We start from the raw sequence: 113,985 nt of genomic DNA on the forward strand, positions 1-113,985 counted from the left end.
GACCGGCTTTCGGGCGCGCGGCCCCGGGGGGGGTCCGCCCAGCCGGGGCGAGCGACGATCAGGCGGGGACGGAAGCCACGCCCTGGGCCAGGAAACGCCGGCCGGTGACGCGCTCGGAGACGCCGGCCCGGTCCAGGTACGGCGTGATGCCGCCGAGCCAGAAGGGCCAGCCGGCGCCGAGGATGAGACACAGGTCGATGTCCTGGGCCTCGGCGACGACGCCTTCGTCGAGCATGAGGCGGATCTCCTGGGCCAGCGCGTCCTCGGCCCGGGTGCGGAGCTCCTCGGCGGTCAGCGGCGACGTGCCGGGCTGCCAGAGGGCGGCGACCTCGGGGTCGACCTGGGGCTTGCCGGTGGCGTCCCAGGTGTAGACGGCGGTCTTGCCGGCGGCGACGAAGCGCTTCATGTTCTCGCTGACGCCGAAGCGGTCCGGGAAGGCCTGGTGCATGGTCTCGGCGACGTGCAGCGCGACGGCGGGGCCGACGAGCTGGAGCAGGATCAGCGGGCTCATGGGCAGGCCCAGCGGGTCCAGCGCCTTGTCGGCGACCTCGAACGGGGTGCCCTCGTCGACGGCCCGGATGACCTCGCCCAGGAAGCGCGTGAGCAGCCGGTTGACGACGAACGCCGGGGCGTCCTTGACCAGCACGCTGGACTTCTTCAGCTGCTTGCTGACCGAGAAGGCGGTGGCCAGCGTGGCGTCGTCGGTCTGGTCGCCGCGGACGATCTCCAGCAGCGGCAGGACGGCGACCGGGTTGAAGAAGTGGAAGCCGACGATCCGCTCGGGGTGCGACAGCTTGGCGGCCATCTCGGTGATGGACAGCGACGAGGTGTTGGTGGCCAGCACGCACTCGGCCGAGACGTGCTCCTCGACCTCGGCGAACACCTGCTGCTTGACCGACAGCTCCTCGAACACGGCCTCGATGACGAAGTCGGCGTCCGAGAAAGCGGCCTTGTCCAGCGAGCCGGAGACCAGTGCCTTCAACCGGTTCGCGGCGTCGGGGGACAGGCGCTTCTTGCCGAGCAGCTTGTCGATCTCGCCGTGCACGTAGCCGACGCCCTTGTCGACGCGAGCCTGGTCGATGTCGGTCATCACGACCGGCACCTTGAGCTGGCGTACGAACAACAGCGCGAGCTGGCTGGCCATCAGGCCGGCGCCGACGATGCCGACCTTGGTGACGGGACGGGCCAGCGACTTGTCGGGCGCGCCCGCGGGCTTGCGGGCCCGCTTCTGCACCAGGTTGAACGAGTACAGCCCGGACCGCAGCTCGTCGGTCATGAGCAGCGAGGCCAGGCCGTCGGTCTCGGCGGCGTAACCGGCGTCGAGGTCGTTGCCCCGGGCCAGCTCCAGCAGCTCAAGGGCCTTGGTCGCGCCCGGAGAGGCGCCGTGGGTCTTGGCCTCGACGAAGGCGCGGCCACGAGCCAGGGCGGCGTCCCAGCCCTCGCCGCGGTCGATCTCCTTGCGGGGGACCGAAACCTCGCCGTTGACGACCTTGACCAACCACGCCAGCGACTGCTCCAGGTAGTCGGCGGAGTCGAAGACCACGTCGACGATGCCCAGCCCGGCGGCCTCCGCCGGCTTGAGCATCTTGTTCTGGTTCAACGCGTTCTCGATGATCACGGTCACCGCGGCGTCGGCCCCGATGAGGTTGGGCAGCAGCTGCGTGCCGCCCCAGCCCGGGAACAGGCCCAGGAACACCTCGGGGAAGGCGATCGCGGCGGCGTTGGAGACCAGCGTCCGGTAGTGGCAGGACAGCGCCAGCTCCAGGCCGCCGCCCATGACCGCGCCGTTGACGAAGGCGAAGGTCGGGATCGACGACTCGGTGAACCGGCGGAACACGTCGTGCCCGGTCTGCGCGATCTGCCGCGCCAGCTCCGGCGACGACAGCTGCTCCACACCGGACAGGTCGGCGCCGACGGCGAACACGAACGGCTTGCCGGTGACGGCGATCGCCGCCGGGGAGGCGGCCAGCGCCTCGTCCACGGCGGCGTTGAGCGACACCAGGCTCTGCGGCCCGAAGGTGGACGGCCGCGTGTGGTCGAAGCCGTTGTCGATGGTGATCAGCGCGACGGGCTTGGACAGCCCGGGCACCGGAATCACGCGCGTGACGGCCTTGGTCACGACCTCGTCGGGGAAAGCGGCCTTCGCCTGCTCAGCGGAGATGGTCACTTGTCCCCCTCGAAGTGCGGGTTCTCCCAGATCACGGTGCCGCCCATGCCGATGCCGATGCACATGGTGGTGATGCCGTAGCGCACGTCCGGCCGCTCGGCGAACTGGTGCGACAGCTGGGTCATCAGCCGCACGCCGGAGGAGGCCAGCGGGTGGCCGGTCGCGATCGCGCCGCCCCACTGGTTGACCCGCGGGTCGTCGTCGGCGATGCCGAAGTGGTCGAGGAAGGCCAGCACCTGCACGGCGAACGCCTCGTTGACCTCGAACAGGCCGATGTCGGAGATGCTCAGGCCGGTGCGGGCCAGCGCCTTCTCGGTCGCCGGCACGGGACCGACGCCCATGACCTCGGGCTCGACGCCGGCGAACGAGTAGCCCACCAGGCGCATGCCGACGGGCAGGCCCAGCTCGTGGGCGGTGGCCTCATCGGCCAGCAGGCAGCCGGTGGCACCGTCGTTGAGACCGGCGGCGTTGCCGGCGGTCACCCGGCCGTGCGGGCGGAACGGCGTCTTGAGCGACGCCAGGTCCTGCACGGTGGTGCCGGGGCGCGGCGGCTCGTCGGCGGTGGCCAGGCCCCAGCCCTTGTCGGCGGACCGGGTGGCCACGGTGACGAACTCGGGGCCGATCTTGCCGGCCTTCACCGCGGCGTCGTACTTGGCCTGGGAGGCGGCGGCGAACGCGTCCGCCCGGTCCTTGGTGATGCCCGGGAACCGGTCGTGCAGGTTCTCCGCGGTCTGGCCCATGACCAGCGCGGAGGTGTCCACGAGGCGGTCGGCCAGGAACCGCGGGTTGGGGTCGACGCCCTCGCCCATCGGGTGGTGGCCCATGTGCTCGACACCGCCGGCGATCACGACGTCGTAGGCGCCGAAGGCGATGCCGCTGGCCGCGGTGGTCACCGCGGTCATGGCGCCGGCGCACATGCGGTCGACCGCGTAGCCGGGCACCGACTTGGGCAGGCCGGCCAGCAGGGCGGCGGTGCGCCCGATGGTCAGGCCCTGGTCGCCGATCTGGGTGGTGGCCGCGATGGCGACCTCGTCCACCCGCTCCGGCGGGAGCTCGGGGTGTCGGCGCAGGAGCTCGCGGATCACCTTCACGACGAGGTCGTCGGCACGGGTCTCGGCGTAGATGCCCTTGGGCCCGGCCTTGCCGAACGGCGTGCGCACGCCGTCGACGAAGACCACGTTGCGCACGGCCCGTTCCGTCATCGGCGCTACTGGTGCGGCCACGGCGTGCTCCTCCTCAGCTTCGAGTGCGGGTCGGCCGTCCATTACCGGCCGGTAACCCGAACTCTAGTCTGAGTTACTGGCCGGTAACCAGCAGGGTGGCTGAACTCATGCTGCCGCAGCCTTGAGCGACTTGCTGAGTGGCTCCGCGGTGAGCTCGATCTGCCACGACCGGGCATGGCCGGCCCGCAGCACCTCGGCCACCGTGGACGGGTCGAGATCGGCCGGCGGCTCCCAGCAGGTGCGCCGCACCAGGTCCGGCAGCAGCAGGTTCTCCACCGGCAGCTTCAGGCTCTCGGCGATGGACGTCAGCGTGGCCCGGACGGCGGCCAGCCGGGCGGCGGCGTCGGGATCGCGGTCGGACCAGCGGTTGGGCGGCGGCGGGCCGTCGTGAGCGGGGGAGACCTCGGGCAGCTCCTTGCGCTGCAGCGCCCGGGCCTTGGCCAGGGCGTCGCCCCACACCTTCACGGTCCGGCGCTGGGAACGGCCGCGGAACACCGGCAGCGCCAGCAGGTCGGCCTCGGTCGCCGGATCGGTCACGGCGGCGTCGATGATCGCGCTGTCCGGCAGCACCCGGCCCGGCGCGATGTCCCGCTGGCGGGCCAGCCCGTCCCGGGCCTCCCACAGCGCCCGCACGGCGGCGAGCTGGCGGGGATTGCGCAGGCGGTGAATGCCGGAGGTGCGACGCCACGGCTCGGCCCGCGGCTTGGGCGCGGGCGCCGTGCGCACTGCCTCGAACTCCTCCAGGGCCCAGTCGAGCTTGCCCTGCTCACGCAGCTCGTCCTCGAGCACGTTGCGCAGCGGGACCAGCAGTTCGACGTCGAGGGCCGCGTAGGTCAACCAGTCCTGCGGCAGCGGGCGACGTGACCAGTCGGCGGCGCCGTGGCCCTTCTCCAGGTGGTAGCCGAGCAGGCGTTCCACCATCGAGCCGAGCGCGACCCGGTCGAAGCCGGCGAGCCGTCCGGCCAGTTCGGTGTCGAACAGGACCGCCGGCCGCAGGCCCAGCTCGGCCAGGCACGGCAGGTCCTGGGACGCCGCGTGCAACACCCACTCGGTGTTGGCCAAGGCATCCACCAGCGGGTCGATCCGGCCGCCCAAAGCGACCGGATCGACCAGCACGGTGCCTGCCTGCTCTCGTCGCAGCTGCACCAGGTAGGCGCGCTGCGAATAGCGGTAGCCCGATGCCCTTTCGGTGTCCACCGCCACCGGACCCGTCCCCTCCGCCAGCGTTGCGGCCGCGCGCCGCAGCGTTGCCGGATCGGACACCACTGGCGGAACCCCCTCAGCGGGTTCGGTCAGCAGCACCGGGGTTTCTCCGGTCGGATCCTTCGGTTCAGAGCAGGGTGCATCCACGGCGGAAGACCCTACGTCCTCCACGCCCCGCGCGGGCGTGGATCACGTTCTGCTCGGTCCTCGCGTCGTCCATCCATAACCGTTTCTCAGCGGATCACGCCGGCCCGCATGGCCAACGCAACCATCTGAGCGCGATCCCCGGTGCCCAGCTTCCGGCCGATCCGCGACAGGTGAGACTTCACCGTGAGCGCGGACAGGTTCAGAGCCTCGCCGATCTCCTTGTTGGACTGGCCATCGGCGACCAGCTGGAGCACCTCGACCTCACGCGCGGACAGTTCCCGCGGCGTGTTGTCGGTTCCGGGGACCCGGGTTCCCGCAGCGAGGACCGGGGCCACGCTCGGGTCCGCGTAGACGCCACCGTCGAGAACTCGACGCACTCCGTCGGTGACCACCATCGGCGACGCGGACTTCAGCAGGTACGCCTGAGCGCCTGCCTGGAAGGCCGAGCGAACCGCATAGGGGTCGTCGGAGGACGCGAGCACCACGATGCGCGGCCAGCCCTGAGCACGGAGTTCCGTGACCAGGTCGATGCCGCTACCGTCAGGCAGCCCGAGATCAAGGATCGCCAGGTCGCACGGCCCCGTGGCCAGGGCTCGCGCCCTCGCCTCGGCCACCGATGCGGCCTCATGCACTGTGCCGGCACCCATCTGGGTCAGCCGAGCCGCTATCGCCTCCCTCAACAGTGGGTGGTCGTCAACCACCAACACTGAAAACAGCTCTTCCCGCGGGTGCGGGACCATGTTTGCCGGCAACGAGCCGGCTGGCGTGGTACGAACGGCCTGACCTAAGCCGACGGCAGCCACGTCACTACCTCCCTGGAGTCGGTCGTGCCCCCCGACCGGCACCGGGACTTTCGTCCAATCAGCCGCGCCACTGATCGACCGAAAGTGGTGTCGACGGGAGGAGCGTAGCCGCCCAAGCGGGTCAGCGGGACGATCAAATGGGTATCTGTCCCGATCGAGTTGTCACCGGAGGCCAGGTTTGTCGCACGATCGAGGGACTCCTGCCGAGGTGGCTAACGCGAGAAGGCTTCATAACGACATGAAGGAGTTGCGGTCGTGACGGACGGTCCGGAACACGCAGATGGCCGTGCTTCTGCACGTGCAAACGCCCTACTGCGGCGGGTCCAACTGGCGGATGGGCACAACGACCTGCCGTGGGCCCTGCGCGAACTGGCCGGCGGAGCGGGCTCGCCGGCCGACTGGGCGGCGGCCGATCTGACCACTGTCCGGACAGATCTGCACACGGACCTCGTCCGACTCCGAAAAGGCGCACTGACCATGCAGTTCTGGTCGGTCTACGTGCCCTGCCGGCTGGAAGGTCACAGCGCGGTCACGGCCACGCTGGAGCAGATCGAAGTCGTGTACGAGCTGGTCAACCGCTATCCGGACCATCTTGCGCTGGCGCGCACGGTTGACGAGGCGGAAGCCGCGTTCGCGTCCGGGCGCATCGCCTCGCTGCTGGGCGCCGAGGGCGGCCACAGCATCGCCAACTCGCTCGGAGCCCTGCGTTCGCTGTATCGACTCGGTGTTCGCTACATGACGCTCACGCACAACAACAACACCGAATGGGCCGACTCGGCGACCGATGAGCCAGTGCACAACGGCCTTACCGATTTCGGCCGTGATGTGGTTCGTGAGATGAACCGCCTCGGCATGCTCGTCGATCTCTCGCACGTCGCACCGGCAACGATGCGCGACGCGCTCGCGGTGAGCGAGGCGCCGGCCATCTTCAGCCACTCCTCCTGCCGCGCGGTGGCCGACCATCCCCGCAACGTGCCCGACGACGTGCTGGTCGAGCTGGCCGCCCAGGGCGGTGTGTGCATGGTCACATTCGTCCCGAGCTTCGTGTCGCAGGCCTATGCCGAGTGGGACGCGCGGCTGCGGGAGGCCATGACCGCGGCGGGCGCCGACCATCGCGACCTGGAGCAGCGGCACACCTTCTCGCAGACCTGGACCGGCGGCGGCCCGAAGCCCGAGGTCACCGTGAACGACGTGGTCAGGCACCTTGAGCACGCCCGTGAGGTCGCCGGCATCGACCACATCGGACTCGGCGGCGACTACGACGGCGTCGCCCAGCTGCCCGTCGGCCTCGAGGACGTCTCCTGTTATCCGCGGCTGTTCACCGAGCTGCTGGAGCGGGGCTGGAGCGAGGTGGACTGCACGAAGCTCGCCGGCGCGAACACGCTCCGCGTGCTGCGGGAGGCCGAGCGGGTCGCGCAAACTTCACCCGATCGTGTGATCACCTAGGGGCGAGAACGGACGGGCACGGGTCCTTAGGGGTTCGTGCCCGCTGCACGTGCACGCGAGGGGATGCAGGGAAGGACGCCTTACCCGCGTTGAACGAGGGTAAGGCGTCCTTCCCTGCATGAAGTGGTGGTTACAGGCTGTTCTGGCGCTGACTGAACAGGGTGACCCCGACCGGGGGCAGGCCCACGGTGCTGGACAGCAGCTCGCAGAAGGCCTCGCCATGGGTGGTCAGCTCCGAGTCCAGCGCCGTCCACGACGCCCGCAGCTCCAGGTCGTCGGTGCGGGCCGGGCCCGAGATGTCGCCGAAGCGGGCCGAGGAGTTCTGGGTGACGGTGCCGCCGAGCGCGGTCCACTTGGCCGAGGAGCCCTCCAGCGCGTCGGTCAGCCACGACCACGCGACCGCCGGCAGCAGTGGATCCACCGCCAGCTCGGCGTCCAGCTCGGCCCGGACGAAGGCGACCACGCGGAGCACCCCGCCCCACGCCTCCTCGCCCTCCGGGTCGTGCAGCAGCACCAAACGCCCCGTCGCCAACACGTCGGCAGGCCCGTCGGCTTCCGCGCTGTAGGCGAACGACCACGGCGCCAATCGCTGCGGCGCACGGACCTCCGTCAGCTCGACCTCCGGACGAGGGCGCACCGACCTGAGCGCTTCCACTGCCTGCCGGAACAGCGCTGGCTCCTCCGACATCCCGGTCACATCAGGTGACCTTACGGGCTCATCCGCGCCGAAGTCCCGCACGACACGACGGATTCCGTTTGCCCGAGACGACTCCGTGACACACGATTCCGGCCGCGTGGCACCATGGAACGGCCATGACGAACACTGCTCCGGTCTCGGCGCGCCGCGACCTCTCAGACGCTCCCCTGCTGGTCGCGGCCCGGGGCGGCGAGCCGTCCCGGACCCCGGTCTGGTTCATGCGGCAGGCCGGCCGCTCGCTGCCCGAGTACAAGAAGGTGCGCGAGGGCACCGCGATGCTGGAGTCCTGTCTCACACCGGACCTGGCCGCCGAGATCACGCTGCAGCCGGTCCGCCGGCACGGCGTGGACGCGGCCATCCTGTACAGCGACATCGTCGTCCCGCTCTACGCAGCGGGCATCGGCGTGGACATCGTGCCCGGCACGGGCCCGGTGGTGGCCAATCCGGTGCGCACCAAGGCCGACGTGGACGCGCTGCCCGACCTGGACGCCGAGCAGGTCGCGCCGGTCGCGGAGACGATCCGGCTGCTGACCGCCGCGCTGGGCGACACGCCGCTGATCGGCTTCGCCGGCGCGCCGTTCACGCTGGCGTCGTACCTGGTCGAGGGCGGTCCCAGCAAGAACCACGAGCGCACCAAGGCGCTCATGCACAGCTCCCCGGACGTGTGGCACGCGCTGCTGGCCAAGCTGGCCGGCATCGCCGCGGAGTTCCTCCGGGTGCAGGTCGAGGCCGGGGTTGACGCCGTACAGCTGTTCGACTCGTGGGCCGGCGCGTTGTCCGAGCGCGACTACCGCGAGTTCGTGCTGCCGCACTCGACCCGGGTGTTCGACAGTCTCGACGGCGCGGGCGTGCCGCGGATCCACTTCGGCGTCGGCACGGGCGAGCTGCTGGTGGCCATGCGCGACGCCGGGGCCGACGTCGTGGGCGTGGACTGGCGGATTCCGCTGGACGAGGCGGTGCGGCGGCTGACCGCGGCCCGTCCCGACGGGCCCGCGCCGGTCGTGCAGGGCAATCTCGACCCGGCGCTGCTGTTCGCCGAGTGGAGCGTGCTGGAGAAGGAGGTCCGCCGGATCCTCGCCGAGGGCAGGGCGGCCGCCGGGCACATCTTCAACCTCGGTCACGGCGTGCTGCCGGAGACCGATCCCGCGGTCGTCACCCGAGTGACAGAGCTGGTGCATTCACTGTCATGACCGAGCCCCATGTCGCCGTCGTCGGTGGCGGCGTGTCCGGCCTCGCGGCCGCCTTCCGGCTGCGCAGGCTGCTCGGACCGCTGGCCACGATCACCGTCATCGAGCAGACGGACCGGGTCGGCGGCAAGCTGCGCACGGTCGAGCTGGGCGGCCGTTCCTACGACGTCGGCGCGGAGGCCTTCCTGGCCCGGCGCGCCGAGGCCATCGAGCTGATCACCGAGATCGGCATGGCCGACGACCTGGTGCATCCGACCGACGCCCGGGCCACCGTCCGGGCCGGCGGGCGGATCAACCCGCTGCCCGGGCACACCTTCCAGGGCGTGCCGGCCTCGGCCGACGCCGTGCGCGGTGTGCTGTCCGACGCGGCGGTGGCGCGGGTGGCCCACGAGCCGGCCCTGCCGCCGATCCATCTGGACGGCGAGGACGTCTCCGTCGGCAAGCTGCTGCGGGAGCGGTTCGGGCCCGAGGTGACCAACCGGCTGGTCGACCCGCTGCTCGGCGGCGTCTACGCCGGTCACGCCGACGGCCTGAGCCTGCGCGCGACGATGGCGCCGCTGGCCGGGGCGTTGGACCGTGGCGCCGGCTCGCTGGTCGCCGCGGCGTCTGCGCTGGTGCCGGCCCCGCCGCAGCAGGGTGCCAAGCGGCCGGCGGTGTTCGGCACGCTCAAGGACGGCCTCGGCTCGCTCACCGACCGGCTGGCCAAGCTCTCCGACGCCACCATCGAGTTCGGGCACCCGGTCCGTCGGCTGCGTCGGCGGGAGACCGGCTGGACCGTCGAGTTCGGCGAGCACTCCCTGGACGTCGACGGCATCGTGCTGGCCGTGCCGGCCCCGGCCGCGGCCAAGCTGCTGGCCGACATCGCGCCGGTCGCGGCCGCCGCTTTCGGCGGCATCGAGCTGGCGTCGATGGCCGTCATCTCGCTCGTGCTGCCGGCCGACGTGGCGCTGCCGCAGAACTCCGGCGTGCTGATCGCCGGCGACGACAGCTGGGCCGACGGCACCCGGTTCACCGCCAAGGCCTTCACGTACTCCAGCCGCAAGTGGGCCCACCTGGCCGGCGAGGACACCCTGGTCATCCGGGGGTCGGTCGGCAAGGCCGGCGAAGCGGCCGTGCTCCAGGTCGACGACGAGGACCTGATCCGCGGGGTCCGGGCCGACCTGGCCGAACTCACCGGCATCACCACCGCGCCCATCGACGCGGGCGTCACGCGGTGGGGCGGCGGTCTGCCGCAGTACGGCGTCGGGCACCTCAGCCGCGTCACCGCGATCGAGACGGCCGTGGCCGATCTGCCGGGGCTGGCCGTGGCCGGCGCGAGCCTGCACGGCGTCGGCGTGCCGGCGTGCATCGCGACCTCTCAGGAAGCCGCGGCACGTGTGGCTGCCCACCTCTTGGGGCGACACCGTGGGACCGGTGGGACGATGGGCTCATGGCCCGCTTGAACTACAACGAGTTGAACGACACCATCCGCTACACCATGTGGTCGGTGTTCCGCGCCGAGCCCGGACGCCTCGGCGAGGACCGCGGGCCGGCGGCGGCCGAGGCCCAGGAGTACTTCGACTCCCTGGAGAGCAAGGGCGTCGTGGTGCGCGGCGTGTACGACGTGTCCGGCCTGCGGGCCGACGCCGACTACATGGTCTGGTGGCATTCCGAGGAGATCGAGCAGGTGCAGGCGGCGTACGCGAACTTCCGCCGCGGCACCGCCGTCGGCCGCGCGTCGACGCCCGTGTGGAGCCAGGTCGCGCTGCACCGGCCGGCCGAGTTCAACAAGAGCCACGTCCCGGCCTTCCTGGCCGGCGAGGAGCCCAAGAACTACCTCTGCGTGTACCCCTTCGTGCGGTCCTACGAGTGGTACCTGCTGCCCGACGACGAGCGCCGCAAGATGCTGGCCGACCACGGCAAGGAGGCCCGGGACTACCCGGACGTCCGGGCCAACACCGTCGCCTCGTTCGCGCTGGGCGACTACGAGTGGATCCTGGCCTTCGAGGCCGATGAGCTGCACCGGATCGTCGATCTGATGCGCCACCTGCGCGAGACCGAGGCCCGCCGGCACGTCCGCGTGGAGATCCCGTTCTACACCGGCACGCGGGTGCCGCCGGCCGAGCTCGTCGCCAACCTGCCGTAACGAATGGGGCTGGATACCGACTACCCCCGGTATCCAGCCCGACGCCGGTGACCTCTTCTGTCCGACGCGCAAGATCACTAGCCTTGGTGCGAACGGCTTAGCGAGGTGTCGGCCATGACCAACCCCGGGGGGATCCCGGCTCGCCCTACCGAGTGCGACCTGGTGATGCAGGGCGGAATCACCAGCGGCGTCGCCTATCCCGCGGCGGTTCTGGAGCTGTACAAGCAGTTCCGGTTCCGCTCGATCGGCGGCGCGTCGGCGGGCGCCATGGCGGCCGCGGTGACGGCCGCCGCCGAATATGCCCGTGACAGCGGCGGTTTCGACCGCCTGCAGACGTTACGCAAGCAGCTGCAGGAGCCCGGGCTGATCGTCCGGCAGTTCCGGCCGAGCAAGCGGGCCAAGCCGCTGTTCCGGATCCTGCTTGCGGCGCAGGCGAAGCGCACCACCGGCGCGCGGGCCATCAGCTACTCGTGGGGGCTGCTGCGCTGGCTGTTCCTGCCGTTGCTGCTGTCGGCCGCCGTCGCGTTCGGCCTCGGCTGGCTGCTGGTGGCCAGCGCCGGCGGCACGCTCGGCGGCATCGGGATCGTCGGCTGGGTCGTCTTCGCCCTCGGCATGGTGATCACCGGCGGGCTCGGCCTGACGCTGGCCCTGGTGTGGTCGATGGTGCGGCTGGTGCGGGACCTGCCGAAGAACTACTACGGCATGTGCCTCGGCGCCAAGCAGCGACCGCAGGACCCGGACGCGCTGGCCGACTGGCTCTACCAGCAGATCCAGATCGTGGCCGGCAAGGACGTCGCCGATCCGCTGACCTTCGGCGACCTCAGGTCCCAGGGCATCAACCTCCAGCTGATGACCACCGACGTGACCGGCGGGCGGCCGGTGCGGCTGCCCAACGAGCAGTACTCGGACGTCAGCTACCTGTTCAGCCTGGACGAGTGGCGGCCGCTGTTCCCGGCCGAGGTGCTCGACCACCTGGGCCGGATCAGCGCCGTGGTCTATCCGGGCGCCGGCGAGCTGCGGGCGCTGCCCACCGACGACCTGCCGGTGTTGGTCGCCACCCGGATGAGCCTGACCTTCCCGGTCCTGCTCTCGGCCGTTCCACTGTGGACGGTCGACGGGAAGACCGTGTCCCGGCACTGGTTCGCCGACGGCGGCATCTCCAGCAACTTCCCCATCCAGTTCTTCGACGCGTGGCTGCCGACCCGGCCCACCTTCGGCCTCTACTTCGGGCCCAAGGTGCCGTCGGCCCAGGGCGAGCAGCCGCCGGTCGACCCCGAGCGCGTCGCGGAGCGGCCCAGCCTGCTCAGCTATCTCGGCGGCATCCTGAGCGCCGGCTTGAACTGGCACGACACGTTGCAGGCCCGGCTGCCCGGCTTCAGCGACCGCGTGCGGGCCATCCGGCTCACCGACGGCGAGGGCGGCTTCAACCTCACGATGCCGCCGCAGACCATCTCGTCCATCGACGCCAAGGGTGCCGCCGCGGGCCGGTCGCTGATCGACTTCGACTTCCAGAAGCACTGGGTCGAGCGGTACCTGATCGCCATGCGCATGCTCCAGCGCAATCTCGTGGCCCCCGACGACGGCCACATCAGCATGCGCGAGGCCTACACCGCCGAGTACCACGCCTGGCTCGCCGCCGGCGGGGCCGTCGGCCCCGGCCACCACGAGGCGTGGTCCGCCGAAGCCGCCGCCGCCACCGCCCAGCTCCTCGACGGCGCCGACGCGTGGCTGCGCTGCGGCGAGACCTTCGTCGACGGCGCCGATCCCAAGCCGTCCGTGGCCATGCGGATCACCCCGGACGTCTAGCTACGTGAGTGGCTCATTTCGCATCTATCGCCACCTGAGCCACTCACGTGGGGCCTTGGAACGTAACTGAGCCACTCACGTGAGCAGCTGGTCGCGGACGCGGTCGAGGTGGGTGGCCATGACCGCGGCCGCGCGATCGGCGTCCTGGTCGCCGATGGCCTCGATCAGGACGTCGTGCTCGTCGATGGACGCCTGCTCGTGCGAGAAGGTGAGCTCCTTGGCCGCGCGGAGCAGCACGACGCGTTGCTGGGCCAGGCGGACCTGCTCGGCGACCAGGGGGCTGCGGGCGGCCTCCAACAGGGCGCCGTGGAAGGCCAGGTCGAGCCGGTAGGGGAACTCGCCGGTGGTGAACGCCGCCCGTGAGGCGGCGCTGACCTCACGCATCCGGGTCAGGTCGGCGTCGGTGCGGCGGGCGGCGGCCAGGCGGGCGGCGGCGCATTCGAGGGCGGAGCGGAGCTCGAACAGGGCGTGCACGCCGGTGTTGTCGGCGACGGGGACGTGCGCGCCGCGGTTGGGGGTGAGGACCAGCAGGCCCTCGCTGGCCAGGTGCCGGATGGCCTCGCGCAGCGGCCCGCGGCTGATGCCGAGCCGCTGGGCCAGACCGACCTCGTTGATCCGCTCGCCGGCGGCGATCTCGCCGGTGAGCACCAGCTCCCGCAACACGGCCACGGTCTGCCCGGCCAAGCCGGTGTGCACCAGGTCGACGCTCATGTGACGAACATCCGCCTTTACAACGTCCGCGAGCAAGTTGTTAACTGTCGACAGTTGGCAGAATCACCCGTCGAGTCGAGGAGGCCGGTATGCACGAGCTTGTCGCAGAGGTGTGGCGAGGCGACTTCCTCGAATCGGTGCACCACGGGTCGGTGGTCGCGGTGGACGGCGACGGCCGCGTGGTGTTCGGCGTGGGCCAGCCGGCGGAGCTGTCGTACCCGCGCTCGTCCAACAAGCCCTTCCAGGCGCTGGCCATGGTGCGCAGCGGCCTGGACCTCGACGGCGAGTTGCTGGCGCTGGCCAGCGCGAGCCACTCCGGCGAGCCCTTCCACATCGACGGCGTGCGCCGCATCCTCGCCGCCGCCGGCCTCACGGAGGACGCGCTCCAGTGCACCGCCGACCTGCCCCTGGGCGAGCAGGCCAAGGCTGACCACCTGGCCGCCGGCGGGCACGCCGCCCCGATCTACATGAACTGCTCCGGCAAACACGCCGCCATGCTCGCGACCTGCGTGGCCAACGGCTGGCCGACCTCGAACTACCTGGATGCCGACCATCCCCTCCAGTTGGCCGCCCGCGCCGCCCTGGAAGAACTGGCCGGCGAGACCGTCGGCGCGATCGGTGTCGACGGCTGCGGGGCCCCGGTGTTCGCGATCACGCTGACCGGACTGGCCCGCGCGTTCGGCCGGCTCGCCGCCGCCCCCGCCGGCACTCCCGAGCATCGCGTCGCCCGCGCGATGAGCCGGCATCCCGAGTGGGTCGGCGGCACCGGCCGCGACGTCACGGACTTCATGCGCGGCCTGCCCGGCGCGGTGGCCAAGGACGGGGCCGAGGGCGTCTACGCGATCGGCCTGCCCGACGGCTCGGCCGTCGCCATCAAGATCGCCGACGGCTCCAACCGGGCCCGGCCCGTGGTGCTGGTCGCGGCGCTGCGCCGGCTCGGCGTGGACGTCCGGGCGGTGGAGGCCGTCGCCGACGTCCCGGTGCTGGGGCACGGGCAGCGCGTCGGTGAGGTACGTCCCGCTTTCGTAATGGCTGTGGCCTGAGCAAACGTTCGCGCGGATCCATAAACTTTCCAGCATGGAACCCGTTGTCGGCACCACCCCCAAGGTCGTCAAGTCGGAGCAGGAGTGGCGGGCCCAGCTCAGCCCGCAGGAGTTCGCCGTGCTGCGCCAGGCCGGGACCGAGCGGCCCTTCGTCGGCGAGTACACCGACACCAAGACCACCGGCGTCTACGAGTGCCGGGCCTGCGGCGCCGAGCTGTTCCGCAGCGACACCAAGTTCGACTCGCACTGCGGCTGGCCCTCGTTCTTCTCGCCGCTGGCCGGCGACAGCGTGATCCTGCGCGAGGACCGGGACCTGGGCATGGTCCGCGTCGAGGTGCTGTGCGCGACCTGCCACAGCCACCTCGGGCACGTGTTCGAGGGCGAGGGCTACCCCACGCCGACGGACCAGCGCTATTGCATCAACAGCATTTCCCTGCGGCTCGTCCCCCAGACGGACGAAGCCTGACCGCGCCACCCTAAGGCTTCCTCAAGAGGCCTTGCCCGCGCTTTTCCACGCGCCCACGATATGCGCTACCCGGAGCCGAAAAACGGCGAAGGGGCAACGACATCAACGCCGCCGGCACCTGGGGAGGAGCCGGCGGGACCGGGGGTGTCGCCGGGCGCCGCGACTGGCTGGGGGTCGGCCGCGGCGCCCGGTGACCTCGGTGTTCAGCGTGTTTCTCCTGACGAGACGCGTTGCGTCCAGGGGAAGGTCGGGTGCGACCGGACGGGGGTGGGGAAATGGGTTCGGAACCGTGGGGACTGTCCGGAGAACAGTTCCTCGATTGGTATTTCATCGGTGTCGGCTGCGCTCTCGTGCTGGCCCTCGTGATCAGATTCCTGCCGAAATTCCTCGGCCGCGGCGGCCAGGTCTTCCGGCCCAGCGCCGAAATGACCGGTTTTCTCGCCGCCGGCCCCGACCGCGCCGTCCAGGCCGTCGCCGCGGACCTGCTGGCGGCCGGCGCGCTGCGGGCCCAGAGCACCGGCCGGGTCCGGCTCACCGGATCGACCGTGCCGTCCAGCCCGCTCGCCGCGCAGTTCCTGACCCGTGCCGCGTCCAGCCACCTGCTGCCGGACATCACCCGCCACCTGCGCAAGCGGTCCGCGCTGTGGAATGTCGGCCACGACCTGGCCGACCTCGGGCTGCTCGTGCCGGCACACGTCGCCTCGCGCTTCCGCTACGCCTCGACCGTGCCGCTGCTGGCCGTTTTCGTCGTCGGTTTCATCCGCTGGTGCAACGGCTTCGCCCTCGGCCGGCCGATCGGTTTCCTGACCGCGGCGCTGGCCGGGACGATCGTGCTGTTCTTCGTCGTGCTGAACTTCCAGCGCAAGCGGCACCAGCGCACCGTCGCCGGCGACCGGGCCCTGCGGGAGCTGCGTCGTGCCGGCCTGCACGACGCCGCGACGGCGGTGGCCCTCGGCGGCGTCGGGAAGTACCCGGACGCCCGGGTCGCCGCGGCCCTGCAGAAGTCGATCGAGCCGCCGGCCCGGCGGCGCACGGCCGCGGCCGTGGGGGCGGCCTCCGGCGGCGGCTTCTTCTGGGGCGGCGGAGGCGGCAGCAGCTGTGGCGGCGGCGGTGGGGGAGGATGCGGTGGTGGGGGCGGTGGCTGCGGAGGCGGTGGAGGAGGCGGCGGCGGTGGCTGCGGCGGATGAGGGGAAGAACTCCTTTCCCCGGCTTGGCGTCGGCATCGGGTGGCGACCGGAGATCGACCTGACGGTCGAGCGGCTCCCCGATGTCGACTTCGTCGAGGTCGTCGCCGAGAACCTCGGTCATGGCGAGCTGCCCGAGTCGTTGCGACTGCTCCGGGAACGCGGCGTGCCGGTCCTTCCGCACGCCGTGTCCCTGTCGCTGGGCGGGGCCGAGCCCCTGGAGATGGCCCGCGTCGAGCACCTGGCCGCCGTGGCCGAGGCGTTGGCGGCGCCGATGGTCAGCGACCACGTGTGCTTCGTTCGGGCCGGTGGTCTCGACGCCGGTCACCTCATGCCGTTGCCTCGCACCCGTGAGGCCATGGATGTGTTGGTGGCCAACGTTCTTGAGGCCCAGCGGGTGTTGCCCGTGCCGCTGGCGCTGGAGAACGTCGCCGCGCTCATCGACTGGCCCGACGCCGAGATGACCGAGGGCCAGTTCCTGGCCGAGCTCGTCGAGCGCACCGACTGCCGGCTGCTGGTCGACGTGGCCAACCTGTATGCCAACGCCCGCAACATCGGCACCGATCCCGCCGAGTTCCTCGCCACGCTTCCCTTGGAGCGCTTGGCTTACGTGCATGTCGCCGGTGGTGTGGAGCGCGAGGGGCTCTATCACGACACCCATGCCCATGCGATGCCCGATGCCGTGCTGGATCTGCTCGGCGACCTCTGTGCCCGCGTCGATCCGCCCGGCGTGCTGCTCGAACGCGACGACGACTATCCGCCCGACGAGGAGCTCGCCGCGGAGCTCGCGGCCATCCGCGCCGTCCTGGCGTGAGCCGCGACCGGCTGGCCGCTCAGCAGGCCGAGCTGCTGCGCTCCTTGTTGGCCGGCGCGCCAACGCCTCCCGGGTTTGATTCGTCTCGCGTTCAGGCTCAGGCTCACGCCCTGTTGTCCAAGCGTCGTCGCGTCACCTGGCACCTGCGGCCCGATCTGGCCGACGATCTCGGCGAGCGCTTCGGCCCGTTGTTCGCCGAGTATGCCTCAGGTCATCCGAAGACCACCGACGTGCGGGCGCGTCAGGACGCCGACCGGTTCGGGGAGTGGTTGGTGGCACAGGGACATCTCACGCCGCCGCGCCGCCGGTGGTGGCGGCGTTAGCCCAGCCTGCGCAGCTTCTCGTGCAGCTTGCTGGTCACCAGCTGCGGGCCGGCCGGGGTCGCGCTCACCCAGCGTCCGGCGGCCGACGCCGTGGTCTGCGTGAGCCAGCGGCCTTCGGCGGTATCCCGCACGGTGACCGGGTTTTCGGCCTGGTGGAGCCGTCCGTCCGCGCCGCGGGCGGCCACCCACAGCTGGCTGATGCCCAGCACCGGTTCGCCGAGCAGCGCCTTCAGGGCGCGCACGTCGTGCGGCTCGGTCGTGGGACGGAAGCCGTTCCAGGCCTCTTCGCCTTGGGGGCGCGCGAAGTCCGCCTCGCACACGTTGATCGATCTCCCCTGTGCCGGCGGCCGGGCCGGCAGCTGCGCGACCACCGCCTCGGCCACGTCGTCGGGCTTCACCGGCGACAGCCAGGCCGCATCGCCCTCGCGGACCACCAGCGCCGCTTCTCCGCCGCCGGCCGCGGCCAGCACTCCCAGCGTGCGCTGCGGGGTGCTGATCCAGCCGAACACCTCGACGTCGGGCCGGGCCAGCACGTGGAAGGTCGCCCGCATCTGCGCCGGCACCCCGCCGCCGGCCAGCAGTCCCCGCCCGGCCAGCTCGGCCAGCACCTGCCGGTCCGCCTCGCGGCGGGTGTCGTCGTCCATCCACTCCACAGTGGACACCAGCACGGACGGCACGCGGTCGTGGCCTTCCCAGCGCCAGAACGCCCGCACCGCGTCCATGGACAACTCGACGCGCTCTCTCAGCACCCCGCCGACCCCCAGTCGGTTCGATCCCTGTTCTCAGCACCCGCCGACCCCCGGCCGGCTCGTCCCCGTCTCACACGGGCCGGCCCGCGGTTGGTTCGTCCCTGTCTCACACTGGCCGGCCCCGGTCGGTTCGTCCCCGTCTCAACACTGGCCGACCCGAAGTCGGTTCGCTTCTGTTGTCAGTCCAGGCCGATGACCGTCGGCGCGGTGCGGGGGAGTTCGCCGATGAGCTCGTCGGCGTAGTCGTCTTCGAGATAGGCCGCCGACTTGTGCTCCTGGTCCTCTTCCTTCTTCCCGCCGCGTCCGGCCCCGGCAGCCATGCCGCCGTTGCCCGGGGCTCCCGCCGCGCCCGGCCTTCCCGTGACAACCGCGGCGTTCGCGCCCGGGGCGCCCGCGCCGGCCCGGGCACCAGGGCCCGCTTGGCCTTCCGCCGCGTTCACGCCGGGCATGCCGCCCGTTCGGAAGCCCTTGGCTCCGCCCGCGCTGCCTCCGCCGGCCGTGCCGCCTGCGCCGCTTCCGAATCCGCCGCCGGGTGCGCCGAACGGCGTGCCACCGGGGAAGCTGCCTTCGCCGCCGGAGCCCCAGCCCTGACCGCCACCGGGTGCCGTGGGCCAGCCGCCGCCGGGTCCCGTGCCGGGTCCTGTGCCGGGCGAGGACGGGCCGCCGGGCCAGCCCTGCGTCGTCGTCGATCCCGTCCCGGAGCCCGGCGCACCTTGGCCTGGCCCTGTTCCTTGGACCGGGATGCCGCCGGTTCCCGGACCCGGTGTGCCGCCGCCGGGCGGTGTCCACGCGGACGACGGGCCGGGTCCGTAGTGGGAGGCCATGTGGTTCGCGCCGCCTTGGCCACCCGGCCCGTCGATCCCACCCGAGCCGTCCGGCCCGTGGCCGCCCGGCCCCGGCTGCGTCGGCGCCAGCGCGATGTCCGACCCCGACCCGCTCGGGTCGCCGTACTCGTTCGGCAGGTTGCTTCGGTTGTACGAGCTGGCGTTCGCGTACCCGTTGTACGCCGCCACGTTCGCGTTGGCCTTCTCCGACCAGTCCTGCACCTTGTTCAGGTAGCCGCCCCCGGTGAACATGCTGACCCCGCTGGCATCGCTGAGCATGTCCCCGAACGACGCCGACGGCGGCTCGTTCGGCACGTCGTGCACGCTCGTCTTCGCCACCCCGAACGACTCCGTCTGCCGCCCCATCAGATCCTGATGCGTGCTCAGCGCCCGCTGCCCGTCCCGAAACGCCCTCAGCAACGGCGCCGCCCCCGCCTGCGCCGCCTCCGACGCATCCCCCGTCCAGGCCGACCCCATCTTCATCACCAGCGCCATGGCCTGGCTCTCCCGCTGCTCATGCGTCTGCGCCAGCGAGGTCGACGCCGCCCGTGCGTCCTGAAGGCTGCCCGTGCCAGGCCCCTGCGTCAGGGCATGGTGGATGTCCCCCGGTCCAAGCCTGCCCATCACGAACCTGCCTTCAGATTGGTCATCACAAAGTCGGCGACCTTCTTGGCAATCGCACAGGGATCGAACTGCTGGTGTGCGGTGGTGGTGTCGACGCTGACGGTGAACTGAAGCGTGTCGCTGACACCAACCGCGAGGCCGCATCCGGGGTTCGTTTTGTCTTTCCGGTCATCGAGCTGGCCGTACAGGACGGCCGGAAACCCCTGGATCGGATCGACCGGCTCGAAGTAGCCGCCGGCCTTTTTGAGTGATTCCGCCTGAACGTACAGCGAGCTCAGGCCGCCCTTGCTTGCCGTGATGAAACCGGTGCCGATGGTCATGAGCAACGGGATCGTCGAAGTGTCCGACCAATTGCAGCCCGGGCCGGTTGGATCGGTGCTCGGTTTTCCGGTCGCGACAATACCGAGCGACGAGATCTGTGCCTGGGTCAACACGTTGCACGGCGCCGACTGCCCTCGCGTCGTGTCCAGCGGATTTGCCACGTGCGGGGCGCCGGACGGCAACTTTCCATCGGCGGCCACACCGTTGGACTGCGGTCCCGGGGTGCCGACGACCGGCGGCGTCGAGCATCCGGCGGTGACCGCCGCGAGTGCCACGGCGAGGAGGCCGATCTTCAAGCTGTGGTGACGCACTGGCAATTCCTCACGCCTTCTTGAGGTGGTCAGCGCCGGTCTGGTCGGCTTCCACATGACCGTCTCGTACGGCCGTCAACTTGGTGATGTATTCGGTGACGAAGGCCTGCTGCGCCTTGTTGGCTTTCAGGTAGGCCGTGCCGGACGCGTTCGCCGCATCGACGAAGGCCTGGCCGGCCTGGTCGAGCGGGCTTCCGGCGGCGGTGAGGCCCACCATTTTTCGGCCAGCAGCGGCGTCTTCCGTCAGCTCAGCGAGTAGGTCGTTCCACTGCTTGATGGCGTCGTTGAGTTCGTCTGGGTCCATGGTGAACTTGCCGCCCGTCGGCGGCAGGCCGCCGAAGACGTGCTGGGCGAGGTCCTGGATCGCCTCGCTGCGGGTGAAGCCCTTCACCACGTTCGGCGGCGTCTGCGCCTGCCCGGTTGCCTGGTCGCCCATGGCGTCTCGTGCCCTCTTCCCCTCGTGCCCGCGGCACCCTGCGGAGTTGACGGTGGCGACGACTCGCCGGCCACCCACACTCCGACGCCGCCCACCGCCGATCCGTTCCCCTTGGCAGTGACGCAGCGCGGTTCGATGGTAGCGGTCCGCATACGGGCACGGGTCCGAAATCACCCGGGTAGGCCGCCCTCAAAAGGGGAACGGCGAGGTGGCGCGCAGATACGAGACGAACCTCACCGGGTGAGCGTGAGACGGCCGCCGTCGATGACCACCAGGCCGGCGGAGGTGCTGGTGCGGAAGGCGATGCCGTCACCGTCCAGCCATGCGTCGACCAGCAGGACATCGCCGGGAACGACGGGGGCGGTGAAGCGGCCGGTGATGGCGGTGACGCGGTGGGCGTCGCCGTCGGCGAAGGCGCCGATGAGCAGGCGGCAGGTGATGCCGTAGGTGCACAAGCCGTGCAGGATGGGCCGCATGAGGCCGCCACGGGCGGCGAAGACGGGGTCGCTGTGCAGGGGGTTGCGGTCGCCGGACAGGCGGTAGATGAGGGCCTGGTTGGGCGCGGTGGCGAACTCCAGGCGACGGTCGGGGGTGTGAGAGGGCACGGCGGCGCGGGAAGAGGCGCCGCGGGGGCCGCCGAAGCCGCCCTCGCCGAGGAGGAAAGCCGAGGACACGGCGGAGAACAGCGGCCCGGTGTCGTCGACGGCGTCGACGCGGCTGACGATGAGGGCGCCGGAGCCCTTGTCGAAGATGTCGGTGACCTGGCGGCGGACCTCGATGGAGCCGGCGACCGGGAACGGCCGGTGCAGCGCCAAGGACTGCTCGGCGTGCAGGACCCGGGTGTTGTCGATGTCGCCGAAAACCTGAGCTGGCTCGGTGAAGTGGGTCAGCGCTAATGCCATGGTGGGCAAGGCCTGCTGGGTGACACCCGAGGAGTTCTCGGTTGTGAAGGGGAGTTCGGAGGCGCCGACGCCGACGGCGTAGCGCAGGGCGTCGTCGGAGGTCCACGACTTGCGCCAAGGACCCTCGACGACGCCCAGGATGCCGAAGTCGATCACCCGAGGTAGCCGCCGACCTTGGCGTGCCCCTTGAGCAGGTTGCGGGCGATGGTGCGCCGCTGGATCTCGTCGGTGCCCTCGTAGATGCGCAGCAGCCGCAGCTCCCGGTACCACCGCTCGACCGGCAGCTCCCGCGTGTAGCCCATGCCGCCGTGGATCTGCAGCACCCGGTCGACGATCTCGTTGGCCTTCACGCCGCCGTACAGCTTGGCCATGGACTGCGCCTGCCGGGAGTCGACGCCCTGGTCGACCTGCCACGCGGCGTGCAGCACCAGCCAGCGCAAAGCCTCGATCTCCACGGCGGAGTCGGCGATCATCCACTGGATGGCCTGCCGCTCGGAGATGGGCTGGCCGAACGTGACGCGGGTCTTGCTCTGCTCGATGGCCATCTCGACCAGCCGCTCGGTGGCGCCGATGGCCCGCGCCGGCAGCAGGTAGCGGCCCTGGCCGATCCACTGCATGGCCAGCCGGAAGCCCTGGCCGACCTCGCCGAGGATGTTCTCCTCTGGCACACGCACGTCCTCGAAGATCAGCGACGCCGGGCCCCACTCGCCCATGGTGTCGATGTACTCGGACTTCCAACCCATGTCACGGTCGGCGAGGAAGCAGGTGACGCCGCCGTCAGCGCCTTTCTCCTTGTCCGTCACGGCGAAGACCATCGTGAAGTCGGCCTCGTTGCCGCCGGTGATGAACGTCTTCTCGCCGTTGATCACCCACTCCGAGCCCTCCTTGCGGGCCGAGGTGCGGATGTTGCGGGCGTCCGAGCCGGCGCCTGGCTCGGTGATCGCGAAGCACGACCTGCGGTCGCCGGCGATGGTCGGGACCAGGTAGCGCTCGCGCTGCTCCTCGTTGGCGTGGAACAGAATGTTGTCCGCCTTGCCGCCCAGGTAGAACGGCACGAAGGAGCGGCCGAGCTCGGCCTCGATCAGGGCGGCGGTGACGGCGTCCATGCCCATGCCGCCGTACTCCTGCGGGGTGAGCACGCCCCAGAAGCCGGCCTCCTTGGCCTTCTGCTGCAGGGCATGGGACTCCTCGACGGTGAAGCCGCGCTCGCCGGCGCGCTCCCGCCGCAGCACCTCGGGCTCCAGCGGCATGACCTCCTTGCGCACGAAGGTGCGCACCCAGTCCCTGATCTCCCGCTGCTCGTCGCTGAGTGAGAAGTCCACCGCGAGTCCCTTCCCGACTAAACCGAACACTGTTAGTTTTAATGTACGCGCAGGAGGTGGCCATGCCAAGACCGCACACCCCGATCCTCAGCCCCGCCCGCATCCGTGCCACGGCGTTGTCCCTCGTCGACCGGGACGGCCTGGAAGCGCTGTCCATGCGCAAGCTCGCCGCCGAGCTCGGCGTCCAGGCCGCGTCCCTGTACAGCCACGTGGCCACCAAGGACGACCTGCTCCACGACATCGCCAACGACATCATCGGCCGGGTCGACGTCGGCGGCTTCCACGACGGCTGGCGGGCCGGCCTCGTCCGCTGGGCCCGGAGCTACCGGGCCGTGCTGGCCGAGCACCCCAACATGGTCCCGTTCGTCGCCCGCGGCCCGGCGCGACGTGACGCCTCGCTGCGAATGGCCGACGCCGTGCATGGCGGCCTGGTCGGCGCCGGCTGGCCCCCGCGCGAGGCCACGATGATCGGGGCCGCGGTGAAGTACATCGTCATCGGGGCGGCAACCAGCTCGTTCGCGGCGGGGTTCTCGGACGACGCGCAGGTGTATGTGGAGCGGTATCCGCACCTGAGCCAGGCGCATCTGTTGCGGGAGCACGCGGAAGAGGTGGACGAGGACAGCTTCGAGCTGGTGCTGGAGGCGTTGCTGGTGAGGTTGGAAGGGAAGCGTGGGGGGTGAAAGCCCTGGTTGGTCGCTCGGTTGCTGGCGACCAGCCGGTAGCTCGGGGCGAGAAGAAGTCGTGGGCGCGCGGCGGTCGGCATAGGGTGCTGGCGTGGCTGAGGCGATCGAGTTGCGGGTCGGGGAGCGGACGGTTCGGGTGTCCAGCCCGGGCAAGGTGTACTTCCCGGAGCGGGGGATCACCAAGCGCCAGGTGGTGGAGTACTACGTGGGGGTGGCGGAGCCGCTGCTGCGGGCGGTGGGGGAGCGGCCGACGACGCTGAAGCGGTACGTGGACGGGGTGCAGGGGGAGGCGTTCTACGCCAAGAGGATCCCGAAGGGGGCGCCGGAGTGGGTGCAGACGGCGAGGATCACGTTTCCCTCGGGGCGCACGGCGGATGAGGTGTGCCCGACGGAGCCGGCGGTGCTGGCGTGGGCGGCGAACCTGGGGACGTTCGACTTCCACCCGTGGCCGGTGCGGCGCAGCGATGTGGACCGGCCGGACGAGCTGAGGATCGATCTGGATCCGCAGCCGGGCACGGACTTCGCGGATGCGGTGGAGGTGGCGCTGACGCTGCGGGAGGTGCTGGAGGAGCTGGGGATCCGGTCCTTCCCGAAGACGTCGGGCGGCCGGGGGATCCACGTGCTGGCGAGGATCCGGCCGGAGTGGGACTTCATCGACGTGCGGCACGCGGTGATCGCGCTGGGGCGGGAGGTCGAGCGCAGGATCCCGGCTCGGGCGACGACGGCGTGGTGGAAGGAAGAGCGCGGCGAACGGGTGTTCCTGGACTACAACCAGGCGGCGCGGGACCGGACGATCGCCTCGGCCTGGTCGGTGCGGGGCACGCCGAGGGCGACGGTGTCGATGCCGCTGACCTGGGAGAAGCTGCCGACGGTCGACCCGAACGACTTCGACGTGCTGACGGCGCCGGGATGGCTGGCGGAGCACGGGGACGCGCTGGCCGGCATCGACGATCAGGCGTACGGGATCGAGCGGCTGCTGGAGTGGTACGCCGGCGACGAGCGGGGCGAGATGCCGTATCCGCCCGATTATCCGAAGATGGCGGGAGAACCGAAGCGGGTGCAGCCGAGCAAGGCCCGACACGACTGAATCACCGCCATGCAATTCCATTGTGGACAATATGCGTCACCGAAGGCGTATCATGTCCGTCTCGACTCTTGACAGTGGGGAACGCCGCCGTTCCGGCCGGTGAGCTGCGGGGAAAATGTACTGAGACGGACACGTGATCGGTCTCTGCTTCGGGGTGTCGGCCGTTTATCATGGAGCGGGCGGAAACCCCGAGCAGCCTGGAGGAGGGCCGGCCATGACGATTCCCTATGTGGCGCGCTTCGTCGGCGGCCCGCTCGACGGCCGTGAGGAGATCTGGAGCAGGCCGATGGACGAGCCGCGCCAGACCATCACCCACGTGCACCTGCACGACGGCCCCAAGATCGAGCACCACTACGACCTGCACCACACCGACCAGTTCGGCTGGGAGTACCGCCTCCGCGAGTCGTGACGTCGAGGCGGTAGCGGTCAGGGTCAGGGCTTCGAACAGGTGTGCTAATCTCTGCGTCGCCTTCCGGACGGAGCCGGCACGGGGCGCCAGCCCCTACTGCTAGGTTGCCGGGCGGCGGCATGCCGGACAGCCCTCGTCACGGTGTGTGCCACCCCGGTGCCCGGCCCTGCACGCATCGAGGAGAATCAAGATGGCGCAACCAGGCTCGCTGTCCGACGAGGACGTCGAGCATCTTCGTGACGAGCTCGTCCGGGGCCGTGAGCCCACCGTCTGGTTCACGGCCGACGCGGTCGGGGTCGAGACGGGTAAGTCGGCCCGGGTCGTGGCGTTGAACGATCCGGTCGAGGGCGACTACATCCAGGTCCGTCCGGCCGGCTCGCACGATGAGCTGTCCTTCTCGCCGAGCGAGCTGACGCTCGTCCGGCCGGGACGCAAGCGTTCGCCAGCAGAGGTACCAGCGGTATCCCGTCCCTCCATGGAGCAGAGAATGTCGGAGATCGAGAACACCACCACCGAAGCGCCTGAGGAGGTCGCTGCGGGCGACACCGCCGTCGTGGAGGAGGAGTCCACCACCGCCAAGAAGCCACGCCCGGCCAGCACCGCGAAGAAGACCCGCGTCGCCGACGTGGTCATCACCATCAGCGGCAGCGTCGACGGCGACTGGACCGTGGACGTGGTCGCGGCCAAGAAGAAGGCCCTGCGGGCGCTGCCGGTCACCCCGGCGGTCGTCGGCCAGGCCGCGAAGGCGCTGCACCCGGACGTCGCCGAGTCGATCGAGGCGATCCTGGAGCAGGCCCGCGAGCAGCAGACGGCCAAGGTCGAGCAGCTGCGCGCCGAGCTCGAGGCGGCGCAGAAGGCGCTCGAGGAGCTGGCCGGCTGATTCGTCGGCATTAGCACAGAGTGGGGATTCCTTTCGGGGGGTCCCCACTCTTTTTTCGGTCACCTATGGCTATGCGTGAATCGATCGGGACCGCGTTCGGGTGAGGGCCCGGGTCGCTCGCGTAGCGGTGTCCCCGACACCGTGCGCGGAAATACCGTCAACCTGCTGGTCCGTTCGATTTCCGGGGAGGTCCTCATGGACGACAAGACGCCTGAGCTGGGTGGCTGCAGCTGTTGTGGAAGCTGCACGGGCCCCGGCTGCGGCTGCTGCTCCAGCTGCAGCTGACACCGCTAGGGAGCGACGCTCACGGCGGGCAGGCGGTGCCGTCCGTCGGAACCTGAGCGTCGACCAGGAAGTGCTGCACGGCGGCGGTGGCGCATGGCGACTGAATCAGGGCGCCGTGCCCGCCGCCCTCCCAACTCACCAGCACGCCCGAGGCCAGCTGACGGGCGGTGCGCTGGGTGCCCTCCTCCGGCGTGATGGGGTCGTCGGCCGTGCTCAGCACGAGGATCGGCGGCGCGCTGTGGCCGCTGGGCGTCGGCAGCTGCTGCGCCGGCACCGGCCATGAGCTGCACAGCAGCAGCTGCTGCGCGAACAGGCCGCCGAACAGCGGGGCCTTCGCCTTCCAGTCCGACACCATGCCGCTGATCTGCTCCGGCGGCAGCCGCATCTGCATGTCGTTGCAGCCGGTGATCAACTGCGTGTCCAGCAGCGGCGGATCGTTGTCGACGGCGGTGGACAACGGGGCCTCGTAGGCGGCCAGCGCGTCGATGTCGCCGGCGCGGGCCGCGGTGACCGCGTCCGCCAGCGCCGGCCAGCTGGCCCGGTCGGCCAGCCCCATCAGCAGCGCGTGCACGGCTTCGCCGACCGAGAGCCGGGCCGTCATCGGGTGCTGCCGCAGCTGGTCGAGCAGCGCCAGCGTCGCCTGCTTGGGATCCGGCCCCAGCGAGCAGTTCCGGGCCTTGCACAGGGCGGCGAACGCGTCGAAGGTGGCCTCCGCGCCCATTGCGCCGGCCTGGGCCGCGCTCGGCGGGTCCAGGATCGGGTCGGGTGAGCCGTCCAGCACCAGACGCCCGGTGTGGCTGCCGAAGCGGTCGGCGAAGACGGTCAGCACCCGCGAGCCCTCGCCGTGCCCGATGGCGTTGAGCCTGCTCACGCCCAGCGCCTCGCGCAGCTGGTCCAGGTCGCCGGCGGTGCGCCAACTGTCCAGGGCCTGGAGCCGGTCGTCCAGCTCCAGCACGCATTCCTGGCTGGCCCGCTTGGCAGCGGCCGACAGGTCGTCGAGCTGGGTGCTGTCGGGGTCGTACTCGGTGATCGCGGCCCGCGCCGAGCCCGGGATGCACTGCGCCGGGTCGGACGCGCCGGTGCCGCGGCGGTCCATGCCGATCAGGGAGAACGTCTTGAGCAGCGGCGCCGGCAGCTTCGAGGCCAGCTGGGCGGCGTACAGCGTGCCGGGCGTGCCGGTGGCGTCGTTCACCACGACGAGCGGGATCGGGCCGTCGCCGGCCTTGAGCAGCGCGATCGAGACGTCGCCGACGCCGGGCTGGCCGGGGGCGTCGAGCGGGGTGGTGATCCGGCCGCACTGGAAGGCCAGCGTGGTGGTGGTCTCGGCCATCCGGGTCTTGGTCCCGGCGGTGCAGTCCGACCAGGCGATCGACGCGTTCTGCGGCGTGTCCAGCGGCGGCAGCTGCCCGGACGGGGTGGGCACGCCGGTGCTGGAGGCCGGGCCGCCGTCGTTGACCGCGATCACCGGGCGCACGGACGGGCCGACCGCGCAGGCGCTGGCCGCCAGCATCAGGACGGGGACCAGCACGCCGAGCGACCGGCCAGACTGGGAATGGCGCGGCAAGCTGCTCCTCGCTCTCGTCTGAGGTCGACCCCGCCAGGAGGTGCGGCAACTAGCGTCGCATGGGCCGGGTGAGGCTCCGGTGAGCGGGGACTGTCGGTGCCAGCACCTATTTTGTACGCATGGTCATGGTCTACGTGGACGGCACTTCGGGCCGGTTGCCCCGACGGGGGCTGGGCGAGGTCGCCGGGCGGCTGCTGGGCTCGGCGCCGCCGACCGGGCTGCTGCTGGGCGGCATCATCAGCGTCCAGCTCGGCGCGGCCCTGGCCAAGGGCCTGTTCCCGCTGGTCGGGCCGGCCGGCGCGGCGGGGGTGCGGCTGGGCTTCGCCGCCGTCATGCTGCTGGCCTTCTGGCGGCCCAGCCTGCGGATGTCGGGCCGGGCCTGGCTGGTCGTCCTCGGCTATGGCTCGGTGCTGGGGTTGATGAATCTCTCGATCTACGAGTCGCTCCAGCGCTTACCCCTGGGCATCGCCGTGACGATCGAGTTCCTCGGGCCGCTGGCGATCGCGCTGGCCGGCTCCCGGCGCTGGCTGGACGCGCTGTGGGCGCTGCTGGCCGGCGCCGGCGTGGTCATGCTGGCCGACCTGGGCGGCGGCACCTCGCTGCTCGGCATCCTGTTCGCCCTGGCCGCGGCCGTGTGCTGGGCCAGCTACATCCTGCTCGGCGCCAAGCTCGGCGAGGCCACCTCGGGCGGCTCGGGCCTGGCCATCGCCATGGGCGTCGGCGCGCTGGTCATCGCCCCGTTCGGCGTGGCCGAGGCCGGTTCGGCGCTGCTCGACCCGACGATCCTGGTGGTCGGGGCCGGCGTGGCCCTGCTGTCGTCGGTGATCCCGTACTCGCTGGAGCTGGAGGCGCTGCGCAAGATCCCGCCGCGCCTGTTCGGCGTCCTGATGAGCGTGGAGCCGGCCGTGGCCGCGCTGGCCGGCATGGTCATCCTGGGCGAGACCCTGCGGCCGGTGCAGTGGCTGGCCATCATGTGCGTGGTCACGGCCTCGGCCGGCGCGACCTACCTGGCCCGGAAACGCTAGGAGGTGATGTCCTTGCGGGCGAAGCGCCGCGCGGCCAGGACCAGGAACACCGCGCAGTACGCCAGCGACGAGAACGAGCCGCGGACCATGTCGCCCCAGTCCACGTCCGCGCTGAGCAGGTCGGACCAGGCCGTGGCGTAGTGCGTCGGCAGGTAGTCGCGCAGGTCGCCGAGCGCGGTGATCGAGTCCAGGATCTGCGACACGATCGACACCAGCACGGCCCCGCCGACCGCGCCCAGCGGCGCGTCCGTGGACACCGACAGCAGCAGCGCCAGGCCGGCGATCCACGTCAGGTAGGCGATCAGGTACGCGACGGCCAGCGCGATGCGGGCGATGCCGGTGCCGAAGGCCATGGACTCGCCGGTGGTGCTGATCAGGTCGCCGCCGCCGTACCAGATCAGGCCGACCACCAGCGCGACCGCGGGCAGCACGATCAGCCCGATCACCGACAGCAGGCCGGAGACGACGGCCTTCTGCCGCAGCAGCCGACCGCGGGGGACCGGGATGGCCAGCAGGTACTTCAGGCTGGACCAGGAGGCCTCGCTGGCGATGGTGTCGCCGAAGAACAGGGCGATCACCACGACCAGCAGGAAGCTGGCCGAGGCGAACAGGGCGAAGATCGCGAAGTTGAGGCCGCTGGAGGTGGCCAGGTCGACGAACGCCGACGAGGCGGACCGGGTGCTGCTCTGGTTGGGCGCGGCCTTGAAGGCGATCAGCAGCAGGAACGGCAGCACGGCCAGGAAGCCCAGCGCGAACTGCGTGCGGCGGCGCCGCAGCTGGCGGCGCAGCTCCACGCCCAGCCGCAACGTCCGCGAGCCGCGGTACCCGGTGACGGACCCGTCGCCGGCCACCTCGGCGTGCTCGTTCTCGGCCACGGCGACCAGATCGGCGATCGCCGACGGGTCGGTGTGCACCCCGTGCTCGTCGGTCATGACCCCTCCTGTTCGCCGCTCTCGACCAGCTTGAGGAAAGCGTCCTCCAGCCGTCGCCGCGGCCCGGCCTGCTCGACGGCGATGCCGGCGTGGACCAGCGCGTCGACCGCCGCCGCCCGGGCCGTGGCGCCCAGGTCGGCGTGCACGAGCTGGCCATCGGAGGTGACCGACGAGGTGCCGTTGAGACCGCGCAGGATCCGGGCGGCGTCGGTGACGCGGTCGACCCGGAACGTCGCCTCGCCGCCGCCGGCGACGATGTCGTCCACGTCGCCGGACGCGACCAGGCGGCCGCGGTGCATCACCACGACGTGGCTGCAGGACTGCTCCACCTCGGACAGCAGGTGGCTGGAGACGACAACCGTGCGACCGGTCGCCGCGTACCGCCGCAGCACGTCCCGCATCTGGTGGATCTGCGGCGGGTCGAGCCCGTTGGTCGGCTCGTCGAGCACCAGCAGGTCGGGCAGGCCGAGCATGGCCTGCGCGATGGCCAGCCGCTGCCGCATGCCCTGGCTGTACGTGCCGACGCGGCGGCGCAAGGCGTCACCGAGCCCGGCGATCTCCAGGGCCTGCTCCAGGTGCGCCTCCTCCAGCGGACGCCCCGTCGCGGCCCAGTACAGGCTGAGGTTGGCGGTGCCGGACAGGTGCGGCAGGAAGCCCGCGCCCTCCACGAACGAGCCGATCCGGGACAGCACCGGCGCGCCGGCCTGCACCCGGTGGCCGAAGACGCGGATCTCGCCGGCGGTGGGCCGGACCAGGCCCATCAGCATGCGCAGGGTGGTGGTCTTGCCGGCCCCGTTGGGGCCGAGCAGGCCCAGGACCTGGCCCTTCTCCACCCGGAACGACAGCTCCTTCACGGCGGTCAGCCGTCCCGGGTACGACTTGGTCAGCCCGGTGATCACCATCGGCACGTCGGCCAGCTCGGGATCCAGGTCACGGCCGCCGCGGCGGCGCAGGGCGGCGACCAGGGCGGCCAGCAGGCCGAGGCCGAGGATCACGCCGATGCCGATCACCGGGCCGGCCGGGATGCCGCTGCCGGAGGCGCTGACCCCGGTCACGACCGGCACCTGGAGGCTCATCGGCCCGGCCAGCGAGACCGTGCGGACGGTGGGGGCGGTCTGGTTCGCGTACGCCTGGTCGGTCGTCGTGACGACCAGCTGCAGCCGGTGCCCGGCGGCGACCGGCCGCACGATGCCGGCCAGGCTGACGTTGACGTCGACGGGCGCGTCGGCCGGCACCTGCACGCGGAACGGCGCCACCGCGGAGCCGGGCAGCGTCCGCCGGCCGTCGGGGCCGACGTCGTAGAGCTTGGCGAACAGCACCGTGTCACCGGTGTCGCCCTCGGCCGGCGTGGGCGGCCGGCCGATGCGCAGTGTGGTGAGGGTCGAGCCGGCGATGGTCAGCGGCGAGCCCAGCGGCTCGCTCGTGAACACGGCCGACTGCCCGGGCAGGTCGATGGCGAGGCTGCCGGCCAGGCCGGCCGCGGAGCCGCCGAGCAGGGCGGTGCCGACGCCGGGCAGGCTGCTCACCGACGAGGGGCTGCCGCCCGGCGGCGTGATCACCGGCTGCTGTGGGCCGGTCAGGGCCACCTTCTGCCGGGTCGTGGGGTCGTTGCGCAGGCCCGGATAGCCCGGGGCCTCGATCGTGCGCAGCGTGGGGGCGCCGCGGGCCCGGACCGTGCCCTGGACGTCGTAGGAGAAGCCGGTGCCGGGGTTGGGCAGGTTGCCGCGCTTGAGATAGAAGTCGAACCAGTCGGCGACCTCGGACCGGACGCTGTCGCCGGGCGCGCCGCCGTCGTGGCCGCCCGGGTACCAGGAGACCTTGACCGGCACGTTGTTCTTGGCCAGCTGCCGGGCCGTGGCGTCGGCCTGGTCCAGCCCGAACAGCGTGTCCTGCTCGCCCTGCACCAGCAGCGTCGGCGCGGCGATCCCGCCGGCCACGCTGACCGGGGAGTTGCGGCGCAGCAGGTCCATGGTGGTCTGGTCGGCCCGGCCGGTGGTGGCGACCTGCGTGTAGGCCGCGCACACGTCCGGCGCGAACCGCCCGCACGAGCTGGGCACGCCGGCGCGGATGCCGGTCAGCGCGGAGCCGAAGAGGTTGCCGGCCCAGGTCTTCTTGAACACGCCGTCGGCGCCGTCGATCCCCGTGGCCGGGGTCGCGCCGTCGACCGGGACGGTGCTGGCGGCGTTGGGCAGCAGGGCCTGCGACAGGTCGTTGTACGTGATCAGGGACGCGACGGCGTCGATCCGCTTGTCCTTGTCCAGGCCGGCCAGCATCAGCGCCAGCGCCCCGCCGTACGAGCCGCCCATCACGCCGACCCGGGGGTCGTCCGGCTTGTCCTGGAGCACTTCCGGCTGCCGCGACAGCCAGGCCACCAGCTGGTCGGCGTCGCGCACCTCGTAGTCGGGCGAGTTCAGCTCGATCTGGCCGGTGCTGCGGCCGAAGCCGCGGGCCGAGTAGGCCAGCACCGCGAACCCGCGCCTGGCCAGGTCGTCGGCGTCGTCGGCGAGGTCGGCCTTGGTCTGGCCGAAGCCCGGCGACACGATCACCGACGGCGCGGGCGTGGCCTCGGGCAGGTAGAAGGTGGCGTCGAGCTGGATGGGCTGCTTGCCGTCGTCCGGGCCGTCGACCACGTCGATCAGCACGTCACGGGTGGTGACCGAGGGCTCGGGGGCCGGGCGGTTCAGCCACAGCACTCCGGTCACCGCGAGCGCCAGCAGGACGATCAGACCCACCGCGGGCCATAGGCGGGCAGTCAAAGTTCTCCCCGGGCGTCAAGCACCTCGCTGACGTGCTCAACCATCGGCGGGTCGTCGAAGTACTCGCTGACCGCGCTGCGCCAGTTGACGAGATGCTCGGAGTAGTAGAACTGCTGGGTGTGCGACTCGAGCGAGTCCCACTCGGTGATCACCAGATACCGGCACGGGTCCTCCAGGCTGCGGGTCAGCTTGGCCGACCGGCAGCCCGGGCTGGACAGGATGTGCTCGATCGCGCCGCGCGAGGCGGCGACGAAGGCATCCCCGCAGCCGGCCCGCACCCGGATCTCGGCGATCGTGAGGATCACGGGGTGAATCGTTGCATGCCCCCGCCGACCTGTGGTCACGGGTTGTGCCGAACCCCGGCGAGTCCCGCTCTCCGGCACACCGAATGCACGAATCCGTTTCACACGTTCGCCATGACGCCGGGCGGGACTCGCGGGGGTTTCGCTGCGGGGAGTGATGTTCACCCCCCGGCTGGCTTCTTACCGTGCTGATCTGGGACACTGAGAGTGTTGGAGGGGAGTATTCCCTCGCGGCGGCGTCGTCAGCACGGTGTTCAACGACGAGCACCCGGTACCGCCGGTCGACACCCTTGGGGGTCGGCGGAAGAGACCTCCGGTCGGTGGCGCACGCCCTTGGACCGGAGGTTGACTATGATCGTCCCACTGTGGTTGTGGATCGCCACTCTCGGCGGACTCGCCGTACTTCTCGCGCTCGACCTGGTGATCGTCGACCGGCACCCGCATGTGGTGAAGGTGGGCGAGGCGGCGCGCTGGGTCGTCTTCTACGTCGCCTGCGCCCTGGTCTTCGCCGGCGGGCTCTGGTACTTCGCGGGCTCGGCGCCGGCGGGCGAGTTCATCGCCGGCTATCTCACCGAGTACTCGCTGTCGGTGGACAACCTGTTCGTCTTCGTGATCATCATGACCACGTTCTCCGTGCCCAAGATCCACCAGCACCGGGTGCTGCTGATCGGCGTGGTGCTGGCGCTGGTCATGCGCGGCCTGTTCATCGGCGTCGGCGCGGTGGTGATCAGCCAGTTCAGCGCGGTGTTCTACCTGTTCGGCGCGTTCCTGGTCTACACGGCGGTGCAGATGGCCCGCTCGCAGGGCCAGTCGCACGACGACGAGTACAAGGAGAACCTGATGATCAGGCTCTCCCGCAAGGTCCTGCCGGTCACCGAGGACTACCACGGCTCGAAGTCCTTCGTGAAGCACAAGGGCCGCAGCATGGTCACCCCGATGCTGATCGTGATGATCGCCATCGGCACCACCGACCTGCTGTTCGCGCTGGACTCCATCCCGGCCATCTTCGGCCTGACCAAGGAGCCCTACCTGGTCTTCGCGGCCAACGCGTTCGCGCTGATGGGCCTGCGCCAGCTGTACTTCCTCATCGGCGGCCTGCTGGAGCGGCTGGTGTACCTGCCGATCGGGCTGTCGGTGCTGCTGGGCTTCATCGGGCTGAAGCTGATCCTGGAGGCCCTGCACGACAACGAGCTGCCGTTCCTCAACGGCGGCGAGGGCCTGCCGGTGTGGGAGATCAGCACCGGGACCTCGCTGGCGGTGATCGGCGGCGTGCTGGCCATCACCACGGTGGCCAGCCTGATCAAGACCCACGTGACGGCCAAGGCGGACAGCGGCGCCGGCAAGCCGACCGGCAAGGCCAAGCCCGAAGCGGCCTAGAGGTACCGTCGCCGGGTGCGCCCACAAGACGTCGCGCTGCTGCGCGTGCCCGGTTCCGTGTCCCTGCGCGGCGATCTGCTGCTCACCGACGTGGCCCGCCCCGACCTGGAGTCCGACAGCTACCGGGGCGGGCTCGTCCGTGTTCCGACCGACGGTGAGCCGCAGGACTGGACCAGGGGCGCCCGCGACTCGGCGCCGCGGATCTCGCCGGACGGCCGGTGGGTGGCCTTCCTGCGCGACCGCCAGCTGCACGTGATCCCGGCCGACGGCGGCGAGGCCCGCAAGGTGACCGACCTGCCCGGCGGCGCCGGCTTGCCGGTATGGGCTCCCGACTCGCGGCGGGTGGCCTTCGCGGCCCGGGTGCCCGAGGACGGCCGCTACGGCATCGAGGGCGCGCCGGCGGCCGAGGCCGAGGCCCCGCGCCGGATCACCGACCTGAAGTACCGCCTGGACGGCGTCGGCTTCCTCCGCGACCGCGTCCAGCAGCTTTTTGTCGTCGACGTGACGGCCGAGGCCGAGGCCACGCAGCTCACCGACGGCACTGTGGACCTCGACAACCCTGCGTGGACACCGGATGGCCGGCATGTGCTGGCCGTGGGCGCGCGCCAGGACGGCGGCCCGCAGAATCTGCACGACGACGTGTACGCCGTGCCCGCGGCCGGCGGCGAGCCGTTCGTCGCGGTCCGGGGCGTGGGCATGATCAGCCTGGTCGCCGCCGCCGAAGGGCGGATCTACTTCCTCGGCTCCGCCTTCGAAGGGCTGGCCGCCCGCCCGCTGCCCGACGGCCTGTGGGTCGCGGCGTTCGACCCGGCCGCGTCACCGCAGGAGCCGCGGCTGATGACCGACCCGAAGACGGTCGACTGCGAGGGCGTCCCCGGTGGGCTCGCCGTCACCGGCGACGGGGTGTTGGCCCTGGTCCGCAACCGGGGCGCGGTGGAGCTCCGACAGATCCCCCTCGACGCCGACCGGACCCCGCTGGACGAGCTCGCCGTCATCGCGGGCGGCCAGGTCGTCATCAAGGCGTTCGCCGAGGACGCCGGCCGGGTGGCCGTGGTCGTGGCGACGCCCGAGAGCGCGGGCGAGGTGGTCCTCGTCGGCACGGACATCAAGACCGACTTCGGCGCCGAGCTGCGGGAAACCGGGATCCGGCCGCTGCGGGAGATCCACGGCGCCGCCCCGGACGGCTATCCCGCGCACGGCTGGGTCGTGCTGCCGGAGGGTGAGGGCCCGCACCCGGTGGTGCTGTCGATCCACGGCGGCCCGTACATGTACTACGGCTGGGGCCTGTTCGACGAGGCCCAGGTCTACGCCTCGGCCGGCTACGCGGTCGTGCTGGCCAACCCGCGCGGCTCCGCCGGCTACGGCCTCGACCACGGCGCCGCCATCGTCAACGCGCTGGGCACCGTGGACGCCGACGACGTGCTGGCGCTGCTCGACGCGGCCCTGGAGCTGCCCGAGTGCGACGCCGAGCGGGTGGGCGTGATGGGCGGCTCCTACGGCGGCTTCATGACCAGCTGGCTGGCCGCCCACCACGGGCACCGGTTCAAGGCGGCGTGGAGCGAGCGGGCGGTCAACGCCTGGGACTCGTTCGTCGGCTCGTCGGACATCGGGTGGTGGTTCGCGCAGACTTATTGCGGCGCCGACCCCGACGTGCAGCGGGCCGTGAGTCCGCTCACCTACGCCGACAAGATCGCCATCCCGTTCGCGGTGGTGCACTCCGAGCAGGACTGGCGCTGCCCGCTGGAGCAGGCCCAGCGCATGTTCGTCGCGCTCAAGACCAACGGCACCGAGGCTGAGCTGCTGATATTCCCCGGCGAGGGCCACGAGCTGACCCGGTCCGGCCGGCCGGTGCACCGGAGGCAGCGGTTCGACGCCGTCCTCGAGTGGTGGGGACGCCACATCGGGGAATCCATTGGCACCGAGACCACCTGATTTGGCAGGCTCCCGTCATGACATGGACGGTGCGACGGGCCGATTCCGGTGACGCCTCCGAGCTGGCCAGGATCAATCAGGAATCCTGGCGAAAAGCCGCTCGCGGCGCGGTGCCGGACGTGTTGCTCGACCGGATGCTGCCGGAGAGCCACCTCAACGGCTGGCGACGATGGGTGTGCCTACCCGATCCCGACGGGATATTCGTCGCCGAGGACAACGAGGGCCGCATAGGCTCCTACTGTGTCGTCGCGGAGGCCCGCGACGACGATGACATGCACGACGACCTGCGTACGGGCGAGCTGGTGGCGGTGCACGCCGACCCCGAGCACCAGGGCACCGGCGCCGGTCGCCTGGTGCACGACGCCGCCCTGGACCACCTGGCCGCCCAGGGCTTCCGCTACGCGGTGCTGTGGGTGCTCCAGGACGACTGGGACACCCGTTCCTTCTACGCCCATCACGGCTGGCGGCATGACGGTGGGTCCAAGGCCCACGTCGTGGGGGAGCACCGGCTCATCCTGGTCCGCTACGGGAGGTTTCTTCCTCGAAGCCGAAGCAAACGACCCCCGTCGGGCTTCCGCCGCCCCGCCTTCGGCTGAGCCGGGGGCTCAGCCCAGCGGTGCTCAGCCCAGCATGATGTAGTTCAGCTCCTCGCAGATCCGGCTCAGCGGCAGGTCGAGGCCCGGATGCTCCAGCGGCAACAGCACGTCGGGAGCATCCGGCATGGCGTTGCCGCCGGGCGGGTCCCACAGGCAGATGGCCGGGTCGCCGGCGTCCATGGAGGACCGGTACCAGAGGCCGTCCAGCTCGGGGTAGGCGGCGCGGATGGTCCGCGCCCAGGCCTGGGTCAGCTCCTTGGGGCCGCTGCTGATCTCCTGCGAGGCCCCGGCCCTGGTCGGCCACAGGCCGGCCAGGTCGAGCAGGCGCAGGGTGCGCTGGGGCCGGAACACCACCAGGTGCGGCCGCCGCGTCTTGCGGTCGACGGTGGACGTGGCCTGGTAGACCTCGGCGATGCTGGTCCGCACCGAGAGCCCGAAGTAGAGGACGCCGCTGCCGGGGTCGTCGGCCGGCGGGCCCTCGGGGTGCGGGTCGAACCGGGCGTGCGGCAGCGGGCCGGTGTACCGGAACGAGTTCCACCGCTGCGGGTGGCTGCCGCCGGCGGTGAAGACGCGGACCAGCCGGGTCGCGCGGTGCACCGCCACCACATCCTCGGCGCGACGCAGCAGCGCCTGGAGCACAGCGGGTGCCGGCGGTGGGGGGAGCCGAGCCATTCAGATACGTCGTTTCCGTTTCGGGGATGGTGCCGGGCCGACCTGTGATGGTGCCGGGTCGCGCCGTATGTCGATCACGCAGGGGGCGTGACCCGCGCGGTCAGGCCGGGGTGCCGAGCATCTCCGCCTGCGCGGCGACGCGCCGGGGGTCGCCGCCGGCCAGCAGCCAGGCCCGGGGCGTGCCGGCGGCGTCGCCGAGCGGGAAGTCGGTCTGGGGCGTGGTCATGAAGCCGGCCAGCACCAGCGGCGGCTGGTCGGAGGGCATGGCGGCCAGCACGACCTCCAGCCCGGGCAGCACGCCGGAGTCGCTGAACTGCCACGCCGGCAGCCGCCAGCTGCCGCGGTCCTTCCAGCCGGCGAGGCGGCCGGCGGCGAGGCGGTGGCGGATGCGGCTGGTGTCGACGTCGAGGACGCGGGCGGCGTCGGTGACGGTGAGCGCGGTGTCGAGCAGCACGGTCTGGGCGGCCAGCGCCCGGGCCCGCGGCTCGAAGTCGTCCTCGCGCAGGCCGCCGAGGTCGAGGCCGACGTCGGTGAGCGCGACCTGCTGCTCGGGAGTGAAGTAGGCCGCGGGCTCGGGGTGGGGTGGCGAGAGCCGCTTGGCGACGTCCTCGACCAGGGTGAGGAACTCGTCGGCGGTGACCCGAAGGCCCGCCTTGGCCAGCACAGTCTCCAACGCCATGGTCATGAGCACAGGGTAGCCTGCGCGTGCGCATTCGTGCGATAGGTGTCACCCGAATCACCGGCGAATTCGACCGACCGCACCCGTGTCACCACTCTACGTAGGGGAATCGGTCGGCATGCCCTTGGGGGATGCCCGCCGAACCGACCCGTTACCCTCATTTTCTTGTGACAGGCCGACTCGTAAGGGACGCGGTGGACGACCAGCCGAACCCCATGTCCGTGCGCAGGTCTCCGCTCGAGTTGATCTTGTGGTCGCTGGCCGCGCTCGTGCTGCTGACGCTGATCGTGCTCAGCACCGTCTACATCGGGACGTACAACCAGCACCATTTCACCGACCTGTACGTCTATCTCGGCGGCGGCGACGCCTGGCGGCACGGGCAGGACCTCTATCAGACGGAAATGGCGACGCCGTTCGCCGGCTTCCTGCTGAAGTTCACCTATCCGCCGCTGGCCGCGGTGCTGTTCGCCGCGCTGGCGATACTCCCGTTGGCCGTGGCCATCGGCATTTTCACCACGGCCACGCTGGTGATCCTCTTCCTGTGCGTTCGCGCCGTGCTGACGCGGGCGGCGCCGGCGAAGCTGCTCCGGCGGTTCCCGGTGCCGATCCTGGCCCTCGTCCTCACGCTCGGCGCCGCCTGGCTGGAGCCGGTCAGCGAGACGATCTCGTTCGGGCAGGTCAACATCCTGCTGCTGGGCCTGATCGTGGCCGACTGCCTGGTGGCCAAGCCCTGGTGGCCGCGCGGCCTGCTGATCGGCCTGGCCGCCGCCATCAAGCTCACCCCGGCCGCCTTCGTGCTCTATTTCGTGGCCAAGAAGGAGTGGAAGCCCGCGCTGACCATGATCGGCGGCTTCCTCGGCTTCGGCCTGGTCGGCTTCGCGCTGGCCGCCGGCGACTCGGTCAGCTACTGGTTCCAGGACTTCTTCGACACCAACCGGGTCGGCAACCTCGGCTTCAGCTACAACCAGTCGCTGCGCGGCATGGTGGCCCGCCTGGGCATCCCGGCCAACCTGGAGGGCGCGCTCTGGGTCGTGCTGTGCCTGGGCGTGCTGGTGCTGGCCTGGCTGGTCGTGCGCCGGACCCGGCTGGCCGGCCAGGACCTGCCGGCCATGCTGGCCGTCGGCGTGTTCTCGCTGCTGGTGTCGCCGGTGTCCTGGGCGCACCACTGGGTGTGGGCGGCGCTGGCCCTGGTCTGGGGCCTGGCGATGGCCGTGCGCGCCCGGTCCTGGCTGCTGGGCGCGCTCTGCCTGTTCGCGATCTACCTGTTCTGGCAGGCCCCGTACCACCGGGCTCCCGAGCTGCGGGACCCCGGCCAGTACTGGGACCTCTACAACAACGTCATCGGCAACGCCTACGTGTGGCTGGCCATCGTGGTGCTGGTGGTGATGACCGTGTGGTCGGGGCGGCTGCGCCCGGCCTCAGACCGGCTGGACGCTGCTGTCGCGGAGACCGCGTAGCCGCAGGCCCAGCAGGATCAGCGAGATCCCCCAGATCAGCGCGAAGATCGCGATGGTGGTGACCAGCGCCAGCGCGCCGGCCCCGGGGTTGAGCAGCAGCACGACGCCGAGCACGAGCGTGAGGCCGCCGGTCAGGATCAGGAACCAGGCGTGGGCCATGGCCCGCCGCAGCGCGATGCCGGCGGCGACCTGCACCACGCCGGCGATGATCGCCCAGATGGCGATGATCACCAGCAGCACCACCGCCGTCTCGCCCGGCAGCATGATGGCGACCAGGCCGGCGATGACGCCGACGGCGCCGATCAGCACGTTGGACCAGCGGTGCCCGCGCACCGCCGCGCCCAGTGCGATCGAGCTGATGCCGTCGACCAGCGCGTAGAAGCCCCACAGGAAGATCAGGGCGAGCAGCGTCATGCCGGGCCAGGCCAGCGTGAGGATGCCGAAGATCACGGCCAGCGCCCCCCGCAGGGTCACCAGCCACCAGTTTCGCGTCATCAGTTCGACCACGCGGTCATGGTCGCGGTCGGGACCCTGGTCCGCAACGCGAGAGGTGCTCACGGACGGGGATGTCTGCCGCCACGGTTGGCCTAATACGAACGTCTGGACACTGGTCTGAATAGGTGAGGCATTCGCGCGACGTTTCTCAGAATTGCCTTTGAAAGCGATGTGAAGACCATCCAGGTGGGCGGCCGATCTCCCCGTTGAGGTGGGAGGACCTAGTGGATTTAACACAGTTACCGAGGAGTGACGTTAACGGTTAAGGGTACCATTGGCGCTGGTGACCTGGCCAGAATCTCCACAGCCGCCCACCCTTACGTGCTTGGAGCGACCATGCGATTTCTGGACCAGGGAAAAGAGTATGTGATCTCTTTGTATCGCATCGTCATCGGGCTGCTGTTCGTGTCACACGGGGCGGCAAGCCTTTTCGGCGTGTTCGGGGCCAAGAAGGCGATCGCCTTCGGCCTCTGGCCGAGCTGGTGGGCCGCGGCGATCCAGCTGGTGGCCGGCGCGCTGGTGCTGGTCGGCCTGTTCACCCGGGTCGCGGCGCTGCTGTGCTCGGGCTCGATGGCCTATGCCTACTTCACCGTGCACATGCCGAAGTCGTTCATCCCCATGATCAATGGCGGCGAGGCGGCGATCCAGTTCTGCTGGGCCTTCCTGCTGGTTGCCTTCCTCGGTTCCGGCGTCTGGTCGATCGACCGGGTGTTGCGCCGAACCACGGAGATTCGGGTCAACGCCGTTCCGCAACCGGTCGCTCAGTGATCCGCTGATCGGATAGCGATGCGGTCGCCGCGAGTTAGTGCGGTGAAGGCGCCGACGTGCTTTCCCGTTGGACCAGCACCGGCACATGGTCCTCCACGTCGGCGCCTTCCGCGCCGTCGAGAACCAGGAGCAGCGACCGTGCCGCGGAGGCGCCGAACGCGAACGTGTCGCGGGTGAGCGCGGTCAGCGGCGGATGCAGCAGCTGGCACAGCGGCGAGTCGTCCCAGGCCACGACCGACAACGACGTCGGCACGGCCACGCCGAGCTCCGTCGCCACGGCCACACCGGCCACGGCCATCACGTCGTTGTCGTAGACGATCGCCGTGGGCGGCAGGGGAGACCGGAGCAGCTGGCGGGTGGCCGCCGCGCCCTGCTCGCCGGAGTAGTCGGTCATCAGGATCGGGGCCGCGTCGATGCCGTGCGAGGCCACGGCCGCGCGGAAGGCCTCGGTGCGGCGCTCGGTGTGGAGAAGATCCGGCAGCCCGGCGATGCGCGCGATGCGACGGTGGCCGAGGCCGGCCAGGTGGTCGACGATCGTGGTCATGGCCTTGGCGTCGTCGGCCCACACGCTGGGCAGCCGCCCGTGATGGCCGGGACCGCCTATCACCAGCGCCGGCAGGTCCAGCTCCTCCAGCAGGTCGACCCGTGGATCCTGGACGCGCAGGTCGATCAGGATCACCGCGTCCACACGCCGCTCGGACCACCACTGCCGGTAGACGGCGATCTCGGCGTCCAGGTCCTCGACCACCTGGAGCAGCAGGGCGATCCGCCGCCCCGACAGCTCGGCCTGCAGCCCGGAGATGAGCTGGAAGAAGAACGGCTCCGCGCCGAGCGTGCGGGCCGGGCGGGCCAGCACCAGGCCGATGGCGTCGGAGCGGGCCGCCGACAGCGCCCGGGCCGCGTTGTTGGGATGCCAGTCCAGCTCCCGCGCGACCTCCAGGATCCGGCCCCTGGTCGCCTCGGACACGCCCGGCAGGCCGTTGAGCGCCATCGACACCGCGCCCTTGGACACGCCCGCCCGGCGGGCGATGTCCATGATCGTCGGTCGTTTCACGGCTACCCCAAACGGCGAGAGCGCAGCAGCTAAACCGGTTCAGCCTCATCGCTAAACCGGTTTACCTCCCCCGTAGGATCCGGGCGCTGCTCTGACATGTCAAGGTCTCTACCTGGACAAATTCGACGGTTGACAACGATGGCAGGCCTTTGGCAAATTCGTGCGCGTCACCCGGCGGAGCCCGAAACCCCTTGGACGGTTGTCATGCCGACGAATCCCCTGTCGAGGCGTGGTTTTCTGGTCGGCGTCGCGGCGACAACCGCGCTCGGCGTCACCGGCTGCGGCCTCGGCGGCGGCTCGACGGACGACAACGCCGACAGCGGCCCGGTCACCGGCGAGGTCACCGGGGAGATCAAGTTCCAGACCTGGGCCCTGAAGCCGAAGTACACCGACTACATCAACGGCATGGTCACGGCGTTCCAGAAGCAGCACAACGGCGTCAAGGTCACCTGGATCGACCAGCCGGCCGACGGCTACCTGCAGAAGGTCACCGCCGACGCCGCCGCCGGCAACCTGCCCGACGTGGTCAACGTGCCGCCGGACCTGTCCTACCCGCTGGCCCGCAAGAAGCTGCTGCTCAACATCGACACGGCCATGCCGGACGCCAGGAAGGACTACCTGGACGGCGGCTGGGCCGCCTACGCGTTGCCCGGCCAGGTCGGCTCCTACGGCTTCCCGTGGTACCTCAACACCGGCCCCACCTTCTACAACAAGGCGCTGTTCCGGCAGGTCGGCCTGGACGCCGAGCACCCGCCGACGAGCTACGCCGAGCTGGAGGCGGCCGCGCTGGTGATGGCCCAGCGCAGCAACAAGCAGATCGCCATGCTCGGCCTGACCCCGGTGATCGCCGACTTCGGCCTGTACGGCGTCAAGGTGATGAGCGACGACGGCTCCAAGTTCACCTTCAACGAGGCCAAGGGCGTCGAGTTCGTCGAGATGTACAAGCGGCTGTTCGACGCGGGCGCGCTCATCCCCGAGGCGCTGTCGGCCACCTACACCGGCGCCGGCACGAAGTTCATGAACCAGCAGATCGCCTGGGCCCCCGGCTCGGCCTACGACCTGCAGAACTTCAAGACCAACGCGCCCAGCCTGTACGCCAACGTGGGCATCACCAAGACGATCACCAGCACCGGCAAGGCCAACCTGTACGTGCAGGGCCTGTCGGTGCCCTCGGCCAGCAAGAACAAGCCGACCGCGCTGGCCTTCGCCAAGTTCGTCACCAACGCCCAGAACCAGATGGCCTTCGCCAAGCTGACGGCCATCTTCCCCAGCACCAAGGGCTCGATGAGCGACCCGTACTTCTCCCAGGACGGCGGGACCGACGAGGGCCGGGTCCGGGTGGCGGCGGCCAAGCAGCTGGACACGGCGGTCAACTACACGCCGGTGCAGTGGAGCGAGCAGATGACCACGCTGCTGCAGCAGAAGATGTCCGACGCCATGCAGGGCAAGACCACGCCGAAGCAGGCACTGGACGACACCGTCGCGCAGTGCAACAAGTTGCTGGCCGGCTAGTGGTGGGAACGGCCGGAGGTGGATCGGGATCGGTTGCGGGCCGGGCCGCCGTGGAGACGGCCGACGGCGGGTCGCCGCCGGGGCCGGCCGGAGTAGTGGCGCCCGGCCCGAATGCTGGCGAGCCCCGCCGACCGACGCGGATCGTGCAGCAGCGCTGGTTCACGCCCTGGCTGTTCCTGCTGCCCGGCCTGGCCGTGGTGATCGGCTTCAACCTGTTCCCGTTCCTGAACACGGTGGTGCTGGCCTTCACCGACGCCAAGGTGTTGGGCGGCGGGCACTTCACCGGCGCGGAGAACTTCGTGCGCCTGGTGCAGGACCCGGCGTTCTGGACGGCGGTCGGCAACAGCGCCCTGTACATCGTGGGCGTGGTGCCGCCGCTGGTGATCCTGCCGTTGCTGCTGGCCCTGCTGGTGGAGCGCAAGCTGCCCGGCATCACGTTCTTCCGCACCGCGTTCTTCACGCCGGTGATCGCCTCGATCGTCGTGGTCGGCCTGATCTGGACCTGGCTGCTCGATTCCCGGGGCCTGGTCAACGACGTGCTGCGGGCACTCGGCGTGCTGACGAGGCCGATCCCGTTCCTCACCGACGAGTGGCTGCTGCTGGCCAGCGCCATGCTCGTGACGGTGTGGAAGGGCCTGGGCTACTACATGATCATCTACTTGGCGGCGCTGGGCGCCGTGCCGAAGGAACTGCACGAGGCCGCGCAGGTGGACGGGGCCGGCTGGTGGCGACGGCTGTGGTCGGTGACGCTGCCGGCGCTGCGGCCGACCATGGTACTGGTGGCCGTGCTGTCCGCGGTGGCGGCCTTTCGCGTGTTCTCCGAGGTGTACCTGCTGGCCGGGCCGGCCGGCGGCCCCGGCGGCTCCGACACCACGCTGGTCATGCTCATCCAGCAGGTCGGAACCGGGCTGACCGGCGACCTCGGCTACTCGTCGGCGCTGTCGGTGGTGCTGTTCGTCCTCACGCTCGGGCTGCTGCTGGCCACGAACCGGCTCAACCGCAAGGAGGACCTGTGAGGAGCGCGACCGTTGGCCGATATGCCCTGCTGCTGCTGGTCCTGGCGATCACGGTCGGGCCGTTCCTGTGGCAGCTGTCGACCTCGCTCAAGGGCGTCACCGAGGACATCTACTCGACGCCCCCTCAGCTCTTCCCGCAGCACCCCACGCCCGGCAACTACGCCCGGGTGGCCGACGCGGTGCCGATCTGGTCGTTCGCGCTGAACTCGCTGCTGGTGGCCACGGCCAACGTGCTGGCCAACTGCCTCGGCGCGAGCATGGCCGGCTACGCGCTGGCCCGCCTGAGCTTCCGCGGCCGGGGTGCGGCCATGACGGTGTTCCTGGCCAGCCTGCTCGTCCCGTTCGAGGCGATCATGGTGGCCCTGTTCCTGGTGATGCGCTCGCTGCACCTGAGCAACACCCTGGCCGCCGTGGTGCTGCCCGGCTCCATCGCCGCGCTGAACGTGCTGCTGATGCGCAACGCCTTCCTGGCGCTGCCGGCCGCGGTGGACGAGGCCGCGGTCATCGACGGCGCGAACGCCTGGCAGCGCTTCACCCGCATCGCCCTGCCCTCGGCCCGCGGCACCATCGTCGTGGTCGCCGTGTTCTCGTTCATGTTCAGCTGGGACGACTTCCTGTGGCCGCTGATCGTGCTGAGCGATCCGGCCAAGTACACGCTGACCATCGGGCTGAGCTACCTGCAGGGCACCTTCGTCAACGACCAGCGGCTCGTCGCCGCTGGCACGATGATCGCGGTGGCGCCGCTGGTGCTGCTGTTCGTGGCGGCGCAGAAGTACTTCTTCCGCGGGGTCGGAGAGGGCGCCGTGAAGGGTTAGGACAATGGGGAGCGACCGATGCACGATGATCGCAGCCTGCTCGACGAGCGGCTGACCAGGACCGTCCGCCAGCGCATCCGGCCGGAGGTCTATGGCGCGGCCGTGCCGCTGACGCTGGAGGTCTGGCACGCGCCGGGCGAGCCGGTGCCGGTCGCCGAGGCGCTGGCCGCGTCGTACGAGCCGGCGAAGGTCGGCGACGCCTGGGGCGCGCCGTGGGCGACGAGCTGGTTCCGGATGTCCGGCGCCGTGCCGGCGGAGTGGGCCGGCCGGCACGTGGAAGCCGTGGTGGACCTGGGATTCACCCATCCCGGCCCGGGTTTCCAGTGCGAGGGCCTCGCGTACACGCCCGAGGGCAAGCCGATCAAGGGCCTGGCCCCGCGCAGCACGCACCTGCCCGTCGGCCGGTCGGTGGCCGGCGGCGAGGACGTCCTGTTCTACGTGGAGGCCGCGGCCAACCCGGTGATCCTGGACATCGTGCCGTTCCAGCCGACCGAGCTGGGCCTGAAGGAGACCGCCGGCGCCGACCCGGTCTACCACGTGGTCAAGGCCGAGCTGGCCGTGTTCCACCGGGACGTCTGGGACCTGCTGCTGGACATCGAGGTCCTCAACAGCCTCAAGAACGAGCTGGACGAGCGGGAGCCGCGGCGCTGGGACATCCAGCGCTCGCTGGACCGGGCCCTGGACCGGCTGGACTTCCAGGACGTCCCCGGCACCGCCGCGCTGGCCCGGGCCGAGCTGGTCGACGTGCTGTCCAAGCCGGCCAACGCCAGCGCGCACCGGATCACCGCGGCCGGCCACGCCCACATCGACTCGGCCTGGCTGTGGCCGCTGCGGGAGACCGTCCGCAAGTGCGCCCGCACGTTCTCCAACGTGACCGCGCTGATGGAGGACTACCCCGAGTTCGTGTTCGCGTGCTCGCAGGCCCAGCAGTACGCGTGGATGAAGGAGCACCATCCGGACGTCTGGCAGCGGGTGAAGGACAAGGTCGCCGGCGGGCAGTTCGTGCCGGTCGGTGGCATGTGGGTGGAGTCCGACACCAACATGCCCGGCGGCGAGGCCATGGCCCGGCAGTTCATCCACGGCAAGCGCTTCTTCCTCGACGAGTTCGGCATCGAGACCGAGGAGGTGTGGCTGCCCGACTCCTTCGGTTACAGCGCCGCCATGCCGCAGCTGGTGAAGCTGTCCGGCTCGCGCTGGTTCCTGACCCAGAAGCTGTCGTGGAACCAGATCAACCGGTTCCCGCACCACAGCTTCTACTGGGAGGGCATCGACGGTTCGCAGGTGTTCACCCACTTCCCGCCGGTCGACACCTACAACTCCGACCTGCTGGGCGCCGACCTGGCCCGGGCCAGCCGGCAGTACTCCGAGCACGGCAAGGCCACCCGTTCGCTCGTGCCGTTCGGTTATGGCGACGGAGGTGGCGGCCCCACGCGGGAGATGCTGGAGACCGCCCGTCGGTCCGCCGATCTTGAGGGCTCGCCGCGCGTGACGATCGAGGCCCCGTCGAAGTTCTTCGCGACGGCCGAGGCCGAGTACGCCGACGCCCCGGTGTGGTCGGGCGAGCTGTACCTGGAGAAGCACCGCGCCACCTACACCACGCAGGCCCGGACCAAGCAGGGCAACCGCCGCAGCGAGCACCTGCTGCGCGAGGCCGAGCTGTGGGCCACCGCCGCGTTGCTCAAGGGCTTCGACTACCCGTACGAGCAACTCGACCGGCTGTGGAAAACCGTGCTGCTGCACCAGTTCCACGACATCCTGCCCGGCAGCTCCATCGCGTGGGTGCACCGCGAGGCCGAGGCTCGGTACGCCGAGGTGGCTGCCGAGCTGGAATCGATCATCTCGTCGGCGCTGTCGGTGTTGGCCGGTGAGGGCTCGGAGACCGTCGTCTTCAACGCCGCCCCGCACTCCCGCTCCGGCGTGCCCGGACTCGGTGCCGGGGCCGTCGATTCCGGTTCCGCACAGCCGGTTTCCGTCGATGGTTTGGTGCTGGACAACGGTCTGCTCCGGGTCGCCCTCGACTCCCGCGGCCTGATCACGTCCATCCGCGACCTGGTGGCCGACCGCGAGGTGCTGGCCCCCGGGACCGTTGGCAACCTGTTGCAGCTGCACGTCGACGTCCCCAACCAGTGGGACGCATGGGACGTGGATCCCTTCTACCGCAACAATGTTCGCGACCTGGTCGAGGCCGAGGAGGTCGTCGCCGTCGACGAGGGCAAGGACGTCGGGGCCATCCGCGTCCGCCGCGCCTTCGGCGAGTCCACCCTGACCCAGGTGCTGCGGCTGCGGGCCGGCGAGCGGCGGCTGGACGTGTCGACCGAGGTCGACTGGCAGGAGACCGAGAAGTTCCTCAAGGTCGCCTTCCCCGTCGACGTGCACGCCGACCGCTCCACCTCGGAGATCCAGTTCGGGCACCTGCACCGGCCGACCCACGTCAACACCTCGTGGGACGCCGCCAAGTTCGAGATCTGCGCCCACCGCTGGGTGCACGTGGCCGAGCCCGGTTACGGCGTCGCCGTGGTCAATGACTCCACCTATGGCCACGACATCACCCGCAAGGCCCGGCCCGAGGGCGGCACCACCACGACCGTCCGGCTCTCGCTGCTGCGGGCCCCGCGCTTCCCGGATCCCTTGACCGACCAGGGTTTCCACCAGCTGAACTACTCCTTCGTGCCCGGCGCCGCCATCGGCGACGCCGTGCGCGAGGGCTACCGGATCAACCTCCCCGAGCGCCGCGTCCCCGGCGCCGGCCCGGTCGCCCCGGTGTTCACCGTGGACAATCCCGCCGTCGTCGTCGAGGCCGTCAAGGCCGCCGACGACCGCTCCGGCGACATCGTCGTCCGCCTCTACGAGTCCTTGGGCGGCCGGGCCAAGACCGTCGTCAGCCCCTCGTTCGCGGCCACCTCCGTGCGCGAGACCGACCTGCTGGAGCGGACCCTGGCCGACCGTTGCCTGGCGGACAACGGCGTCGAGATCGAGCTCCGCCCCTTCCAGGTGCTGACCCTGCGCTTCAGCCGCTGACCCGACGCAGGGAAGGACGCCTTACCCGCGGTCAACGAGGGTAAGGCGTCCTTCCCTGCATAAAGGGGGGCCGTCAGTCGGCGTAGAGCCGCTCGATGTCGGCGGCGTGGCGCTCGGCGATGGGGCCGCGGCGGAGCTTGAGGGTGTGGGTGAGCTCGGGGCAGCCGGGCTCCCACCAGGTCGGGAGGATGGCGAAGCGCTTGACCTGTTCGACGCGGGAGAGGCGCTGGTTGCCGGCCTCGATGCCGTCGGCGACGGCCCGGCGCACGTCGGGGTGGGCGGCGAGGGCGGGGAGGTCGGCGTCGAGGCCGTGGCCGGCGGCGAAGCCCTTGAGGACCTCGGGTTCCAGGAGCACGAGGGCGACGTTGTAGGGGCGGGCGTCGCCGATGACGACGAGCTGGCCGATGAGGGGGCAGCCGGCCTTGATGGTGTTCTCGATGGTGCTGGGCGACATGTTCTTGCCGCTGGAGTTGATGATCAGTTCCTTCTTGCGGTCGATGATGCGGACGTAGCCGTCCGGATCCATCGTCGCCACGTCGCCGGTGTGCAGCCAGCCGTCCTCGTCGAGGGAGGCGGCGGCGTGGGTGACGGCGCCGCGGTAGCCCTTCATCACCAGGGCGCCGCGGACGAGGAGCTCGTTCTCGTCGCCGAGTTTCAACTCCACGCCGGGGACGGCCGGGCCGCAGGTGCCGAAACGGTTGGCGTGCGGGGGATTCAGCGTCGCCAGGCCGCACACCTCGGACATGCCCCAGCCCTCGGACAGCGGAATGCCCAGCGCGTTGATGAACTCCACGGCGTCGGCGGTGATGGGGGCGGCGCCGCACAGGGCGTAGCGGATCTGGTCGAAGCCGATCATCGCCCGCAGCGGGGCCAGGGTGCGCTCGTCGGCCGTCCGGTAGCGGGTCCGCAGCTGCTCGTCGGGGTTCTCGCTGCGCACGTGTTCGAGACCGACACGGATGGCCTGGGTCAGCGCGGCCTTGCGGGCCTGGTTGACCTCGCCGGCGATCATCGCCTCGACCCCGGCGCGGATGTTGTACCAGACCTGCGGCACGGCGCCGAAGATCGTCGGACGGCACTCCACCAGCGCGGGCAGCACGGCCCGGCGGTTGGCCACGCACGTCACCTGGAGCCCGGTGACGATCTGCGTGTAGTGCGTGCCCCAGCGGTCGGCGACGTGCGCGTGCGGCAGGAAGGAGATGATCCGGTCGTTGTGGTCGGCCGGCAGCACGGACTCGGCGGCGGTGACCGCGGCGATCATGTTCCGGTGGCTGAGTTCCACCCCTTTGGGCGGCCCGGTGGTGCCGGAGGTGTAGATCAGCGTCAGCACGTCGTCGGGTTCGACGGCCCGCCAGGTGGCCTCGAAGTCGAAGTCGGCGGGCGCGGTGGACTCCAGCGAGTCCAGGCCGATGGTGCCGTCGGGGGCGGCGTCGACGCACACCACGTGCTCGACGGCGGTGCCTTCGCGGCCTTCGAGCACGGCCGGCAGGAACTGCTCCTCGCAGATCACGACGCGGTTGGCGGCGTTGCCGACGAGGAACTGGATCTGCTCCGGCGAGGAGGTGTTGTACAGCGAGAAGGGGGTGGCGCCGAGGTGGAAGACGGCGGTGTCGACCAGGTGGAACTCGGGCCGGTTGACCATCATCAGGGCCACGGTGTCGCCGCGGCGCACGCCCAGCGCGGCCAGGCCGGCGGCGATCCGGCGCACCCGATCGGCGTACTCGCGCCAGGTGACGGTGACGGCGTCGGCCGGGGTGCGCAGCGCCACCAGGTCGGGGTGCTTGGCCGCCGTCGCCTGGAACACGGCGCACAGCGTGCTCATTCGGTCCTCCACCCCCCGATCCCTAGGCCACCCCAGAATCGGCTTGACGCTAACAGCTCGCCTGATTGGTGCCAATCAACGCGTCCGGGCGCCGCGAGGGTGGTGACCACGAGGCCGCGGTGATACAAAGAGAGGAAATCGTCTCACCGTTTCGGGAGGCGGCCATGGACCTGGCCGGACCGGGCTCGCTGCACTGGCGGCACGCCGGTGACAACCGGGTGTTGCTGCTGCTCGTGCGGGTCGGCCTGCTGCAGCTGATGCATCCCGGGCTGGGCGCCGGCGTCCACGATCACTCCGACTTCTTCGGCGAGCCGTGGGAGCGGATCATCCGCTCGGTGCCGCAGATCCAGGGCGTCACCTTCGACTGGCCGCGGGCCGCGGCCACCGCCGAGAAGATCACCGCCTATCACCTGGACATCAAGGGCGTGGACGATCGGGGCCGTCGCTATCACGCGCTCGATCCGGAGACCTATTTCTGGGCCCACCTGACGATTTTCGACACGATGATCCGTTCGATCGAGCTGTTCGACCACCGGCTGAGCGACGCCGAGAAGGCCCAGCTGTACGCGGAGACCATGGCCGGCTACCGCCTCTACGGCGTGAGCGACCGCTGCGCGCCGGCGGACTGGGTCGGCTACGAGCGCTACCTGGACCGGATGTGCCGCGAGGTGCTGGAGGTGACGCCGGTGGCCAAGGGGCTGCTGGACTTCGTCGAGCAGCCGCCGGAGCGCTTCCCGCTGGTGCCGGCCCCGATCTACCGCCTGGTCAAGCGCCCGTTCGGCAAGCTCCTGTGGTGGGTCAACCGCGGCACTCTGCACCCGGCGGTCCTGGCGCGGATCGGCGCTCGGTGGACGCCCCGTGACGAACGGCTGCTGCGGGTCTTCGCCAAGGTGGTGCACGTGGTGTGGCCGCTGGTGCCATATCGGCTGCGGTACTCGCCCCGGTCGCGTGAGGCGATGAAGCGGGTCGCCGGTGCCGTTTGACGACGACCTGATCCTCGACGCGGCGGTCGACGAACTGCGGGACTACGGGTTGCGGCGCACCAGCGTCGACAACGTGGCCCGCCGCGCGGGGCTGTCCCGCGCGACCGTCTACCGGCGGTTCGAGAACAAGAACGTGCTGGTCCAGGCGGCCCTGGTGCGGGAGAGCGCGCGGTTCTTCGGCGAGATCGTCGCCGCCGTCGGGCCGCTGCCGACCGCCGAGCAGCGCCTGGTCGAGGGGTTTGTCGTGGGGCTGCGCAAGGTTCGCACCGACGCGCTGCTGACCCGACTGCTGATCAGCGACCCCGAGGAGCTGGTGCCGTACCTGACGCTGCGTGGCGCGGGGGTGATCGCGGCGGCGAGCGAGTTTCTCGTGCAGCAGTACCGGGAAGTGGGTTCCGCGATGAGCCGGGATCCGCGTGTGCTGGCGGAAATGCTGGTACGGCTGGCCATTTCCTTCACGCTGACGCCGGCCGGCTCGGTCGCCGTCGACGACGACACCGCGGTGCGGGACTTCGCCCGTTCCTATCTTGTGCCGTTGATGTCCTGACTGTCTCTGGTGCCGCCGGTGTCCCGGCTGCGAGGCTGTGGGTCGGACCGGGAGGAGAGCCGCATGGCCGAGGTGTGCGTGATCGGAGCCGGGTCGTCGGGCATCGCGGCGTGCCAGGTGCTGCAGGCCCGCGGCATCGACTTCGACTGCTACGAGGTGGGGTCGGAGATCGGTGGCAACTGGCGGTATCTCAACGACAACGGCATGTCGTCGGCCTACCGGTCGCTGCACATCAACACCTCGACCCGGCAGATGCAGTACGCCAGCTTCCCGATGCCGGCCGAGCTGCCCGCGTATCCGGACCACTTCCAGATCGCCCGCTACTTCGACGACTTCGTGGACCACTTCGGCCTCCGCGACAAGATCGCCTTCCGCACCGAGGTGACGTCCGTCGTGCCGGAAGACGGCGTGTACGACGTGACGATCCGTGAGCGGGACGGCGTCGAGCGGACCCTGCGCTACCGCTCGGTCATCGTGGCCAACGGGCACCACTGGGATCCGCGGGTGCCGGAGTTCCCGGGCGAGTTCACCGGCGAGCGGCAGCATTCCCACTACTACAAGACTTTCGAGCCGTACGTCGGCAAACGTGTTGTGGTGCTGGGCATCGGGAACTCGGCCTGCGACATCGCCGTCGAGCTCTCCCGCGTGGCCGACAAGACGTTCATGGCCATGCGCCGCAGCGCCCACGTGCTGCCGAAGTTCCTGTTCGGCATTCCGACCGACCACCTGACGACGTCGCCGCTGGCCCGTGGACCCCTGTGGCTGCAACGGCTTTCGCTGCGGGCGATGCTGGCGCTGACCCGGGGCGACGTGACCAGGTACGGCCTGCCCAAGCCGGATCACAAGGTGCTGGCCGCGCATCCCACGGTGTCGGACGACATCCTCACCCGGGTCGGGCACGGCGACGTCACGGTGAAACCGAACATTGCTCGGTTCGACGGCGATGCGGTGGTCTTCGCCGACGGCAGCCGGGAGGAGGTCGACGCCGTCATCTACTGCACCGGATACCGCATCACGTTCCCGTTCCTGGCCGACGGCCTGTTCAACGCCGCCGACAACGAAGTGGCGCTGTACCACCGGGTTGTGCCGGTAGGGCGGCCCGGGCTGTACTTCCTGGGGCTGGTCCAGCCGCTGGGGGCGATCATGCCGCTGGCCGAGGCGCAGGCGCACTGGATCGCCGACCTGATCGAGGGCACCGCCGCGCTGCCGCCGCCGGCCGAGATGAACCGGGAGATCCACCGCTACCGGGAGCGGATGCGGCGCCGGTACGTGGCCTCGAAACGTCACACGATCGAGGTCGACTTCCAGGAGTACCTGGCCGACCTGAAACGGCTCCACCGTATGTTACCGTCGAGTAAGTTAACGGGCACGGGGAGCTGAGATGGCCGATCTGGACCAGTTGGTGTCGCTGAGCGTCAAGGTGACCGGGCATGTCGCCGAGGTGACCCTGCTCGGGCCGTCCAAGGGCAATGCCATGGGCCCCGACTTCTGGCGCGAGCTGCCGCTCGTCTTCGGCGCTCTGGACGCCGACCCGCAGGTCAGGGCCGTCGTGCTGACCGGCAGCGGGGCCAACTTCTCCTACGGCCTCGACCTGCCCGCGATGATGCCGAGCTGGGCCGAGCTGCTGGGCTCCGACCCGGCGCTGGCCGAACCGCGGACCCGGTTCCTGCACGACCTGCGCCGCCTGCAGGACGCGGTGACCTCGGTCGCCGCCTGCCGCAAGCCCGTGGTCGCCGCCGTCTCCGGCTGGTGCATCGGTGGCGGCGTCGACGTCATCGCGGCCGCGGACATCCGCCTGGCCAGTGCCGACGCCAAGTTCAGCGTGCGCGAGGTGAAGGTGGCCATCGTCGCCGACCTCGGCAGCCTCCAGCGGCTCGTCGGCATCATCGGCGAGGGCCACCTGCGTGAGCTGGCCTTCTCCGGCCGCGACATCGACGCCCGCCGGGCCGAGAAGATCAACCTCGTCAACGACGTCTACGACACCCAGGACGATGTGCTGGCCGCGGCCCGCACGCTGGCCGAGGAGATCGCGGCCAACCCGCCGCTGGTCGTGCAGGGCGTGAAGGACGTGCTCGACACCGCCCGGGCCCCGCAGATCGCGGCCGGCCTGCGCTACGTCGGCGCGTGGAACTCCGCCTTCCTGCCCAGCAAGGACCTCGGCGAGGCGGCGACCGCCTTCTTCGAGCGCCGCCCCCCGAAGTTCTCCGGAGAGTGAGCACGCAGGGAAGGACGCCTTACCCGCGTTGAACGAGGGTAAGGCGTCCTTCCCTGCGTCACAGGGGCTCAGCCGTTGCGGTCGGGGCCGGCCTTGTCGAGGGTGATCCGGACCAGGACGCGCTGGTCCCGGACCATCGCCGCCCGGTAGTCGTCCCAGTCGGGGTGCTCACCCGAGATCCGGCGGTAGTAGTCGACGAGGCCGTCCATGGCCTCCGGCAGGTGCACGACCGAGGCGGTGCCCTCGACCTGGATCCAGCGGCCGAAGAACTCGTCGGGCAGCACGCACACGGCCACCCTCGGGTTGCGCAGGATGTGCTTGAGCTTGAAGGCCGTCTCCCTGGTGCTGATCACCACATAGCCCTCACCGTCCACGTCGACCGTCACCGGCGACATCTGGGTCGAGCCGTCGGCGCGGGTGGTGGCCAGCACCGCGCGGTGCTGGGTCCGGATGACGTCCCTGGCGGCGTCGAGATCCATCGGGTCTCCTCCTCGGTGTTCTGAACCGGTGCAACCCGCGTGTCCCGGGACACATTCCCCCATCCGGGCCCGGCCCGCGCGGTGACGCCGCCGGGCGGTGGCCGTCCCCATTCGGCCCTTGCGGTCAAGGGTGCGGTCGATCGGCATCGACGGTCGCCGAATACGGGCGATCCAGACTTACGGCGGTTACCCGCGCCCGGTTTCTCCTCTTAGGGTCTACCGGCTCCGGTTCGTCCGTGTGCCGGACTTGGTGGAGGAGGGGTTGCCGATGGGGCAGTTACCGAGACGACAGCTGGTGGTGGTGGCCGCGGGGGCGGTGCTGGCGGGGGTGTTCGTCGCACTGCCGGCCGGAACCGCCGTGGCGGCGCCGAACGTGCTCAACGCCGACCGGTCGGTCACCCGCTCCTGCTTCGCGTCCCTGCTGCCGGCGGGCGCGGCGGGTGCCGACCGGCGCGAGTTCACGTCCACTGTGGACGGTCTGATCCAGGCCCGGCTCAAGCCCGGCACGGGCGCCGAGGGCGACTGGGATCTCGCGGTGTTCGACAAGGCCACCGGCGGGGTGGTCGCCGCGTCGGCGGCGCTGCGCAGCCGCGAGGTCGCGGAGAGTTTCGTCAAGAAGGGGCAGCAGCTGGTCGTGCAGGCCTGCCGCTACAGCGGCTCCGCCCGCACCGTGCAGCTCGGCGTCGACTTCCTGGCCCTGACACCGCAGGGAACCTCGACCCAGACCACGCCGGCCCAGAGCACGCCGGCCCAGCTCGTCCGGGTGGAAACGCCGACGCGGGCCGACAAGAACCGGCTGAACACGCTGGGCCTCGACGTCACGGAGAAGGGCGACGCCACGAGCGTCGAGGTCGTGCTGGCCGACGCCAAGGACCGCAAGACCCTGTCCGACGCCGGCTTCACGTCCTCGGTGGTGGAGGCGGACCTGTCCGCGAAGTCGGTGCGGGACGCGGCCACCGACCGCGCCTACGCGGCCAAGACGCCGAGCTCGGCGCTGCCGTCCGGGCGCACCACCTACCGGCACCTCTACGACTACGAGTTCGAGATCAAGGAACTCGCCCGCAAGTACCCGAACCTGGTGTCCGCCTTCACCATGCCGGAGTCCACCTGGGAGGGTCGCGACGTCGTCGGGCTGGAGATCGCCACCGACGTCAGGAACACCAGCGACGGCAAGCCGGTCGACTTCACCATGGGCGTGCACCACGCCCGCGAGTGGCCGGCCGGTGAGCACGCCATGGAGTGGGCCTACGAGCTCATCAACGGCTACTTCCACGACAACACGATCCGCGGGCTGGTCGGCCGCACGCGCAACATCATCGTGCCGATCATCAACCCGGACGGCTTCGACATCTCGCGCGAGGCCGAGCCCAAGGGCGACTTCAGCACGTTCGACTACGAGATGAAACGCAAGAACTGCAACGTGAACGACTCGCCGCCGCAGTACGCGACCGGCGTGTGCAAGGCGGACCCGGCCGGCCGGCTGCGCGGCACCGACCCCAACCGCAACTACGCCGGGTTCTGGGGCGGCGGCGGCGCGGAGACGGCCTGGAGCGGCGACACCTTCCGCGGTTCGGCGCCGTTCTCGGAGCCGGAGACCCGCAACGTGCGCTGGCTGGTGTCGTCACGGCAGGTGACCAACCTGATGACGTTGCACACCGTGGCGGCGCTCGTGCTGCGTGTGCCGGGCATCGCCGACACGCGGCCGCCGCTGGACGAGCCGGCGTACAAGGCGCTGGGCGACAAGATGGCTTCCCGCAACGCCTACACCAGCGAGCCGAGCTGGATGCTCTACGACACCACCGGCACCACCGAGGACTGGTCCTACTGGGCCACCGGCGGCTGGGGCTTCACGATCGAGGTCGGCGGCAACGGCTTCCACGGCCCGTACGCGGACAGCGTCGTCGCCGAGTACGAGGGGCTGGCCCCGGCGGCCGGCGCCGGCAAGGGCGGCAACCGCCAGGCGTTCCTGGACTTCCTGGGCAATACGGCCGACCCGGCGCAGCACTCGACGCTGATCGGCTCGGCCCCGAAGGGCTACCAGCTCAAGCTGCACAAGACGTTCCAGACGCCGTCGTCGCCGGTGGTCCAGCCGGACGGCTCGACCAAGCCGCCGATCTACAACACCGACGACCTGAACTCGACGCTGACCACGACCGGCGGCCGCTTCGCGTGGTCGGTCAACCCGTCGACCCGGCCGTACGTGGCCGGCCGTTACGGGCGTGACCCGCAGGGCCCGGTGCAGCCGGGCTACGCGGTGGCCAACCCGGCGGGTGTGCCGCCGATCAACCAGAACTACCCGGCCGACACCACGGCGGAGAGCTTCGCCTTCCACGTGGACGGTCTGCCCAAGGCCGACAACGGCAAGCTCAGCGTCAACATCAACTGGCAGCACCCGACCACCGACTGGGACCTGTTCGTCTACGACGCGGCGGGCAACCTGGTGACGTCGTCGGCCAACGGGGGCACCACGTCCGAGCACGCGGTGCTGTTCGACCCGCCGGCCGGGGACTACAAGGCGGTGGTGGTCAACTACGACCAGACCGACCCGGCCGCGGTGGACGACTGGACCGGCGACGTCTCGTTCGCCTCGCCGATCCCGACGACCTACGGCCCGAAGGAGGCCTACCAGCTGACCTGCACCTCGCCCAAGGGCAAGCTGGTGGGTGTGGCGGACGTGTACGTCGACCGCGGCCAGACGGTCGATGTCGGCGAGGTCTGCACCAGGTCGGCCCACGCGCAGAAGCAGCGCGCCTCGGGCGGCACCCGGTAGGGGCAAGGGGGTGCGGCCAACGCGGCCGCACCCCCGCTCAGAACTAGTCGGCCAGGGCCTGGGCGACGACGTCACGGGCCTCGGACTGGATCCGGGCCAGGTGCTCGGCGCCCTGGAAGCTCTCGGCGTAGATCTTGTAGACGTCCTCGGTGCCGGACGGCCGGGCGGCGAACCAGCCCGACCTGGTGGTGACCTTGAGGCCGCCGATGGCCGCGCCGTTGCCGGCGGCGGCGGTGAGGCGCTGCTCGATGGGCTCGCCGGCCAGCTCGGTGGCGGTGACGGCGTCGGGGGAGAGCTTGGCCAGCTTGGCCTTCTCCTCACGGGAGGCCGGCGCGTCCACACGGGCGTAGCTGGGGGAGCCGAACTCGCCCACCAGCTCGGCGTAGCGCTGGCTGGGGCTCTTGCCGGTGCCGGCGGTGATCTCGGCGGCCAGCAGGCACAGCAGCAGGCCGTCCTTGTCGGTGGTCCACACCGAGCCGTCGCGACGCAGGAACGACGCCCCGGCGCTCTCCTCGCCGCCGAAGGCCACGGAGCCGTCCAGCAGGCCCGGCACGAACCACTTGAAGCCCACGGGCACCTCGACCAGGCGGCGGCCCAGGCTGGCGGTCACCCGGTCGATCATGGAGGAGCTGACCAGGGTCTTGCCCACGGCGGCGTCGGGCGACCAGCCGTCGCGGTGCCGGTACAGGTAGTCGATGGCCACGGCCAGGAAGTGGTTGGGGTTGAGCAGGCCGGCGTCGGGCGTGACGATGCCGTGCCGGTCGGCGTCGGTGTCGTTGCCGGTGGCCAGGTCGAACTCGGCGCTGCGGCCGATCAGCGAGGCCATCGCGTTGGGGGACGAGCAGTCCATCCGGATCTTGCCGTCCCAGTCCAGCGTCATGAACCGGAAGGTGGCGTCCACCAACGGGTTCACCACGGTCATGGCCAGGCCGTAGCGGTCGGCGATCTCGCCCCAGTAGGCCACCGAGGCGCCGCCGAGCGGGTCGGCGCCGATGCGCAGCCCGGACGAGGAGATCACGTCCAGATCGACGGCCGACGGCAGGGCGCTCACGTAGGCGTCGAGGAAGTCGTACCGGCCGGTGGTTTCCGCGGCGAGGGCTTTCGCGTAGGTCACTCGCTTCACGCCGTCCAGTCCAGTGGCCAACAACTCGTTGGCCCGGTCCTGGATCCAGCGCGTCACATCGGTGTCGGCGGGGCCGCCGTTGGGCGGGTTGTACTTGAAACCGCCATCACGTGGGGGATTGTGCGACGGCGTGATGACCACGCCGTCGGCCCGATCGGCCCCTTGATCCGTGTTGTGGGCGAGGATCGCCCGCGACAGCGCGGGGGTCGGCGTGTAGCCGTCACGGCTGTCGATCAGCACCCGGACGCCGTTGGCCGCGAACACCTCCAGCGCGCTCACGAATGCGGGCTCCGACAGGGCATGCGTGTCCTTGCCCATGAACAGCGGCCCGGTGATGCCCTGCCCGGCCCGGTACTCGCAGATCGCCTGGCTGGTGGCCAGGATGTGGTCCTCGTTGAAGGCCACGGACAGCGCCGAACCACGGTGCCCGGAGGTGCCGAACGCCACCCGCTGCTCGGGCACGGACGGGTCCGGATGCTCGGCGTAGTAGGCGGTCACGAGCTTGGCCAGGTCGACCAGATCGGACGGCGCTGCGGGCTGTCCGGCCCTGGGATCCACCGACATCCGGGCTCCTCCTCGATAGGCGTGCGCGGCGGTCGGCATTGTCTCACCCTGACGGCGGTGTCACGCCGAGCCCGGATGCAATCAGGTAACTGGGGGGAGCGGGAACGAGGAAGGACGCATGAGCAGACCTGGACGCCGTGGCCGCGCGACCATCGAGGACGTCGCGAAACTGGCAGGGGTGTCGCGGCAGACGGTCTCACGGGCCGTCAACGACATGGCCGAGATAACGCCGTCCACCAAGCAGCGGGTGCTGGAAGCGGTGCGGACCCTGGGCTACCGGCCGAGCCGCTTCGCCCGTGGACTGGTCAAGCAGGACACCACCACCATCGGCCTGATCATCCCCGACCTGGTCAACCCGTTCTTCCCGGAGGTCGCGGCGGGCGTGCTGGCGGCGGCCGAGCACCGCGGCTGGCACGTGGTCGTCTGCGACACCCAGTACTCGCCGGAACGGGAGCTGGCCGCGCTGGAGGTGCTGTCGCACCAGGCCGACGCGATCGTCGGCTACCTGAGCTATCCCGACGACGAGCTGGAGCGGCATGCCGGCGGGGTGCCGCTGGTGCTGCTGGAGCGGCCGGGCAGCTCGCCGCGGCTGGGGTCGGTGAGCATCGACATCGAGGGCGGCGTGCTGGCCGGCATGCGGCACCTGGTGTCGTCCGGGCACAACCGGATCGGCATGCTCGACGGCGCCCCCTACCCGTCGGCCAACGGCCGCCGCCAGCACTACCTGTCGGTGTCGCACGAGCTGGGGCTGGCCGTCGACGACGGCTGGGTCTTCGACTGCGACCACTCGGTCGAAGGCGGGGCGTCGGCGATGGAGGCCCTGCTCGGGGCCCATCCGGACGTCACGGCCGTGTTCGCGTTCAACGACCTGGTCGCGGTCGGGGCCGTGCAGGCCGCGCGGGGGCTGGGCCGCCAGGTGCCGGCCGACTGCGCGGTGATCGGCTTCGACGGGTTGCAGCTCGGTGAGCTGGTCGACCCGCCGCTGACCACGCTGCACATCGACAAGCGGCGCATCGGGGAACTGGCCGTGGAGCAGGTCGCGCTCATCCTGTCCGAGCAGACGAACGCGGCCACGCACTGGCCGGTCGTGCGCCCGAGGCTGGTGATCAGGCGCTCGGCCTGACGGCATGTCTTGATCTCGACCGGGCCGCGTAAGGCATAGTCGTGGGCCTATGAGGCACGCGTTCGACGCCGTGCTCGATCGGTTCGCCGCCGCCGATCCGGGCACGCTCCGGCTGAGGCAGGCGATCCGCACGGCGGTCAGCGTCGTGCTGGCGATCGCCGTCCTGGCCCTGCTCGGGTTGCCCATCACGACGATCATGCTGGGCACGATCGTGGCGATGATGTCGGCGATGTCGGTCAACGACAAGACCGTGCGGGGCCGGGCCGGCACGTTCCTGCTGCTGCCGGTGTCGGCCGGGGTGTCGATCACCGCGGGCGCGCTGCTGGAGCCGTGGCCGCTGGTCGGCGACGGCGTGTTCCTCGTGATCATCTTCGTGGCCGTCTACCTGCGGCGATATGCCCCGCGCGGGTTCGCCGTCGGCATGGTCGCGTTCATGACGTTCTTCTTCTCGCTGTTCATCCGCGCCACGGTCACGCAGCTGCCGACGCTGCTGCTGGCCATCGTGGTGGCGCTGGGCTGCTCGGCGCTGTCGCACTTCGTGCTGGTGCCGCGACGGCCCCGGCTGTCGCTGCGGCGGATCGTGGTCGCTTTCCGAGCCCGCCTCGGACAGCTGGTCGACGCGGCCGCGCACCTCGTGGAGGACCCGGACGACCGTCGGCACGAGCAGGTGCGCAAGCGGGTGACGCGGCTGCACGAGTGCGCGCTGATGATCGAGACCGAGCTGGTGGAGCTGGTCGAGCCGGCCCAGTTCGACCAGTGGCAGCAGGACGTCGTCGACATCGAGCTCACGGGCGAGCGGCTGGCCCTGGCCGCCCGGCGGTTGGTGGCCGGCGCGGAGCTCACGCCCGAGCTGCGGGCCGGGCTGGTGGCCGAGCTGCACGAGCTGCGCCTGCTGGCCGGGCGGGATCCGCGCCCGGCGCTGGTCTACGAGGACGACATGTCGATCAGCCGGCTCAGCGAGATCGGCCGGCAGCTCGACGCCATCGACAACCCGCCGCACGTGACCCGGCTGCGGCGGGCGATCCGCGAGCTGGCGGTCAGCATCACCACCGCCCGGGCCGAGCTGGAGTCGGACATGCTCGCCGCCGTCACGCAGGAGCAGCCGGGGCGGCACCGGCGGCCCGACGAGGCCGCCTCCGCGCCGTCGTCCACGCCGCCGGAGGCCCGGTCCGGCCTGCGTCTGACCACGCGGCAGGCCATCCAGGCGGTGATCGGCGCCGGCCTGGCCATCCTGGGCGGGGAGCTGGTGTCGACCCAGCGCTGGTACTGGGCGGTGATCACGGCGTTCCTGGTGTTCGCCAACACGACCTCGCGCGGCGACATCCTGATCCGCGGCTTCCGGCGGACCGTCGGCACCCTGCTGGGCATTCTCGCCGGCATGGTCGCCGCGACCCTGGTGTCCGGCCAGAGCACGCTGATCCTCATCCTGATCATCGGCTGCGTCAGCCTCGGCGTCTACGTCGTGCAGGTCTCGTACGGGCTGATGACGTTCTTCATGACGATGATGTTGGCCCTGCTCTACAGCCTGATCGGCACCTTCACGCCGGAGGTCCTGGTGCTGCGCCTGGAGGAGACGATCATCGGCGCGCTGGGCGGTGGCATCGCGGCCGTGCTGGTGCTGCCGACCAAGACCCGGGCGATCATCAAGGAGGACGTCGCCGCCGTGCTGCAGGCGCTGCGGCGGTTCATCCAGGACGCTGTGGGCCTGCTGCGGGACGCCGATTCGGTGGACCTGATCGACCAGTCCCGGGAGATCGACAAGAAGCTGGCCGAGCTGCGCAAGGCCGCCGAGCCGATGACCCACGCCATCAGCCCGTACCGCAACCAGCGCAGCGAACTGCGGCACGTGCTGGCCATTCTCGCCAGCGCCGCCTACTACGCTCGGACCCTGGCCGCCAATGCCGAACCGGCGCTGCTGACGGCCGATCCCCGCCTGCCGCGGACCAGCGGCCGCATCGCCGAGAACCTGAGCCGCCTGATCGGCGTCGTCGGCGGGGACGACGGCATGCCGGAGCGCAAGGTCGTGGCCGGCGACGCCCTGTCCACCCACGTCCGGCCCCGACACCTGGCCGAGGGCGGCGTCGAGCCCGAGGACGCCGTCGGGCGGCGGATCATGGCCGGCTTCGACCACCTCGACGAGCTGGTGGTGGCGCTGGCCCGGCCGTTGGGGCTCGGGGACGACACCGAGACCGAGCCGGCCGAGGAGGTCGACACCGTCACCTCACGGCTGCTGGGGCAGGTGCGGGACGGCTCCGGCGCGCCGGTGGTGGACGCCGCGTTGACCCTGGTCGACGGCAAGGGCCGGCAGGTCGGCAAGTCCGCGCCGGCCGACGACGGCCGGTACCGCATCGAGGTGCCGGAGAGCGGCACCTACCTGTTGATCGCCTCCGGTCCCGGCCGGCATCCCAGCGCGGATCTCGTGACAGTGGGGGCGGGCCCGTTGACCAGGGACATCGTGCTGGACGAGGAACGCGACGCCTGGCGCTGAGGTCGTGACAGCTGTCATGGCGTGACCTCTTCCGGGCAGGGCAGACTCCGTCCCATGAATCGACGACAAAGGTGGGGAACCGTCGCGTTGGCGGTTGTCGTGGCGGGGGCGATGGCGGTTCCGGCCGAGGCCGCGACGTACGCGCCGCCGCTGACCTTCGGCATCTATCCCGGCGGCTACGCCGGCGGTGGTTCCACCACGGGCAAGCCCGACGACCCGGCGAAGATCAGCGCCGCGCTGGGCACGCTCCAGCATGGACACTCGCCGTTCCTGCTGCGGGACTACATCGGTTGCACCAGCGCGTTTCCGGACGACGAGATGTCCCTGCTGACCCCGGGACGGCGGCTGGACCTGGTGATCTCCTACACCGGCCAGAGCATGGCCGACTGGCTGGCCTGCCTGGGCACGGAGGTGAAGCGCTACGGCCCGGTCACCGACACCATCTCGGTGACGCTGGAGCAGAACATCTACCCCGACCCGGCCGGCCGGGACGCGTTGGCGCAGGGCGTGGTGGCGGCCAAGCAGGCGGCGGAGGCGGACGGCTTCCACCGGCTCCAGATCGGCTTCGACGAGGTCGCGGCCAGCTTCCCGGACGACTCGGGCCAGTGGCAGGACCCGTTCCTGTCGTTCTGGACGGACCTGGCCGGCCGGGTCGGGCCGGACTTCGCCCGCTCGGTCGACTTCGTCGGTGTCGACCTCTACCCGGACTCCGGGCTGCCCGGCATCCCGGACTCGCCCGACGTGAGCGCGGTGACCGACTTCGTGCACCACACGCTGCACGCGGTGCGCACGCAGGAGATGCCGACCGTCGGCCTCGGCCGGAACGTGGCGATCCGCGTGTCGGAGAACGGTTATTCGACCAACACCCCGGCCCGCTCGGCGGCGGACCAGGCCAAGGTCCTGACCAACGAGATCCTGGCCGTCAACGCCGACCGGGGGACCGAGAACGTGGCCAGCTACGAGATGTTCGACCTGCGCGACGACGTGACCGGCTCGCCGAGCGCGTTCGACAACTTCGGCCTGATGACCGACGACTACACGCCCAAACCGATGTTCTGGGTCTACAGCGGACTGACCGCCACGCTCGGCCAGCACTGACCGAGGGGCGCCGGGGGTCTCAGCCGACCTCCGGCGCCTTCTCACCCCGGGCCAGCTCCAGCTGAGTAGTGAGGCCGGCGATGAGCTGCCACTGGCGCAGCCGGGCCGGCTCGGTCAGTGCTTGCCCGCCGGTCGCCCGTAGTCCGGGCGGACACGGCGCCGGAGAACTGGACGAAGAGCGGGATTCCGGCGGTGTGAGCGCGCGTTGAATTGTCAAAGAACAGGCCGGCTTTTAGGCTTGGTCGGGCTAGTACTGGTGTGGTCTGGTGGTGTATTCGCGGCCATGCGGCGTGGTCCAGTGTGCTGCGCCGCTTTCGTCGAGTGTCACGGCATAGTTGTCATGCTTGCGCCGATGATGCCAGGAACACAGCCCCTTGAGCTGAGTCGCAGTGGTCTTGCCTTTCGGCCAGGGGATGACATGGTCGAGTTCGCGAATGGGATTGCAGCACCCCGGCGCGGTGCACACCCCGCCGCCGTGAGCCTTGACCATCTCCCGCATCGGCGCGGTGGGCCGGTACCTCTTGGTGCTGATTGCGGCGGCGTGCCGGTATTCGTCGAGCAGGATCCCGCGCCAGGGTCCCTGCATGGCCAGCTCGCGGGCCATTTCGGCGGGAATGGGCCCATAACCGTCGAGTAGGCCCGGGTCCTCGGTCAGGCCGATCAGGGTCTCTATCGGAATGGTGACGTTGACCTGGACCTGGCGCTCCGCCGTAGTGGCCAGGAAACGGTCGAGGAAGGCGTCGGCACGTTTCTGGTCGGTGGTCCGCTCGTCGCTGGGCAGTTCGGCCACGTCCTGGTTGAGGAGGCCGTAGGCCATGCGGGCCTCGACGGCTCCGAGGACGGCTTTCAGCTGGGCCATGCCGTCCGGCAGGGGCTTGAACTCGACCCGCCGTTCGGCCTTCGCCCGCTGGCAGCGCCGTCCATAGCCCTCAGGATCGACCTCGGCGACGAGCTTGGTGACTCGGCGGGCGAGCTGGTTGCGATTGAGCCCAGAGGCCACCTCCACCAGCGACTCTTCGACGCGGCTGGCCATGGCCGACTCGGGCAGGTGGCGGATCCGCTCGTGCACGACCTCCAGCCGCCGCGCGTCGATCTCACCCCGCCGTAGCTGGTCGAACAGCCGAGGCAGCGTCTCCACAACCTCACTGAATTCCTTGCGCCGCCCCAGTGCCCGCTCGGGTTCCGACGCGGCCATGCCCAACTCGGTCAGATCCTCGACCGCATTGAGGACCTCCAACTGAATGGCCCCGGCAACCGCCTCGATCTTACGGGCAAGAATATATACAGTGACCTTCTGATCTTCAGTCAGATCCGCAACGCGAACACCGGCGAGCAGGTCAAACAAAGCCCCGCATGGCTCTCGACCCTCCAGTTCGCGAACGATTTCTTCCATGCCTTCAGAATACTCGTATGTATGATCGAACTCGAATCACTGACGGGTGAATGTTTTCATGCATAATCGCGTGAAATGGCTGGCCCGTCCGGCTGGGTGGCCCCGAACGCCCCCTCTTCGGCCAAACGACCCAACCCGCCAACGCCCCACACTCCAGCCCAGCGCACAATCAATGCGGCCCAGCCCCGAACCTACTCTGGAGCCTTCTCCCCCCGCGCCAACTCCACCTGCGCCACGATCGCCGCCACGATTCGCCCCGTCGCCTCTTCCACGACCTCCCGCGTCGGCTCCAAGCCCAGCAGATCCGACAGGTCCACCGGCGGCCCGGTGCGGATCACGGTGCGTTGGCGGGGAATCAGCCGGGGGAACCTTCCCTTGGGCGGCAACACGAACTGCGTCCCCCAGTGTCCGATCGGCACCACCGGCGCCCCGGTGGCCAGGGCCAGCCGGGCGATGCCGCTCTTCACCTGCTTCACCGAAGGCCAGCCGTCCGGGTCGGCGGTGAAGGTGCCCTCCGGGAACACCAGCACGCATTCGCCGCTCTCCACGGACTTCACCGCGTCCCGGTAGGCGTCGGTGGCCTTGGACGTCCCGCGGTGCACGGGAATGTGCTTGCCGCCGCTCAACACGCTGCGCAGCACCGGGATCTTCCACAGCCCGGCCTTGGCCAGGTAGCGCGGAATCCGGCCGTGGGCCAGCACGTACGCGGTGACGGTCACGGGGTCGGCGAAGGACACGTGGTTGCTGGCGATCAGCACCGGCCCGTCGGACGGGATGTTCCGGCCGCCGTGCCAGCGCATGCGCGTGCCGAACATGACGAACGGCCACAGCACGTCGATGGCCAGGCCGTACCAGAAGCCGCGCCCCCGCCGAGGGGTGCGGCAGGTGAGCACGATCTTGGCCCACAGGCCGTGCGGGGAGTCGTCGACAGCGTCCGGGATGAGCACGCTCACCACTCTGGCACGATCAGGTGGCCGAGCGGGCCAGATCGTGATGTGACGAGCCGCTGGCCGCGGCCCGCCCGCCGGTGATCCGGTCGGCGGCCAGCCGCCCCGAGATGAGCACCGGCGGCACGCCTACGCCGGGGGTGGTGCCGCAGCCGGCCAGCACCACGTTGTCGATGCCCCGCAGCAGGTTGCGCGGCCGGAACGGACCGGTCTGCGCAAACGTGTGCGCGGCGGCGAACGGCGTGCCGGCGGCCAGCCCCTGACGGGCCCAGTCGGCCGGCGTCAGCAGCCGCTCCACCGTGACCGACGAGCCCAGCCCGGTCAGCCCGCGGGCCTCCAGCACGTCGACCAGCTCGTCCCGGTAGGCCTCGCCCACCCGGTCCCAGTCGATCGGGGCCAGCTCCAGGTTCGGCGTCGGGGCCAACACGGACAGCAGCTGCCGGCCCTCCGGGGCCAGCGTCGGATCCGTGGCCGTGGGCCGGGTGATCAGCAGCGACGGATCGCTCATCAGCCGGCCGGTCGAGGTGATCTCCTGGAACGTCCGCTTCCACGCCGCCCCGAACGAGATCGTGTGATGCCCCAACGCATCCCACGACCGGTCCGTGCCGGCGTGCAGCACGAAGGCCGACGGCGACCAGGTCAGCGGCACCACCCGCCGCGGCAGGTGCCCGATCAGCCGGTAGGACGCCGGCAGGTCCGGCGTCAGAACCACTGCGTCGCAAGCGATCCGCTCGCCGTGCGTGGTCCGCACGGCCGCCACCCGCGAGCCGATCCGCTCCAGCCAGGCAACCGTTGTGCCGTAACGGAATTCCGCCCCGGCCCGAGCCGCCGAGGCGGCCATGGCCTCCGGCACGGCCCGCATGCCGCCCCGCGGGAAGTACACGCCGGCAACGGTGTCCATGTAGGCGATCACCGCGTACGCGGCCAGCGCCCGGGCCGGCGGCACGCCGGCGTACAGGGCCTGGAAGGAGAAGATCCGGCGCAGCCGGCGGTCCTTCACGAAGCCGCCGACCTTCGCGCCGAGGCTGCCGAACGCGCCCAGGCCGGCCAGGCGGGCCAGCTGCGGACCGACCAGGTCGAGCGGCGAGTCGAAGTTCGCGCCGATGAACCGGTCCCGCTCGGCGGCGTACAGCTCGGTCAGCCACGTCCGCAGCTTGCGGTACCCGGCGGCTTCGTCGGGGCCGGCGACCCGCCGGACCTCGGCCTCCATGGCGTCGGCGTCGCTGTGCACGTCGATGGAGCTGCCGTCGGGGAACCGCGCCACGTAGGCGGGATGCAGCGGCACCAGGTCCAGCCGGGAGGCCAGCGAGTCGCCGACGGCCGAGAAGGCCTCGTCCAGCAACTCGGGCATGGTCAGCACGGTCGGGCCCGTGTCCAGGCGGTAGCCGTCGACGTCGAGCTGCCCGGCCCGGCCGCCCGGCACCCGGTCGCGCTCGACGATCGTCACCTGCCGGCCCGAGCCGAGCAGGTGCAGCGCCGTGGAGAGCCCGGCCAGCCCGGCCCCGACCACGACGACGTGGTCCGAGCGTCCCTTGATGGCCTTCATGTCAGTGGTTGCGGCGGGTCGCGGCGACCGCCAGGCGCGCGAGCTCCGACGCGGCCGGCTCGGCCACCGGCGTCGCGGCCAGCGTCGCCAGGGCCCGGTCGCGCAGCTCGTCGATGCGGGCCTCCACGGCGGCCACGGCGCCCAGGTCCACCAGCAGCGAGCGCACCACGTCCACCGCCGGCTCATCCAGGTCCGGCCGGCCGATCGCCGACCGCAGCCGGGCGGCGTCGTCGAACCGGCGCTGCTCCTCGGCGTGCCGCAGGCCCAGCGACACCAGCAGCGTCCGCTTGCCCTCACGCAGGTCGTCGCCCGCCGGCTTGCCCGTGACGGCCGGGTCGCCGAACACACCCAGCAGGTCGTCGCGCAGCTGGAAGGCCAGGCCGATGTCCACGCCGAACTGCCGCAGCCCCTGGATCAGCCCGTCGCCCGCCCCAGCCAGCACGGCGCCGAGGTGCAGCGGCCGCTCCACCGTGTAGGCGGCGGTCTTGAGCCGGTCCACGCGCAGCGCCGCCTCGGCCGACTCGTCGGCGTGGGCCTGCGTCAACACGTCCAGGTACTGCCCGGCGAGCATCTCCGTGCGCATCGCCCGCCACGGCTCCAGCGCGCGGTTCAGCTGGCCCGCGCCGAGGCCGGACTCGCGCAGCATGTCGTCGGCCCAGGCCAGCGCCAGGTCCCCGAGCAGCACCGCCGACGCCTGCCCGAACCGCTCGGCCGTGCCGGCCCAGCGCTCACGGACGTGCAGGTCGGCGAAGGCCACGTGCACGGTCGCCGAGCCCCGGCGCACGGCCGAGGCGTCCATCAGGTCGTCATGCACGAGCGCGCACGCCTGGATCAGCTCCAGCGCGCTGACCGCCATCACCACGGCGTCGGTGTCCGCGCCGCGCGGGTCGCCGCCCGCGCCGCGCCAGCCCCACCAGGCGAACGTCGGCCGGATCCGCTTGCCGCCGCCCAGCACGAAGTCGGCCAGCGCGTCCACCGCCACGGCGAAGTTCTCGTCCACCAGCGCGGCCTCGGTGCGGCGACGGTTGAGGTAGTCGGTCAGCGACCGCTCCACCAGGCCGAGAAAGCCCGTGTCGCAGGGGTGCAACGCCGTGAGGTCGTCGCTGGGCTGGTCCGGCCGAAGCTCGGCCAGAATGCCCGGCTTGCTCATGCCAACCTCCGTCGTGCGCCCAACGCGTGCACGCCAACAGTACGTGGCCCGGCTGCCGGCTCCACTCGGAGGTTGCCCGCCGTAACCTGACCTCATGACGTCGGTGGTGGAGCGGCTCGGCGGGCCGGACCCGGTGTTCTCGGTGGAGTTCTTCCCACCCCGCGACGCGGCCGATGAGCAGCGGCTTTGGCTCGCGATCAGGCAGCTGGAGGGGCTCGAACCGGCCTTCATGTCGGTCACCTACGGGGCCGGCGGATCCAGTCGGGACCGGACTATCCGGACCACCGGTCGTGTGGTGCAGGAGACGTCGCTGTTGCCGATGGCACACCTGACGGCCATCGACCACTCCGTGGCCGAGCTGCGCAACGTCATCGGCTGGTACGCCGCCGTCGGCGTGCGCAACATCCTCGCCGTGCGCGGCGACCCGCCCGGCGACCCCAACGGGGAGTGGACCCGGCACCCGCAGGGCCTGATTTACGCCGAGGAGCTCGTCACCCTGGTCAAGCAGCTCGGCGACTTCTGCGTCGGGGTCGCGGCCTTCCCGTACGGGCATCCGCGCTCCACCGACCTCGACGCCGACACCGAGAACCTGGTGCGCAAGTTCCGGGCCGGGGCCGGCTTCGCCATCGCCCAGCTGTTCTTCGAGGCCGAGGACTTCCTCCGGCTGCGCGACCGCCTGGCCGCCCGCGGCTGCGACGCCCCGCTGCTGCCCGGGATCCTGCCGTTGACCACCGTCCGGACGCTGAACAAGACCGTCGAGCTGTCCGGCGCCCCCGTGCCGCCGTCCGTCGCCAAGCGCCTCGACCCGTACGCCGACGACCCGAAGGCCTTCCGTGCCGCCGGCATCGACGTGGTGACCGACCTGGCCCAGCGGCTCATCGACGAGGGCGTGCCGGGCGTGCACTTCTACACGTTCAACAGGTCCAAGGCGACGACGGAAGTGGTGGAACGGCTGGGGCTGCTGCCGGCCCGAGCCTGACGCTGCCTTCGCCATGATCGTTCGGCCGGGTGACGCCCCGCACGCCCCTTTGCCCGGTGTCACGGCTGGTCAGCGCGCGACACGCCGTGCGATCGAACTGTCACTCAATGGGGTCGTCACACAGCGAAGTTGCTCCGAATGGCGGTAGTTTCCTCGCCTGCACGGCTTCGGCGTTTTTTCGCCGGTGCGGTGTCTTCATGAAGAAGCGGTGCAACTCAAGGAGTGTGGAGTCCGTGCTGAAGAAAGCCGGAATGATCGCTGGCGTCGCGGCCGGTCTGATGATCGTCGGCTCGCCGGCGTTCGCGGACGCCCCGAACGACCTGGTCCTGCACGACGGCGGGGACACCCAGGTCACGCACTACGTGCCGATCCAGATCGTGGACAACCACGTGCCGGTCTCCTCCGAGGAGTACGTGGACGGCGACGGCGCGAGCCACACCAACGCCTCCAACGTGCTGGGTGGCGGTGGCGACCTGCAGGAGTCCGACTACCTGCCGGTCCAGATCGCGGGCAACACGCTGCCGATCAGCAGCTACCTCGAGTACCTCGGCTCCAACGCCGACAACAGCTCGAACACCGCTGGCTGATCAGGTCGACGAGAAACGGGGCGCGCCCACCGGGCGCGCCCCGTTTTCGTGTGCCGTCGGTGTCTGACGGTCTGCCCAGTGCTTCAAGGCGCGGCTCAGCGCCGGCGGACCCGCAGGCTGCGGCGGTGGGCCCGCAGGGCCAGCACGCTGATCACGCCCACCGTGCCGATCAGCAGCGCGGCCACCAGCACGCTCCAGCGCATCCAGGCCGCGGTGGCCAGCGTGGACAGGTCCGACGTCGCCGACAGCGACGTGACCGACCCCGGCCGCGGCGTCCAGGTCACCGTGTCCTCGTCGACCGTCCCGGTCGAGCTGGCCACGTCGGCCGGGAAGGTGATGCGCAGCTGCACGTCCGCGTGGTCGGCCGGCACCGTGCGCAGGTCGACCGAGCCCGTGAAGTAGACGAGGTCGCCGACCCGCCGCAGCAGCAGCTGGTAGTTGCCGCTGGCCGCGCTCGACCCGCCGACCAGCGTGGTGAACTGGTCGAACTCCATGTTGCTGAACGACAGCTGGGTGCCGACGTAGCCGTCCGCGGCGTACGGCTGGAGCACCACGTCCTCGCCGAGATCGGACGGGATCGACAGCTGCGGCCCGTGATCGGCAGGCGAGGTCGGCACGGTGGCGGCGACCATGGTGCCCGACACCTTGAAGTCCCCGGACACGGTCAGGTCTGCGCGGGCGCGGACACAGCCGGACAACATCGCCGCGGCGGCCGTGAACGCGAGGGTCAACCCGACGATCCGGCGCGACGGCCTGGCCACAAGCCTCGACAGCACCGGGTCATCCTGCCAGCAGGCTCGGCCTTCACGGCGCATCACCGCCCGAAGGAGCTACGGGAGCGTCGGGGTGGCCCGGTAGCGTGCCGGGCATGTCATCCACCCCACGAGGCGTGCATCAGCTGAGCGACGACTTCGTCGCGGACTACGCCGCACTTGACCCGAACGCGGCGACCCACCTCGGCATCACGGGGTACGACGAGGAGCTGACGGACTATTCGCCCGAGGGACACGAGAGCCGGGCCGAGCTGACCGCCCGCGCCCTGCGTGAGATCGGCGCGGCCGAGCCCGCCGACGACTCCGAGCGGGCGGCCAAGGCCGTGTTCCTGGAGCGCAACGGCCTGTCCCAGGAGTTCCACGACGCCGGGCTGGACCTGTCCTCGCTCAACGTGATCGCCAGCCCGGTGCAGGACCTGCGCCAGCTGTTCGACCTCATGCCGACCGAGACCCCCGAGCAGTGGGCGACCATCGCCACCCGCCTGACCAAGGTGCCCGAGGCGCTGGCCGGGCTGCGGGCCTCGCTGGCCAAGGCCGCCGACCGCGGCGTCGTGTCGGCGCTGCGCCAGGTCACCCGCGTCGCCGAGCAGTGCGACACCTGGGCCGGCCTGAGCGGCGGATCCTCCTTCTTCGGCGCGATGATCGCCAACGCCGAAGGCGTCGACGACACGCTGCGCACCCACCTGGAGGCCGGCGCCAAGGCCGCCGCCCAGGGCTACGCCGACCTGGCGGCCTTCCTGCGTGCGGAACTCGCGCCGAAGGCGCCGGCCAAGGACGCCGTCGGCGAGGACGTCTACCGGCTCAACTCCCGCTACTTCACCGGCGCCCGCCTGGACCTGCGGGAGGCGTACGAGTGGGGCTGGGTCGAGTTCTCCCGCATCGAGACGGAGATGAAGGAGGTCGCCGGCCGCATCCGCCGCGGGTCCACGCTGGCCGAGGCCGCCGCGCTGCTCGACGCCGACCCGCGCTACCAGCTGCGGGGCCAGGCCGAGCTGCGTGACTGGATGCAGCGGCTGTCCGACAAGGCCCTGGCCGACATGCGGGGCGTGCACTTCGATATCCCCGACCCGCTCATGCAGCTGGACTGCAAGATCGCGCCCCCCGGCGGCGGCGTCGGCGCGTACTACATCGGTCCGACCGACGACTTCAGCCGCCCGGGCGCGATGTGGTGGTCGGTGCCGGCCGATCGTGAGGAGTTCTCGACCTGGCGTGAGACCACCACCGTCTACCACGAGGGCGTGCCCGGCCATCACCTCCAGATCGCCACCGCGGTGCACCGGGCCGACCAGCTCAACCGGTTCCAGCGCCTGATGTGCTGGGTCTCCGGGCACGGCGAGGGCTGGGCCCTGTACGCCGAGCGGCTGGTGCGCGAGCTGGGCTACCTCGACGACGACGGCGACCTGCTGGGCATGCTCGACGGCCACCTGTTCCGGGCCGCCCGCGTCATCATCGACCTGGGCATGCACCTGGAGCTGGAGATCCCGGCCGGCACCGGCTTCCACGAGGGCGAGCGCTGGACGCCCGAGCTGGGCCTGGAGTTCATGCTGACCCGGACCATCACCGACCCGGCCCACGTGCGCGACGAGATCGACCGCTACCTGGGCTGGCCCGGGCAGGCCCCGTCGTACAAGCTCGGCGAGCGCCTGTGGCTGGCCGCCCGCGACGAGGCCCGCGCCCGCCACGGCGACGCCTTCGACCTCAAGGCGTTCCACAAGCAGGCGCTGGAGATGGGCTCCATGGGCCTGGACACCCTCCGCGACCGCCTCGCCCAGATCTGAGCACCCCTCCCTTTATGCAGGGAAGGACGCCTTACCCTCGTTCAACGCGGGTAAGGCGTCCTTCCCTGCATCAGGACGATTCCAGCGGGAGGATGCGGCCCAGGACGGCGAAGGGGCGCGGGTCGCCGGCGAAGTGGTAGTGGCGCAACACATCCTGGAACCCGACACGGCGGTAGAGGCGCCACGCGCGGGACGGGCCCTCGGGTGTGGACAGCAGCACCCGCTCGGAGCTCACGGCGTCGAGCAGGCTGCGCAGTAGGCGCTCGCCGATGCCGCGGCCCTGGGCGTCCGGGGAGACGTGCAGCTCCGTGAGCTCGAAGTAGTCGCGCATCCACTCGTCCACCGCGGTCGGCGTCGACACGGCGGTGAGGCCGCGGCGGACCTGCTCGTGCCACCACTGGCCGGCGGCGCCGCGATAGCCGTAGCAGATGCCGACCAGCGCGCTGTCCTGGTCGAGCGCGCCGACGCAGCGCCAACCCGCCCGGATCATGTGCGCCAACCACATGGGCGCGCGCTGCTGGGCGGTGCCGCTCGGGTAGCGCATCGCCGTGACGTACAGGTTGAGCGCCTCGGGCAGGCGGGCCCGCAGCGTCTCGGCGGTGAACTCGACCAGGCGCTCGGTCTGTGGCGAGGCTGTCATCACTGCTCTCCGGCCACGGTCGCAGGGGTTCCGCCGGTCACGGCCACCAGCTCGGCGAACGTGGTCGGGTACACCGCGTTGGGGTGCCCGGCCGCCGCCCAGACGACGTCGTACTCGGCGAGATGCACGTCCACCAGGGTACGGATCTTTTCCGGGTGGCCGACGGGGGAGACGCCGCCGATCACCTGACCGGTGTGCGTGCGCACCGAGTCCGGGTCCGCGCGGCTCACCTTGCGCACACCGACCAGCTCGGCCAGGCGTTTGGTGTCGGCCCGATGCGCGCCGGAGGTCAGGACCAGCAGCGGCTGGCCGTCGGCGAGGAAGAACAGGCTGTTGGCGATCGCGCCCACGGGCACCTCGACGGCGTCCGCTGCCGCGGCCGCCGTGCGCACGGCGTCGTCGAGCACACGAATCCCCGCGGCCGCCCCGGTCGCCCCCGCCGCCCGCAGCGCGCCGCGGACCGTGCTCACCCCGGGATGCTCCTGATCGCTCACGGAGGCAATGACACCACGGCTGGGCCGTCCGAGGGGAAGTGACCCCTGTTCCGGCCCGGGCTTGAACACCTCGTGGACTACGCGCTATTCTCGAAGTATCGAACAGACGTTCGATACGAGCCGCCGGCTTCCCCACGGCGGAGACGTCGAGCCCACGACGCCGCGAGGAGGCCGCTGATGTCTGTGCCCGTTCGTCTTCCCGAGTCGTTCCTGGTGCCCACTCCGCCCAGGTCCCGACTTCGTGCGGTGCCGTCCCCCGGCGCATCGCCGTCGGCCCGGACGCTGTTGGCCCAGGCCCGGCAGGGTCTGCTCCAGGCCGAGCACGAGCCCGACGCCGCCGAGCGTTTCGTGCGGGCGCACCTCGCCGCCCTGCGGGCCGCCGCCGCCGTGCTCGCCCTGCGCGGCCGGCCGCACCGGACCCGCACCAAGCCCATGAGCGCCTGGGTGCTGTTGGCCAAGGTCGCGCCCGAGTTCGCCGAGTGGGCCGCGTTCTTCCAGTCGTGCGCGTCCACCCGGCACGCCGTGGAGTCCGGCATCACGCGGCTGGTGTCCCCCCGCAGCGCCGACGACCTCGTCCGGCAGGCCGCGCAGTTCGTCGAGCTCGTCGACCGTGCCGTGCACGAGGCGGGGAGGTGACCGGGCGGGCACTCATCGACCACGACCGGCTGCTCGACGTTCTTGTCGCCGAGGGAGAGCTGATGGCCGACACGGCCGACGGTGCCCGGCCGGACCTGCCCATCCCGAGCAAGCCCACCACCAGCCTGGCCGACACCGTCCGCCACGTCGGCGGGGTGTTCCGGATGGTCGCCGCCCGGCTGCGCGGCGGCAACGGGCCCGTGCGGTGGGAGAGCGAGCCGCCGCCCGGCGGCGCCCTGGTGGAGTTCCTGCGGGGTGGGCTGCACGACCTGGTGGATGAGTTGCAGGCCCATCCGGCCGACGAGGTGTGCAGCACCTGGTGGCCCTTGGACCGGACCTACGGCTTCTGGCGCCGTCGCATGGCCCACGAGGCCACCATGCACCGCGTCGACCTTCAGTCCGCCGCCGGCGTGGAGGTCTTCACCGTCGACGACGACGTGGCCGTCGACGGCGTGGACGAGGCCCTGACGCTGTGGTTCGCCCACCGTCTGTCGGTGATAGGCGTCTCCGGCAGCTCCGAGTTCCGCGTTGCCGTCCGCTCCGGCGGCCGGGTCTGGCTGGTGTCGTCCCACGGCGACAACAAGGCCGCCTGGCGCGCTTCCCCCGCCGACGCCACGTCCGTCCAGGCCACCGTCACCGGCGAGCCGATGACCGTGTACCTGTGGCTGTGGGGTCGGCTGCCGTTCACCGCGGTGCGCATCACCGGCGACATGGACGCCGTCGCCGCGCTGTGGGCGCTGCTTCGCTTGGCCACGCACTGAAGCAGGTCCGGCCGGTCCCGTACCGGCCGGACCTCCTTTTAGGTCACTGGATGCGTTCCACCGCGTCCTTGGCCTCTTTGAGGCCTGCACCCGTGAGCTCGCGGTAACGCTTGATCGCCTCGATCTTTCGGCCCGAGCGGGCCAGGTTCACCACGTCCTGGTCGACCGCGAGGTCCGGGCCGGTCGGGCCCGGCTGGGGCACGTCCAGGTGGTGCATCAGCAGATCCAGCTTGCGCTCCATGCGGTCGAGCCGGCGCTCCAGCTGCTTGGTCGAGCCCCCTCGGCCCAGCAGGGCGACGAGCAGAACCAGGACCGCGACTCCGACCAGCACCACCGTTGTGGGATCCACCGCTGAACCGTATCCCCTTGACGAAAGCGTTCCGGCAGGTCACGCTACTGAAATGCAATATATTAGTCGCCTGGACCGTCCGCTCCTGCGGGATCGCGCGCTGGCCACCATCCGCCAGGCCATCGTGTCCGGCGACCTCGTGCCCGGCGAGCCCATCCGCGACCTCGACCTCGCCGAGCGCCTCGGCCTGTCCCGCACGCCCGTCCGTGAGGCCCTCAGCCACCTCGCCGACGAGGGGCTGGTCGAGTCCAAGCCGCACAGCTACACCCGGGTCACCCCCATCGACCCCGTCGCCGTCCGGGATGCGTTGCAGGTCGTCCAGGCCATGCACGGCCTCGCCCTCCGCCTCGCCGTGCCGCTGCTCACCCCCGCCGACCTGGCCCGCATGCGTTCCCACAACTCCCGCTTCGCCTCCGCCCTGGAGGCTCCCGACATCGCCGAGGCCCTCTCCGCCGACGACGACTTCCACCGCGTCCCCGTCGAGGCGTGCGGGAACTTCGCCGTCACCGCCACCATCCAGCGCTACACCCCCCTCGTGCGACGCCTTGAGTACCAACGCTTCTCCTCCAGCTGCGGCGTGGACTCGGTCGCCATGCACGAGGAGATCGTCACCGCCTGCGAACAGGGCGACGCCGACCTGGCCGGCCGCCTGACCGAGCGCAACTGGGCCACCCTCGCCGACGAGCTGGCCAAGCAGCCCGAGGCGGCGGACTAACCCACCCACCGATCACGCACTCGACCTCGGCCCGGCACTCGCCCGAACCAGCTCCGGCCCGCCGATCACCCGCACCGGCTCCGGCCTTCTGCTCATCCGGCGGCGTGATTCACCAACCCCTTCCTCACCACCAGACCGATTGGAGCTTTCCCATGGCGCTTGAGGACTTTGCGCGGTATCCACTCACGTTCGGGCCGTCGCCGGTGCACGCGTTGGAGCGGCTCAGCGGGCATCTGGGCGGGGCGCGGGTGTGGGCGAAGCGGGAGGACTGCAACAGCGGGATCGCTTATGGGGGCAACAAGACCCGGAAGCTGGAGTACCTGGTGGCGGAGGCGGTGGCGCAGGGGTGCGACACGCTGGTGTCGATCGGCGGGGTGCAGTCCAACCACACGCGACAGGTGGCGGGGGCGGCGGCCCGGGCCGGGCTGAAGTGCGTGCTGGTGCAGGAAAGCTGGGTGGAGTGGGAGGACCCGGGTTACGACCGGGTGGGCAACATCCAGCTCAGCCGGCTGATGGGGGCGGACGTCCGGCTGGTGCGGTCGAACTTCGGCATCGAGTTCAAGCAGAGCTGGCAGGACGCGATCGCGGAGATCCAAGCGGCGGGCGGCAAGCCGTACGCGATCCCGGCCGGGGCGTCGGACCATCCCCTCGGCGGCCTGGGTTTCGCCGGCTGGGCTCGCGAGCTGGAGCAGCAGGAACGGGACCTGGGCGTCTTCTTCGACACGATCATCGTCTGCTCGGTGACCGGCAGCACCCAGGCCGGCATGCTCGCGGGCTTCACCAACCGCGATCGCCGGGTCGTCGGCATCGACGCCTCGGCCAAACCGAAGGAGACCTTCGACCAGGTCGCGCGGATCGCCGAGGCCACCGCCAACCTGATCGGCGCCGAGCCCCTCGACGTGATCCTCGACGACCGCTACCACGCCGGCATCTACGGCGTCCCCGACGAGTCCACTGTGGACGCGATGAGGCTGGCCGCCCGGACCGAAGGCATGATCACGGACCCGGTGTACGAAGGGAAGTCGATGGCGGGGCTGATCGACCTGGTGAGCCGCAAGGAGATTCCGGCGGACAGCACGGTCCTGTACGCCCACCTCGGCGGCCAGCCGGCCCTGAGCGCCTACAGCGGCCTCGACTGACCACGAGTCGCGGGGCGCGCGAGCAGTCGGCGGCGATCCGCTCGGCCATCACGGTGTGGCGGCGACCACCGCGCGGGAGCGGTCGGCGGCGATGCGGACGGCCATCACGCCGAGGGCGGTGCCCATGACGTAGCGCTGGACCTTCAGCCAGGCCGGCCGGTCGCCGAGGAAGCGGGAGATCGAGCCGGCGGACATCGCGATCAGGCCGTTCACGGTGATCGCGAGGGTGATCTGGACGAGGCCGAGCGTGAAGCTCTGCGCGGCGACGTCGCCACGGGCCGGGTCGACGAACTGGGGGAGCAGCGAGACGTACATGACGGCGATCTTGGGGTTGAGGAGGTTGGTGACCAGGCCCATGGTGAACAGCTTGCCGGGGCGGTCCGCCGGCAGCTCCCGGGGCGCGAACACCGACTTGCCGCCGGGGCGCAGCGCCTGGAACGCCAGCCACAGCAGGTATGCGGCGCCGGCCAGCTTCAGCACGGTGTAGACGGTCGGCACCAGGGCGAAGATGGTGGCCACGCCGGCCGTGGCGGCGACAAGGTAGACGAGGAAGCCGCAGGCCACGCCGGCCAACGAGATCAGGCCGGCCCGGCGGCCCTGGGTCACGGACCGCGAGACCAGGTAAATCATGTTCGGGCCGGGGATGAGCACCAGGCCCAGCTCGATCGCGGCGACGCCCAGCACGGCGTTGAGGGTGACCATGGCCCGACCCTAGCCACCGCGTGGCCCGTCCGGAGCGGATTTTCGCGGCACGGAGTCAGGCTCGAAGCCGCAAACCCTTGGGCGTGGCGCGGAAGCCGACGTCCTGGAGGATCAACGAGAACTTGGACCCCAGGGCGCCCTCGCCGTCGGCCCGCTGCACGGCCAACTGACCGAGCCACCCCTCGCGGACGGCACGGGCGAGGGCCTCGGCGGCCTGGCGGAGCTCGGGTTCGGACTCGGTGAAGGACAGCAGGGACCGGCCGCCCCGCTCGACGTACAGCACGGGAAGACCGTCGACGAGCACGGCGAGGGCGCCGGCCTTGCGGGCGGGGCGATGCTTGCCGTCGCCGACGGGCTCGGGCCACGGCAGGGCGGCGCCGTACGGCTGAGCGGGATCGGCAGCCGCCAGGACGAGAGACTCCAGGGAGGTGTCGCCGGGACGGGACAGGGCCCGAAGCCGGTCGACGGCCCCACGGGCGGCGAACTGGGCGGCGCCGAGACCCTCGACGACGTAACCCCGAACGACCTGACCGGAGTCCTCCATCGCCCGGAGAACCCGGTACACGCCGCTGAAGCCGCCGGAAACACGTTCGGTGTCCAACGCGCCACGGGTGAGAACCCCGTGCCGCTCAAGGAAAACCTCGGCCCGGGCATGGGCCCGCCGAGTGGGATCGCCCTCACGGGCCGGAACGAGGGACCAACGACCGGAGACGGTCGGAGGCCCGGTGCGGCTGGGCATCGACGCCCGTCCGAGCCGGGCGTAGCGGCCACGAGGCGACGGGCGGCGGGCCTTGTGCGCGGCCCCGCGGCCGGACACCAAGGCCCGCAACGGGGCCAAGGTGTCGTTGGTGACGAGCCCGGCCCACACGAGATCCCACAACGCGGTGACCACATCGGGATCCTCGACGGAGTCCGCAGCGGACACGCGGTCGGTGAGCTGACGGAAGAACAGCGCCCCGCCTTCCAGAGCGGCCAGCACGGCGGAGTGCAGGGGAGACTCCGGCGCCGTCTCCTCCAGGTCGGGCAGCACGAGGTCGGCGACGTCGGTGGGGGCCAACGCGATCCACCCGTCGCCGCCGGCCAACGCCCCGCACCCGGCCCAGGTGACCTCGCCGGTGGCGGTGAGCTCGTCCAACAACGCGGGGTAGTAGCCGGGCAGCCGCGAAGGCAGGATCAACGACTCCAGCCCGCTGGCCGGCAGCGGCGCGCCGGCCAGCTGTTCGACGACGGACAGCACATCGTCGACGGTCGGCGCGGACCGCAGCCGACGGGAGACACCGTGCCAGCCGGGCAAAAAGCGACCGTAGGCGGCCTGCTCGACGGGCTCCACCTCGGCCCGAAGGCGGGCCAGGGACCCACGACGCAAACGCCGCAGCACCTCGGCGTCGCAGTACTCGGTGCCCATGCCGCCGGGCCGCAGCTCGCCACGGACCAACCGCCCGGCGCCGGCCATCCGGTCCAGCACCCCGTGCACCACGGCGACGCCGAGCCCGAACCGCTCGGCCGCCTGCGCGGCAGGGAACGGGCCTCGCGTACGGGCGTAGCGCATCAACAGGTCGCCGATCGGATCGGCCACCGGCTCGGTGAAAACCTCGGGCACGCCAACGGGAAGCGCCGCCCCGAGGGCATCACGCACCCGGCCGGCGTCCTCGATGGCCAGATACCGCGGCACCCCGGCGATCCGCACCTGGATCGCCCGCCGCTCGGCGACCAACTGCTCCAGCCACTCAGCAGAAGCCCCGCGCTCGGCGGCCTCCTCGACGGAGAGATCACCCAGCAGCCGCAACAGATCGGCGGTCTCCTCGACGTTGCGGGCCCGCCGGTCGGGGGCCAGCCGCTGCAACTGCTGCTCGATCTCCGCCAGCACCTCGGGATCGAGCAGCTCGCGAATGGCCTCCGAGCCGAGCAGCTCCGCCAACAACGTGGTGTCCAGCGACAACGCGGCCGCGCGGCGCTCGGCCAGCGGCGTGTCGGTCTCGTACAGGAACATGCCGACGTATCCGAACAACAGGCTGCGCGCGAACGGGGACGCCTGCGGGGTCTGCACCTCGACGACCCGAACCCGCCGCGCCCGCACATCACCCATGAGCTCCCGCAGCCCGGGCAGGTCGTAGACGTCCTGCAGGCACTCCCGCATCGCCTCCAGCACGACCGGGAACTGCTCGTACTGGGACGCCACGGCCAGCAGCTGCGCGGATCGCTGCCGCTGCTGCCACAACGGCTGCCGCTTGCGGGGATCCCGGCGCGGCAACAACAACGACCGCGCCGCGCATTCACGGAACCGCGAGGCGAACAGCGCCGAGCCGCCGACCTCGGCCACCACGACCTGCTCGACCTCGTCCGGGTCGAGCAGCATGTCCTCGGCCGAGGGCAGCACGTCGGCCCCGGTGTCGTCGAAGGCCTCGGGCAGCCGCACCACGATGCCGTCGTCGGAGTGCGCGACCTGTGGATCCAGCCCGCGCCGCTCCCGCAGCCGGGCCCCGATGGCCAGCGCCCACGGCGCGTTCACCTGCGCCCCGAACGGCGAGTGCACGACGATCCGCCAGTCGCCCAGCTCGTCACGGAACCGTTCCACCACAACGGTTCTATCGTCGGGCACGTGCCGGGTCGCCGCCTTCTGCTCGTCCAGATAGGACAGCAGGTTGTCGCACGCCCACTCGTCCAACCCGGCCGACACCGCCCGCTCTCGCGCCCGGGTAGAGTCCATTGCGGACACTTCGCGCACGAACTTTCCCAGCGCACGGCCGAGTTCCAGCGGACGGCCGACGGAGTCGCCCTTCCAGAACGGCAGCCGGGCCGGCTGACCCGGGGCCGGCACCACGATCACGCGGTCGTGCGTGATGTCCTCGATGCGCCAGGAACTGGTGCCCAGCAGGATGTTGTCGCCGACCCGCGACTCGTAGACCATCTCCTCGTCCAGCTCGCCCACCCGCGACCCGGGCCGGCCGTCCTCGCCGCCCGGCGTCATCACGGTGAACAGCCCGCGGTCCGGGATGGTGCCGCCGGAGGTGACGGCCAGCCGCTGCGCGCCCGGGCGCCCTCGCAGCTCGCCGGCGACGCGGTCCCACACGATCCGCGGCCGCAGCTCGCCGAACTCCTCGCTGGGATAGCGCCCGGCCAGCATGTCCAGCACGGAGTTCAGCGCCGAGTCCGGCAGCCCGGCGAATGGCGCCGCCCGCCGCACCACGGCCGTCAGGTCCGTCACCGACCATGGCTCCATGGCCACCATGGACACGATGTGCTGGGCCAGGACGTCCAACGGGTTGCGCGGATAGCGGACGGACTCGATGGCGCCGACGGCCATCCGCTCCGCCACCACGGCACAGGCCACCAGGTCGCCGCGGAACTTCGGGAACACCACGCCCTTGGACACCGCGCCGACCTGGTGCCCGGCCCGGCCGACCCGCTGCAGCCCGGATGCCACCGTGGGCGGGGCCTCGACCTGGACGACGAGGTCCACCGCGCCCATGTCGATGCCCAGCTCCAGCGAGGACGTGGCCACCACGCACGGCAGCCGCCCCGACTTGAGCTCCTCCTCGACCAGGGTGCGCTGGTCCCGTGACATGGAACCGTGGTGCGCCTTGGCGATCACCGGCAGGGCCCCGGTGGTTATCCCCGAACCACCGACGGCCTCTGCCGGGAATCGCTCCATCTCCGCGGACTGCTCGCCCGCGAGTTCGTTGAGCCGGGCGGTCATCCGCTCGGCCAACCGCCGGGAGTTGGCGAACACGATGGTCGACCGGTGCTCGCGCACCAGCTCCAGCACGCGCTGCTCCACCGACGGCCAGATCGACGTGCGCTGCTCGGGACCGGCCGCCGAGCCGCTGACTTCCCCGGTCGGCTCGCCCAGCGTGGCCATGTCCTCCACCGGCACCTCGACGGTGACCTCGATGGTCTTGCTGGCCGGCGGCTGCACGACACGCACCGGCCGGCCCCCGGCCAGGAACGCGCCGACCTCCTCGACCGGGCGGACGGTGGCCGACAGGCCGATCCGCTGCGCCGGCTTGGGCAGCAGCGCGTCCAGCCGCTCCAGCGACAGCGCCAGGTGCGCCCCGCGCTTGCCGCCGGCGACGGCGTGCACCTCGTCCACGATCACGGTCTCGACGCCGCGCAGCGACTCCCGCGCCTGCGACGTCAGGATCAGGAACAGCGACTCCGGCGTCGTCACGAGGATGTCCGGCGGCGTGCGGTTGAAGGCGCGGCGCTCCTCGGCCGGCGTGTCGCCGGTGCGCATGCCGACGGTGATGGACGGCTCCGGCAGCCCGAGCCGGTGCGTGGCCTGCCGGATGCCGGCCAGCGGCGCGCGCAGGTTGCGCTCCACGTCCACCGCCAGCGCCTTCAGCGGCGACACGTACAGCACGCGGCAGCGGTGCTGCTTGTTCTCCGGCGGCGGCTCCGCGGCCAGCCGGTCCAGCGCCCACAGGAAGGCCGCCAGCGTCTTGCCGGAGCCGGTCGGCGCGACCACCAGGGCGTGCTCGCCGGCCGCCACCGCCGACCAGGCGCCCTGCTGGGCGGCGGTGGGCGCGACGAACGCCCCCGTGAACCAGTCCCTGGTCGCGGGGGAGAACACCGACAGTGCCTCCGTCATGCACCCATCATGACAACCGGGTCTGACACTTCCCGCACAACCGGCTTTGACCTGCGGAAACGTGACTTTCTCTTGACCGGGGGAAATGGTCTAGTCCATTGTCTCAACCACGTGTGTGCGTCAACTCGATGCCCAGGCCGCCACCCCTGCGCATGGAGGTAGCAGCTATGTCACGGAAGTGGACACGCTGGTTAGTCGGAGCGGTCGCCGCCGCCACGGTCGTGCTCGGCGCCGCCGCCCCCGCGTCGGCCGCCACGAACCTGCTCGCCAACCCCGGCTTCGAGGCCGGCAACACCAGCGCCTGGACGTGCAGCGGCGCGACCGCCGTCGGCAGCCCGGTGCACAGCGGCTCGTACGCGCTCGCGGCCACCCCTGCCGGCCAGGACTACGCGCAGTGCAGCCAGAGAGTCACCGTGCTGCCGAACTCCGCCTACACGCTGTCCGCGTACGTCCAGGGCAGCTACATCTACCTCGGCGCCACCGGCACGGGCGGCACCGACCCGCAGACGTGGACCGTCTCCGGCAGCTACACGCAGCTGTCGACCAGCTTCACCACCGGCGCCAGCACCACGAGCGTCACCGTGTACATCCACGGCTGGTACGGCCAGCCCACGTACTACGCCGACGACTTCGTGCTCAGCGGCCCCGGCGGCGGTGGCGGCAATCCCACGGCCCCGGCCGCGCCCACCGGCCTGACCTCCCCGAGCACCACGTCGTCGAGCGCGTCGCTGGCCTGGACGGCTTCGTCCGGTGACGTGAGCGGCTACAACGTGTACCAGAACGGCAGCAAGGTCGCGTCGGTGTCGGGCACCTCCTACACCGCGACCGGCCTGGCCGCCTCGACCAGCTACCAGTACGCCGTGACGGCGCACAACTCGGTCGGCGAGTCGCCGAAGTCGAACACCGTCACCGCGACGACCAAGGCCGGCGGCGGCAACCCCGGCGGCTCCCTGCCCGCGCACGTGCTCACCGGCTACTGGCAGAACTTCTACAACGGCGCCAAGGCCCTCAAGCTGGCCGACGTGCCCACCACGTACGACCTGGTCGCGGTGGCCTTCGCCGACGCCACGGGCACCCCCGGCGCGATCTCCTTCACCCTCGACTCGGGGCTGTCCGGCCAGCTCGGCGGCTACTCCGACGCGCAGTTCACCGCGGACATCGCCACCCTGCACGCCCGCGGCCAGAAGGTGATCCTGTCGGTCGGCGGCCAGAACGGCACCATCAGCGTCGGCGACTCGGGCGCGGCGGCCAACTTCGCCAACAGCGCGTACTCCATCATCCAGCGCTACGGCTTCGACGGCGTCGACATCGACCTGGAGAACGGCGTCAACGCCACCTACATGGGGCAGGCCCTGCACTCGCTGGCCGGCAAGGTCGGCGCCGGCTTCGTGGTGACGCTGGCCCCGCAGACCATCGACATGCAGTCCACCGGCATGGCGTACTTCCAGCTGGCGCTGAACATCAAGGACATCCTGACCATCGTCAACATGCAGTACTACAACTCGGGGTCGATGAACGGCTGCGACCAGGGCGTCTACTCGCAGGGCACGGAGAACTTCCTGACCGCGCTGGCCTGCATCCAGCTGCAGGGCGGCCTGCGGGCCGACCAGGTCGGCCTGGGCCTGCCGGCCTCCGGCTCGGCTGCGGGCGGCGGCTACATGTCGCCGAGCACGGTGAACGCCGGCCTGGACTGCCTGGCCAAGGGCACGAACTGCGGCAGCTTCCACCCGTCGGCCACCTACCCGACGATCCGCGGGGCGATGACCTGGTCGATCAACTGGGACGCGTCCAACGGCTACGCCTTCGCCACCACGGTGCACGGGCACTTCGGTTCCCTGTAGAAGTGCGACAGTCGACACCGTACTTGCGGTAACCCTTAACTGGTGTCGAGTGTTGGGAAGGGCCCATTCCTCGCGCGGGGAATGGGCCCTTCGTTGTCACTCGATCGAAGTAGTAAGTGCGGGCAATGCCGCAGATTATTGATTACCAATGGGTAGGCAGAAAGGCTTTTCTATCCCTATTTTCAGGGTGAACTACGGCCGGTGTTCGACCGAACGCGTAACGATGACGGGCGGTTGTGACGACAACGGACCGTCGTCACCGGAGCGTGTCCGTCCGGGTGGTCGGGCGCGAAGGTCACGGTTGCGTTTCGTGTTCTCCCTGGTAGGCGGGAGTGCTCGGCGGCCGCCCGCTGCACGTTTTCCTGGTGTGTCTGCACGAGCCACCCTGGACCGACCGGCCGAAGACTGCGTACTCCTCACGGTCGGTAGTGGCGTGTTCACCAGTGCGGATCCATTCCTGGAAAGTTTCCCAGGGTGCTTGTGAGGGCGGGCACGCAGCGTTAGCGTTCTCCATACGCCAAGGAAGTCGGTGGGACGACAGCCGGACGCGCAGCGTTCGATCGGGGCTCTGGGAATGGCGCCGAACGAGCGTGACAGCACGGGGCAAGGGGTGTCGGGGGTGTTCGGGTCGCCGGCCACGGCGGAGACGACCTGATTTCACCGGCGCGTGGGGTGCACTGACGCTAGAGCCAAAGTGATTCGGCGGCGATTCTCCATCGCCGGGCGGATCATCACCCAATTTCACGTGCGGGGACAGATGAATAACTTGGCACAGGTTCTGCCTGTGGGGACCGCCGCCGCGCCGGTGACGAAGCCGGTGGCCGCGTACGGTCCGCAGGACGAGCAGTTCCGTCAGCTCGTCGACGCCGCGGTTCACGGCGATCAGGTTGCGACGCAACGGGTTCTGGAGTCGATCAGGCCGATCGTGCTGCGCTACTGCCGGGCGAGGATCGGTCGTCTGGACCGGTCGTTCTCCTCGGCCGACGACGTGGTGCAGGAGGTCTGCCTGTCGGTGATCTCGGCGTTGCCGTCCTATCGGGACCAGGGGCAGCCGTTCCTGGCGTTCGTGTACGGCATCGCGCAGCACAAGGTGGCCGACGCGCACCGGGCGGCGGCTCGCAACAAGTCGTTGCCGGTGCCCGAGGTGCCGGACCGGCCGGAGACGGTCGCGGGTCCGGAGCAGCGGGTGCTGCAGGACGAGTTGAAGACGTCGATGGACCGGCTGTTGGCGGTCCTGTCCGACAAGCAGCGCGAGATCGTGGTGCTGCGGGTGGTCGTCGGCTTGAGCGCCGAGGAGACCGCCGATCTGGTGGGTTCCACTCCGGGAGCGGTCCGGGTGGCACAGCACCGGGCGCTGACCAGGCTGCGCAAGCTGGTCGGCAGCGCGAAGGAGCTCTGACCATCGGGCACCCGATGGGGTGAGGGAGTGTCATCCCATCGGGCTCGTGACGGGCTTGGTCAACCGGGCATCGGACTCCGTGACCGTGTGGCAGCATCTGCGCGAAGCCAGAGCTGGAGGGGGCACGCGTGCGGGTGTTGTCGATCGACGTGGGGACGTCGAACACGGTCGCGGTGCTCTCGGTGTCCGGGCAGCAACCCCGCGTCGTCGAGGTCGACGGCGCGGCCACCATGCCGTCGGCGGTCTACGCCGACGAGGACGGCGTGATCCTCGTCGGCCGTGACGCCGAGCGGCAGGCCCGGATGGACCCGACGCGCTTCGAGCCCACCCCGAAGCGCCGCATCGACGACGGTGCGCTGTTGCTCGGCGGCAGCGTCGTCCCCGTCACCGACGCCCTCGCGGCCGTGCTGCGCAGAGTGCTCGACGAGACCGTGCGCCAGCTCGGCGGCGCGCTGCCGGACGAGTTCCGGCTGACCCATCCCGCTCGTTGGGGCGCGCCACGGCGCAACACCCTCATGTCGGCCGCGCGGCTCGCCGGCATGACCGGCAACATCGTGCTGGTCCCGGAACCCGTGGCCGCCGCCGCGCACTTCAACCGCCTCGCCCCGGGCAGCTCGCTCGCCGTCTACGACCTCGGCTCCGGCACGTTCGACGTCGCCGTGGTCGCCGCGTCGCCGCAGGGTTTCACCGTGTTGGCCGAGGACGGCCTGCCCGATCTGGGCGGCACCGACATGGATCAGCTGCTGCTGGAGTACGTCGGCCGGCAGGTCTCCAACCGTGACGCCGCGAAGTGGCAGCTGCTGCTGCGGCCGGAGTCCACTGCGGACCGCCGGGCCCAGCGCGCCCTGATCGAGGACGTGCGCGCGGCCAAGGAGGCGCTGTCCCGGCACCCGCAGACCGTGGTCCCGATGCCGGAGCCCTTCGCCGACGTGACGGTCACTCGGCCCGAGCTGGAGGCGCTGATCCGGCCGAGCCTCACGCGGACCGTGGAGCTGCTGTCGTCGACCATCGCGGCCAGCGGCGTGCACCCGATGTCGCTGGCCGGCATCTACCTGGTCGGTGGGGCCAGCCGGATGCCGCTGGTGGGGACGTTGATCGGGGATCGGCTGCGGGTCACGCCGGCGAGCCTGGACCAGCCGGAGACGGCCGTCGCGCTGGGCGCCCATCTCGTGCCGCGTGACGGCGTGACGATCAGGACCCGGGTGACGGCTCCCGCCGCGCCGCAGTACCCGACCACCGGCGACTTCATGGCCGGGGCGCAGTTTCCTCAGCTGGCTGCCTCTGCTCCCGTGCCTCAGAAGCGCGCATCGAAGGCGACCTTGGTAACGCTGGGGGCGATCGTTCTCGTCGCCCTTGTCGTGCTCGGCGGCTTCCTGGTGGCCAGTCCGTCGCGGTTCCCCAGCGCCGCCGCCTGCGCCGGGACGCCCGCATCGCCCGACGACAAGGGCTTCACCAACTGCACCCGCCAGCTCGCCGGACCCGTCGCCGACCAGGGCGACTGCCACGGCGGCGACGACGGCAGCGGGGTCGCCGTGACGGGGCTCGCCGACGTCACGTGTCACATCGACGGGCAGACCGTGGTCTATACCCAGACAGGGTCGCTCGATGAGGTGAACGTGAAGGTGCGTGCGCTGATGGACGCTTATCCGAACACCACCAGGGTCCGTGCCCAGTGGAAGGGCAACGGGCTGTCCGGCGAGTACCAGGCGGTCGCCGCCAGCGGGGTCGGCGTCGTCGTCTTCACGGTGTCGGACCGCCCGCTCGTCGGCGTGCTCACCGCGCCGGCCACCGGCGATCCGACCTCACTGACCGCAGCCAAAGCGGCTGCGGCGTTCGAACGTTCGGTTCAGCCCGGCACCTGATCGGCCGTCAACGACAATGGTCGGGGCGTGTGACGATCGAGTGGTGGACCGCCATCCCGCGCAGCGCAGGGTCATCGGTTTCCTGGTCGGCACCCAGGCCGTCGGCTCGATCGGCGTCGGCACCGGCATCACGCTGGGTGCTTTGACGGCGACGAGGCTGTCCGGCTCGGTGGCCATCGGCGGCCTGGGGGCGACGGCCATCGCCGTCGGCGCGGCGCTGTTGGCCGTGCCGGTGGCCGTGTTCGCGCGCCGGTTCGGGCGGCGGCGGGCGTTGGCCGCCGCGTACTGGGTCGGTGCCGTGGGCGGTGTCGGCTGTGCCGTGGCGTCGGCTCTTGGCTCGTGGCCGTTGTTGCTGGTGGCGTTGGTGGCCTTCGGCGGCGGCACCGCGGCGACGTTGGCCGCGCGGTACGCCGCCGCCGATCTGGCGAATCCCGGCCGTCGTGCGGGCGCGATGTCCACAGTGGTCTGGGCGACGACGTTCGGGGTGATCGCGGCGCCCAACCTGGCCGTGCTCGTCGGCGCGCCGTTCCTGTTGTCGGCCGGCGCGTTTTTGCTTGCCGGCGTGGGGATTCTGGCGGGTCTACGGCCGGATCCGTTGCTGGCCGGGCGGGTTGCCGTGGTCGTCGGCGACAGCTGTTGCGGCGTCGGGGCTTCCGAGCTGCCTCGTCGGCACACGCGGTCCGAGGTGTGGCAGGCGATCGGGCCCAACGTCCGGCTGGCGCTGCTAGGTGTGGCCCTGTGCAACACCGCCATGACTGGGATGATGTCGATGATGCCGGTGCAGATGGCCGGCGGCGGGTCGACCCTGGTTGTCGTCGGCATCGTCGTCAGCGTGCACGTCGCCGGCATGTACGCCGCCAGCCCGCTGTTCGGCGTCCTGGCCGACCGTATCGGCCGGGTGCCCGTGCTCACCCTCGGGGCCGCCCTTGTCGTTGCCGGCGCCGGAGTTTGCGGCATGGCCTCCGCCCACGACGCCCCGCAGATGGCCGTCGGCATGATCATGCTCGGCTGCGGGTGGTCGGCCGGCGTCGTCGCCGGTTCCGCCCTGCTCACCGAGTCCGTGCCGGCCGGGCTGCGGCCGTCGACTCAGGGGCTGGCCGACCTGGTCCTCAACCTCGGCGGCGCCCTGGGCGGCCTGCTGGCCGGCCTCGTGATGAGCGCCTGGTCTTTCACCGTGCTCGGGCTCGTCGTCGGCTTCGCCGCCCTGCCGCTGCTGATGGCGTGCATGGGCAACACCTTGCGGCCGGTGGCCCCTGTGGAGCCACCGGCTTCGCTTCAGGAGGTCGCCGACACCGCTCGGATCAGCCGGGTCTCACCCGGTCGCAGCGTGGCGCTGTAGCTGCCCTTGATGGTGCCCTTGGCCTTCTGGGCCCAGAGGTCCGTCACCGCCGCCGCGCCCGTGGTGATGCCCACCTGCGACCAGTTCACCGTGATCGTCTGGTTGCCGGTGGTTCCCGTGTTGAACAGGGCCACGACGTAGGCGCCCGAGGGCTCCTTCTTGGTCCACACCTGGGTGTTGCCCGACTTGGTCAGTCGCTTGGCGGCGATCGCGTCCTGGTCGACGCCGAGCACCGAGTCGTTGGTCAGCATCGCCTTGTCGGTGGCGTCCAGGTGGGTCAGGTCGGTGCCCAGCAGCAGCGGGGCCGCGGCCATCGCCCACAGCGTCAGGTGGCTGCGGCGCTGGTCGCTGGTCAGGCCGGTGTTGTCGCCGTTGCCGATTTCGATGGAGTCCAGGTCGTTCCAGCCGCCCGGTCCCGCGTACTGCTGCCAGCTGGCCGCCGTGTCGAACCTCGCCGACACGTGTTTCCAGTCCGTCAGCGGGAAACTGGCCCCGTTCGCACCGCAGTAGCACTCCACGTCGCCCTGGGTGCGCCAGCCGTTCGCGTACTGCCGCCACGTGTTCGCGTCCGCGATGGCCAGGTTGTTGGACAGCTCGTAGTGGATCGGCCGGCCCGTGTTCTTCAGGGCCTGCGACCACGCCTTCACGTCCGGGATGTCCGGGCTGCCCACGCCGTCGATCTTGAGGTAGTCCGCTCCCCAGTCCGCGAACTGCTTGGCCCAGGAGTCGATGTACGCCTGCGCGCCCGGCTTGCTGTAGTCGATGCCGTACATGTGCTTGCAGTTGTAGTTCTTCTCCTGCGTCGTGGTGACCGCGATGTCCTTCGCGTGGTAGCTGGTGCCCGCGATGGGGGAGTTGTTCTTGACCGCGTTCTCCGGTATCCCCGGCGTGACATAGAGCCCGAACTTCAGCCCGTCCGCGTGCACGTGGTCCGCCACGGCCTTCATCCCCTGCGGGAACTTCGCCGTGTCCACCACCCAGCGCCCGTTCCCGTCCACCACCGGCCCGCTGCCGTCGCACTTCATCCAGAAGTCATCGAGGTTGACGTACTGGAACCCGTGCTGCGCCAGCCCCGAGCTCTTGATGGCATCCGCCTGCGCCTCGATCTTGGCCGCCGTCGGCGCCTTGCGGATGAAGCTCCAGCTGCTCCACCCCATCGGCGGCTTGGCCGCCACCCCGTTGTCCTCGGCCTCCGCCACCGGTGTCACCGCTAGAAGCGCGAGCACCGCCAACCCCACTGCCCACCGACGCACAACACCCTCCCACCAAGTCGTGCGGCGGCGGCGCTGCAACGTTGTGGAAACGTTTGCAGTGTAGGTCCCGACACCCGGTTCGGCTAGCCCTCGGCCTCCTCGCGCAGCGCTTGCACCAGCACGAGGTCGTCTTGGCTGCTCAGCGTCTCCGGGTGCGTTGGTCCCAGCATGCGAGTGTGGAGTCGCACGACAGTGCTGAGCTCCTGCTCGGCCTCGTCCAATCGCCCGAGGTCCTCAAGTGAGGCCGAGGTTGCTGCGGATGGTCAAGGTGTCCGGGTGGTCGGCCCCGGACAGACGGGTGTGCAGATCAAGAATGGTCCGCCACTCGCGTTCGGCTTTGTCCGGACGTCCTTGCGCGCGGAGCGCGAGTGCGAGGTTGTTGCGGCTGATCAGAGTGTCGTGGCATTCGGGGCCGAAGAGCCGCGTGTGGATCTCGAGGACAGCGCGGAGCTCGTGCTCGGCTTCGTCCAACCGACCCAACTCCCGAATCGAATCCGGCGCACGGTCGGGAGATCGCCGCGAGCGGTGACCAGACAGCCGTTCAGGACGGCGAGATCGGTGTCCTCGCGGCGGGTGGTGAGCCGCTGAAGGCGATCGGACAAGGGCTTGGCCAACACTGCCAGCACGATTGCGGCGCCGGCGATGAGGCCGGTCCACCACTTGTCCTTGATCCCGGTGGCCGAAAGACCGGCGGGAACGGTGATCATCGCGGTCAGGGTGAGTAAAGCGAACCAAGTCCAAGCAGCGTCGCAACCGGGAGTCACCCGAACGTATGCGGATCGTCCAGGGGAAGGCCGGTCTCCCGGAGGGTCCAACGGCCGGGAGCGCCGGTGAGCTGGGTGACGGTCGACGGGGAGACGTCTACGCGCCAGAAGGCCGAAGGCGGCGCCCCTAGCGCTGCTAGGACTGCGGCCCGGACCACGGCGGGCGAGGTGACCACGCCAAGGCGGCCGACGTCGCTTGCGCGGTCCAGCCAGGCGGCGACGCGCTTGAGGACGGAGCTGACGGGCTCGCCGCCATGGGGGGCGGCCTCGGGATCGGTCATCCACGCCATCAGGTCGCCTTGGTCGATCTCGGCCAACGACCGGCCGCGCCACGAGCCGTGATCGAGATCGGCCAGGGAGTCGTCGACAGCGGCGTCCCAACCGAGGGCCTCGGCGGTCTGCGCGCAGCGCAGCTCGGGTCCCCGGGCGAGACGGTCCAACCGGGCCGGGCCGGCCACCGCCGACGGCCGTCGCGACAACGGCTCGTCGGCGGGAAAACGGGCCTGCCGCACCGCCTCGGTGGCGGCGTGGCAGACCAGGAAGATCCGGTTCAGGACGCCGCCACCCGCTCGGCCCTGGGCGCCAACAACCGCTCGGCCAGCGGCGCGAACAGCAGGCCGATGGCGGCCCACATGATCGCCTGCGCGGCGACCGAGTAGAAGCGGAAGTCCCACAGCACGTCGGCCGGGAAGCCCGGATAGACGATCTGGCCGGCCGGATTGCGCAGCGGCAGCGGAGTCTCGGTCGCCTGCGGGCCGTAGTCACGGACGTTGGCCGCGAGCTCGCCCAGCGACGGCAACAGCGCCATCGCCACGCCTGTCACCACTACGAAAGCTAGCGCCGCTAGCAGCGTGGCGTTCCAGTTGCCGAAGCGCTTGGCCAACCGCTTGCCCAGCACCGCGGCGCCGACCAGGAACGCCACCGAGCAGACCATCATCACCACGTACAGCGCGCCGCGGACGCCGATGGTCGCCCCGTGGCCTATCGACGGCGGGTTGGCCGGGTACTTCACGAACGGCACCAGGTAGATGCCGAGGAAGCCGCCGCCGGCCACCAGCACCGACAGCGTGCGGGGCCGCAGGTTGCCGACCCGGCCGAGGCAGACCGCGTACGCCACGGCGAACAGCGCGCCCATGGCCACGCCGAACAGCACGATGCCGACGCCGATGCCGACATTGGCCTGGATCGCCCGGGTGAAGATCTCCGGACCCTCGTCGCCCGCGGGCAGGCCGGCCGCCTTGTTCAGCAGCTCCTGGGCCTCGTCGCGGCCGCTCTCGTAGTCGATCGCGGCCTGGATCTGCGGCTCGGCGAAGATCCGGGCGAAGACGAACGCCAGCAGCCCGGCCAGGGCGCCGACCAGCACGCCCCGCAGGATGATTCGCTTTTCCATGTTCGGTTGTCCTGCCCGAGAGTTGGTCAGTGGCAGGGGAAACCGAGGAAGTGACGCGCGTCGTGCACGAACTCGTGGATGTACATGTTGTCGCCGAAGACCGAGGTGGCGCCCTGGTCGATGCCGATGAAGTAGTACATCGCCAGCGCCAGCAGGACGGTGCCGCCCAGCCACAGCATCGCCTTGGGCAGCGGCAGGACAACCGGCGTCGGAACGGCGGTGGTCACGGGAATGGTGCTCACGGAGCCTCCTTCGGGGATCGTGCGTCCCGTTCGTTGGGCAGGTGATGGCGTGGTGTCTGGCTCGCCCGGATCCGAGAACCCGGGCTCACAGTGGCGCGACCGCGCCGGATTTCCACCGGCTTACGCACTCCATCACTCAGCGTGGCACACTACGGACCCCGATCAACGCACGTCAATCCGCCGAGCAGGGCGTATGAGCTCAGCGTGAGGCAGCCGACACGACGTTGCGCAACAGCAGCGCGGTCGTCACCGGGCCGACACCTCCCGGCACCGGCGTGATCGCCTCCGCGATCGGCTCCACCGCGTCGGTGTCCACGTCGCCGACGAGGCCGCCGTCCGTGGTCGGATTGGTGCCGACGTCGATCACCACCGCGCCGGGGCGGATGTGCGCGGCGCCGAGCACGTGCGCGCTGCCGACGCAGGCCACCACGATGTCGGCCCGGCTCGTCTGCACCGCCAGGTCCTTGGTGCGGGAGTGGCACACCGTCACGGTCGCGTTCTCCGCGAGCAGCAGCAGCGCCGCCGGCTTGCCGACCACGGTGCTGCGGCCCACCACCACGACGTCCGCGCCGGCCATCGTCGTGCCGTGCGCGCGCAGCAGCTCCACCACGGCCTGCGCCGTCGCCGGCGCGAACGCCGGCAGGCCCGCCGCCAGCCGCCCGAGGCTGGTGGGGTTGGCGCCGTCCACGTCCTTGGCCGGGTCGATGTGCAGGGCGATCTCGTCCCGCGTGAGGCCCGGCGGCAACGGCGTCTGGCAGATCACGCCGTGCACCGTCGGGTCCGCCGACAGCTCGTCCAGGCACGGGCCCAGCAGCTCACGCTCGTCCACCACGCGCACCGCCACGCCGACCTTGTCCGCCGTGCGCACGATCGAGCGGACGTACCAGGCCGTGGCCTCGTCGTCGGTGGGGACGACGATCGCCAGCGTCGGGGTGATGCCGCCGTCGCGCAGCCGGGCCGCGTCCGCGGTGACCTGCGTGCGGATGGCAGCGGCCACCGCGCGGCCGTCGATGAGGGTCATGCCAGCTCCTCGATGAACTTCTCGGCCGCGGCGACCTCTTCGCCGATACGGGCCAGTTCCGTTTCCAGTCGGGCTCGGGTGGCTACGTCGGTCATCGACGCCCGGTTCACCGCCACGTTCACCGCCGCCGCCTGCATGGCCGCCCGCGCCGACACCGCGGCCACCGCCACGTCGGACAGCACGTTGACGTTGGCGCCCGGTCGGATCCGCCGGGCCAGCTCCAGGATCTCGGCCGCCAGCGCCGCCGTCCGCAGCGGCACGTCCGCCGCCCGCACCAGCGACTCCTGGATCGCCGCGCTCCGGGCCGCCTTCTCGTCGTCGGTGGCCTTCGGCAGCCGGTACGCGTCCGTCACCCCCGTGAAGGCCTCGGCGTCCGCGTCGGCCAGTTCCACCGCCGTATGCCGGTGTTCGGTCGCCCGTGCCAGCGCTTCCCGCATCGTCGGCTCGTGTTCCGCGTACTTCGGCCGGCCCACGGTCAGCTCGCACACCATCGACACCAATGCCGCCGCCATGGCCGCGTGCATCGCCGCCACCGCCCCGCCGCCCGGCGCCGGCGCACCGGACGCCAGGTCGTCGAGCCAGGACCCGATCTTCTGCTCCCGCATGGGATCAAGCCTAGAACCGCCGCGCGTCCCCGAAAGCGGCACGAAGAACGGTTTTGTGTGCGACTGACGCCGCGAAGGCGGACTTGGTGGCGAACAAACAGCGCCCGAGACATAAAGAAGCGCCGCAGCCCTGGGGGTCGACTGCGGCGCTCCGCCGTGAGTTTCCAACTGCTGAGGTCGGGGGGATCACGGGCCCACGCCAAGGATAGCGTGTTTCCCGGGGCAGGGAAGCCCTCGGTCCCCACTTTCTGCAATTTGCTGTCGGCGTAGGCTTGCACACGATGCGTATCACTGCCTTCCGGGCCCTGATGGCCGAGGAGTTCGGGCGGGTCCGATCCGAGATGATCGCCCGCGACCACGTGTTTTCCGAGCTGGACGGGTTGACCGTGGACCAGGCGCTGGAGGCCGGCGTGCCGGCCAGGACGATCTGGCGGGCGGTGTGCGAGGCGTTCGACGTGCCGGTCGAGCGGCGCTGAGGAGTGCGGACGGCGTGTCGGTTTTCCCTCGAACAGGTGTTCGGCTAGCCTGGGGATCCGCGGGTCGCCGAAATTGTCAGACCCTCCCCGTAGCGTCCTCGGTGACGACAAACCCGGCGGCGGGCCCTGGGCACACGGGCCGGCCAGACAGACAGAGGTGAACTTCCGATGGCACCAGCAGCACCGGACAAGGACAAGGCGCTCGAACTGGCCCTGGCCCAGATCGACAAGAACTACGGCAAGGGCTCGGTGATGCGCCTCGGTGACGAGGCCAGGGCGCCGATCGAGGTCATCCCCACCGGATCCATCGCGCTGGATGTCGCGCTCGGCATCGGCGGGCTGCCCCGGGGCCGGGTCGTGGAGGTCTACGGCCCGGAGTCCTCCGGTAAGACGACCGTCGCCCTGCACGCCGTGGCCAACTCCCAGCGCCTCGGCGGCATCGCCGCCTTCATCGACGCCGAGCACGCGCTCGACCCCGACTACGCCAAGGCCCTCGGCGTCGACACCGACGCGCTGCTCGTCTCCCAGCCGGACACCGGCGAGCAGGCGCTGGAGATCGCCGACATGCTGGTCCGCTCGGGCGCGCTGGACATCCTGGTGATCGACTCGGTGGCCGCCCTGGTGCCGCGGGCCGAGATCGAGGGCGAGATGGGCGACAACCACGTCGGCCTCCAGGCCCGCCTGATGAGCCAGGCGCTGCGCAAGATGACCAGCGCGCTGAGCAACTCCAACACCACCGCGATCTTCATCAACCAGCTGCGCGAGAAGATCGGCGTCATGTTCGGCTCGCCGGAGACCACGACCGGCGGCAAGGCGCTGAAGTTCTACGCCTCGGTCCGCCTGGACGTGCGCCGCATCGAGACGCTCAAGGACAGCGGCGACGCGGTCGGCAACCGGACCCGGGTCAAGGTCGTCAAGAACAAGGTGGCCCCGCCGTTCAAGCAGGCCGAGTTCGACATCCTGTACGGCCACGGCATCAGCCGCGAGGGCTCGCTCATCGACATGGGCGTCGAGCAGGGCATCCTGCGCAAGTCCGGCGCCTGGTACACCTACGACGGCGACCAGCTGGGGCAGGGCAAGGAGAACGCCCGCAAGTTCCTGCTGGAGAACGTCGACGTCGCCAACGACATCGAGAAGAAGCTCCAGGAGAAGATGGGCATCGGCGCGAAGGTGGACGCCGACGCGACCGCCGCCGCGCCCGTCGACTTCTGAGCACGGTGACGGAGCAGGAGGCGTCCGGCGAGACCCCGGCGGTGCGTGACACGCCGGAGGTGTGCCGGGCGCAGGAACTCTGCGTGCGGCTGCTCGGCGTGCGGGCCCGGTCCCGCACCGAGCTGCGGCAGGCCATGGCGCGCAAGGAGATCGAGGAGGAGGTGGCCGAGCTGGTGCTCGGCCGCCTTGACCGGGCCGGCCTGATCGACGACGAGGCCTTCGCCCACGAGTGGGTGGCCTCCCGTCACAGCCACAAGGGCCTGTCCCGGCGGGCCCTGGTCAACGAGCTGCGCCGCAAGGGCGTCGACGACTCGGTGGCCGCCCAGGCGGCCGCGACCGTCGGTGAGGACAGCGAGCTGGAACGGGCCCGCGAGATCGTCCGCCGCAAGCTGCCCTCGGTCGCCCGCGTCGACGACACCGCCAAGCTCCGCCGCCTGGTCGGCGTGCTGGCCCGCAAGGGCTACAACGAGGGCATGGCCCTGCGCGTCGTCCGCGAGGAACTCAGCCGGGACGGCGCCGCCGGGCTCCCCGACGACGACATCTAGAGCGTGGCCGGCTCAGGCCGGCGGGTCAGCGCTGCCAGCGGAACTCGTGGATGGCCTGGTGACGGCCGCCGCTCATCGCCGGCATGGCCTCGGCGTCCTGCATCATCTGATCCACGGTCACGCCGAAGAAGCGGGCCTGCGCCTCGATTTCGTCGCCCTCCTCGGGTGGCACGAAGCGGTGGAAGCGGATCGTGTCCGGGTCATCGCTGCTCATGTCGTTCATCTACGCGGCCGGAGCCGGATGTGCTCAGTGCCACCACGAATCGGTTCGGTGAAAGTCCCCGACTTCACTCGGAAGGATGAGACAAACTGGACACATGATCGATCCGCGCGAGGCCGTGCGCCGTGAGCTCCGGCTGATCCGCCGCGACGCGCGACAGCCGTGGCGGCAGTGGCCGCGTCGGGTGGGCTCGGCGGTGGTGTCGGGAATCATGTCGGCGGTCCGGGGCACCGCCGACTTCCTGAAGGAGCTGGTCGCCGAGGCGATCGCCGAGACCCTGGTGGCCGTGGTGGTCCTGGGTTCGGTCGGGCTTGTCGCATTGTTGGTCTCATCCGTGGTGGCGCATTACGTAGGCTGACGCCGTGAGAAAGCTGCGGGCACGGCATGTGGTGTGGGACTGGAACGGCACACTCCTGAACGACAACCATGCGGTGCTGGCAGCGGTGAACACGGTGTGCGCGCAGTACGGGTGCCCGGCGGTGACGCTGGACGAGTGGCGCGCGGTGTTCAGCCGACCGATCCTCGCCTGCTACGAGAAGGTGCTGGGCCAGGCGCTCACCCAGGCCGACTGGGACGTCATCGACCAGCGGTACCACACGGCGTACCGGCTGGAGCTGGAGTCGTGCGGCCTGGCGGCCGGCGTGCCGAACCTGCTGCACCAGTGGCGCGACGGCGGTCGGACCCAGTCGCTGCTGTCGATGTGGTTCCACGACGAGCTGGTGCCGCTGATCGGAAAACTGAGCCTCACCGACCTGTTCGACCGGGTGGACGGACTGCGCGGCTACAACATGGGCGGCTCCAAGGCGTCGCACCTCGTGGAGCACCTGAAGGCGCAGGACCTCGACCCGGCCGAGGTGATCCTGATCGGCGACGTCGTGGACGACGCCGAGGCGGCGGCGCAGGTCGGAGCCCAGTGCGTGCTGGTGACGACCGGCATGATGCCGCGGGACCGGCTGGAGACGGCCGGAGTGCCGGTCACCGACTCGATTCCGGAAGCCCTGGCGCTGATCGACGCCTAGCCCGGTGCCAGGACAGGGCCGCCGGCAGCCCGACGGCCATGCCGCCGACACCGGCGAGCCCGATGGTCAGCGGCGTCCCGATGACGTCGGCCAGCACGCCCGCGACCAGCACACCCAGGCCTTGCACCGTCACCAGTCCGCTGACGACGATGCCCATCACCTGCGCCCGCCCGGCGCTCGGCACCGCTCGGGCCAGCGACGCGGTGTCCTGCGTCTGATACGCCTGCGCCAGCGCGCCCGAAACCCCTAGCGCCGCTAGCGAAACCAGCAAACCCGGCTGGGCCGCGCACGCCAGCAACGGCAGCCCCGCTAGCACCGCTAGCAGTCCGAGCACCTTCGGCCGCACGCGTTCCGGAACCCATCGCGCGAACACGAAGGCCCCCACCACCGACCCCGCCGGATCCGCCGCCATCAGCAGGCCGACTCCGACCGTGCCGGTGCCGATCGCCGCCGCGTAGGGCGCGGCCAGTCCTTCCGGCACCACGTAGAAGCCGGCCAGCCAGCTCAGCACCGCCAGCGCCCGCGCCGCCGGGTCGCCGAACACGACCCGGACGCCGGCCAGGACCGATCCCCGTGCCGACGTCGGCTCCGCCGAAGATGTGGGCGGCGAGACCGCAGCCGGGTGCTGGACGCCGGTGCGGACCAGGATCGCCGAGGCCAGAAACGTGAGGGCGTCGATGAACAGGGCCCAGCTCGGCGTCAGGGCGGCGACCAGGACGCCGCCGCAGGCGAAGCCGGCCAGCTGCGCGGACTGGATGGTCATGCCGCGCAGGGCCAGGGCGGAGACGTAGAGGTCGCCGGCCAGGACGTCCGGGAGGAGGGCCTGTTGGGCGGCACGGAAAGGGCCGCCCAACAGCGTGACGCCGATGAGCAGGAGATACAGCACGGGCAGCGGCATGCCGGGAACGGCCATGGCTGCGACGAGCAGTGCTCGGGCGAGGTCGCAGGCCACCATGACGGTGCGCCGAGCCACCCTGTCCGCGACCCAGCCCAGCAGGGCGCCGCCGATGAGGGTGGGCACGAAGGTCAGGGCGTAGGACAGGGCAGTGAGCGCGGGCGAGGAGGTCCGTTGGAACACCAGCACGGCGAGGGCGACCCGGGCCAGCTGGTCGCCCGCCTGGGACAGCGCCTCGCCGGCCCACAGCCAGCGGAAGTCCGCGACCGCCAGCACCGAGCGGAACATCAGCCCAACGTAGCGGCATCCGCCCGGCGCTGCGGGGTTTCCGCTCAGGTCGCGCTGGTGACTTCCGTCCGGCGGCGGGTGGTCCTGATCAGGACCGCGATGACGACCATCACCACGCACGTCACGATCGCCGTCTGCACGAGGAATTCGTTGAGCGCCCCGGACTGGAGGTAGGACCCCAGGGCGAGGGCCACCAGCGCGCACACCGCGCGGTCGATGATGGACTCGATGGACAGAAGCGTTGCCCGGTAACGGGAATCCGTGATCGCCGCGTTGAGCAGCGCCCGTTGGATCGGGAACGAGAGCCCACAGGCCAGGGAGAACACACACAGCGCGATCACCGAGCCCACGATGCCCATCAGCCCGGCCAGGGCCAGCGTCACTGCCATGGCGATCGTCAGCAGGAACACCGACCGCACATCGCTGATCCGCTTGCGCAGCCAGTTCGGCCGCGCCGCCCCCAGGGCTTCGAAGACCGTCATGAGCGCCATCACCACGCCGTAGAGGACCACCGGCGTGCTCTTGCTGTCCAGGATCGGCTGGAACAGGTTGACCGAGCAGATCCGCGCCAGCGTGAAGATCGCTACGCCTTGAACCATGAGCAGCACCAGCAGCCGTGACCCCCGCATCTGTGCGAAAGCCCCGCGCAGGGCCACGGAGATGGGCGGTCGTTCGGGACGACCAGCCGGTGCGGCCTCGTCGGAACTGGCAGTGCGGCGGGGGATGGCGGGGAGGATCACCGCCGCGCCCACCGCGATGGCGGCGTTGATGGCGCTGAGCCAGTACGGGGAGGGCATGTTCCACTGCATCAACAGGCCGACGACGGGCCAGCAGACGACCTTGCCGATGAGGCTGTAGGAACGGCCGTAGCCCTCAGCCTGGGGATAGGCCTCGCCGGCGCCGGCGGAGTGCATGTACTCGTACAGGTAGGCGCTGGCGGCGCCGGAGACCAGGGAGCGGGCGAGGGCGATGAGCAGGAAGTGGATGAGGAAGCCGGTGTAGGAGGACAGGAAGACCGGTGTGAGGTTGGCGCCGATCAGGACCACGCCGCCGGCGACGAGGCAGTGGCGGTAGTCGAAGCGGTCGGCGACCATGCCGGTGGGGATCTCGAGCAGGCAGAAGGCGATGTAGTAGATGCTCTGGATGCCGAAGATCTGCGTGTCGGACAGGCCGATCTGCCGCTGGTACTCGTAGAACACGGGCAGCCACAGCAGAAGGCCGAAGAAGAACTGGAAGGTGTAGCTCAGCCACACCGCACGGCGGACGGCGGGGTTCATGCGCTGTAGGGGCGGAGCTGGACGATGGTGATGCGCTTCTCGTCGGCGATCCACTCGACGTCGACGGGCGAGTCGAAGGTGTAGTCGGGCGAGAAGTGGGCCTGCAGCAGGCGCCCGGCGATGGCGAGGCGCTGAAGCTGTTGGCGCGCGGCGACATCGAGGTCGGCGGGGGCGTCGCCCAGCGACACGGTGCGGCCGTCGCCCTCGACGGTGGAGTAGAGGTACTGGATGGGCAGCTCGGACCCGGACACGACGTCGATGACGGAGTTGACCGACACGTTGACGTACACGTTGCGGAAGTCGTTGCGGTTCAAAGGGTTGGTGGTGACCATGACACCGCCGATGGCGCCGTCGACCTGCTCCTGGACGATCACGCCCATGTAGCTGTCGTCCAACGAGATGCCGGCCTGCTGGCGCAGCCGGACGCTGCGTGGCGACACCAGGGAGGCCCAGACCTCCTTGATGGAGGCGAAGATCCGGTCGGCCGAGGTCACGTGGTTGATCGACTCGTAGATGCCGGCGGCGGAGAAGCCGGCCAGGTCCTCGGCGTTGGACGAGCTGCGGACGACGAACGTGCGCACGCCGCCGAGCTCGGCGACCAGGGCGCTGTCGACGGCCTCGCGCAGATCGTCGGGGATGCGCGTCGAACGGATCAGCCTTTGCAGTTCGAGGCAGAGCCGGTCGACGTCCGGAACATCCAGCTCCAGCGCCATCTTCAGCTTGCCGATGGCCTGCTGCACCCGCGGTGACGACTCCAGGAACCGCCGCTGCACGGAGAACGGCAGTGCGATTCCCCTGGGCACGTCGATGTTGTCGCGCAGCAACCGGATGGCGGCGTCGTTGAGGTCGGCGTCGACGGGCACGTCCAGCAGCTTGGCCAGGTACGGCAACAGGTTCTCACGCGGCGGCCGCCGCACCTGGTAGAAGCCGAGCAGCCGGCCGGAACCGTTGGCCAGCACGTGGTGCAGCTCGCCGAGGTTGGCCGCCTTGGTGCCGTAGCGGTGCCGGTCGTGCAGCCGCAGCCGGTCCAGGCTGGTGATCGGCGAGGTCTGGGATTCGGGCTCCTCCAACACGATCCGCTGCGCGTACCAGGCCGGCTTGCGGGTGACGTCGACGGCGTCCTCGGTCGGCGTCAGGGTGATCTCGTCGGAGGCCGGGTCCACCTCGTAGCGAACCCACTGCCCGTTGAGCTGTTCGGCGTCGATGCGGTCGAAAACGCCGAGCTGCACGGCATTGGGCACCTGCCAGCCCGAGGCCAGCACATTGGTGTGGGACAACGGGGTCGTGTGGTGCGCGTTCACGATTCCGGCCAGCCGTGGCACGTCGTCGGGCACCCGGTGCATGACGATGATGTCGTACCACTCAAGGGAATCGGCCGCGGCGCGGTAGTCGGCCTCGGTGCGGAAGGCCCGCAGCCGGCCGTGTGCGGAACCGGGGTTCAGCGGCACGAAGCGGGCCGAGGAGAACAACTCGTGCGCGCGAATGCGTGGCACCTCGGTGGCGGGGATCTCGGCCAGCAGCTGTTCCTGGCTGTGGTTGGCCGGTTTCACCAGAACCGGCAGCGCCGGATCGACCGCGGCCCGTACGGCCAGGTAGAAGTAGGCGAGCATCGGGCCGGACATGGTGTCCACCTCGACCGTCTCCAACGACAGCATCCGCCGGTCGTCGGACGTGTGCAGGGCGAGGATGCCGAGATAGAAACGGCGGTCTTCCGCGTGGTAGATGCTGTGATTGAAGTCATCGATGTTGGCCTCGAGTTCGGCCTTGGCGATGCCGAGGATCTCGGCCGCGATGTACTCGGCGTGGAAGGAGTACCGGGCGTCGTTGATGAAGTGGATGTGCCCGCCCGGCCGGTCGACGACGACCTTCACGAACGGATAACCGCCGAGTCGGCCGGCTAACTGTGTGAAGGCGGTCATAGTCAACTGAGCATCGATCAGCGCGGCTGATTCCACTTCTTACTCCCCAGGTCTCGGTCGAACGGCCAGCGAACCTACCACGGGGGACGAAAGGGATCCGCCGGTGTAACAAGGGCAATGCTCGATTGGCTCTGAACGTTGCCCCAGGAACACGAGAAACGGGGCCCCACCCGCCCGGGAGGCCCCGTTCCCGCCACCAACGCGCCGCTAGTTCAGCTGCACGTGGAAGATCGAGTCCTTGCTGTTGTTGCCGGTGCTGTCCTTGTCACCGCTGGAGTTGGTCAGCCACAGGCCGCCGTCCGGCGCCGGCTCGACGGTGCGCAGCCGGCCGTAGGTGCCGTTGAAGTAGGCCACCGGCTTGGTCGTGCTGTTGCCGGTGATCTCCATGCGGTACAGCCGTTGCCCGCGCAGCGCCGCCATGAACAGCACGTCGTGCACGATGGCCAGGCCGCTGGGCGAGGCGTTGGCCACCGGCCAGGTCTGGATCGGCTTGATGAACTTGCTGTTGCCGCAACCACTTCCGGAGGTGCCCTCACAGGACGGCCAGCCGTAGTTGCCGCCCTTCTGCACCAGGTTCAGCTCGTCCATGATGGAGTTGCCGAGCTCGGCCTCCCACAGCCGCCCCTGTGAGTCGAAGGCAAGGCCCTCGACGTTGCGGTGGCCGTAGCTCCAGACGTACTTGCCGGGGAAGGGATTGTCGGACGGCACGCTGCCGTCGGGGTTGAGCCGCAGGATCTTTCCGTTGAGGGAGTTGAGGTTCTGCGCGTTGTCGCCGTTCTCGCCGTCGCCGACGCCGGCGTAGAGCTTGCCGTCGGGCCCGAAGCGCAGCCGGCCGCCGTTGTGGAACTGGTTGCGCAGGATGCCCTTGAGCAGCACCTGCTGGCTGCCGGTGTCCAGCTTGCCGTCGGTGTACTTGAAGCGGGCTATGCGGTTGTCCGACGACGTGGTGAAGTAGACGTAGATCCAGTTGTCGGACTTGAAGGACGGCGAGATCTCCAGGCCGAGCAGGCCGCCCTCGCCGTTGGTGCCGGACACGCCGGGAACCGTGCCGGCGGTGGTCTTCGTTCCGGTCTTCGGGTCCAGGTGGATCAGGTTGTGCGTGTCCCGCTCGTTGAACAGGATGGTGCCGTCGGGCAGGGTCGCCAGGCCCCAGGGCACGTCCTTGTCGTCGATCACCTTGGTGACCTGGCCCGGCGTGGTGCCCCCGCCGCCACCGCCGCCGGAGGTCTTGCCGGTGACCTTGCCGCTGGGCTTGGACACGTTGCCGGCGGCGTCGCGCGCGGTGACCGTGTAGGTGTGCGACGAGTTCGGCGCGAGGCCTTCCACGGTGAAGGAGTTCGTGGTGGCCAGGCCGACCTGTGAGGATCCCTCAAGAACGGTGTAGCCGGTGACGCCGACGTTGTCGGTCGACTTGGTCCACGTCAAGGAGATGGAGTTGGCCGTGGTGCCGGAGACCTTGAGGCCGCCCGGCGCGCTCGGGGGCGTGTTGTCGCTGGACTTCTTGGTCGTCACCTGGACCGTGTTGCTGGCCTGGGAGACGCCGCCCTTGGCGTCGCGGGCGTTGATGTAGAAGCCGTAGCTCGTGTTCTGGGTGAGGCCAGTGACGGTGGCCTTGAGCGTCTTGCCGTCGACGGACTTGGTGAGCTGCCCGTCGTGGTAGATGTCGTACGCCGCGAGGCCGACATCGCTGGTCGAGGCGCTCCAGGACAGGTCCACCGTGGTCTCGGTGACGTTGGCGGCCTTCAGGTTCTTCGGCGGCGACGGGACGGCCGCCGGGGCCTGGGTCGAGGCCAGAGCCATCGGGACGGAGCTGACGGTCAGGCCGGCGGCGAGCGCGCCGGCGAGCAGGGCGCCGGCCACGGCCAGCGACCGCCGTGTGCGTGGTGCCACGGATACCTCCCACTGGTTCGGTATCGCGGCGGCGGGTCACAAACGTTTTCATAAAGTTGCAGTCGGGTCAACCGCCGGTGCGCGCAGCCTACGACGAGCAACCCTCACGAGCGATGAAACCGATGAAACGATCGGCGAGTCCCGCTCTCAGGCAACCGAGACACCGGTTGGCGAACCCCGGCGAGTCCCGCCCACAGTCACACCGAATGCCTGAAACGGATTCAGCATTTCGGTGTGACGCTGAACGGGACTCGCCGGGGTTTCAGCGGAGGGTGGTGGCGGCGGAGGCCAGGGCCGAGACGCGTTGCCAGTCGTTGGCGGCGAGGGCGTCGGCGGGGGTGAGCCAGGAGCCGCCGACGCAGCCGACGTTGGGCAGCGCCAGGTACTTGGGCGCCGACTCGACGGTGATGCCGCCGGTGGGGCAGAAGCGGAGACCGGGCAGCGGGCCGTAGATCGACTTCAGGTACGGGGCGCCGCCGGCGGCCTCGGCGGGGAAGAACTTCAGCACGGAACAACCCCGCTCCGCCGCCCGCATCGCCTCGCCGACGGTGCTCACGCCGGGCAGGAACGGCAGCCCGGTGGCGGCCACGGCATCCAGCAGCGCCTCGGTGGAACCGGGCGTGACGATGAACCGCGAGCCGGCGTCCAGGGCCTGCTTGGCGTGCTCGGGGGCCGTCACGGTGCCGGCGCCGACCACCAGGTCCGGCACGGCGGCGGCGATCCGCTCGATGGACGCCAGCGCGGCCGGGGTCCGCAGCGTCACCTCGATCACCTTGATGCCGCCGCGCAGCAGCGCCTCCGCCACGGGCACGGCGTGCTCCACGTCGTCCAACACGACAACGGGCATCACGGGGGACAGGTCCAGCAGATCTGCCGGCGTAATCATGGTCCTCACTTCCAGGTCGTCACGGGGACGGCGAACTTCTCCGGGGTGAGCGTGCTGCCGAACACGCTCGCGCCCGCGTCGGCGGGGCCGATGGCGCGGCGCAGCGGCCCGAACAGCTCGCGCCCGGTGCCCATCCACTCCTGCTCGTGCGGCGGCCCGTCCACCAGCCGCCGCCCCATCAGCTCGGCGTCGTCGACGAACACCTCGATGCTGCCACGGTTGGCGTCGAGCCGGATGACGTCCCCGTCACGCACGCGAGCCAGCGGTCCACCGGTCGCGGCCTCCGGTGTCAGCTGGATGGCGGCGGGGATCTTGCCCGACGCCCCGGACATGCGGCCGTCGGTGACCAGCGCGACCCGGTGCCCGCGGTCCATCAGCACGCCCATCGCGGGGGTGAGCTTGTGCAGCTCGGGCATGCCGTTGGCCTGCGGCCCCTGGTTGCGCACGACCACCACGACGTCACGGTCGAGCTCGCCGGCCTTGAACGCGGCCGTGAACGCCTCCTGTGTGGTGAAGACCCGGGCCGGCGCCTGCACGACCCGGTGCTCCGCGGCCACGGCCGACACCTTGATCACGGCCCGGCCGAGGTTGCCGGCCAGCATCCGCAGCCCGCCGTCGGCCGAGAACGGGTCGTCGTGCGGCCGCAGCACGGCGGGGTCCAGCGACTCGACCGGCCCGTCCCGCCACACCACCTTGTCGCCGTCCAGGAACGGCTCCTGCCGGTAGCGGTTGAGCCCCGGGCCGGCCACCGTCTGGACGTCCTCGTGCAGCATTCCGGCGTCGAGCAGCTGGCCGACGAGGAACGGCACGCCGCCGGCGGCCTGGAAGTGGTTGATGTCGGCGCTGCCGTTCGGGTACACGCGGGCCATCAGCGGCACCACGGCCGACAGCTCGGCGAAGTCGTCCCAGCCCAGCTGGATGCCGGCGGCGGCGGCGATCGCCGGCAGGTGCAGCGTGAGGTTGGTGGACCCGCCGGTGGCCAGCAGGGCCACCACGCCGTTGACGACCGCCTTCACGTCGACCATCTCGGCCAGCGACGCCGACCGGGCCAGGCCGACGACGCGACGCCCGGCCTCCTCGGTCAGGGCCTTGCGCAGCGGCGTGTTCGGCGGCACGAAGGAGGCGCCGGGCAGGTGCAGGCCCATCACCTCGACGACCATCTGGTTGGAGTTGGCGGTGCCGTAGAAGGTGCAGGTGCCGGGCCCGTGGTAGGACGCCGACTCGGCCTCCAGCAGCTGCTCGCGGGTGGCCTTGCCCTCGGCGTAGAGCTGCCGGATCCGGGCCTTCTCCTTGTTCGGCAGCCCCGAGGACATCGGGCCGGCCGGCACCAAGATCGCCGGCTGGTGGCCGAAGGCCAGCGCCCCGATCAGCAGCCCGGGCACGATCTTGTCGCACACGCCCAGCAGCAGCGAGGCGTCGAACATCTCGTGCGACAGGGCGATGCCGGTGGCCATGGCGATGACCTCGCGGCTGAACAGGGACAGCTCCATGCCGGGCTGGCCCTGGGTGATGCCGTCGCACATCGCAGGCACGCCGCCGGCGAACTGGGCGACGCCGCCGGCCTCGCGCACCGAGTCCTTCAGCCACGCCGGGTACTCGTGCAGCGGCTGGTGGGCCGACAGCAGGTCGTTGTACGAGGAGATGATCGCGACGCCGGGTTTGGTCAGCCCCTTCACCGCGAGCCGGTCCTCGCCGACGCAGGCGGCGAAGCCGTGCGCGAGGTTGCTGCACGCCATGCCGGCCCGGGCGGGCCGATCGCCGGCGGCGGCCCTCATCCGGCGTAAGTACTCGGCGCGGGTGTGCTCACTTCGGGTCGCGATCCGCGCGGTGACCTGGGCAACCACGGGGTGAATCGCCATAGCCGACAACTCCTGTCCTGCTCACGGGCCGCCTCAGCGGCCCGGCGGGACGACGGCACTGGCGTCGCTTCACGGGCAACGTGACGGGTCCCACACTAGGTGATGTCCCCCGAGGGAATCAAAACCGATTCAGTGAAATGCCTAGTCACGGTGACGTTCGCCACTTCTCTAGTCATTTGCTGGTACGCCTCCATGGTCCGCCGCTGGTCCCCGCGAGAGGCGCCGACGCTGGCAGAACTGGCGTGCAGACTTGTTTGCCAAGATCGCGTGTGGCACTTGTCACAGCCCTGTGGTTCAGGCAGAGTGCAATGAGAGGGCGCAGTGTGGCGCCGAACACGTTGACGCCTGATCAAGCTTTTGGAGGTGCCGAGATGCCCAATTCGGAGATCGCGAACCTGCGGCGAGCCATCGGACAGCTTCGGCAGTGCATCACCGCCCTGGAGACCCAGTACGGCGACGCGACAGTGGTGAAGCGCCTGGTCAACGACCTGGAACGGCTGGACATCGACGCCGAGGACCTCGGCTCGTCCCGCCCGACGCCGGCGCCGCGCAGCGCCGAGCCGCTGGAGGTCGTTGTGGTCCCCGACACACCCTACGATCCGGCCCTGTGGCATGGTGCTGACGACGAGGGGGTCGGCGGCTACCAGGCTCACCGCGGGTGACCCGCGGCTGAGCCGATCGTTTGGCGCTCGACCCACAACTTCATCGCAAAGAGGCGAAGAGGTCTTCATGACGGCTGGCACCACTGCCCCGGGTCGGGCGCAGATTTCAGCGCGCACACTGCGCACCGACCGGTGGTGGGTCCAGCCCGCCGTCACGGTCGTTGTGCTCGTGGCATTCATCATCTACGCGACCATTCGCGCGTTCGCCAACGACTACTACTACTCGGCGCCGTACATCTCGCCGTTCTACTCGCCCTGCCTGGCCACCAGCTGTGTGCCGGGCTCGGGCGAGGTGGCGATCTTCGGCGACTGGTGGAAACTCTCCCCGGCGCTGATCATCCTGATCTTCCCGCTCGGCTTCCGGCTGACCTGCTACTACTACCGCAAGGCCTACTACCGCGGCTTCTGGTCCTCGCCGCCGGCCTGCGCGGTCGCCGAGCCGCACGGCAAGTACACCGGCGAGCGCCGTTTCCCGCTGGTGCTCAACAACGTGCACCGGTACTTCTTCTACGCCGGCCTCATCTTCAACGTGATCCTCACCTACGACGCCGTCATCGCCTTCCGCGACTCGACCGGCGCATGGGGACACATGGGGCTCGGCACGCTGGTGCTGTTGGCCAACGCGGCGCTGCTGTGGCTGTACTCGCTGTCCTGCCACTCCTGCCGGCACGTCATGGGCGGCCGGCTCACGCACTTCTCGAAGCACCCGGTGCGCTACAAGGCATGGACCTTCGTGTCCAAGCTCAACACGAGGCACATGGCCTTCGCCTGGGCCTCGCTGATCGGGGTCGCGCTCGCCGACCTCTACGTCGCGCTCGTGGCCGGCGGAACGATCTCCGACCTCCGGTTCTTCTGAGCCCGACAATCGAATAGTGGAGCTTTCATGACCGAGTTGGAACGCCACGACTACGACGTCGTGGTCATCGGCGCGGGCGGCGCGGGCCTGCGGGCGGCCATCGAGGCCCGGCAGCAGGGCAAGCGCGTCGCCGTGGTGTGCAAGTCGTTGTTCGGCAAGGCCCACACCGTCATGGCCGAGGGCGGCATCGCCGCCTCCATGGGCAACGTCAACAGCGACGACAACTGGCAGGTTCACTTCCGCGACACCATGCGCGGCGGCAAGTTCCTGAACAACTGGCGGATGGCCGAGCTGCACGCCAAGGAGGCCCCGGACCGGGTCTGGGAGCTGGAGACCTACGGCGCGCTGTTCGACCGCACCAAGGACGGCAAGATCAGCCAGCGCAACTTCGGCGGGCACGAGTACCCGCGGCTGGCCCACGTCGGCGACCGCACCGGCCTGGAGCTGATCCGCAGCCTGCAGCAGAAGATCGTGTCGCTGCAACAGGAGGACAAGCGCGAGACCGGCGACTACGAGTCCCGGCTCAAGGTGTTCGCCGAGTGCACGGTGACCGAGCTGCTGATGGACGGCGACCGCATCGCCGGCGCCTTCGGCTACTGGCGCGAGAGCGGCCGCTTCGTGCTGTTCGGCGCGCCGGCCGTGGTGCTGGCCACCGGCGGCATCGGCAAGTCGTTCAAGGTGACGTCGAACTCCTGGGAGTACACCGGCGACGGGCACGCGCTCGCCCTGCGCGCGGGGGCCTCGCTGATCAACATGGAGTTCGTCCAGTTCCACCCGACCGGCATGGTCTGGCCGCCGTCGGTGAAGGGCATCCTGGTCACCGAGTCGGTCCGCGGCGACGGCGGCGTGCTGCGCAACAGCGACGGCAAGCGCTTCATGTTCGAGTACATCCCGGACGTGTTCAAGGACAAGTACGCGGACAACGAGGACGAGGCCGACCGCTGGTACACCGACCAGGGCAACAACCGGCGCCCGCCGGAGCTGCTGCCCCGCGACGAGGTGGCCCGGGCGATCAACTCCGAGGTCAAGGCCGGCAGGGGATCGCCCCACGGCGGCGTGTTCCTGGACGTCTCGTCCCGGCTGCCGGCCGAGGAGATCATCCGGCGGCTGCCGTCGATGCACCACCAGTTCAAGGAGCTGGCCGACGTCGACATCACCAAGGAGCCGATGGAGGTCGGCCCGACCTGCCACTACGTGATGGGCGGCGTCGAGGTCGAGCCGGACACCGCGGCCTCCAGCGTGGCCGGGCTGTTCGCGTGCGGCGAGGTGGCCGGCGGCATGCACGGCTCCAACCGGCTGGGCGGCAACTCGCTGTCCGACCTGCTGGTGTTCGGCCGGCGGGCCGGCGCGGGCGCCTGCGCCTACGTGGACGCGCAGGCCGACAAGGCCCCGGTCATCGCGGAGTCCGATGTGGACGCCGCGTCCCGGCGGGCGGTCGCCGTGTTCGAGGGCGGCGAGGCCGGCGCGCAGGAGAACCCGTACAGCGTGCACACCCAGCTGCAGCAGACGATGAACGACCTGGTCGGCATCATCCGCCGCGGCGGCGAGGTGGAGCAGGCGCTGGTGGCCCTGGAGGAGCTCAAGGGCCGGGCCCGCAACATCGTGGTGGAGGGGCACCGGCAGTTCAACCCGGGCTGGCACCTCGCGCTGGACCTGCGCAACATGTTGCTGGTCAGCGAATGCGTGGCCAAGGCGGCGCTGCTGCGCACCGAGAGCCGCGGCGGCCACACCCGGGAGGACCACCCGGGGATGGACGCCGACTGGCGCAAGCAGCTGCTGGTCTGCGTGGTCAACACGGCCGGCGACGGCGTGGACGTGAACTCGAAGGACCAGATCCCCCTGCGGCCCGACCTGATGGGCCTGTTCGAGTACTCGGAGCTGGCGAAGTACTTCACCCCCGGCGAGCTCGCCGACATCCCCGCGAAGGAGAGCTGACATGGGGTACAAGGCGAAGTTCAAGGTGTGGCGCGGCGACGCGTCCGGCGGCGACCTCAAGGACTTCACCGTCGAGGTGAACGAGGGCGAGGTCGTGCTGGACGTGATCCACCGGCTGCAGGCCACGCAGGCGCCGGACATGGCCGTCCGCTGGAACTGCAAGGCCGGCAAGTGCGGCTCGTGCTCGGCCGAGATCAACGGCCGGCCGCGGCTGCTGTGCATGACCCGGATGTCGACGTTCACCGAGGACGAGACCGTCACGGTGACGCCGATGCGGACGTTCCCGGTGATCCGCGACCTGGTCACGGACGTCAGCTACAACTACGAGAAGGCCCGCGAGGTGCCCGCTTTCGCGCCGCCGGAGGGCGTCGCGCCGGGCGAGTACCGCATGGAGCAGATCGACGTCGAGCGCTCGCAGGAGTTCCGCAAGTGCATCGAGTGCTTCCTGTGCCAGAACACCTGCCACGTCGTGCGTGACCACGAGGACAACAAGACCAACTTCTCGGGTCCGCGGTTCCTGATGCGCGTCGCCGAGCTGGACATGCACCCGCTCGACGCGCGGGAGAACCGGGCGAAGGAGGCCAAGACCGATCATGGCCTGGGCTTCTGCAACATCACCAAGTGCTGCACCGAGGTGTGCCCCGAGCACATCAAGATCACCGACAACGCCCTGATCCCCATGAAGGAAAGGGTCGCGGACCACTACTACGACCCGATTCTCCGGCTGTTCAAGCGTTCCGCGAAATAGGTTGCTGTGCCCTCTCGGCGCGTTCCGCGCCGGGCGGATTCGCTCTAAGCCGCTGCCTTCCCTTGGCCGAGGCGGATCGCTGGAAAGATGCGATCCGCCTCGGCCCGCGGTCCAGGCAGCGGCGCGAATCCGCACTCTCCGCGGTACCACGGCTGCTCTCCGGTCGACAGGTTCCGAAACTGTGTGCACGATGGGGGCGTGAACCAGCGAGCCACCGGCCTCGCCGCGCTGGTGGCGGCGGCGTCGGTGCTGGTCGTCGCCTGCGGCGGCCCCGACGAGCCGGCTCCGACCACGTCCTCGCGGCCGGCCGAGTCGGCGACCCTGAAGCGGATCACCGACCGCGGCAAGATCATCATTGGTCTGCGGGCCGACACCCCCGGCCTGGCCCACCGCGATCCCGTCTCGGGCGCGTTCGACGGCTTCGAGGTGGAGCTGGGCAAGCTCATCGCCGCCGGCCTCGGGTTGAAGCCCGACCAGATCACCTTCACGCAGCTGACCTCGGACACCGGGCTGCCGTCCGTCGTCGCCGGGACCGTCGACATCTTCCTCGGCGGCGCGACCAAGGCCCAGGCCGGTCCGGCCGGCCTGCTCGCCGCCGGGCCGTACCTGACGGCCGGGCTGGGGCTGCTGTACCGGAAGTCGGGCCCGACCGTCACGGACGCGGCGTCGGCCGCCGGCCGCAAGGTCTGCACGGTGTCGAACTCCCCGGAGCAGGCCATGGCCCGCGACGCCAAGATCACCGACCCCGGCAAGCTGGTCGGCAGCACCTCGGTGCGGGATTGCGTGGATGAGCTGGGCTCCGGCGGCGTGGACGCGGTCGCCGACTACCTGCCGGTGGTGAGCGGCTACGCCTCGGCGGACCCCGGCAACCTGTCTGTGTCGGCGCTGGCGGCCCCGAAACCCGTGGACTACGTCATCGCCCTGCCGGGCGGGGATTCCGGCCTCAGGGACCGTCTCACGCGCATCGTCCGCACCGCCGTCACCGACGGCACCTGGCAACACGACTACGACCAGGCCCTCGGCACCTCCGCCCCCAAACCCGCCCCACCCCAGATCCCCAGCTGAAACCGCGAGTCCCGCTCTCCAGCAACCATGTGTCGAGTTACGGAACTCGACACTCAGTTGCCCGAGAGCGGGACTCGCGGTGTGAAGAAGGGGTTACAGGGGGTCGGCTACGGGGAGGTCGGCCATGGGGACGGCGGTGGTGCTGGCCGGGCCGACGGGGCGGGCGCTGCTGCGGCCGCGGCGGGACATGCGCTGCTCCAGGAGGGCCGCCAGGCGGGTGACCACCCAGTTCACCACCACGTAGATCAGGCCGATGACGATCAGCGTGGGAATGGTGTTGCCGAAGTTGGCCGACAGGATCCGGTAGTTGGACAGCAGGTCCGAGAACGACAGGATCGTGGAGCCCAGCGCGGTGTCCTTCACGACGACTACCAGCTGGCTGACGATGGCCGGCAGCATCACGGTGACGGCCTGCGGCAGCAGGATCGTCAGCATGGTCTGCACCTTGCGCAGCCCCAGCGCGTACGCCGCCTCGGACTGGCCCCGCGGCAGCGAGGAGATGCCGGCCCGGAACACCTCGGCCAGCACCGAGCCGTTGTACAGCACCAGACCCGTCACCACGGCGAACAGCGGCCGGATGTCGGAGTCGATGTCGGTGTACCAGACGTAGAAGAAGTTCGCGAACAGCATGAGCATCAGGACCGGGATGGCCCGGAACAGCTCGACCAGCACGCCGGCCGGCACCCGGATCCACCGGTGCTCGGACAGCCGGGCGATGCCGAAGATCGCGCCGATCGGCAGGGCGATGACGATGGCCAGCACCGCGGCCAGCAGCGTCGTGCCCAGGCCGGGGATCAGGTACACGGTCCAGGTGTCGCCCGACAGGAACGGGCTCCACATCTTGGCCGTGAGCTGGTCCTTGTTGTTCAGCGCGGCCACGACGAGCCAGGCGACCGCGGCCAGCACGACCAGGAACACCACGCTGTAGACCGTGTTGCGGACCCTGGCCTTGGGGCCGGGCGCGTCGTAGAGGACGGAGGGCGCGCTCATCGCTTGACCGCCACCTTCTGGGACAGCCAGCCCAGGATCAGGCCGACGGGGAGGGTCAGGACCACGAAGCCCAGCGCGAACACCACGAACACCAGCGAACCGGCCTGGCCCTCGTTCTCGAGCATGGTCTTCATCAGCACCGCCGCCTCGGCCACGCCGATGGCGCTGGCGATGGTGGTGTTCTTGGTCAGCGCGATCAGCACGCTGGCCAGCGGAGCCACCACCGAGCGCAGCGCCTGCGGCAGCACGACGATGGTCAGCGTCTGCATGAAGCCCAGGCCCAGCGCGCGGGACGCCTCGGCCTGGCCCACCGGCACGGTGTTGATGCCCGAGCGCACGGCCTCGGACACGAACGTGCCGGTGTAGAGGATGAACGCCAGCACCGACAGCCGGAAGTTGGTGATGTCGATGGCCGCGGTGGTGGTGTCGGTGGTCAGCGAGACGCCGAGCGTCTGGTACAGGCCCAGCGACGCGGCCACCACCAGCAGGGTCAGCGGGGTGTTGCGGACGACGTTGACGTACGCGGTGGCGAAGGCCCGCATCAGCCACACCGGGCTCACCCGCATGCCGGCCAGCACCACGCCCCAGATCAGGGCGCCGATCGCCGACCAGAACGTGAGCTGCACGGTGACCCAGAACGCGCCGAGCAGGTCGTAGTTGCTCAGGAAGTCCACGTGAGCAAGCTCCTCGGGTGTGAAACGGGGCGCCGGACACAACTCCGGCGCCCCGAGATCAGAAGATCACTTCTCGGTGATCGGCGGCTCGGCCGGCACCTTGTAGCTGTCGCCGAAGTTCTTCTTCAGCGCGGCCGACCAGGAGCCGTCCTTCTCCATCTCCTGGATGTAGCCGTCCAGCGCCTGCTGGGTCTTGGTGTCGCCCTTCTTCAGGCCGATGCCGTACGGCTCGTTGGAGAACGGCTTGCCGACGACCTTGAGCTTGCCCTTGTTGGCGTCCGCGTTGGCGTAGCCCTGCAGGATGATGTCGTCGGTGCTC

The 113,985-nt window shown here is 70.6% G+C and carries 103 protein-coding genes and 1 riboswitch (1 of these 104 only partly in view); of the genes, 53 read left to right on the plus strand and 50 right to left on the minus strand.

Annotated elements, in window-relative coordinates; genetic code table 11:
- Positions 1-58 precede the first annotated feature (58 nt).
- The 4 genes from AB0M73_RS17460 to AB0M73_RS17475 form a co-directional block, all read right to left on the minus strand.
- Positions 59-2,167, minus strand: a complete 2,109-nt coding sequence (locus AB0M73_RS17460; RefSeq protein ID WP_363891639.1) for a 3-hydroxyacyl-CoA dehydrogenase NAD-binding domain-containing protein — start codon at positions 2,165-2,167, stop codon at positions 59-61.
- The gene (locus tag AB0M73_RS17465; RefSeq protein WP_363891804.1) at positions 2,164-3,354 is read right to left on the minus strand and encodes an acetyl-CoA C-acyltransferase; all 1,191 of its coding nucleotides are present in this window, start codon (positions 3,352-3,354) and stop codon (positions 2,164-2,166) included. Before AB0M73_RS17465 ends, AB0M73_RS17460 begins: the two co-directional genes overlap by 4 nt.
- A 141-nt stretch (positions 3,355-3,495) precedes the next feature.
- The gene (locus AB0M73_RS17470) at positions 3,496-4,740 is read right to left on the minus strand and encodes a ribonuclease D (protein ID WP_043723510.1); all 1,245 of its coding nucleotides are present in this window, start codon (positions 4,738-4,740) and stop codon (positions 3,496-3,498) included.
- 86 nt (positions 4,741-4,826) lie between these two features.
- The gene (locus AB0M73_RS17475) at positions 4,827-5,480 is read right to left on the minus strand and encodes a response regulator transcription factor (protein ID WP_182837310.1); all 654 of its coding nucleotides are present in this window, start codon (positions 5,478-5,480) and stop codon (positions 4,827-4,829) included.
- 318 nt (positions 5,481-5,798) lie between these two features.
- Between AB0M73_RS17475 and AB0M73_RS17480 the strand changes: the two genes are divergently transcribed.
- Complete coding sequence (locus tag AB0M73_RS17480; protein ID WP_363891640.1) at positions 5,799-6,989, plus strand: dipeptidase; 1,191 nt, start codon at positions 5,799-5,801, stop codon at positions 6,987-6,989.
- A 130-nt stretch (positions 6,990-7,119) separates the two neighbouring features.
- Here the strand turns inward: AB0M73_RS17480 and AB0M73_RS17485 are convergent, their stop codons facing one another.
- Positions 7,120-7,686: a DUF3000 domain-containing protein gene (locus tag AB0M73_RS17485; RefSeq protein WP_043723513.1), complete on the minus strand. Its 567-nt coding sequence runs from the start codon at positions 7,684-7,686 to the stop codon at positions 7,120-7,122.
- A 116-nt stretch (positions 7,687-7,802) separates the two neighbouring features.
- Here AB0M73_RS17485 and hemE point away from each other — a divergent pair, with 116 nt between their 5' ends.
- The 4 genes from hemE (at position 7,803) to AB0M73_RS17505 (ending at position 12,804) form a co-directional block, all read left to right on the plus strand.
- A complete protein-coding gene (gene hemE, locus AB0M73_RS17490) occupies positions 7,803-8,876 on the plus strand; it encodes a uroporphyrinogen decarboxylase (RefSeq protein ID WP_363891641.1) in 1,074 nt (357 codons plus the stop codon).
- The gene (gene hemG / locus AB0M73_RS17495; RefSeq protein ID WP_363891642.1) at positions 8,873-10,315 is read left to right on the plus strand and encodes a protoporphyrinogen oxidase; all 1,443 of its coding nucleotides are present in this window, start codon (positions 8,873-8,875) and stop codon (positions 10,313-10,315) included. The genes hemE and hemG overlap by 4 nt, the downstream gene beginning before the upstream one ends.
- Positions 10,303-10,998, plus strand: a complete 696-nt coding sequence (gene hemQ, locus AB0M73_RS17500) for a hydrogen peroxide-dependent heme synthase (protein WP_363891643.1) — start codon at positions 10,303-10,305, stop codon at positions 10,996-10,998. The genes hemG and hemQ overlap by 13 nt, the downstream gene beginning before the upstream one ends.
- A 114-nt stretch (positions 10,999-11,112) precedes the next feature.
- The gene (locus tag AB0M73_RS17505) at positions 11,113-12,804 is read left to right on the plus strand and encodes a hypothetical protein (RefSeq protein ID WP_363891644.1); all 1,692 of its coding nucleotides are present in this window, start codon (positions 11,113-11,115) and stop codon (positions 12,802-12,804) included.
- 75 nt (positions 12,805-12,879) lie between these two features.
- On the opposite strand, the gene AB0M73_RS17510 is transcribed toward AB0M73_RS17505, so the two are convergent.
- A complete protein-coding gene (locus tag AB0M73_RS17510) occupies positions 12,880-13,515 on the minus strand; it encodes a GntR family transcriptional regulator (RefSeq protein ID WP_363891645.1) in 636 nt (211 codons plus the stop codon).
- 89 nt (positions 13,516-13,604) lie between these two features.
- Between AB0M73_RS17510 and AB0M73_RS17515 the strand changes: the two genes are divergently transcribed.
- The 5 genes from AB0M73_RS17515 to AB0M73_RS17535 all read left to right on the plus strand — a co-directional run bounded on the left by AB0M73_RS17515 (position 13,605) and on the right by AB0M73_RS17535 (position 17,345).
- Positions 13,605-14,558 carry an asparaginase gene (locus AB0M73_RS17515; RefSeq protein ID WP_363891646.1) on the plus strand — a complete coding sequence of 318 codons (954 nt, stop codon included), beginning with the start codon at positions 13,605-13,607 and terminating at the stop codon, positions 14,556-14,558.
- A 34-nt stretch (positions 14,559-14,592) separates the two neighbouring features.
- Positions 14,593-15,024, plus strand: a complete 432-nt coding sequence (gene msrB, locus AB0M73_RS17520; RefSeq protein WP_363891647.1) for a peptide-methionine (R)-S-oxide reductase MsrB — start codon at positions 14,593-14,595, stop codon at positions 15,022-15,024.
- A gap of 275 nt (positions 15,025-15,299) precedes the next feature.
- Positions 15,300-16,211: a TIGR04222 domain-containing membrane protein gene (locus tag AB0M73_RS17525; protein WP_363891648.1), complete on the plus strand. Its 912-nt coding sequence runs from the start codon at positions 15,300-15,302 to the stop codon at positions 16,209-16,211.
- On the plus strand, positions 16,195-17,022 hold the full coding sequence (locus AB0M73_RS17530) for a DUF692 domain-containing protein (RefSeq protein ID WP_363891649.1): 828 nt from the start codon (positions 16,195-16,197) through the stop codon (positions 17,020-17,022). The genes AB0M73_RS17525 and AB0M73_RS17530 overlap by 17 nt, the downstream gene beginning before the upstream one ends.
- On the plus strand, positions 17,019-17,345 hold the full coding sequence (locus tag AB0M73_RS17535) for a hypothetical protein (RefSeq protein ID WP_363891650.1): 327 nt from the start codon (positions 17,019-17,021) through the stop codon (positions 17,343-17,345). Before AB0M73_RS17530 ends, AB0M73_RS17535 begins: the two co-directional genes overlap by 4 nt.
- Here the strand turns inward: AB0M73_RS17535 and AB0M73_RS17540 are convergent.
- The 6 genes from AB0M73_RS17540 to AB0M73_RS17565 form a co-directional block, all read right to left on the minus strand.
- Positions 17,342-18,094 (minus strand): ESX secretion-associated protein EspG, encoded by a 753-nt coding sequence (locus AB0M73_RS17540; protein WP_363891651.1) that lies wholly within the window; start codon positions 18,092-18,094, stop codon positions 17,342-17,344. The genes AB0M73_RS17535 and AB0M73_RS17540 overlap by 4 nt on opposite strands.
- Before the next feature lie 179 nt (positions 18,095-18,273).
- Positions 18,274-19,542: a hypothetical protein gene (locus AB0M73_RS17545; protein ID WP_363891652.1), complete on the minus strand. Its 1,269-nt coding sequence runs from the start codon at positions 19,540-19,542 to the stop codon at positions 18,274-18,276.
- Positions 19,542-20,231, minus strand: a complete 690-nt coding sequence (locus AB0M73_RS17550; RefSeq protein WP_363891653.1) for a DUF3558 domain-containing protein — start codon at positions 20,229-20,231, stop codon at positions 19,542-19,544. Before AB0M73_RS17550 ends, AB0M73_RS17545 begins: the two co-directional genes overlap by 1 nt.
- On the minus strand, positions 20,185-20,610 hold the full coding sequence (locus AB0M73_RS17555) for a hypothetical protein (RefSeq protein WP_363891654.1): 426 nt from the start codon (positions 20,608-20,610) through the stop codon (positions 20,185-20,187). The genes AB0M73_RS17550 and AB0M73_RS17555 overlap by 47 nt, the downstream gene beginning before the upstream one ends.
- A gap of 233 nt (positions 20,611-20,843) precedes the next feature.
- Positions 20,844-21,668 (minus strand): MaoC/PaaZ C-terminal domain-containing protein, encoded by an 825-nt coding sequence (locus AB0M73_RS17560; RefSeq protein WP_363891655.1) that lies wholly within the window; start codon positions 21,666-21,668, stop codon positions 20,844-20,846.
- Positions 21,665-22,834, minus strand: coding sequence for an acyl-CoA dehydrogenase family protein (locus tag AB0M73_RS17565; RefSeq protein WP_363891656.1), 1,170 nt, complete (start codon positions 22,832-22,834; stop codon positions 21,665-21,667). The genes AB0M73_RS17560 and AB0M73_RS17565 overlap by 4 nt, the downstream gene beginning before the upstream one ends.
- Before the next feature lie 62 nt (positions 22,835-22,896).
- On the opposite strand from AB0M73_RS17565, the gene AB0M73_RS17570 reads away from it, so the two are divergent.
- From AB0M73_RS17570 to AB0M73_RS17585, 4 genes are all read left to right on the plus strand, one after another.
- Positions 22,897-23,514: a TetR/AcrR family transcriptional regulator C-terminal domain-containing protein gene (locus AB0M73_RS17570; RefSeq protein ID WP_363891657.1), complete on the plus strand. Its 618-nt coding sequence runs from the start codon at positions 22,897-22,899 to the stop codon at positions 23,512-23,514.
- Between the two features lie 94 nt (positions 23,515-23,608).
- On the plus strand, positions 23,609-24,604 hold the full coding sequence (gene ligD, locus AB0M73_RS17575; RefSeq protein ID WP_363891658.1) for a non-homologous end-joining DNA ligase: 996 nt from the start codon (positions 23,609-23,611) through the stop codon (positions 24,602-24,604).
- Between the two features lie 214 nt (positions 24,605-24,818).
- A complete protein-coding gene (locus AB0M73_RS17580; RefSeq protein WP_043723544.1) occupies positions 24,819-25,013 on the plus strand; it encodes a hypothetical protein in 195 nt (64 codons plus the stop codon).
- 190 nt (positions 25,014-25,203) lie between these two features.
- Complete coding sequence (locus AB0M73_RS17585) at positions 25,204-25,893, plus strand: DUF6319 family protein (protein ID WP_363891659.1); 690 nt, start codon at positions 25,204-25,206, stop codon at positions 25,891-25,893.
- Between the two features lie 304 nt (positions 25,894-26,197).
- On the opposite strand, the gene AB0M73_RS17590 is transcribed toward AB0M73_RS17585, so the two are convergent.
- Positions 26,198-27,706, minus strand: coding sequence for an alpha/beta hydrolase (locus AB0M73_RS17590; RefSeq protein WP_363891660.1), 1,509 nt, complete (start codon positions 27,704-27,706; stop codon positions 26,198-26,200).
- A gap of 155 nt (positions 27,707-27,861) precedes the next feature.
- Between AB0M73_RS17590 and AB0M73_RS17595 the strand changes: the two genes are divergently transcribed.
- Positions 27,862-28,767, plus strand: a complete 906-nt coding sequence (locus AB0M73_RS17595) for a DMT family transporter (protein ID WP_363891661.1) — start codon at positions 27,862-27,864, stop codon at positions 28,765-28,767.
- On the opposite strand, the gene AB0M73_RS17600 is transcribed toward AB0M73_RS17595, so the two are convergent.
- Genes AB0M73_RS17600 through AB0M73_RS17610 form a run of 3 tightly spaced genes read right to left on the minus strand, consistent with a single transcriptional unit; the run spans position 28,764 to position 32,760 of the window.
- Entirely contained in the window at positions 28,764-29,699 is a 936-nt protein-coding gene (locus tag AB0M73_RS17600; RefSeq protein WP_363891662.1) for an ABC transporter permease subunit, read from the minus strand. The two genes, AB0M73_RS17595 and AB0M73_RS17600, sit on opposite strands and share 4 nt — an antisense overlap.
- Entirely contained in the window at positions 29,696-32,431 is a 2,736-nt protein-coding gene (locus AB0M73_RS17605; protein ID WP_363891663.1) for an alpha/beta fold hydrolase, read from the minus strand. The genes AB0M73_RS17600 and AB0M73_RS17605 overlap by 4 nt, the downstream gene beginning before the upstream one ends.
- 20 nt (positions 32,432-32,451) lie before the next feature.
- A complete protein-coding gene (locus AB0M73_RS17610; protein WP_363891664.1) occupies positions 32,452-32,760 on the minus strand; it encodes an antibiotic biosynthesis monooxygenase family protein in 309 nt (102 codons plus the stop codon).
- A 348-nt stretch (positions 32,761-33,108) separates the two neighbouring features.
- On the opposite strand from AB0M73_RS17610, the gene AB0M73_RS17615 reads away from it, so the two are divergent.
- From AB0M73_RS17615 to AB0M73_RS17625, 3 genes are read left to right on the plus strand one after another with little or no spacing between them, the layout of a single operon-like run.
- Positions 33,109-34,134, plus strand: a complete 1,026-nt coding sequence (locus AB0M73_RS17615) for a TerC family protein (RefSeq protein WP_363891665.1) — start codon at positions 33,109-33,111, stop codon at positions 34,132-34,134.
- Between the two features lie 15 nt (positions 34,135-34,149).
- Positions 34,150-36,066, plus strand: a complete 1,917-nt coding sequence (locus AB0M73_RS17620) for a S9 family peptidase (protein ID WP_363891666.1) — start codon at positions 34,150-34,152, stop codon at positions 36,064-36,066.
- A gap of 17 nt (positions 36,067-36,083) precedes the next feature.
- Positions 36,084-36,662: a GNAT family N-acetyltransferase gene (locus AB0M73_RS17625; protein ID WP_363891667.1), complete on the plus strand. Its 579-nt coding sequence runs from the start codon at positions 36,084-36,086 to the stop codon at positions 36,660-36,662.
- Between the two features lie 24 nt (positions 36,663-36,686).
- Here the strand turns inward: AB0M73_RS17625 and AB0M73_RS17630 are convergent, their stop codons facing one another.
- Both AB0M73_RS17630 and AB0M73_RS17635 read right to left on the minus strand, forming a co-directional pair.
- Positions 36,687-37,334: an RES family NAD+ phosphorylase gene (locus AB0M73_RS17630; protein WP_043723561.1), complete on the minus strand. Its 648-nt coding sequence runs from the start codon at positions 37,332-37,334 to the stop codon at positions 36,687-36,689.
- 100 nt (positions 37,335-37,434) lie between these two features.
- On the minus strand, positions 37,435-38,019 hold the full coding sequence (locus AB0M73_RS17635) for a DNA-binding protein (RefSeq protein ID WP_363891668.1): 585 nt from the start codon (positions 38,017-38,019) through the stop codon (positions 37,435-37,437).
- Between the two features lie 215 nt (positions 38,020-38,234).
- Between AB0M73_RS17635 and AB0M73_RS17640 the strand changes: the two genes are divergently transcribed.
- Positions 38,235-39,470: a glycosyltransferase 87 family protein gene (locus AB0M73_RS17640; protein WP_363891669.1), complete on the plus strand. Its 1,236-nt coding sequence runs from the start codon at positions 38,235-38,237 to the stop codon at positions 39,468-39,470.
- On the opposite strand, the gene AB0M73_RS17645 is transcribed toward AB0M73_RS17640, so the two are convergent.
- Positions 39,432-39,965, minus strand: a complete 534-nt coding sequence (locus AB0M73_RS17645) for a DUF308 domain-containing protein (protein WP_043731934.1) — start codon at positions 39,963-39,965, stop codon at positions 39,432-39,434. The genes AB0M73_RS17640 and AB0M73_RS17645 overlap by 39 nt on opposite strands.
- Before the next feature lie 366 nt (positions 39,966-40,331).
- Between AB0M73_RS17645 and AB0M73_RS17650 the strand changes: the two genes are divergently transcribed.
- Positions 40,332-40,733, plus strand: a complete 402-nt coding sequence (locus AB0M73_RS17650) for a DoxX family protein (protein WP_363891670.1) — start codon at positions 40,332-40,334, stop codon at positions 40,731-40,733.
- 34 nt (positions 40,734-40,767) lie between these two features.
- Here the strand turns inward: AB0M73_RS17650 and AB0M73_RS17655 are convergent, their stop codons facing one another.
- Positions 40,768-41,787, minus strand: a complete 1,020-nt coding sequence (locus AB0M73_RS17655; protein WP_363891671.1) for a LacI family DNA-binding transcriptional regulator — start codon at positions 41,785-41,787, stop codon at positions 40,768-40,770.
- Between the two features lie 204 nt (positions 41,788-41,991).
- Between AB0M73_RS17655 and AB0M73_RS17660 the strand changes: the two genes are divergently transcribed.
- The 4 genes from AB0M73_RS17660 to AB0M73_RS17675 are packed head-to-tail and all read left to right on the plus strand — an operon-like array spanning position 41,992 to position 48,148.
- Positions 41,992-43,299 (plus strand): sugar ABC transporter substrate-binding protein, encoded by a 1,308-nt coding sequence (locus tag AB0M73_RS17660; RefSeq protein ID WP_363891672.1) that lies wholly within the window; start codon positions 41,992-41,994, stop codon positions 43,297-43,299.
- 50 nt (positions 43,300-43,349) lie between these two features.
- Positions 43,350-44,315: a sugar ABC transporter permease gene (locus tag AB0M73_RS17665; RefSeq protein ID WP_363891673.1), complete on the plus strand. Its 966-nt coding sequence runs from the start codon at positions 43,350-43,352 to the stop codon at positions 44,313-44,315.
- Positions 44,312-45,130 (plus strand): carbohydrate ABC transporter permease, encoded by an 819-nt coding sequence (locus tag AB0M73_RS17670; RefSeq protein ID WP_363891674.1) that lies wholly within the window; start codon positions 44,312-44,314, stop codon positions 45,128-45,130. The genes AB0M73_RS17665 and AB0M73_RS17670 overlap by 4 nt, the downstream gene beginning before the upstream one ends.
- An 18-nt stretch (positions 45,131-45,148) precedes the next feature.
- Positions 45,149-48,148 carry a glycoside hydrolase family 38 C-terminal domain-containing protein gene (locus AB0M73_RS17675; protein WP_363891675.1) on the plus strand — a complete coding sequence of 1,000 codons (3,000 nt, stop codon included), beginning with the start codon at positions 45,149-45,151 and terminating at the stop codon, positions 48,146-48,148.
- Between the two features lie 73 nt (positions 48,149-48,221).
- On the opposite strand, the gene AB0M73_RS17680 is transcribed toward AB0M73_RS17675, so the two are convergent.
- A complete protein-coding gene (locus AB0M73_RS17680) occupies positions 48,222-49,967 on the minus strand; it encodes a long-chain fatty acid--CoA ligase (RefSeq protein ID WP_363891676.1) in 1,746 nt (581 codons plus the stop codon).
- A 164-nt stretch (positions 49,968-50,131) separates the two neighbouring features.
- On the opposite strand from AB0M73_RS17680, the gene AB0M73_RS17685 reads away from it, so the two are divergent.
- From AB0M73_RS17685 to AB0M73_RS17700, 4 genes are all read left to right on the plus strand, one after another.
- The gene (locus tag AB0M73_RS17685; protein ID WP_363891677.1) at positions 50,132-50,950 is read left to right on the plus strand and encodes an oxygenase MpaB family protein; all 819 of its coding nucleotides are present in this window, start codon (positions 50,132-50,134) and stop codon (positions 50,948-50,950) included.
- Entirely contained in the window at positions 50,940-51,497 is a 558-nt protein-coding gene (locus tag AB0M73_RS17690; RefSeq protein ID WP_363891678.1) for a TetR family transcriptional regulator, read from the plus strand. Before AB0M73_RS17685 ends, AB0M73_RS17690 begins: the two co-directional genes overlap by 11 nt.
- A gap of 63 nt (positions 51,498-51,560) precedes the next feature.
- Positions 51,561-52,877 carry an NAD(P)-binding domain-containing protein gene (locus AB0M73_RS17695; RefSeq protein WP_363891679.1) on the plus strand — a complete coding sequence of 439 codons (1,317 nt, stop codon included), beginning with the start codon at positions 51,561-51,563 and terminating at the stop codon, positions 52,875-52,877.
- A gap of 1 nt (position 52,878) precedes the next feature.
- Positions 52,879-53,712: a crotonase/enoyl-CoA hydratase family protein gene (locus tag AB0M73_RS17700; protein WP_363891680.1), complete on the plus strand. Its 834-nt coding sequence runs from the start codon at positions 52,879-52,881 to the stop codon at positions 53,710-53,712.
- Positions 53,713-53,780: 68 nt separating this feature from the next.
- On the opposite strand, the gene AB0M73_RS17705 is transcribed toward AB0M73_RS17700, so the two are convergent.
- Positions 53,781-54,191: a PPOX class F420-dependent oxidoreductase gene (locus tag AB0M73_RS17705; protein WP_363891681.1), complete on the minus strand. Its 411-nt coding sequence runs from the start codon at positions 54,189-54,191 to the stop codon at positions 53,781-53,783.
- A 268-nt stretch (positions 54,192-54,459) separates the two neighbouring features.
- Here AB0M73_RS17705 and AB0M73_RS17710 point away from each other — a divergent pair, with 268 nt between their 5' ends.
- Positions 54,460-56,961 carry a M14 family zinc carboxypeptidase gene (locus AB0M73_RS17710; protein ID WP_363891682.1) on the plus strand — a complete coding sequence of 834 codons (2,502 nt, stop codon included), beginning with the start codon at positions 54,460-54,462 and terminating at the stop codon, positions 56,959-56,961.
- Between the two features lie 43 nt (positions 56,962-57,004).
- Here the strand turns inward: AB0M73_RS17710 and pgm are convergent, their stop codons facing one another.
- Positions 57,005-58,648: a phosphoglucomutase (alpha-D-glucose-1,6-bisphosphate-dependent) gene (gene pgm / locus AB0M73_RS17715; RefSeq protein WP_363891683.1), complete on the minus strand. Its 1,644-nt coding sequence runs from the start codon at positions 58,646-58,648 to the stop codon at positions 57,005-57,007.
- A 118-nt stretch (positions 58,649-58,766) separates the two neighbouring features.
- Here pgm and AB0M73_RS17720 point away from each other — a divergent pair, with 118 nt between their 5' ends.
- From AB0M73_RS17720 to AB0M73_RS17730, 3 genes are read left to right on the plus strand one after another with little or no spacing between them, the layout of a single operon-like run.
- On the plus strand, positions 58,767-59,771 hold the full coding sequence (locus AB0M73_RS17720; protein WP_363891684.1) for a LacI family DNA-binding transcriptional regulator: 1,005 nt from the start codon (positions 58,767-58,769) through the stop codon (positions 59,769-59,771).
- A gap of 49 nt (positions 59,772-59,820) precedes the next feature.
- Positions 59,821-62,259: an FUSC family protein gene (locus tag AB0M73_RS17725; RefSeq protein WP_363891685.1), complete on the plus strand. Its 2,439-nt coding sequence runs from the start codon at positions 59,821-59,823 to the stop codon at positions 62,257-62,259.
- Positions 62,260-62,313: 54 nt separating this feature from the next.
- Complete coding sequence (locus tag AB0M73_RS17730; protein ID WP_363891686.1) at positions 62,314-63,357, plus strand: hypothetical protein; 1,044 nt, start codon at positions 62,314-62,316, stop codon at positions 63,355-63,357.
- A gap of 247 nt (positions 63,358-63,604) precedes the next feature.
- On the opposite strand, the gene AB0M73_RS17735 is transcribed toward AB0M73_RS17730, so the two are convergent.
- From AB0M73_RS17735 to AB0M73_RS17750, 4 genes are all read right to left on the minus strand, one after another.
- Positions 63,605-64,750, minus strand: a complete 1,146-nt coding sequence (locus AB0M73_RS17735) for a DUF222 domain-containing protein (protein WP_363891687.1) — start codon at positions 64,748-64,750, stop codon at positions 63,605-63,607.
- 191 nt (positions 64,751-64,941) lie between these two features.
- A complete protein-coding gene (locus tag AB0M73_RS17740) occupies positions 64,942-65,697 on the minus strand; it encodes a lysophospholipid acyltransferase family protein (protein ID WP_363891688.1) in 756 nt (251 codons plus the stop codon).
- A gap of 19 nt (positions 65,698-65,716) precedes the next feature.
- Positions 65,717-67,243, minus strand: coding sequence for a phytoene desaturase family protein (gene crtI / locus AB0M73_RS17745; RefSeq protein ID WP_363891689.1), 1,527 nt, complete (start codon positions 67,241-67,243; stop codon positions 65,717-65,719).
- Between the two features lies 1 nt (position 67,244).
- Entirely contained in the window at positions 67,245-68,393 is a 1,149-nt protein-coding gene (locus AB0M73_RS17750; protein WP_363891690.1) for a polyprenyl synthetase family protein, read from the minus strand.
- 94 nt (positions 68,394-68,487) lie between these two features.
- Between AB0M73_RS17750 and AB0M73_RS17755 the strand changes: the two genes are divergently transcribed.
- Together AB0M73_RS17755 and AB0M73_RS17760 are read left to right on the plus strand one after the other, a co-directional pair.
- Positions 68,488-69,372: a methylenetetrahydrofolate reductase gene (locus AB0M73_RS17755; RefSeq protein WP_363891691.1), complete on the plus strand. Its 885-nt coding sequence runs from the start codon at positions 68,488-68,490 to the stop codon at positions 69,370-69,372.
- A gap of 233 nt (positions 69,373-69,605) precedes the next feature.
- Complete coding sequence (locus AB0M73_RS17760) at positions 69,606-69,959, plus strand: hypothetical protein (RefSeq protein ID WP_157495031.1); 354 nt, start codon at positions 69,606-69,608, stop codon at positions 69,957-69,959.
- Between the two features lie 95 nt (positions 69,960-70,054).
- Here the strand turns inward: AB0M73_RS17760 and AB0M73_RS17765 are convergent, their stop codons facing one another.
- Positions 70,055-70,735, minus strand: a complete 681-nt coding sequence (locus AB0M73_RS17765) for a DUF3153 domain-containing protein (protein ID WP_363891692.1) — start codon at positions 70,733-70,735, stop codon at positions 70,055-70,057.
- Positions 70,736-70,827: 92 nt separating this feature from the next.
- On the opposite strand from AB0M73_RS17765, the gene AB0M73_RS17770 reads away from it, so the two are divergent.
- Positions 70,828-72,510 (plus strand): DUF885 domain-containing protein, encoded by a 1,683-nt coding sequence (locus AB0M73_RS17770; protein WP_363891693.1) that lies wholly within the window; start codon positions 70,828-70,830, stop codon positions 72,508-72,510.
- A gap of 70 nt (positions 72,511-72,580) precedes the next feature.
- On the opposite strand, the gene AB0M73_RS17775 is transcribed toward AB0M73_RS17770, so the two are convergent.
- Positions 72,581-73,150: an N-acetyltransferase gene (locus tag AB0M73_RS17775; protein ID WP_363891694.1), complete on the minus strand. Its 570-nt coding sequence runs from the start codon at positions 73,148-73,150 to the stop codon at positions 72,581-72,583.
- Positions 73,150-73,644: a YbaK/EbsC family protein gene (locus AB0M73_RS17780; RefSeq protein ID WP_363891695.1), complete on the minus strand. Its 495-nt coding sequence runs from the start codon at positions 73,642-73,644 to the stop codon at positions 73,150-73,152. The genes AB0M73_RS17775 and AB0M73_RS17780 overlap by 1 nt, the downstream gene beginning before the upstream one ends.
- A gap of 177 nt (positions 73,645-73,821) precedes the next feature.
- On the opposite strand from AB0M73_RS17780, the gene AB0M73_RS17785 reads away from it, so the two are divergent.
- The gene (locus AB0M73_RS17785; protein ID WP_363891696.1) at positions 73,822-74,280 is read left to right on the plus strand and encodes an SAV_6107 family HEPN domain-containing protein; all 459 of its coding nucleotides are present in this window, start codon (positions 73,822-73,824) and stop codon (positions 74,278-74,280) included.
- The gene (locus AB0M73_RS17790) at positions 74,277-75,041 is read left to right on the plus strand and encodes a maleylpyruvate isomerase family mycothiol-dependent enzyme (protein WP_363891697.1); all 765 of its coding nucleotides are present in this window, start codon (positions 74,277-74,279) and stop codon (positions 75,039-75,041) included. Before AB0M73_RS17785 ends, AB0M73_RS17790 begins: the two co-directional genes overlap by 4 nt.
- Positions 75,042-75,084: 43 nt before the next feature.
- Here AB0M73_RS17790 and AB0M73_RS17795 read toward each other — a convergent pair whose 3' ends face one another.
- Positions 75,085-75,390 (minus strand): ribosomal protein L7/L12, encoded by a 306-nt coding sequence (locus AB0M73_RS17795; protein WP_232241169.1) that lies wholly within the window; start codon positions 75,388-75,390, stop codon positions 75,085-75,087.
- 52 nt (positions 75,391-75,442) lie between these two features.
- Here AB0M73_RS17795 and AB0M73_RS17800 point away from each other — a divergent pair, with 52 nt between their 5' ends.
- Positions 75,443-76,105: a GntR family transcriptional regulator gene (locus AB0M73_RS17800; RefSeq protein WP_363891698.1), complete on the plus strand. Its 663-nt coding sequence runs from the start codon at positions 75,443-75,445 to the stop codon at positions 76,103-76,105.
- A 152-nt stretch (positions 76,106-76,257) separates the two neighbouring features.
- A complete protein-coding gene (locus AB0M73_RS17805) occupies positions 76,258-77,244 on the plus strand; it encodes a 1-aminocyclopropane-1-carboxylate deaminase (RefSeq protein WP_363891699.1) in 987 nt (328 codons plus the stop codon).
- 48 nt (positions 77,245-77,292) lie between these two features.
- Here AB0M73_RS17805 and AB0M73_RS17810 read toward each other — a convergent pair whose 3' ends face one another.
- Together AB0M73_RS17810 and AB0M73_RS17815 are read right to left on the minus strand one after the other, a co-directional pair.
- On the minus strand, positions 77,293-77,946 hold the full coding sequence (locus AB0M73_RS17810) for a LysE family translocator (RefSeq protein ID WP_363891700.1): 654 nt from the start codon (positions 77,944-77,946) through the stop codon (positions 77,293-77,295).
- 55 nt (positions 77,947-78,001) lie between these two features.
- The gene (locus tag AB0M73_RS17815; RefSeq protein ID WP_363891701.1) at positions 78,002-82,534 is read right to left on the minus strand and encodes an ATP-dependent helicase; all 4,533 of its coding nucleotides are present in this window, start codon (positions 82,532-82,534) and stop codon (positions 78,002-78,004) included.
- Between the two features lie 167 nt (positions 82,535-82,701).
- Here AB0M73_RS17815 and AB0M73_RS17820 point away from each other — a divergent pair, with 167 nt between their 5' ends.
- The 4 genes from AB0M73_RS17820 (at position 82,702) to AB0M73_RS17835 (ending at position 88,975) form a co-directional block, all read left to right on the plus strand.
- Positions 82,702-84,375 (plus strand): glycoside hydrolase family 18 protein, encoded by a 1,674-nt coding sequence (locus AB0M73_RS17820; RefSeq protein ID WP_363891702.1) that lies wholly within the window; start codon positions 82,702-82,704, stop codon positions 84,373-84,375.
- Between the two features lie 817 nt (positions 84,376-85,192).
- Positions 85,193-85,774, plus strand: a complete 582-nt coding sequence (locus tag AB0M73_RS17825) for a sigma-70 family RNA polymerase sigma factor (RefSeq protein WP_363891805.1) — start codon at positions 85,193-85,195, stop codon at positions 85,772-85,774.
- 128 nt (positions 85,775-85,902) lie between these two features.
- Complete coding sequence (locus AB0M73_RS17830) at positions 85,903-87,636, plus strand: Hsp70 family protein (RefSeq protein WP_363891703.1); 1,734 nt, start codon at positions 85,903-85,905, stop codon at positions 87,634-87,636.
- Between the two features lie 43 nt (positions 87,637-87,679).
- Positions 87,680-88,975: an MFS transporter gene (locus AB0M73_RS17835; protein ID WP_363891704.1), complete on the plus strand. Its 1,296-nt coding sequence runs from the start codon at positions 87,680-87,682 to the stop codon at positions 88,973-88,975.
- On the opposite strand, the gene AB0M73_RS17840 is transcribed toward AB0M73_RS17835, so the two are convergent.
- The 7 genes from AB0M73_RS17840 to AB0M73_RS17870 form a co-directional block, all read right to left on the minus strand.
- Positions 88,912-90,201 (minus strand): glycoside hydrolase family 27 protein, encoded by a 1,290-nt coding sequence (locus tag AB0M73_RS17840; protein ID WP_363891705.1) that lies wholly within the window; start codon positions 90,199-90,201, stop codon positions 88,912-88,914. The genes AB0M73_RS17835 and AB0M73_RS17840 overlap by 64 nt on opposite strands.
- A 261-nt stretch (positions 90,202-90,462) precedes the next feature.
- Entirely contained in the window at positions 90,463-90,888 is a 426-nt protein-coding gene (locus AB0M73_RS17845) for a tetratricopeptide repeat protein (RefSeq protein ID WP_363891706.1), read from the minus strand.
- Between the two features lie 100 nt (positions 90,889-90,988).
- The gene (locus AB0M73_RS17850; protein WP_363891707.1) at positions 90,989-91,624 is read right to left on the minus strand and encodes a histidine phosphatase family protein; all 636 of its coding nucleotides are present in this window, start codon (positions 91,622-91,624) and stop codon (positions 90,989-90,991) included.
- On the minus strand, positions 91,543-92,382 hold the full coding sequence (locus AB0M73_RS17855) for a CbtA family protein (protein ID WP_363891708.1): 840 nt from the start codon (positions 92,380-92,382) through the stop codon (positions 91,543-91,545). Before AB0M73_RS17855 ends, AB0M73_RS17850 begins: the two co-directional genes overlap by 82 nt.
- Before the next feature lie 26 nt (positions 92,383-92,408).
- Positions 92,409-92,624, minus strand: coding sequence for a CbtB-domain containing protein (locus tag AB0M73_RS17860; RefSeq protein ID WP_043723633.1), 216 nt, complete (start codon positions 92,622-92,624; stop codon positions 92,409-92,411).
- Between the two features lie 32 nt (positions 92,625-92,656).
- Positions 92,657-92,789, minus strand: a riboswitch (cobalamin riboswitch).
- Positions 92,790-92,823: 34 nt separating this feature from the next.
- Entirely contained in the window at positions 92,824-93,645 is an 822-nt protein-coding gene (locus AB0M73_RS17865) for a bifunctional 5,10-methylenetetrahydrofolate dehydrogenase/5,10-methenyltetrahydrofolate cyclohydrolase (protein WP_043723636.1), read from the minus strand.
- Positions 93,642-94,250 (minus strand): cyclodeaminase/cyclohydrolase family protein, encoded by a 609-nt coding sequence (locus tag AB0M73_RS17870; RefSeq protein ID WP_363891709.1) that lies wholly within the window; start codon positions 94,248-94,250, stop codon positions 93,642-93,644. The genes AB0M73_RS17865 and AB0M73_RS17870 overlap by 4 nt, the downstream gene beginning before the upstream one ends.
- A 281-nt stretch (positions 94,251-94,531) precedes the next feature.
- On the opposite strand from AB0M73_RS17870, the gene AB0M73_RS17875 reads away from it, so the two are divergent.
- The 3 genes from AB0M73_RS17875 to AB0M73_RS17885 all read left to right on the plus strand — a co-directional run bounded on the left by AB0M73_RS17875 (position 94,532) and on the right by AB0M73_RS17885 (position 96,483).
- Positions 94,532-94,726, plus strand: a complete 195-nt coding sequence (locus AB0M73_RS17875) for a DUF3046 domain-containing protein (protein ID WP_043723640.1) — start codon at positions 94,532-94,534, stop codon at positions 94,724-94,726.
- A 168-nt stretch (positions 94,727-94,894) separates the two neighbouring features.
- Positions 94,895-95,938, plus strand: a complete 1,044-nt coding sequence (gene recA / locus AB0M73_RS17880) for a recombinase RecA (protein WP_363891710.1) — start codon at positions 94,895-94,897, stop codon at positions 95,936-95,938.
- Positions 95,939-95,979: 41 nt separating this feature from the next.
- Positions 95,980-96,483: a regulatory protein RecX gene (locus tag AB0M73_RS17885; RefSeq protein ID WP_363891806.1), complete on the plus strand. Its 504-nt coding sequence runs from the start codon at positions 95,980-95,982 to the stop codon at positions 96,481-96,483.
- Positions 96,484-96,508: 25 nt separating this feature from the next.
- On the opposite strand, the gene AB0M73_RS17890 is transcribed toward AB0M73_RS17885, so the two are convergent.
- A complete protein-coding gene (locus tag AB0M73_RS17890) occupies positions 96,509-96,697 on the minus strand; it encodes a hypothetical protein (RefSeq protein WP_043723645.1) in 189 nt (62 codons plus the stop codon).
- Between the two features lie 103 nt (positions 96,698-96,800).
- On the opposite strand from AB0M73_RS17890, the gene AB0M73_RS17895 reads away from it, so the two are divergent.
- Entirely contained in the window at positions 96,801-97,061 is a 261-nt protein-coding gene (locus AB0M73_RS17895; protein ID WP_363891711.1) for a hypothetical protein, read from the plus strand.
- 4 nt (positions 97,062-97,065) lie between these two features.
- The gene (locus AB0M73_RS17900; RefSeq protein WP_363891712.1) at positions 97,066-97,722 is read left to right on the plus strand and encodes an HAD family hydrolase; all 657 of its coding nucleotides are present in this window, start codon (positions 97,066-97,068) and stop codon (positions 97,720-97,722) included.
- Here the strand turns inward: AB0M73_RS17900 and AB0M73_RS17905 are convergent.
- The 6 genes from AB0M73_RS17905 to edd form a co-directional block, all read right to left on the minus strand.
- Complete coding sequence (locus tag AB0M73_RS17905) at positions 97,679-98,905, minus strand: MFS transporter (RefSeq protein ID WP_363891713.1); 1,227 nt, start codon at positions 98,903-98,905, stop codon at positions 97,679-97,681. The two genes, AB0M73_RS17900 and AB0M73_RS17905, sit on opposite strands and share 44 nt — an antisense overlap.
- A 44-nt stretch (positions 98,906-98,949) precedes the next feature.
- Complete coding sequence (locus tag AB0M73_RS17910; protein WP_363891714.1) at positions 98,950-100,182, minus strand: MFS transporter; 1,233 nt, start codon at positions 100,180-100,182, stop codon at positions 98,950-98,952.
- Entirely contained in the window at positions 100,179-102,101 is a 1,923-nt protein-coding gene (locus tag AB0M73_RS17915; RefSeq protein WP_363891715.1) for a PEP/pyruvate-binding domain-containing protein, read from the minus strand. Before AB0M73_RS17915 ends, AB0M73_RS17910 begins: the two co-directional genes overlap by 4 nt.
- Before the next feature lie 207 nt (positions 102,102-102,308).
- On the minus strand, positions 102,309-103,991 hold the full coding sequence (locus AB0M73_RS17920; protein WP_363891716.1) for a PQQ-dependent sugar dehydrogenase: 1,683 nt from the start codon (positions 103,989-103,991) through the stop codon (positions 102,309-102,311).
- A gap of 262 nt (positions 103,992-104,253) precedes the next feature.
- The gene (eda, locus tag AB0M73_RS17925; protein ID WP_363891717.1) at positions 104,254-104,877 is read right to left on the minus strand and encodes a bifunctional 4-hydroxy-2-oxoglutarate aldolase/2-dehydro-3-deoxy-phosphogluconate aldolase; all 624 of its coding nucleotides are present in this window, start codon (positions 104,875-104,877) and stop codon (positions 104,254-104,256) included.
- 5 nt (positions 104,878-104,882) lie between these two features.
- Positions 104,883-106,736, minus strand: coding sequence for a phosphogluconate dehydratase (gene edd, locus AB0M73_RS17930; RefSeq protein WP_363891718.1), 1,854 nt, complete (start codon positions 106,734-106,736; stop codon positions 104,883-104,885).
- Between the two features lie 371 nt (positions 106,737-107,107).
- Here edd and AB0M73_RS17935 point away from each other — a divergent pair, with 371 nt between their 5' ends.
- The 5 genes from AB0M73_RS17935 to AB0M73_RS17955 all read left to right on the plus strand — a co-directional run bounded on the left by AB0M73_RS17935 (position 107,108) and on the right by AB0M73_RS17955 (position 112,002).
- Positions 107,108-107,398 (plus strand): hypothetical protein, encoded by a 291-nt coding sequence (locus tag AB0M73_RS17935; protein ID WP_363891719.1) that lies wholly within the window; start codon positions 107,108-107,110, stop codon positions 107,396-107,398.
- 67 nt (positions 107,399-107,465) lie between these two features.
- Positions 107,466-108,254, plus strand: coding sequence for a hypothetical protein (locus AB0M73_RS17940; RefSeq protein ID WP_043723666.1), 789 nt, complete (start codon positions 107,466-107,468; stop codon positions 108,252-108,254).
- Positions 108,255-108,281: 27 nt separating this feature from the next.
- Complete coding sequence (locus tag AB0M73_RS17945; protein ID WP_363891720.1) at positions 108,282-110,189, plus strand: fumarate reductase/succinate dehydrogenase flavoprotein subunit; 1,908 nt, start codon at positions 108,282-108,284, stop codon at positions 110,187-110,189.
- A gap of 1 nt (position 110,190) precedes the next feature.
- Entirely contained in the window at positions 110,191-110,937 is a 747-nt protein-coding gene (locus AB0M73_RS17950) for a succinate dehydrogenase/fumarate reductase iron-sulfur subunit (protein WP_363891721.1), read from the plus strand.
- A gap of 198 nt (positions 110,938-111,135) precedes the next feature.
- Positions 111,136-112,002: a transporter substrate-binding domain-containing protein gene (locus tag AB0M73_RS17955; protein WP_363891722.1), complete on the plus strand. Its 867-nt coding sequence runs from the start codon at positions 111,136-111,138 to the stop codon at positions 112,000-112,002.
- A gap of 93 nt (positions 112,003-112,095) precedes the next feature.
- Here the strand turns inward: AB0M73_RS17955 and AB0M73_RS17960 are convergent, their stop codons facing one another.
- The 3 genes from AB0M73_RS17960 to AB0M73_RS17970 all read right to left on the minus strand — a co-directional run.
- Positions 112,096-112,992, minus strand: a complete 897-nt coding sequence (locus tag AB0M73_RS17960) for an amino acid ABC transporter permease (protein ID WP_363891723.1) — start codon at positions 112,990-112,992, stop codon at positions 112,096-112,098.
- Positions 112,989-113,666 (minus strand): amino acid ABC transporter permease, encoded by a 678-nt coding sequence (locus AB0M73_RS17965; protein WP_363891724.1) that lies wholly within the window; start codon positions 113,664-113,666, stop codon positions 112,989-112,991. The genes AB0M73_RS17960 and AB0M73_RS17965 overlap by 4 nt, the downstream gene beginning before the upstream one ends.
- 66 nt (positions 113,667-113,732) lie before the next feature.
- Positions 113,733-113,985: the end of a glutamate ABC transporter substrate-binding protein gene (locus AB0M73_RS17970; RefSeq protein ID WP_052395844.1), read on the minus strand. 599 nt of this gene lie beyond the right edge of the window; the window shows 253 of its 852 coding nt (coding positions 600-852); its start codon lies off the right edge, out of view; the stop codon is at positions 113,733-113,735.

This window comes from Kutzneria sp. NPDC051319 (assembly GCF_040682195.1).
Lineage (GTDB): Bacteria > Actinomycetota > Actinomycetes > Mycobacteriales > Pseudonocardiaceae > Kutzneria.

Excerpts from the sequence above, each read along its gene's own strand:
- crtI (WP_363891689.1), bottom strand. The coding sequence starts at position 67,243 with ATGAAGGCCATCAAGGGACGCTCGGACCACGTCGTCGTGGTCGGGGCC.
- hemE (WP_363891641.1), top strand. The coding sequence starts at position 7,803 with ATGACGAACACTGCTCCGGTCTCGGCGCGCCGCGACCTCTCAGACGCT.
- AB0M73_RS17870 (WP_363891709.1), bottom strand. The coding sequence starts at position 94,250 with ATGCGGGAGCAGAAGATCGGGTCCTGGCTCGACGACCTGGCGTCCGGT.
- AB0M73_RS17510 (WP_363891645.1), bottom strand. The coding sequence starts at position 13,515 with ATGAGCGTCGACCTGGTGCACACCGGCTTGGCCGGGCAGACCGTGGCC.
- AB0M73_RS17875 (WP_043723640.1), top strand. The coding sequence starts at position 94,532 with ATGCGTATCACTGCCTTCCGGGCCCTGATGGCCGAGGAGTTCGGGCGG.
- msrB (WP_363891647.1), top strand. The coding sequence starts at position 14,593 with ATGGAACCCGTTGTCGGCACCACCCCCAAGGTCGTCAAGTCGGAGCAG.
- AB0M73_RS17475 (WP_182837310.1), bottom strand. The coding sequence starts at position 5,480 with ATGGTCCCGCACCCGCGGGAAGAGCTGTTTTCAGTGTTGGTGGTTGAC.
- AB0M73_RS17675 (WP_363891675.1), top strand. The coding sequence starts at position 45,149 with ATGCACGATGATCGCAGCCTGCTCGACGAGCGGCTGACCAGGACCGTC.
- AB0M73_RS17865 (WP_043723636.1), bottom strand. The coding sequence starts at position 93,645 with ATGACCCTCATCGACGGCCGCGCGGTGGCCGCTGCCATCCGCACGCAG.
- AB0M73_RS17750 (WP_363891690.1), bottom strand. The coding sequence starts at position 68,393 with ATGAGCAAGCCGGGCATTCTGGCCGAGCTTCGGCCGGACCAGCCCAGC.
- AB0M73_RS17660 (WP_363891672.1), top strand. The coding sequence starts at position 41,992 with ATGCCGACGAATCCCCTGTCGAGGCGTGGTTTTCTGGTCGGCGTCGCG.
- AB0M73_RS17940 (WP_043723666.1), top strand. The coding sequence starts at position 107,466 with ATGACGGCTGGCACCACTGCCCCGGGTCGGGCGCAGATTTCAGCGCGC.
- AB0M73_RS17710 (WP_363891682.1), top strand. The coding sequence starts at position 54,460 with ATGGGGCAGTTACCGAGACGACAGCTGGTGGTGGTGGCCGCGGGGGCG.
- AB0M73_RS17775 (WP_363891694.1), bottom strand. The coding sequence starts at position 73,150 with ATGACAGCCTCGCCACAGACCGAGCGCCTGGTCGAGTTCACCGCCGAG.
- AB0M73_RS17755 (WP_363891691.1), top strand. The coding sequence starts at position 68,488 with ATGACGTCGGTGGTGGAGCGGCTCGGCGGGCCGGACCCGGTGTTCTCG.
- edd (WP_363891718.1), bottom strand. The coding sequence starts at position 106,736 with ATGGCGATTCACCCCGTGGTTGCCCAGGTCACCGCGCGGATCGCGACC.
- AB0M73_RS17635 (WP_363891668.1), bottom strand. The coding sequence starts at position 38,019 with ATGACCATGGCGTTGGAGACTGTGCTGGCCAAGGCGGGCCTTCGGGTC.
- AB0M73_RS17890 (WP_043723645.1), bottom strand. The coding sequence starts at position 96,697 with ATGAGCAGCGATGACCCGGACACGATCCGCTTCCACCGCTTCGTGCCA.
- AB0M73_RS17815 (WP_363891701.1), bottom strand. The coding sequence starts at position 82,534 with ATGACGGAGGCACTGTCGGTGTTCTCCCCCGCGACCAGGGACTGGTTC.
- AB0M73_RS17805 (WP_363891699.1), top strand. The coding sequence starts at position 76,258 with ATGGCGCTTGAGGACTTTGCGCGGTATCCACTCACGTTCGGGCCGTCG.
- AB0M73_RS17505 (WP_363891644.1), top strand. The coding sequence starts at position 11,113 with ATGACCAACCCCGGGGGGATCCCGGCTCGCCCTACCGAGTGCGACCTG.
- AB0M73_RS17895 (WP_363891711.1), top strand. The coding sequence starts at position 96,801 with ATGATCGATCCGCGCGAGGCCGTGCGCCGTGAGCTCCGGCTGATCCGC.
- AB0M73_RS17525 (WP_363891648.1), top strand. The coding sequence starts at position 15,300 with ATGGGTTCGGAACCGTGGGGACTGTCCGGAGAACAGTTCCTCGATTGG.
- AB0M73_RS17570 (WP_363891657.1), top strand. The coding sequence starts at position 22,897 with ATGCCAAGACCGCACACCCCGATCCTCAGCCCCGCCCGCATCCGTGCC.
- AB0M73_RS17950 (WP_363891721.1), top strand. The coding sequence starts at position 110,191 with ATGGGGTACAAGGCGAAGTTCAAGGTGTGGCGCGGCGACGCGTCCGGC.
- AB0M73_RS17855 (WP_363891708.1), bottom strand. The coding sequence starts at position 92,382 with ATGGAAAAGCGAATCATCCTGCGGGGCGTGCTGGTCGGCGCCCTGGCC.
- AB0M73_RS17695 (WP_363891679.1), top strand. The coding sequence starts at position 51,561 with ATGGCCGAGGTGTGCGTGATCGGAGCCGGGTCGTCGGGCATCGCGGCG.
- AB0M73_RS17785 (WP_363891696.1), top strand. The coding sequence starts at position 73,822 with ATGTCTGTGCCCGTTCGTCTTCCCGAGTCGTTCCTGGTGCCCACTCCG.
- AB0M73_RS17725 (WP_363891685.1), top strand. The coding sequence starts at position 59,821 with ATGAGGCACGCGTTCGACGCCGTGCTCGATCGGTTCGCCGCCGCCGAT.
- AB0M73_RS17705 (WP_363891681.1), bottom strand. The coding sequence starts at position 54,191 with ATGGATCTCGACGCCGCCAGGGACGTCATCCGGACCCAGCACCGCGCG.
- AB0M73_RS17905 (WP_363891713.1), bottom strand. The coding sequence starts at position 98,905 with ATGTTCCGCTCGGTGCTGGCGGTCGCGGACTTCCGCTGGCTGTGGGCC.
- AB0M73_RS17515 (WP_363891646.1), top strand. The coding sequence starts at position 13,605 with ATGCACGAGCTTGTCGCAGAGGTGTGGCGAGGCGACTTCCTCGAATCG.
- AB0M73_RS17810 (WP_363891700.1), bottom strand. The coding sequence starts at position 77,946 with ATGGTCACCCTCAACGCCGTGCTGGGCGTCGCCGCGATCGAGCTGGGC.
- AB0M73_RS17550 (WP_363891653.1), bottom strand. The coding sequence starts at position 20,231 with ATGTGGAAGCCGACCAGACCGGCGCTGACCACCTCAAGAAGGCGTGAG.
- AB0M73_RS17555 (WP_363891654.1), bottom strand. The coding sequence starts at position 20,610 with ATGGGCGACCAGGCAACCGGGCAGGCGCAGACGCCGCCGAACGTGGTG.
- AB0M73_RS17545 (WP_363891652.1), bottom strand. The coding sequence starts at position 19,542 with ATGGGCAGGCTTGGACCGGGGGACATCCACCATGCCCTGACGCAGGGG.
- AB0M73_RS17700 (WP_363891680.1), top strand. The coding sequence starts at position 52,879 with ATGGCCGATCTGGACCAGTTGGTGTCGCTGAGCGTCAAGGTGACCGGG.
- AB0M73_RS17595 (WP_363891661.1), top strand. The coding sequence starts at position 27,862 with ATGGTCATGGTCTACGTGGACGGCACTTCGGGCCGGTTGCCCCGACGG.
- AB0M73_RS17915 (WP_363891715.1), bottom strand. The coding sequence starts at position 102,101 with ATGACCGCCTTCACACAGTTAGCCGGCCGACTCGGCGGTTATCCGTTC.
- AB0M73_RS17625 (WP_363891667.1), top strand. The coding sequence starts at position 36,084 with ATGACATGGACGGTGCGACGGGCCGATTCCGGTGACGCCTCCGAGCTG.
- AB0M73_RS17945 (WP_363891720.1), top strand. The coding sequence starts at position 108,282 with ATGACCGAGTTGGAACGCCACGACTACGACGTCGTGGTCATCGGCGCG.
- AB0M73_RS17960 (WP_363891723.1), bottom strand. The coding sequence starts at position 112,992 with ATGAGCGCGCCCTCCGTCCTCTACGACGCGCCCGGCCCCAAGGCCAGG.
- AB0M73_RS17820 (WP_363891702.1), top strand. The coding sequence starts at position 82,702 with ATGTCACGGAAGTGGACACGCTGGTTAGTCGGAGCGGTCGCCGCCGCC.
- AB0M73_RS17935 (WP_363891719.1), top strand. The coding sequence starts at position 107,108 with ATGCCCAATTCGGAGATCGCGAACCTGCGGCGAGCCATCGGACAGCTT.
- AB0M73_RS17800 (WP_363891698.1), top strand. The coding sequence starts at position 75,443 with ATGCAATATATTAGTCGCCTGGACCGTCCGCTCCTGCGGGATCGCGCG.
- AB0M73_RS17630 (WP_043723561.1), bottom strand. The coding sequence starts at position 37,334 with ATGGCTCGGCTCCCCCCACCGCCGGCACCCGCTGTGCTCCAGGCGCTG.
- AB0M73_RS17680 (WP_363891676.1), bottom strand. The coding sequence starts at position 49,967 with ATGAGCACGCTGTGCGCCGTGTTCCAGGCGACGGCGGCCAAGCACCCC.
- AB0M73_RS17600 (WP_363891662.1), bottom strand. The coding sequence starts at position 29,699 with ATGACCGACGAGCACGGGGTGCACACCGACCCGTCGGCGATCGCCGAT.
- AB0M73_RS17735 (WP_363891687.1), bottom strand. The coding sequence starts at position 64,750 with ATGGAAGAAATCGTTCGCGAACTGGAGGGTCGAGAGCCATGCGGGGCT.
- hemQ (WP_363891643.1), top strand. The coding sequence starts at position 10,303 with ATGGCCCGCTTGAACTACAACGAGTTGAACGACACCATCCGCTACACC.
- pgm (WP_363891683.1), bottom strand. The coding sequence starts at position 58,648 with ATGTCGGTGGATCCCAGGGCCGGACAGCCCGCAGCGCCGTCCGATCTG.
- recA (WP_363891710.1), top strand. The coding sequence starts at position 94,895 with ATGGCACCAGCAGCACCGGACAAGGACAAGGCGCTCGAACTGGCCCTG.
- AB0M73_RS17730 (WP_363891686.1), top strand. The coding sequence starts at position 62,314 with ATGAATCGACGACAAAGGTGGGGAACCGTCGCGTTGGCGGTTGTCGTG.
- AB0M73_RS17770 (WP_363891693.1), top strand. The coding sequence starts at position 70,828 with ATGTCATCCACCCCACGAGGCGTGCATCAGCTGAGCGACGACTTCGTC.
- AB0M73_RS17645 (WP_043731934.1), bottom strand. The coding sequence starts at position 39,965 with ATGACGCGAAACTGGTGGCTGGTGACCCTGCGGGGGGCGCTGGCCGTG.
- AB0M73_RS17585 (WP_363891659.1), top strand. The coding sequence starts at position 25,204 with ATGGCGCAACCAGGCTCGCTGTCCGACGAGGACGTCGAGCATCTTCGT.
- AB0M73_RS17910 (WP_363891714.1), bottom strand. The coding sequence starts at position 100,182 with ATGAACCCCGCCGTCCGCCGTGCGGTGTGGCTGAGCTACACCTTCCAG.
- AB0M73_RS17580 (WP_043723544.1), top strand. The coding sequence starts at position 24,819 with ATGACGATTCCCTATGTGGCGCGCTTCGTCGGCGGCCCGCTCGACGGC.
- AB0M73_RS17720 (WP_363891684.1), top strand. The coding sequence starts at position 58,767 with ATGAGCAGACCTGGACGCCGTGGCCGCGCGACCATCGAGGACGTCGCG.
- hemG (WP_363891642.1), top strand. The coding sequence starts at position 8,873 with ATGACCGAGCCCCATGTCGCCGTCGTCGGTGGCGGCGTGTCCGGCCTC.
- AB0M73_RS17685 (WP_363891677.1), top strand. The coding sequence starts at position 50,132 with ATGGACCTGGCCGGACCGGGCTCGCTGCACTGGCGGCACGCCGGTGAC.
- AB0M73_RS17615 (WP_363891665.1), top strand. The coding sequence starts at position 33,109 with ATGATCGTCCCACTGTGGTTGTGGATCGCCACTCTCGGCGGACTCGCC.
- eda (WP_363891717.1), bottom strand. The coding sequence starts at position 104,877 with ATGATTACGCCGGCAGATCTGCTGGACCTGTCCCCCGTGATGCCCGTT.